Source organism: Chromohalobacter sp. 11-W (genome assembly GCF_029889905.1).
In the GTDB taxonomy this organism is placed as follows: Bacteria; Pseudomonadota; Gammaproteobacteria; order Pseudomonadales; family Halomonadaceae; genus Chromohalobacter.
In genome coordinates, this window is record NZ_JARANZ010000008.1 from 113,886 (window position 1) to 201,764 (window position 87,879).

81 protein-coding genes (1 of these 81 cut by a window edge) are annotated in these 87,879 nt (G+C 60.1%); 53 read left to right on the forward strand and 28 right to left on the reverse strand.

The window, feature by feature from the left end; all coding sequences use genetic code 11:
• Window positions 1-859, reverse strand: partial view of a helix-turn-helix domain-containing protein gene (locus OP494_RS12615; protein WP_280541215.1) — the 5' portion only. Its footprint begins 26 nt before the window's first position; only the first 859 of its 885 coding nucleotides appear in the window; it begins with the start codon at window positions 857-859; the stop codon falls past the left edge of the window.
• 167 nt (window positions 860-1,026) lie between these two features.
• Between OP494_RS12615 and pobA the strand changes: the two genes are divergently transcribed.
• Window positions 1,027-2,214 (forward strand): 4-hydroxybenzoate 3-monooxygenase, encoded by a 1,188-nt coding sequence (gene pobA / locus OP494_RS12620; protein WP_246923818.1) that lies wholly within the window; start codon window positions 1,027-1,029, stop codon window positions 2,212-2,214.
• A gap of 68 nt (window positions 2,215-2,282) precedes the next feature.
• Here the strand turns inward: pobA and OP494_RS12625 are convergent, their stop codons facing one another.
• The 3 genes from OP494_RS12625 to OP494_RS12635 all read right to left on the reverse strand — a co-directional run bounded on the left by OP494_RS12625 (window position 2,283) and on the right by OP494_RS12635 (window position 5,224).
• Window positions 2,283-3,383: an NADH:flavin oxidoreductase/NADH oxidase gene (locus tag OP494_RS12625; protein WP_246923808.1), complete on the reverse strand. Its 1,101-nt coding sequence runs from the start codon at window positions 3,381-3,383 to the stop codon at window positions 2,283-2,285.
• Window positions 3,384-3,445: 62 nt separating this feature from the next.
• On the reverse strand, window positions 3,446-4,216 hold the full coding sequence (locus OP494_RS12630) for a trimeric intracellular cation channel family protein (RefSeq protein ID WP_246923806.1): 771 nt from the start codon (window positions 4,214-4,216) through the stop codon (window positions 3,446-3,448).
• 105 nt (window positions 4,217-4,321) lie between these two features.
• The gene (locus OP494_RS12635; protein WP_246923804.1) at window positions 4,322-5,224 is read right to left on the reverse strand and encodes a LysR family transcriptional regulator; all 903 of its coding nucleotides are present in this window, start codon (window positions 5,222-5,224) and stop codon (window positions 4,322-4,324) included.
• 14 nt (window positions 5,225-5,238) lie between these two features.
• Here OP494_RS12635 and OP494_RS12640 point away from each other — a divergent pair, with 14 nt between their 5' ends.
• The 15 genes from OP494_RS12640 to OP494_RS12710 all read left to right on the forward strand — a co-directional run bounded on the left by OP494_RS12640 (window position 5,239) and on the right by OP494_RS12710 (window position 19,902).
• Window positions 5,239-6,444: a muconate/chloromuconate family cycloisomerase gene (locus OP494_RS12640; protein WP_322527390.1), complete on the forward strand. Its 1,206-nt coding sequence runs from the start codon at window positions 5,239-5,241 to the stop codon at window positions 6,442-6,444.
• 33 nt (window positions 6,445-6,477) lie between these two features.
• Window positions 6,478-6,768 carry a muconolactone Delta-isomerase gene (gene catC, locus OP494_RS12645; protein ID WP_246923802.1) on the forward strand — a complete coding sequence of 97 codons (291 nt, stop codon included), beginning with the start codon at window positions 6,478-6,480 and terminating at the stop codon, window positions 6,766-6,768.
• 75 nt (window positions 6,769-6,843) lie between these two features.
• Window positions 6,844-7,818, forward strand: coding sequence for a catechol 1,2-dioxygenase (catA, locus tag OP494_RS12650; protein ID WP_246923800.1), 975 nt, complete (start codon window positions 6,844-6,846; stop codon window positions 7,816-7,818).
• Between the two features lie 69 nt (window positions 7,819-7,887).
• The gene (locus OP494_RS12655; protein WP_246923798.1) at window positions 7,888-9,258 is read left to right on the forward strand and encodes a Rieske 2Fe-2S domain-containing protein; all 1,371 of its coding nucleotides are present in this window, start codon (window positions 7,888-7,890) and stop codon (window positions 9,256-9,258) included.
• A 13-nt stretch (window positions 9,259-9,271) separates the two neighbouring features.
• Window positions 9,272-9,763: a benzoate 1,2-dioxygenase small subunit gene (gene benB / locus OP494_RS12660; protein WP_246923796.1), complete on the forward strand. Its 492-nt coding sequence runs from the start codon at window positions 9,272-9,274 to the stop codon at window positions 9,761-9,763.
• A gap of 71 nt (window positions 9,764-9,834) precedes the next feature.
• Complete coding sequence (locus tag OP494_RS12665) at window positions 9,835-11,055, forward strand: ABC transporter substrate-binding protein (protein WP_280541219.1); 1,221 nt, start codon at window positions 9,835-9,837, stop codon at window positions 11,053-11,055.
• A 61-nt stretch (window positions 11,056-11,116) separates the two neighbouring features.
• Window positions 11,117-11,977 (forward strand): branched-chain amino acid ABC transporter permease, encoded by an 861-nt coding sequence (locus OP494_RS12670; protein ID WP_280541221.1) that lies wholly within the window; start codon window positions 11,117-11,119, stop codon window positions 11,975-11,977.
• Window positions 11,978-11,989: 12 nt separating this feature from the next.
• Window positions 11,990-13,042: a branched-chain amino acid ABC transporter permease gene (locus OP494_RS12675; protein ID WP_280541224.1), complete on the forward strand. Its 1,053-nt coding sequence runs from the start codon at window positions 11,990-11,992 to the stop codon at window positions 13,040-13,042.
• A 3-nt stretch (window positions 13,043-13,045) separates the two neighbouring features.
• Window positions 13,046-13,813: an ABC transporter ATP-binding protein gene (locus OP494_RS12680; RefSeq protein ID WP_280541225.1), complete on the forward strand. Its 768-nt coding sequence runs from the start codon at window positions 13,046-13,048 to the stop codon at window positions 13,811-13,813.
• Window positions 13,810-14,541 (forward strand): ABC transporter ATP-binding protein, encoded by a 732-nt coding sequence (locus tag OP494_RS12685; RefSeq protein ID WP_280541227.1) that lies wholly within the window; start codon window positions 13,810-13,812, stop codon window positions 14,539-14,541. Before OP494_RS12680 ends, OP494_RS12685 begins: the two co-directional genes overlap by 4 nt.
• A gap of 439 nt (window positions 14,542-14,980) precedes the next feature.
• A complete protein-coding gene (locus OP494_RS12690) occupies window positions 14,981-15,388 on the forward strand; it encodes a nuclear transport factor 2 family protein (RefSeq protein WP_280541228.1) in 408 nt (135 codons plus the stop codon).
• Window positions 15,389-16,226: 838 nt separating this feature from the next.
• Window positions 16,227-16,553 (forward strand): aromatic-ring-hydroxylating dioxygenase subunit beta, encoded by a 327-nt coding sequence (locus tag OP494_RS12695; protein WP_348521703.1) that lies wholly within the window; start codon window positions 16,227-16,229, stop codon window positions 16,551-16,553.
• 28 nt (window positions 16,554-16,581) lie between these two features.
• Window positions 16,582-17,610, forward strand: coding sequence for a benzoate 1,2-dioxygenase electron transfer component BenC (benC, locus tag OP494_RS12700; protein ID WP_246923778.1), 1,029 nt, complete (start codon window positions 16,582-16,584; stop codon window positions 17,608-17,610).
• On the forward strand, window positions 17,607-18,392 hold the full coding sequence (gene benD, locus OP494_RS12705) for a benzoate diol dehydrogenase BenD (RefSeq protein WP_246923764.1): 786 nt from the start codon (window positions 17,607-17,609) through the stop codon (window positions 18,390-18,392). Before benC ends, benD begins: the two co-directional genes overlap by 4 nt.
• Before the next feature lie 304 nt (window positions 18,393-18,696).
• The gene (locus OP494_RS12710) at window positions 18,697-19,902 is read left to right on the forward strand and encodes a benzoate/H(+) symporter BenE family transporter (RefSeq protein WP_246923760.1); all 1,206 of its coding nucleotides are present in this window, start codon (window positions 18,697-18,699) and stop codon (window positions 19,900-19,902) included.
• Between the two features lie 54 nt (window positions 19,903-19,956).
• Here OP494_RS12710 and OP494_RS12715 read toward each other — a convergent pair whose 3' ends face one another.
• Window positions 19,957-20,865: a LysR family transcriptional regulator gene (locus tag OP494_RS12715; RefSeq protein ID WP_246923756.1), complete on the reverse strand. Its 909-nt coding sequence runs from the start codon at window positions 20,863-20,865 to the stop codon at window positions 19,957-19,959.
• Window positions 20,866-21,102: 237 nt separating this feature from the next.
• Here OP494_RS12715 and salA point away from each other — a divergent pair, with 237 nt between their 5' ends.
• On the forward strand, window positions 21,103-22,413 hold the full coding sequence (salA, locus tag OP494_RS12720) for a salicylate 1-monooxygenase (RefSeq protein ID WP_246924002.1): 1,311 nt from the start codon (window positions 21,103-21,105) through the stop codon (window positions 22,411-22,413).
• A gap of 35 nt (window positions 22,414-22,448) precedes the next feature.
• Here the strand turns inward: salA and OP494_RS12725 are convergent, their stop codons facing one another.
• The 8 genes from OP494_RS12725 to OP494_RS12760 form a co-directional block, all read right to left on the reverse strand.
• On the reverse strand, window positions 22,449-22,919 hold the full coding sequence (locus OP494_RS12725; RefSeq protein WP_246923753.1) for a MarR family transcriptional regulator: 471 nt from the start codon (window positions 22,917-22,919) through the stop codon (window positions 22,449-22,451).
• Between the two features lie 86 nt (window positions 22,920-23,005).
• A complete protein-coding gene (gene maiA, locus OP494_RS12730) occupies window positions 23,006-23,653 on the reverse strand; it encodes a maleylacetoacetate isomerase (protein ID WP_246923747.1) in 648 nt (215 codons plus the stop codon).
• Window positions 23,650-24,357 carry a fumarylacetoacetate hydrolase family protein gene (locus OP494_RS12735; protein ID WP_246923745.1) on the reverse strand — a complete coding sequence of 236 codons (708 nt, stop codon included), beginning with the start codon at window positions 24,355-24,357 and terminating at the stop codon, window positions 23,650-23,652. The genes maiA and OP494_RS12735 overlap by 4 nt, the downstream gene beginning before the upstream one ends.
• A 47-nt stretch (window positions 24,358-24,404) precedes the next feature.
• Window positions 24,405-25,454, reverse strand: coding sequence for a gentisate 1,2-dioxygenase (gene gtdA / locus OP494_RS12740; RefSeq protein WP_280541234.1), 1,050 nt, complete (start codon window positions 25,452-25,454; stop codon window positions 24,405-24,407).
• A 79-nt stretch (window positions 25,455-25,533) separates the two neighbouring features.
• Complete coding sequence (locus tag OP494_RS12745; RefSeq protein WP_280541235.1) at window positions 25,534-26,793, reverse strand: TRAP transporter large permease; 1,260 nt, start codon at window positions 26,791-26,793, stop codon at window positions 25,534-25,536.
• 3 nt (window positions 26,794-26,796) lie between these two features.
• On the reverse strand, window positions 26,797-27,315 hold the full coding sequence (locus tag OP494_RS12750; protein ID WP_280541237.1) for a TRAP transporter small permease: 519 nt from the start codon (window positions 27,313-27,315) through the stop codon (window positions 26,797-26,799).
• A gap of 47 nt (window positions 27,316-27,362) precedes the next feature.
• The gene (locus tag OP494_RS12755) at window positions 27,363-28,370 is read right to left on the reverse strand and encodes a TRAP transporter substrate-binding protein (RefSeq protein WP_280541239.1); all 1,008 of its coding nucleotides are present in this window, start codon (window positions 28,368-28,370) and stop codon (window positions 27,363-27,365) included.
• Between the two features lie 170 nt (window positions 28,371-28,540).
• Window positions 28,541-30,502 (reverse strand): FAD-binding monooxygenase, encoded by a 1,962-nt coding sequence (locus tag OP494_RS12760; RefSeq protein ID WP_280541241.1) that lies wholly within the window; start codon window positions 30,500-30,502, stop codon window positions 28,541-28,543.
• A 282-nt stretch (window positions 30,503-30,784) separates the two neighbouring features.
• Here OP494_RS12760 and OP494_RS12765 point away from each other — a divergent pair, with 282 nt between their 5' ends.
• Both OP494_RS12765 and OP494_RS12770 read left to right on the forward strand, forming a co-directional pair.
• Window positions 30,785-31,555, forward strand: coding sequence for a MipA/OmpV family protein (locus OP494_RS12765; RefSeq protein ID WP_280541243.1), 771 nt, complete (start codon window positions 30,785-30,787; stop codon window positions 31,553-31,555).
• 93 nt (window positions 31,556-31,648) lie between these two features.
• On the forward strand, window positions 31,649-31,777 hold the full coding sequence (locus tag OP494_RS12770) for a hypothetical protein (protein WP_280541245.1): 129 nt from the start codon (window positions 31,649-31,651) through the stop codon (window positions 31,775-31,777).
• A 136-nt stretch (window positions 31,778-31,913) separates the two neighbouring features.
• Here OP494_RS12770 and OP494_RS12775 read toward each other — a convergent pair whose 3' ends face one another.
• The 5 genes from OP494_RS12775 to OP494_RS12795 form a co-directional block, all read right to left on the reverse strand.
• Window positions 31,914-33,293: an NAD-dependent succinate-semialdehyde dehydrogenase gene (locus tag OP494_RS12775; RefSeq protein WP_280541247.1), complete on the reverse strand. Its 1,380-nt coding sequence runs from the start codon at window positions 33,291-33,293 to the stop codon at window positions 31,914-31,916.
• A gap of 220 nt (window positions 33,294-33,513) precedes the next feature.
• Entirely contained in the window at window positions 33,514-35,505 is a 1,992-nt protein-coding gene (tkt, locus tag OP494_RS12780) for a transketolase (protein ID WP_277811321.1), read from the reverse strand.
• A 25-nt stretch (window positions 35,506-35,530) separates the two neighbouring features.
• Complete coding sequence (gene tal / locus OP494_RS12785; RefSeq protein ID WP_280541249.1) at window positions 35,531-36,487, reverse strand: transaldolase; 957 nt, start codon at window positions 36,485-36,487, stop codon at window positions 35,531-35,533.
• Window positions 36,488-36,586: 99 nt separating this feature from the next.
• The gene (gene dhaL / locus OP494_RS12790) at window positions 36,587-37,240 is read right to left on the reverse strand and encodes a dihydroxyacetone kinase subunit DhaL (RefSeq protein WP_280541251.1); all 654 of its coding nucleotides are present in this window, start codon (window positions 37,238-37,240) and stop codon (window positions 36,587-36,589) included.
• 27 nt (window positions 37,241-37,267) lie between these two features.
• On the reverse strand, window positions 37,268-38,260 hold the full coding sequence (locus tag OP494_RS12795) for a dihydroxyacetone kinase subunit DhaK (RefSeq protein WP_277811318.1): 993 nt from the start codon (window positions 38,258-38,260) through the stop codon (window positions 37,268-37,270).
• Window positions 38,261-38,631: 371 nt separating this feature from the next.
• Between OP494_RS12795 and OP494_RS12800 the strand changes: the two genes are divergently transcribed.
• The 7 genes from OP494_RS12800 (at window position 38,632) to OP494_RS12830 (ending at window position 46,043) form a co-directional block, all read left to right on the forward strand.
• The gene (locus OP494_RS12800) at window positions 38,632-39,126 is read left to right on the forward strand and encodes an RpiB/LacA/LacB family sugar-phosphate isomerase (protein ID WP_246923712.1); all 495 of its coding nucleotides are present in this window, start codon (window positions 38,632-38,634) and stop codon (window positions 39,124-39,126) included.
• A 91-nt stretch (window positions 39,127-39,217) separates the two neighbouring features.
• Window positions 39,218-40,198: a sugar-binding transcriptional regulator gene (locus OP494_RS12805; RefSeq protein ID WP_246923708.1), complete on the forward strand. Its 981-nt coding sequence runs from the start codon at window positions 39,218-39,220 to the stop codon at window positions 40,196-40,198.
• Window positions 40,199-40,484: 286 nt separating this feature from the next.
• Window positions 40,485-41,585 carry an alcohol dehydrogenase catalytic domain-containing protein gene (locus OP494_RS12810; protein ID WP_280541255.1) on the forward strand — a complete coding sequence of 367 codons (1,101 nt, stop codon included), beginning with the start codon at window positions 40,485-40,487 and terminating at the stop codon, window positions 41,583-41,585.
• A gap of 7 nt (window positions 41,586-41,592) precedes the next feature.
• A complete protein-coding gene (locus tag OP494_RS12815) occupies window positions 41,593-42,324 on the forward strand; it encodes a DUF2291 domain-containing protein (protein WP_277811314.1) in 732 nt (243 codons plus the stop codon).
• A 17-nt stretch (window positions 42,325-42,341) separates the two neighbouring features.
• A complete protein-coding gene (locus OP494_RS12820) occupies window positions 42,342-43,889 on the forward strand; it encodes a sugar ABC transporter ATP-binding protein (protein ID WP_280541257.1) in 1,548 nt (515 codons plus the stop codon).
• A 27-nt stretch (window positions 43,890-43,916) separates the two neighbouring features.
• Window positions 43,917-45,068, forward strand: coding sequence for an ABC transporter permease (locus OP494_RS12825; RefSeq protein ID WP_246923697.1), 1,152 nt, complete (start codon window positions 43,917-43,919; stop codon window positions 45,066-45,068).
• Between the two features lie 24 nt (window positions 45,069-45,092).
• Window positions 45,093-46,043 (forward strand): D-ribose ABC transporter substrate-binding protein, encoded by a 951-nt coding sequence (locus OP494_RS12830; protein WP_280541259.1) that lies wholly within the window; start codon window positions 45,093-45,095, stop codon window positions 46,041-46,043.
• 64 nt (window positions 46,044-46,107) lie between these two features.
• On the opposite strand, the gene fba is transcribed toward OP494_RS12830, so the two are convergent.
• From fba to OP494_RS12855, 5 genes are all read right to left on the reverse strand, one after another.
• Window positions 46,108-47,172: a class II fructose-bisphosphate aldolase gene (gene fba / locus OP494_RS12835; RefSeq protein ID WP_280541261.1), complete on the reverse strand. Its 1,065-nt coding sequence runs from the start codon at window positions 47,170-47,172 to the stop codon at window positions 46,108-46,110.
• A gap of 116 nt (window positions 47,173-47,288) precedes the next feature.
• Window positions 47,289-48,452, reverse strand: coding sequence for a phosphoglycerate kinase (locus OP494_RS12840; RefSeq protein WP_247620711.1), 1,164 nt, complete (start codon window positions 48,450-48,452; stop codon window positions 47,289-47,291).
• Window positions 48,453-48,463: 11 nt separating this feature from the next.
• On the reverse strand, window positions 48,464-49,555 hold the full coding sequence (locus OP494_RS12845) for a glyceraldehyde 3-phosphate dehydrogenase NAD-binding domain-containing protein (RefSeq protein WP_280541264.1): 1,092 nt from the start codon (window positions 49,553-49,555) through the stop codon (window positions 48,464-48,466).
• A 138-nt stretch (window positions 49,556-49,693) separates the two neighbouring features.
• Window positions 49,694-50,422, reverse strand: coding sequence for an LrgB family protein (locus tag OP494_RS12850; protein WP_280541266.1), 729 nt, complete (start codon window positions 50,420-50,422; stop codon window positions 49,694-49,696).
• Complete coding sequence (locus OP494_RS12855) at window positions 50,415-50,780, reverse strand: CidA/LrgA family protein (RefSeq protein ID WP_280541267.1); 366 nt, start codon at window positions 50,778-50,780, stop codon at window positions 50,415-50,417. Before OP494_RS12855 ends, OP494_RS12850 begins: the two co-directional genes overlap by 8 nt.
• Before the next feature lie 196 nt (window positions 50,781-50,976).
• Here OP494_RS12855 and OP494_RS12860 point away from each other — a divergent pair, with 196 nt between their 5' ends.
• The 8 genes from OP494_RS12860 (at window position 50,977) to OP494_RS12895 (ending at window position 59,924) form a co-directional block, all read left to right on the forward strand.
• The gene (locus OP494_RS12860; RefSeq protein WP_247640222.1) at window positions 50,977-52,029 is read left to right on the forward strand and encodes a class I fructose-bisphosphate aldolase; all 1,053 of its coding nucleotides are present in this window, start codon (window positions 50,977-50,979) and stop codon (window positions 52,027-52,029) included.
• Between the two features lie 175 nt (window positions 52,030-52,204).
• Window positions 52,205-53,437: a 5-demethoxyubiquinol-8 5-hydroxylase UbiM gene (ubiM, locus tag OP494_RS12865; protein ID WP_280541269.1), complete on the forward strand. Its 1,233-nt coding sequence runs from the start codon at window positions 52,205-52,207 to the stop codon at window positions 53,435-53,437.
• Between the two features lie 299 nt (window positions 53,438-53,736).
• Complete coding sequence (gene nrdH / locus OP494_RS12870; protein WP_280541271.1) at window positions 53,737-53,961, forward strand: glutaredoxin-like protein NrdH; 225 nt, start codon at window positions 53,737-53,739, stop codon at window positions 53,959-53,961.
• Between the two features lie 15 nt (window positions 53,962-53,976).
• Window positions 53,977-54,381, forward strand: a complete 405-nt coding sequence (gene nrdI, locus OP494_RS12875) for a class Ib ribonucleoside-diphosphate reductase assembly flavoprotein NrdI (protein ID WP_280541272.1) — start codon at window positions 53,977-53,979, stop codon at window positions 54,379-54,381.
• Window positions 54,371-56,545, forward strand: a complete 2,175-nt coding sequence (gene nrdE / locus OP494_RS12880) for a class 1b ribonucleoside-diphosphate reductase subunit alpha (protein ID WP_280541274.1) — start codon at window positions 54,371-54,373, stop codon at window positions 56,543-56,545. Before nrdI ends, nrdE begins: the two co-directional genes overlap by 11 nt.
• A gap of 84 nt (window positions 56,546-56,629) precedes the next feature.
• Entirely contained in the window at window positions 56,630-57,610 is a 981-nt protein-coding gene (gene nrdF / locus OP494_RS12885; protein WP_280541276.1) for a class 1b ribonucleoside-diphosphate reductase subunit beta, read from the forward strand.
• Between the two features lie 197 nt (window positions 57,611-57,807).
• Complete coding sequence (locus tag OP494_RS12890) at window positions 57,808-58,806, forward strand: aldo/keto reductase (RefSeq protein ID WP_280541278.1); 999 nt, start codon at window positions 57,808-57,810, stop codon at window positions 58,804-58,806.
• Between the two features lie 62 nt (window positions 58,807-58,868).
• Window positions 58,869-59,924 (forward strand): aldo/keto reductase, encoded by a 1,056-nt coding sequence (locus OP494_RS12895; RefSeq protein ID WP_280541280.1) that lies wholly within the window; start codon window positions 58,869-58,871, stop codon window positions 59,922-59,924.
• Between the two features lie 272 nt (window positions 59,925-60,196).
• Here OP494_RS12895 and tkt (OP494_RS12900) read toward each other — a convergent pair whose 3' ends face one another.
• Window positions 60,197-62,188, reverse strand: a complete 1,992-nt coding sequence (gene tkt / locus OP494_RS12900; protein ID WP_280541282.1) for a transketolase — start codon at window positions 62,186-62,188, stop codon at window positions 60,197-60,199.
• Between the two features lie 376 nt (window positions 62,189-62,564).
• Between tkt (OP494_RS12900) and metK the strand changes: the two genes are divergently transcribed.
• From metK to OP494_RS12945, 9 genes are all read left to right on the forward strand, one after another.
• Entirely contained in the window at window positions 62,565-63,785 is a 1,221-nt protein-coding gene (metK, locus tag OP494_RS12905) for a methionine adenosyltransferase (RefSeq protein ID WP_280541284.1), read from the forward strand.
• 221 nt (window positions 63,786-64,006) lie between these two features.
• Window positions 64,007-65,254: a sodium:proton antiporter gene (locus tag OP494_RS12910; RefSeq protein WP_280541286.1), complete on the forward strand. Its 1,248-nt coding sequence runs from the start codon at window positions 64,007-64,009 to the stop codon at window positions 65,252-65,254.
• 124 nt (window positions 65,255-65,378) lie between these two features.
• On the forward strand, window positions 65,379-66,524 hold the full coding sequence (locus tag OP494_RS12915) for a TAXI family TRAP transporter solute-binding subunit (protein WP_280541288.1): 1,146 nt from the start codon (window positions 65,379-65,381) through the stop codon (window positions 66,522-66,524).
• Between the two features lie 26 nt (window positions 66,525-66,550).
• A complete protein-coding gene (locus tag OP494_RS12920) occupies window positions 66,551-67,048 on the forward strand; it encodes a DUF1850 domain-containing protein (protein WP_280541290.1) in 498 nt (165 codons plus the stop codon).
• 29 nt (window positions 67,049-67,077) lie between these two features.
• Entirely contained in the window at window positions 67,078-69,252 is a 2,175-nt protein-coding gene (locus tag OP494_RS12925) for a TRAP transporter permease (RefSeq protein ID WP_280541293.1), read from the forward strand.
• A gap of 124 nt (window positions 69,253-69,376) precedes the next feature.
• Window positions 69,377-69,913, forward strand: coding sequence for an XRE family transcriptional regulator (locus tag OP494_RS12930; RefSeq protein ID WP_280541295.1), 537 nt, complete (start codon window positions 69,377-69,379; stop codon window positions 69,911-69,913).
• Window positions 69,910-70,638 (forward strand): AzlC family ABC transporter permease, encoded by a 729-nt coding sequence (locus OP494_RS12935; protein ID WP_280541297.1) that lies wholly within the window; start codon window positions 69,910-69,912, stop codon window positions 70,636-70,638. The genes OP494_RS12930 and OP494_RS12935 overlap by 4 nt, the downstream gene beginning before the upstream one ends.
• Window positions 70,635-70,961 (forward strand): AzlD domain-containing protein, encoded by a 327-nt coding sequence (locus OP494_RS12940; protein ID WP_280541300.1) that lies wholly within the window; start codon window positions 70,635-70,637, stop codon window positions 70,959-70,961. The genes OP494_RS12935 and OP494_RS12940 overlap by 4 nt, the downstream gene beginning before the upstream one ends.
• Before the next feature lie 14 nt (window positions 70,962-70,975).
• Window positions 70,976-71,698 carry an AraC family transcriptional regulator gene (locus OP494_RS12945; RefSeq protein ID WP_280541302.1) on the forward strand — a complete coding sequence of 241 codons (723 nt, stop codon included), beginning with the start codon at window positions 70,976-70,978 and terminating at the stop codon, window positions 71,696-71,698.
• 14 nt (window positions 71,699-71,712) lie between these two features.
• On the opposite strand, the gene OP494_RS12950 is transcribed toward OP494_RS12945, so the two are convergent.
• Window positions 71,713-72,642: an AEC family transporter gene (locus OP494_RS12950; protein WP_280541304.1), complete on the reverse strand. Its 930-nt coding sequence runs from the start codon at window positions 72,640-72,642 to the stop codon at window positions 71,713-71,715.
• Window positions 72,643-72,792: 150 nt separating this feature from the next.
• On the opposite strand from OP494_RS12950, the gene OP494_RS12955 reads away from it, so the two are divergent.
• From OP494_RS12955 to sodC, 4 genes are all read left to right on the forward strand, one after another.
• The gene (locus OP494_RS12955; protein ID WP_280541306.1) at window positions 72,793-73,689 is read left to right on the forward strand and encodes an EamA family transporter; all 897 of its coding nucleotides are present in this window, start codon (window positions 72,793-72,795) and stop codon (window positions 73,687-73,689) included.
• Window positions 73,690-73,746: 57 nt separating this feature from the next.
• Entirely contained in the window at window positions 73,747-74,718 is a 972-nt protein-coding gene (locus tag OP494_RS12960; RefSeq protein WP_280541308.1) for a cation diffusion facilitator family transporter, read from the forward strand.
• Window positions 74,719-74,875: 157 nt separating this feature from the next.
• Window positions 74,876-75,724 carry a methylenetetrahydrofolate reductase [NAD(P)H] gene (gene metF / locus OP494_RS12965; RefSeq protein WP_280541310.1) on the forward strand — a complete coding sequence of 283 codons (849 nt, stop codon included), beginning with the start codon at window positions 74,876-74,878 and terminating at the stop codon, window positions 75,722-75,724.
• Between the two features lie 72 nt (window positions 75,725-75,796).
• Entirely contained in the window at window positions 75,797-76,327 is a 531-nt protein-coding gene (gene sodC, locus OP494_RS12970) for a superoxide dismutase [Cu-Zn] SodC (RefSeq protein ID WP_280541312.1), read from the forward strand.
• A gap of 228 nt (window positions 76,328-76,555) precedes the next feature.
• Here sodC and OP494_RS12975 read toward each other — a convergent pair whose 3' ends face one another.
• Window positions 76,556-76,816, reverse strand: coding sequence for a YheV family putative zinc ribbon protein (locus tag OP494_RS12975; protein ID WP_178998266.1), 261 nt, complete (start codon window positions 76,814-76,816; stop codon window positions 76,556-76,558).
• Window positions 76,817-76,896: 80 nt separating this feature from the next.
• Window positions 76,897-78,948 (reverse strand): oligopeptidase A, encoded by a 2,052-nt coding sequence (gene prlC / locus OP494_RS12980; protein WP_280541315.1) that lies wholly within the window; start codon window positions 78,946-78,948, stop codon window positions 76,897-76,899.
• 154 nt (window positions 78,949-79,102) lie between these two features.
• Here prlC and OP494_RS12985 point away from each other — a divergent pair, with 154 nt between their 5' ends.
• The 3 genes from OP494_RS12985 (at window position 79,103) to OP494_RS12995 (ending at window position 81,838) form a co-directional block, all read left to right on the forward strand.
• Window positions 79,103-80,443, forward strand: a complete 1,341-nt coding sequence (locus tag OP494_RS12985) for a sodium-dependent transporter (RefSeq protein ID WP_280541317.1) — start codon at window positions 79,103-79,105, stop codon at window positions 80,441-80,443.
• A 55-nt stretch (window positions 80,444-80,498) separates the two neighbouring features.
• The gene (locus tag OP494_RS12990) at window positions 80,499-81,038 is read left to right on the forward strand and encodes a gamma carbonic anhydrase family protein (protein ID WP_280541318.1); all 540 of its coding nucleotides are present in this window, start codon (window positions 80,499-80,501) and stop codon (window positions 81,036-81,038) included.
• 128 nt (window positions 81,039-81,166) lie between these two features.
• Window positions 81,167-81,838, forward strand: coding sequence for a metal-dependent hydrolase (locus OP494_RS12995; RefSeq protein WP_280541320.1), 672 nt, complete (start codon window positions 81,167-81,169; stop codon window positions 81,836-81,838).
• 20 nt (window positions 81,839-81,858) lie between these two features.
• On the opposite strand, the gene OP494_RS13000 is transcribed toward OP494_RS12995, so the two are convergent.
• The gene (locus OP494_RS13000) at window positions 81,859-82,644 is read right to left on the reverse strand and encodes a GntR family transcriptional regulator (protein WP_280541322.1); all 786 of its coding nucleotides are present in this window, start codon (window positions 82,642-82,644) and stop codon (window positions 81,859-81,861) included.
• 373 nt (window positions 82,645-83,017) lie between these two features.
• Between OP494_RS13000 and lldD the strand changes: the two genes are divergently transcribed.
• From lldD to OP494_RS13015, 3 genes are read left to right on the forward strand one after another with little or no spacing between them, the layout of a single operon-like run.
• On the forward strand, window positions 83,018-84,172 hold the full coding sequence (lldD, locus tag OP494_RS13005; RefSeq protein ID WP_280541324.1) for an FMN-dependent L-lactate dehydrogenase LldD: 1,155 nt from the start codon (window positions 83,018-83,020) through the stop codon (window positions 84,170-84,172).
• Window positions 84,173-84,229: 57 nt separating this feature from the next.
• Window positions 84,230-84,865 (forward strand): HAD-IA family hydrolase, encoded by a 636-nt coding sequence (locus OP494_RS13010; RefSeq protein WP_280541326.1) that lies wholly within the window; start codon window positions 84,230-84,232, stop codon window positions 84,863-84,865.
• Window positions 84,862-87,717: an FAD-binding and (Fe-S)-binding domain-containing protein gene (locus OP494_RS13015; RefSeq protein ID WP_280541328.1), complete on the forward strand. Its 2,856-nt coding sequence runs from the start codon at window positions 84,862-84,864 to the stop codon at window positions 87,715-87,717. The genes OP494_RS13010 and OP494_RS13015 overlap by 4 nt, the downstream gene beginning before the upstream one ends.
• Window positions 87,718-87,879 lie beyond the last annotated feature (162 nt).

The window sequence follows — 87,879 nt, forward strand, 5'->3', positions numbered from 1 at the left end:
TGGGCGAGCAAGCGACGTGGCGTTTGAAGAAGCGCGTGAAATAGGCCGGCTCCTTGAAGCCCAGCCGTTCGGCGACCTGGCCGATGGTCATGTTGGTATAGGTCAGGTGGCGCTTGGCCTCGAGAAGCACACGCTCGTGTAGTAATTGTTGCGCGCTGCGCCCCGCGAGGCGTTGGCAGATCGCACTAAGGTGCGCGCTACTGATGCCCAGGCGTTCGGCGAGGTCGGGAATGCTGGGTTGCTGATGGTAGTGGGCTTCGATGAGCTGTTGAAACCGGGCGAGGTGCGCCTCGCCGCGTTCATGATGGCGCGAGCGACGGGCCTGGCGGCGCGTGGCACGTCGTGAGGCCAGGACCAGAAGACTGTTGAGCAAGGCCTCGAGCAAGGCATCGCGACCTTCGGCGGGCTGGCGGTACTCGGCATCGAGCTGGGCAACGAGCGTGGCGATGGGGGCGCGCTCCGGTTGGTCGGCAAGCGGGTAAAACGCCGCGCGTGCCAGGATCTGCCCTTGAGGATGCAGGGTGTCGGCGATATGCCGCGCCAGTGGCATGGCCAGCGTCACGATATGCCCGTCGACATCGCGCGAGAAGCGAAAGGCGTGCACCGTCATGGCCGGCACCACGATGAGCAGCGGCCCCTTCAGGCGCTGCGCACCCTCCTCAAAGGTCAGGTTCACCTCGCCGTGCGCGATATGCAGCACATGCACCAGATCGGCATGGCGGTGCGGCCGTATATGCCAATCGTGCAGTCGGCTGCGCTCGGCGATGGACTCGCAATGCAGCAGGTCGGGGGTCGGCCATTGGTGCGTTTCGCCATACAGCTGAAAGACGGGAATGGCGCGATTGGGCGATGCCGACATGGCAATCTCCTGTGCGACGAAAGTCGAGGCTTCGACCAAAGTTATGGCCGGATCTTGGGAAAGTATAAATTCATGCGGGAATTTTGTCTTATTCGCAGGTTTTCATCGGTGAAAAATGCAACTCGATGACTGGCCGTGCTGCCAGACCCGAATAAGAGGAGATTGCCATGAAAACCCAAGTCGCGATCATCGGTGCCGGTCCCTCCGGGCTGCTGCTGGGGCAGTTGCTGCAACGCGCGGGGATCGACAACGTCATCCTCGAGCGTCGCAGCGGCGAATATGTCTTGAGCCGCATCCGTGCCGGCGTGCTGGAGCAGGGCATGGTCGACCTGTTGCGCGAAGCCGGTGTCGAACAACGCATGGATGCCGAGGGCCTGCCGCACGACGGCGTCGAGCTGGCCTTCGACAACCGTCGGGTGCGCATCGACCTCGCTGGGTTGACCGGTGGCAAGCAGGTCATGGTCTACGGGCAGACCGAGGTGACCCGCGACCTGATGGAAGCGCGTGCCGCCGAGGGCGGAAAGACGCTCTATGAAGTGGACAATGTGCAGCCCCACGCTCTGGAAACCGACGCCCCATACCTCACCTTCGAGCACAACGGCGAAACGCTGCGGCTCGATTGTGACTATATCGCGGGCTGTGACGGTTATCACGGCGTCTCGCGCCAGACGATCCCCGCCGATCGGCTGAAGACGTTCGAGCGGGTCTATCCCTTCGGCTGGCTGGGGCTGCTCTCCGACACGCCGCCGGTCTCCGACGAGTTGATCTATGCCCGCCACGAGCGGGGCTTCGCGTTGTGCAGCATGCGCTCCCAGACCCGCAGCCGGTATTACGTGCAGGTGCCGCTGGAAGAGAAGGTCGAGGATTGGTCCGATGCGCGTTTCTGGGAAGAGCTCAAGCGCCGCCTGCCCGAGGACGTCGCAGCCAATCTGGTGACCGGGCCCTCGCTCGAGAAAAGCATCGCGCCGTTGCGCAGTTTCGTGGCCGAGCCCATGCAGCACGGTCGGCTGTTCCTGGTCGGCGATGCCGCGCACATCGTGCCGCCGACGGGCGCCAAGGGGCTCAACCTGGCGGCCAGCGACGTCAACACCCTGTATCGCCTGATGGTCAAGGTCTATCACGAGGGCCGCACCGATCTGGTGCCGCGTTATTCCCAGACCTGCCTAAAGCGCGTCTGGAAGGCCGAACGCTTCTCGTGGTGGATGACCTCGATTCTCCATAAATTTTCCGAGGAAGAGGATTTCGGCGCCCGCATGCAGCAAGCCGAACTGGACTATGTCACCGGCTCCGAGGCAGGCCTGACGACCATCGCCGAGAACTACGTCGGCTTGCCTTACGAACCGTTGGAGGGCTAGGCGTGCGGCCCGCATCGTGTCGACGATGCGGGCCGCCCGAAAAACGCCTGCGCCGCGTGGATATCGCGTTAGCCGAATAGCTTCTTGAGCGTATGCGGCTGGCTGCGCAAATACTGCTTCGGGGCATGTACGGTAGCGCCGAGCTTGGCGGCGGCGTGCCACGGCCAGCGCGGATCAAAGAGCATGCCGCGAGCCAGCGCGACGGCGTCTGCCTCGCCACCGAAGACGATGCCCTCTGCCTGTTCCGGTTCGGTGATCAGGCCGACAGCAATCACCGGCATGGCGACTTCCTGCTTCATGCGGCGAGCGAACGGTACCTGATAGTTGGGGCCGACGTTCAAGGTCTGGCGTGGGTCCAGGCCACCACCGGAGCAGTCGATGAAGCTGCAGCCGCGGGCGTCGAGTGCTCGCGCCAACTCGACGCTTTGCTCCAGATCCCAGCCGCCTTCGACCCAATCGCTTCCGGAGATACGGATACCCACAGGCTTGTCGTCCGGGAAGACCGCGCGCACGGCATCGAAGATCTCCAGCACGATCCGCATGCGGTTTTCCAGACTGCCGCCGTACTCGTCATCGCGCTGGTTCGAAAGTGGCGACAAGAACTCGTGCAGCAGATAGCCATGCGCTGCGTGCAGTTCGATCAACTCGAAACCGAGACGCTCGGCGCGCTTGGCCGAGGCGACGAAGTTCGCCTTGAGCTGCTCGATATCATCGAGACTCATCGCCTGTGGCGGACGCTGCCCGTCCTGATACGGTACGGCGGAAGGCGCCACGGTTTGCCAGCCCCCCTCTTCCAGGCTTAGCTGGGCACCGCCTTCCCAAGGTGCCTGGCAGGAGGCTTTGCGTCCGGCGTGGCCCAGCTGGATGCCGACCGGCATCGGCGAGTGGGCACGAACGGACTGGAGTACACGTGCCATCGCTTGCTCGTTGTCGTCCGAATAGAGCCCCACGTCGCCAGAGGTGATGCGTCCTTCCGGCGCGACGGCGGAGGCCTCGACGATCAAGAGTCCTGCCCCGGAGAGAGCGAGATGCCCCAGATGAATCTTGTGCCAGTCGGTCATGCTGCCGTTTTCGTCGGCGGAGTATTGGCACATCGGTGAAATGACGATGCGATTGGACAATTTGAGCTCGCCGAGTGTGAGCGGCGAGAACAGCTTAGGGGATGCCATTGAAACGTTCCTGAAGGGAATGATGGCAACAATGTAGCGTGCTAATAATTGCTTAGCAATGGCTATCTACGCCGTCGTGTGGGCGAGAGCATTCGCACGCGGGCTTTAGAGCGTGGCTTCTTTTCTATCTCGTTCGACGACGGTGTTGCGTTGTGCATAGTGCTTTGAGATTCAGCACTTTTAGATTTAGTGCTTTTAGATAAATCCTCGGCTGGCGAGGTGATCCAGGCGAATACCGGCAAGGAGAGGCGCCAGTAGATGGCGCTGAGACGCAGCGCCAGGATCACCAGGATAGGCAGCGCGATAGTGACGTAGGGGTGGATAGGGTGCGTGTACAGGGTGACGTATGCCGTGGCGCCTGCGATGGAGGCAGTCGCATAGATTTCCTGGCGCAGCACCATGGGGACCCGCCGTGCGAGTACATCGCGCAGCATGCCGCCCGCGACACCGGTGAGGAGTCCCATCAAGACAGCGACGGTACCTCCATGGCCCAGCGCCAATGCCTTGTGAGCGCCGATAATGGTGAAGATGGCGAGCCCGAAGGCATCGAGTACGGGCAGGACGATGCGCGATAACCGGTGAATGTAATGAAAGCCGACGATCGATGACACGACGGTGATGATGATCACCCATAAATAGGTGGGGTCGGTGACCCAGAACACCGGGCGAATGCCCAGTAATAGATCGCGCAGGGTACCGCCGCCGATGCCTGTCATTGCGGCCAGTACGAGCATGCCGAAGGGATCCATCCTCGAGCGGCAAGCAAGGATGACCCCTGAGAGCGCGAAGACAGTCACCCCAGCTAAATCCAGCCAATAAACCCAGTCTGTCACCCTGTTACTCCTTGAAAGTTTCTTCTTTTATCTTTTGGATACAGTAAGAACATTTCAAAAGCCATCAGGCATTTTTGACCGTGCCTATCAATCCGATGAACATATTCAGGGATAGCGTCCACTACGCCGGTTTTCGACCAAAACCTCTAGAATGGCGTTGGTTTCTTGCATGATAGGCGTAAGTGGTTCGCCTTTTCGTCGGCTGCATATGATGGGAATGGTGATATCGGTGTCGGCGAGATAGACATAGGAAATGCCATCGCGTTGAAGGCGGCGAACTTGTTCGGGTACCAGCGTGATACCGAAGCCTGAGGCAATGAGCCCTAACGTCGTTTGGAGCTCGTTGGTTTCCTGCACGACATTGACCTTCATGCCTCGGCGACGAAACATACCCAAGACTATATCCGCCATGCTTGGGCGTGGTGAGGCGGGGAAAAGTACCATTGGGTAGTTTGATAGTTCCGCTATGGTGGGCTGAGTACCTTCTAATATATGGCCCGCGGGGACAGCGGCCACCATCGGCTCTTCAAACAGCACTTCCTGCTCTATCTCGGGGTCGTCGATTCGCAGACGGCCGAATCCGATATCAATACGTCCCGCTTTGAGCGCCTGGATCTGCTGAACCGTGGTGAGCTCTGAAAGTGTCAGCTCGGCATCATCATTTTGTCTAAGTTGCCTCACGAGGGAGGGGAGTTGCCCATAAAACACGGAGGGTACGAAACCAATCCCGAATAACTCGCGCTTGCTGCGAACCATGTGCCTCGTGGCATGGATGGTCGTGTCTACTTTTTCAAGTATCTGAAGAGAATGCTCATAAAAGAACTGTCCCGCCGGTGTCAGGCTCAACCCACGGGCCTGGCGGACAAACAATTGAGCCCCCATCTCCTCTTCTAACTGTTTGATTTTCCTTGTTAATGGTGGCTGTGCCATATGCAGATTTTGTGCCGCTTTGGTGAGGTTGAGCTCCTCGGCGACGGTGCAAAAACAGCGCAAGTGATGTAGCTCCATGATACCTCCTGGGTATGAGTAGCCACTCAAACAATATTGGTGATGCTAAAGACAAACAAGCAAGACTTTGGGGCAAGACGAAACATCTTAGTGGAGCTCCCATGCCCGTTGTCATTGAACATATTGAAACTCAACTCGTCGACCTGCCGACGATTCGGCCGCACAAGCTGTCGATGGCCACTATGGGATGCCAGACGCTGGTTATCGTACGCATGCGCCACAGCGACGGCGTGGAAGGATTAGGTGAGGGCACCACTATCGGTGGCCTCAGCTATGGCCCCGAGAGCCCGGAGAGTATCAAGTGCAATATCGATACCTACTTGGCGCCGCTCCTCATTGGACAGTCGTCGGCCAATATCAATGCCCTTCGGGCGCGTATGAATCGCCATGTACGCGGCAACACCATCGCCAAGTCGGCGCTGGAAACCGCATTACTGGATGCCCAGGGAAAACGCTTGGAGGTGAGTGTTGCCACCTTGCTTGGCGGGACAAATCACGACCATTTGCCAGTGCTTTGGACGTTAGCCAGTGGTGATACGCAGCAAGACATTGAGGAGGCTTTTCAGCGGCTCGATGATCGTCGCCACTGTGATTTCAAACTGAAAATTGGTGCGAACTCGGTCGACCAGGACGTAAATCACGTCGCCATGATCAAGGAGGCGCTGGGGGAGCGGGCCAGCATTCGAGTCGATATCAATCAGGCGTGGGATGAGTCTACTGCAGTACGCGGCATCGCTGCACTACAAAACGCCGGCATCGATCTAATTGAGCAACCTGTCGACGCCCGTGATAAGGCCGCAATGATTCGTCTATCCAGACGTTTCAATGTGTCGATGCTAGCCGATGAGGCGGTACAGGATACGCGTGATGGCCTTGATCTGGTGTGCGGTGGTTTTAGTGGTGCTTTTGCACTGAAGATCGCCAAGTCGGGTGGGCCGCTGGAGGCTCTGGAGTTGGCGCACTTGGCACAAGCCTCAGGTATGGAGCTCTATGGCGGCACCATGCTCGAGGGCACGATCGGCACCGCCGCCTCGCTACATGCCTGGTCGACGCTTTCCGAGATGGCCTGGGGTACCGAGATGTTCGGCCCTCTATTGCTCGAAGACGATATCGTCGCCGAGCCGCTTTCCTATCACGAGTTCGGTGTCGAGCTGCCGGCCGGCCCAGGCCTCGGCATTACCCTCGACGAAGACAAACTTACCCACTATTCGCGTAAGTAATCCGCGACTTCAAAGATCGAAGAGGAGAGCGCCATGCTATTTCAAGTGCAAATGACCGTGAAATTGCCGACGGATATGCCGTCGAATCAGGCCGCCGAGATCAAGGCGAAGGAAAAGGCCTACTCCCAGGAACTACAGCATGCTGGGAAGTGGCGTCATTTGTGGCGTGTGGCCGGTAGCTACGAAAACGTCAGCGTATTCGATGTCGAGGACAACGCTGAACTTCAAGAAATTATCAGTGGTTTGCCGCTGTTTCCCTATATGGAAATTAACGTCAAGCCGTTGTGTCGGCATCCATCGTCGGTGCACGACGGTGACGCCTGAATAACCAAGGCTCTAACGGGCTTCATCACGCCAACTCATAGAAACCTAAAGACTATAACAAGTGAGGCAATGACCATGACCGTCAAGATCTACGAGACCCAAGCAGTACAAGATTTCCTGAATAGCATCAGCGGCTTTGACCAAGAAGGAGGCAGCGAGCGTGCCAAAAAAATCATGCACCGCTTCCTCTCCGATCTGTTCAAGTTGATCGACGACTTCGACGTCACCCAGGAAGAGTACTGGACTGCCGTCAACTTGCTCAACGCTTTGGGTAGTCAGACACAGTTTGGTTTGCTCTCACCGGGCTTGGGCTTTGATCACTACCTGGATATGCGCCAGGACGCTATCGATGCCGAGGCCAAGCGGACTGGCAACACGCCTCGCACTATCGAAGGACCACTCTACGTCGCCGGCGCCCCCGAGGCAGAAGGCTTCGCGCGCCTGGATGACGGTAGCGATCTTGATGCCGAGACCATGTGGCTGACCGGCCAGGTGCGTGACATCGACGGCACCCCGATTCCCGGCGCCAAGGTCGAAATATGGCACTGCAACTCCAAGGGCAATTACTCGTTCTTCGACCCGACCCAGAGCGAGTACAACATGCGTCGCACCATCTACGCCGACAGCGAAGGCCGCTACACCGCGCGTAGCATTATCCCCTCCGGCTACGGCGTGCCGGAAGGCGCCCCCACCGACGTGGTACTCAAGGCCTTGGGTCGTCACGGTGAGCGCCCGGCGCACATCCACTACTTCATCTCTGCACCCGACTATCAGCACCTCACGACTCAGATCAATCTGGCTGGCGACCCCTATACATTTGACGACTTTGCCTTCGCCACTCGCGAGGAGTTGGTGATTGAAGGCAAGCATATCGAGAGTGTGGCGGAAGCTGAAAAGCGCGGTCTGGAAGGGCCATTTACCGAGGTGATCTTCGATATCGAACTGGCCAAGACCGAATCGGCTGATCTGCAAGTTCGCCACAAGCGTGCCCGTGCCAAGGAAGATGAGCAGGATGCTGCCAGTCAGCTGGCCAGCACTGCCAAGGTCTGATTGGCCTCATCGCGACGCTTTAGCGCGACCCGCTGAAAGCGTATCCATAAAGCAATCGAGGAATTGGCTATGACCTCACAACTTGATCGTCTCGAAGAGCGCGTTCGTGGTGCCGTCGTCGATGATGCCGACCAGGGTATCTTCCGCGTTCACCGCAGCATCTTCACCGACCCGGACTACTTCGAACTGGAGATGAAGCACATCTTCGAAGGCAACTGGCTGTTCCTGGGCCATGAAAGTCAGGTCGCCGAGTCAGGTGACTACATGACCGTGACCCTGGGCCGCCAGCCGGTGATCATCACCCGTGACAAGCAGGGCGAATTGCATGCCCTGATCAATGCCTGCGCGCATCGTGGCGCGACCCTGTGCCGCAAGAAACGCGGCAACAAGGGCACTTTTACTTGCCCTTTCCATGGCTGGAGCTTCAAAAACGACGGTACATTACTCAAGGCCAAAAACGAGAAAGCCGGCGCCTATCCTGACGGCTTTAAACAGGATGGCTCTCATGACCTAAAACGTATCGCACGTTTCGAGAACTATCGAGGCTTCCTATTCGGTAGTCTGAGTTCGGATGTCCAGCCGCTCGCCGAGCACCTAGGCGAAACCACCAAAGTCATCGACAACATCGTCGATCAAGCGCCGGAGGGGCTTGAGATCCTGCGTGGTACATCGTCTTACACCTTTAACGGCAACTGGAAGCTGGGGGCCGAGAATGGTGCCGACGGTTATCACGTCAGTACGGTGCATTGGAATTACGCCTCGACGATGGATCGCCGTAATTACGACGCTGGCGGCACCAAAGCAGTGGATGCCGATGGTTGGTCGAAGAGCCGGGGCGGTTTCTACTCCTACGAGAATGGCCACATGATGCTGTGGACGCGCTTACTCAATCCCGAGGTGCGTCCGGTCTACTCCCAGAAAGACTGGATCGAGGAGCAGTTCGGCGAGGCGCGTGCCGACTCCATCGTCAATCAGACCCGTAACCTGTGCTTGTATCCCAATGTGTATCTGATGGATCAGTTTTCCACGCAAATTCGTGTCATTAGACCGTTGGCCGTGGACAAGAGTGAAGTGACTATCTATTGCTTCGCGCCCAAAGGTGAATCGGCGGAGAATCGCGCGCTGCGTATCCGCCAATACGAGGACTTCTTCAACGTCAGTGGTATGGGTACTCCAGATGATCTAGAGGAATTTCGGGCTTGCCAGAACGGTTATGCCGGTCTCGATGCCGAATGGAACGATCTTTCCCGGGGCGCCAAACAGTGGATCGAGGGTGCCGATGAAAATGCCAAGGCCATCGACATGAAACCGCTGCTTAGCGGGGCCTCTCCTGAAGATGAAGGCCTGTATGTGATGCACCACAAGCATTGGGTCGCTGAAATGCTGAGCGCCATCGACAAGGAACGCAGCCAGTTCATTCCTACCGCTTCCGCATCGTAAAGAGGGCATCGCCATGAGCATGAGTTTTCTAGACATTCAGGCCTTCGTCTACCGGGAAGCGCGTCTACTTGATGATCGTGACTGGGATACCTGGCTCGAGTGTTACAGCAAGAATGTGGTGTTTTGGATGCCGGCCTGGGACGACGATGACCGGCTGACTCAGGACCCTCAGTCCGAGATCTCGCTGATCTACTACCCCAATCGTGAAGGGTTGGAGGATCGCGTCTATCGAATCAAGACCGAACGTTCCGGGGCGACCAGCCTTCCCGAGCCGCGTACCACCCATCAGATTTCCAATCTGGAGGTACTTAGTCAGGAGGGTGACAAGGTAGAGCTGCGTTTCAACTGGCACACATTGAGTCATCGCTACCAGCAGACCAACGCTTATTTCGGCACGTCTTTCTACACATTGGACGTGTCTGGGGACGCCCCGCTGATCGAGCGGAAGACGGTGATTCTCAACAACGATTACATCCACCAGGTCATTGACGTCTATCACGTCTGATTTCTAATGGACCTCGTGGCAGGGACGCCACAGTGTAAGACAGTGCATGAAAAAGAAGCATAAAGGAAAAGATGTTAACGCCACTCCATAATCACAACACAAGCTCTTTGGTGAACATAATGAAACACGCCTTAAAGAATACTGTCTTGGCCTCACTGATAGGCACCAGTCTCGTAGCCTCTGCAATGGCGACTGCGAGCGAGCATCCGGTCAAGCTGGGCCTGATGCTACCATACTCCGGTACCTACTCGGCTTTGGGCGAAGCCATTACCAATGGCCTAAAGCTCGCTATAAAGGAACAGGACGGTCAGCTCGGCGGTCGTGATGTTGAGTATGTTCGACTCGACTCCGAGGCTGATCCCTCTCAGGCGCCCCAGAACATGAGCCGTCTGGTCAAGGGTGATGATGTCGACTTCGTTATCGGCCCGGTGCATTCCGGCGTAGCTATGGGTATGCTGCGGATGGCCAAGAAGACCGGTGCCATCACCATTATTCCCAATGCTGGTTTAGAAGCTGCCACTAACCAGCTGTGCATGCCCAACGTGTTCCGCACCTCGCACAGCATGTGGCAGGATAGCTACCCGATGGGCAAGGTCGCCTATGAGCGAGGCCACCGCAAGGTAGTGACTATTACCTGGGACTATGCTGCTGGTAAGGAAGACGTGGCCGGCTTCAAGGAAGCCTTCACCAAGGCTGGAGGCGAGATCGTCGAGCAGATCTGGGTGCCTTTCCCCAGCACTGAATTCCAGAGCTATCTCAGTCAGATCGCTAGTATCGACCCTGATGCAGTCTATACCTTCTTCGCTGGCGGCGGTGGAGTGAGCTTCGTGCGCGATTACGCTGCGGCTGGGCTAAAGGAAAGTATTCCTTTACTTGGCTCAGGCTTTTTGACTGAGGGCAATCTTCAGGCGCTGGGCGAAGCAGGTGAGGGGGTGATGACCACGCTACACTATGCCGATACCCTTCAGAGTGAGGCGAATCGCAATTTCGTCTCAGCTTACCAGGAGGCCTATGGTGAGACTCCCGATGCCTACGCCGTCCATGGCTACGATACTGGAAAAATGCTTGCTCAGGCCCTGTATTCTGTCAAAGGCGATACCGAGAATAAGGAAGCATTAATAGAGGCACTTTCCAACGTCCACTTGGATAGTCCGCGCGGCCCAATAAGCTTCTCCGACTCTCATCATCCGATCCAGAACATCTATTTGCGTGAGATCCAGGATGGCAAGCAGGAAGTCGTCGATGTTGCCTATGAGCAACTTGAGGTGCCGGACGACGCCTGCAAGATGTAACACGGAACGTCTGACCTGCGGGGCGGGCCAAGCTCGCTCCGTCCATCGCGGAGGAGGTTACATGGATCTCGCATTTTTTGGCGTGCAGCTCCTTAATGGGCTGCAGTACGGGCTATTGCTATTCCTTATCGCCAGTGGCCTGACCCTGATCTTTGGCATCATGGGTATCATCAACCTAGCCCATGGCGCTATGTACATGATCGGGGCCTACTTGGTCTATGACCTGAACCTGCGCCTGGGGAATTTCTGGTTGGCAATTGTCGTAGCTGTGCCGATTGCCGTTGCCTTGGGGCTGATTATCGAACGTCTCTTCCTTGACACGCTTTACAAGCGCGATCACCTCTATCAGGTGCTGCTGACTTTCGGCCTGATCCTGGTGATCAACGAGGTTCAGCGCATCATCTGGGGAGGCGATGTGCATAGTGTAGCGGTGCCGTCACCCTTTGATACCAGCCTGCAGCTTACTAGTAACCTGCAATACTCGGTATACCGGCTGTTCTTGATGGGCGTGTGTCTAGCCTTGGCAGCCGTCATCTACTGGGTGATCCGACATACTCGGCTGGGTATTATCATCCGCGCCGGTGCCGTTGATCGCGATATGGTTGAGGGGCTGGGTATCAACGTACGCACTCTGTTTACCTTGATCTTTAGTGCCGGCGTAGCGCTGACGGCCTTCGCTGGAATGATCGCAGCCCCTCTGTCCACCATAGCTCCGGGAATGGGGGATAGCATCCTGATTACCTGTTTTGTCGTGGTGGTCATAGGCGGGATTGGCTCGATCAAGGGCGCCTTTTGGGGGGCCATCTTGATTGGTATGGCTGAGACTTTCGGCTCGGTACTGATCCCTAGCCTCGCCAGCATGGTGATATACCTGATCATGGCCGCTGTGCTGCTGGTCAAGCCACGCGGTCTTTTTGCCTGAGGAGGCGCAGACATGCTGCATCGTTATCCGAGACGCGTCGCTATCATCATGCTGGCATTGACGCTCTGCGTAGCCGTATTCCCCCTGTGGGGCCCGGCTGTTTTCGGCGATCAGGTAGATTTCATTCAGGAGAAGCTTACCCTGATGGTGATCCTAGCATTATTCACCATGAGCTTGGACCTGCTGGTGGGTATCGTCGGGCTAGTCAGTTTGGGGCATGCTCTGTTCTTTGGGGTCGGTGCCTACACACTGGCCTTGGCTAGCCCTGAATATAGTGCCGCCTCCCTATGGTGGATGTTGCCATTGGTCATTGCTGTCGCGGCGATAACGGCATTTGTGGTCGGCCTGCTGGTGATCCGGACCAAGGGCATTTTCTTCATCATGTCCACCCTGGCCTTCGGCCAAATGTTCTTCTATCTGATAAGCACTTCGCAATTCGCTGGTGGTACGGACGGCCTCTTCATCATGTTTCGCCCGAGCGTCACATTCGGCGAAACGACACTGCTGGATCTGAGTAATTCGCAGACGTTCTTCTACTTCTGCTTGGGATTGTTAATTGTCGGCTACCTGTTCATGCGCTGGCTGACTCGTTCTTACTTCGGCCAGGTGCTTGACGGCATCCATGACAACGAGCACCGCATGCAGGCGCTTGGCTATGCAACCAGTGGCTACAAGCTGGTAGCCTTTGTGATCGCCGGGGTCCTCGCCGCCATTGCCGGTATGCTGGCTGCTATGCAGTATGGCTTCGCCAACCCTGTACAGCTCGGCTGGCACACCTCTGGTGAGGTGCTGATGATGTTGATTCTTGGCGGCATGGGTACCATCTTCGGCCCAATCCTCGGCGCCTTCGCCTACGAGATCCTGCTATACGTTTACGAGCACCTGACCGTGCACTGGCCGATTCTGATGGGCCTTACCATCATCGCCTCCGTGTTGGTGCTGCCCCGAGGTATTGCCGGGCTGATTATTGCCCCGCCTTGGAACCGCAAGAAAACGCCGGTCGCAAAGGAGCAGGCCGCAGAATCAGTCATTCCGCCCAACAGCATTCAGCGCAATGAGGGGTAAGCCATGAGCAATGAACCGATTCTGGCCACTCACGGGCTGATCCGTCGCTTCGGCGGTCTGGTAGCGGTCAGTGACGTTGACTTCGATGTCAGGCCAGGTGAGATCCACGCCATTCTCGGGCCCAATGGAGCCGGAAAGAGTACCTTAATCAACCTTTTGTCGGGAGAGATCCCGCCCTCAGAGGGCCAGGTACTCTTTCACGGTAAGCCGATCCAGGGCAAGAGCGTGCGCCAGATCGCCCGCATGGGTATCGGTCGCAGCCATCAGAAGACCAATATCTTCCCTCGCCTCAACTGCCTGCAGAACTGTGAGCTGGCATCTCGCATCCACATGGGAGGCGTGTTCGGCAGCTGGCGTTCCCGCCAACGGGCACGCAAGGTCAGCGAGCGGGCCCTTGAGGTGCTCGAGACCTGTCATCTGGTTCACCGCGCTTATACCCCGGCCGCCGACATGAGTTACGGCGAGCAGCGTCAGCTGCAAATCGCCATGGTGCTGGCTACAGCGCCCACCCTGATGCTACTCGACGAACCCATGGCCGGCATGGGCCGCGAGGAAACCTGGCAGGTCACAGAACTGCTCAAGAGCCTTACCGACCGCTACACTCTGGTACTTATTGAGCACGACATGGACAGTGTCTTCTGTCTGGCTGACCGCATTACCGTGATGGTGGACGGCTGTGTACTGGAGAGCGGGACCACCGATCAGATCCGTACCAGCGAGAAGGTACGTGAAGTCTATCTCGGGCGCCACCACGAGGAGGCGACGGCATGACGGCACAGCAACAGATTATCCCGCTGATCGATGCCTGCAACCTTCACACCTATTATGGCGAAAGCCATGTACTGCACGGTGTCGATCTTACTCTTATGCCTGGAGAGACGCTGAGCCTACTGGGGCGTAATGGCATGGGTAAGACCACCACGCTGAGGTCGATCCTAGGCTTCGTGCCACCGCGCTACGGGGAGGTGCGCATCAAGGGCGTGCCGGCGGCGAAGCACCGCCCCTGGCAATTGATCCGCCAGGGCATCGGTTATGTGCCGGAAGGGCGTGGCATCTTCCCGGGCATAAGCGTGCGTGAGCATCTCATCATGGCCGCTCGGCCTAACGACAGGGGCGAGTCACCCTGGACGCTGGAGCGCGTGCTGGACACTTTTCCACGGCTCGGACAGCGAATTAATCATGATGGCTCTTTCCTATCGGGGGGCGAGCAGCAGATGCTGTCGATCGGGCGTGCGCTGACTACCAATCCCGATATGGTCATCCTCGACGAGGCTACCGAGGGTCTGGCTCCGTTGATTCGTGACGAGGTGTGGAAGATTATCCACGAGATCAAGGCTTCGGGTATCGCCGCCATCATTGTCGACAAAAATATTGACAACCTGCTGGAAGTGGCCGAGAAGCACATATTGCTGGTCAAGGGCGAGGTAATCTACAGCGGCGGTTCCAAAGGCCTGGAGGACGATCCCGCGATCCTTGAGACCCACCTCGGTGTCGCCTGAGGGATAATGGATAGACGCTTTATGCGACTGCACACCAACTGGTTGATACCTCCTTATTCTTGGATAGTGAGCGGTGTATGGCAAGGGGGTTGAACAAAAAAGCGCCGCCTTTGGGGTATGTGTGAAAATGCTAAAATCCCTACAACACGCACCCAACATTGCGATCCCTACTGCTACGACTAATAAAAACGGGACCAATGAAAATACGAATGGTCTGTTTCGGCTATTCAAAGGGGATGACTCTCGGCAGGTGGCGGATGACGAGCTGAGAGGGGGTATTAAGCAGCCGGATAACCATCCTAGGAGCCGATTCGGTTATCAGGCACCGGGATGGGTGTTCTTGGGAGAATACTCAGGAGCTCTGGATACCGCAGTTATGGCTTGAGTTCTGAATTCAAGCCAGTCTGAATTTCCCAAATCAAGAACAGAAGGATATAGCATGGAAAACTCCATTAAATCTATCGATCAGACGCCTGAATATGATGAGATCGTGAATGTGGTACAACTGTATGTCGAAGGTTTTCAAGGGGAAATAGACAAGCTGAAGGAGGCCTTTCACGAGGATGCCTGGATTCTTGCTATTGCCGCAGATGGCGTTCTTAGCAAAGATTTGATCAGCGGCCGCTTTGAGCGCTGGGCGGCCAGCCACAGGCCGGTCAAGGGGCGCGTTATCCAAGTGACTCAAGCCGGCGAAGTCGCTAGCGTTCTGCTCGGCTTCGACAACATGGAAGATTTGGCGGACTCTTGGGTGGATGTGCTAACCCTACTCAAATTGGACGGCACTTGGAAAATCACTCATAAGAGCGCCGTCCACAGCAGCCGAGCGGCCTGGGCAAAACCGCAATAGCTCCGGTCACATTCTCGTGGTTTGTAGTGCCGTTTGATTGGCACTACACGCCGTAACCCTACTTTGCAAACACCTCGAAGAGCAGACCACGTAGCCATCGGTTACGGTATTCTGATGAAAGCACCGATGCCAGAAGAGATCGGCCAGCAGGTCCGGCCGGCGGATAGGTTCACTATGCCGCTACAGGTTGAGGACATAGCCCTGAGCACTGGCGACTGAGTGCCCACTCCAATCGGGTCACTGCAGTTCAATGTCATCATTTTGTCTAAGTAGCCGTATGAGTGTGGGGAGTTGCCCATAAAACGCGGAGGGCACGAAGCCAACTCCGAACAACTCGCGCGTGCTGCGTACCATGCGCTTTGTGCCATGGATGGTCGTATCTAACTTCTCAAGTGTCTGCAGGGAGTGCTGATGCAAGTAGTGGCCGGCCGGTGACAGACGTAAGCCACGTAGTTGACGGATAGGTAGTTGCCCTGATTTTATTATAAATGATTGATTTTTATAATAAAAATTGGATTAATCATGCGCTGCTTTGGTGAGGCTGAGTTCCTCGGTGAAAGCATAGGAGTAGTGGAAATGTCGTGGCTTCATGATACCTCCTAGGTATGGATGGCCACTCAAACAATATTGGTGAGGGTGAGGACAAAAAGTAAGACTTAGGAGAAATACGAAACATCCTTGATGGAGGCCTCATGTCCGTTGTCATTGAATATATTGAAACTAAACTCGTCGATCTACCGATGACTCAGCCGCACATACGAGGCTGGCGCGCTGGACTTCGCGCGGATGGATACCGGTTTGGGAGGACAACCAGCGATCCCATGATCCGCAAACCGATATTTCGCTGATTTGTTATCCCAGCTGTGAGGGATTGCAAGACTGTGTCTATCGAATCAAGACCGAGCGCTCCGGGGCGACCAGCCTTCCCGAGCCGCGCACCACCCACCAGATCTCCAGCCTGGAGGTACTTAGTCAGGAGGGTGACAAGGTGGAACTGCGCTTCAACTGGCACACATTGAGTCATCGTTACCAGCAGACCAACGCTTATTTCGGCACGTCTTTCTACACATTGGACGTGTCCGGGGATGCCCCGCTGATCGAGCGGAAGACGGTGATCCTCAACAACGATTACATCCACCAGGTCATCGACGTCTATCACGTCTGAGTACCGACCCGGTGGGAGGAGAACGACCATGAGCTACACCATTGCGCTTAATTTCGAGGACGGCGTCTCCCGGTTCATTACCTGCAAGGCAGAAGAGACGGTGCTCGACGCTGCGTACCGCCAAAAGATCAATCTACCGATGGATTGCTCCGACGGCGTCTGCGGGACCTGCAAGGGCCATTGCGAGCAAGGCGCTTTCGACATGGGTGACGACTATCTGGAGGAGGCCCTTTCCGAAGAGGAAGAAGCTGAGGGCAAGGTGCTGACCTGTCAGATGGTGCCGTCTTCGGATTGCGTCATCCAAGTGCCGGTGGCCTCGACCCTTTGCAAGACTCAGGTAGGTGAGATCACTGGGCAGATGGCCTGCGTCGAGTCGCTCTCCGAAGATAGTATCGAATTGATGATCGACATGGACGAAGACGCTGAACTGGCCTTTCTACCCGGCCAGTACATCAATATTCAGGTACCGGGTAGCGAGGAAACGCGTTCCTACTCGTTTAGCTCGTGTCCCGGTGACAAACGGGTATCTTTCCTGATCCGCAATGTCCCGGATGGCTTGATGAGCGGTTATCTTACCCGTACGGCTCAGTCCGGTGACCCTCTAACCCTGACGGGGCCGTTGGGTAGCTTTTACCTACGTGACGTGAAGCGCCCTGTGCTGATGTTGGCCGGTGGCACGGGCTTGGCACCATTGCTTTCCATGCTCAAAGTGCTGGAAGAGAAGGGCTGCGACCAACCGGTCCATATGATCTACGGCGTCAGCCGTGACGATCATCTCGTCAAACTCGATGAGCTCGACGCCTATGTCCAGCAACTGCCCCATTTCAGTTACACCACGGTGGTGGCCGACGAGGCTAGCGAGCACCCGCACAAGGGCTACGTAACGCATCACATGGACGCCGAGATACTTCACGACGGTAACGTGGACGTCTACCTGTGTGGGCCGCCGCCGATGGTCGATGCCGTGCTCAAGCATTTCCGCGAGCAGGACATTATGCCGGCGAGTTTCTACTACGAGAAATTCACGCCCAATCAGACCTCTGAGGAGGCCGCATGAGCATGCAGCGCTTCACCGACAAGGTGGTCGTCATCACTGGTGCCGCTCAAGGTATCGGACGACGAATCGCTGAACTGGCCGCTCAAGAAGGAGCGCACTTGGCGGTGGTAGATCGTGCCGACGAGATCGATGAGGTCGTGGCGACGATCAATACCCAAGGTGGGGAAGCCGTTGCCATTCGAGCTGATCTTGAAACCTGGCAAGGCGCTGAAAGTGCCTTTCGCCAGGCCCATGAACGCTTCGGGCGGGTCGACGTGCTGATCAACAACGTCGGCGGGGCGATTAACTTCAAGCCGTTCACCGAGTTTACCGAAACTGAGATCGAAGCCGAGATCTCGCGTTCACTAATGCCAACATTGTGGTGCTGCCGCGCAGTGCTGCCAGCGATGATAAAGCAAGAAGAGGGCGTCATCGTCAACGTCTCGTCGGCGGCAACACGAGGCATTCACCGTATTCCTTACTCAGCCGCCAAGGGAGGCGTCAACGCCATGACGGCGTCGTTGGCCTTCGAGTACGCCGAGCACGGTATTCGTGTAGTGGCCACTGCACCGGGGGGCACCGAAGCACCCCCGCGCAAAATCTCGCGGGGCACGCCGGAAGCACAGACCGAACAGGAAAAGGCTTGGTTTCAAGCGCATATCGATCAGACCAAGCAGAGCTGCCTGATGGGGCGTTACGGCACTTTAGATGAAATGGCTGCACCGATTCTTTTCTTAGCATCAAGCGATGCCAGCTATATCACGGGTAGCGTTTTGCCAGTGGCGGGTGGTGATCAGGGCTAGCGTTTGTCGGCCCAATTTTAAATATAACAATATTTTGGAGAACATCATGAAGCATATCGAAAAGGGTGACTCCCGAACGCTAGAGCGCGAGACGTGCCATGGGGTCGGCACCGCTGCAGACGAGATAAACGTGATAATCAACGAGCCCGCGGCGTGACGTCTAGATGAGCTTTCTCATTCTAGAGACTCCTAAACTACCCGGCTGATATTTTTCTTGGCCCGCGTCCGAGAGGGTGGCGCGGTCCCTTTTTGCCTTTGCCGAGCTCCGGGATTTCCCTTTATTCCAAAAACAAGGACCGACGCCATGAGTTTACGCAAAGATTGGTCGATACCCGCTGTCACTGCTGGCTTCGTGGCGGTGCTGGTATCCTATTCTGGGCCGTTGGCTATCTTCTTTCAGGCCGCCGAGAGCGCTGAAATATCGAGTGCCATGATGACTTCCTGGGTGTGGGCGATATCGGTCGGTGCCGCTGTCTCCAGCATTGGGCTAAGTCTTTGGCTCAAGGTGCCGGTGGTGACGGCCTGGTCAGCGCCGGGCACAGCGTTATTGGTGGGCCTATTTCCTGAGCTATCGCTGGGTGAGGCGGTAGGGGCTTACTTGACCTCGGCAATGGTGCTCTTCGTGATCGGTGTGACCGGATCCTTCGATCGGATCATCCAGCTGATTCCACCGGGTATCGCCAGCGCGATGATGGCCGGCATTTTATTCCAATTTGGTGTAGGGGTCTTCGAGTCCCTGGCCGCAGTGCCGGCATTGGTCATCGGTATGCTGCTGGCTTACCTAGTATTCAAGCGCCTCACGCCGCGCTATTGCCTGATCGTCTTACTGTTAGTCGGCGTTGGTTTAGCTATGACGTTGGAAGGCGCGAGCCTCGAAGGCGTGACGTTGGAAGTGGCCTCCCCGCAGTTCATTTACCCCGAGTGGACGTGGCATAGCACTCTGAGCCTCGCTATTCCGCTGGTATTGGTTAGCCTGACCGGACAGTTCTTGCCGGGCATGGCGATACTGCGTACCTCTGGCTACCATACTCCGGCTCGGCCGATTGTCACCGTCGCTAGTCTGACTTCTTTCATCACGGCTTTCTTCGGTGGTATCACCACTGTGATCGCCGCCATCACGGCGGCAATCTGCACCAGTAAAGATGCCCACGAAGATCCAGACAAGCGCTATGTGGCGGGTGTGGCCAATGGCGTCTTCTATCTGATCGGCGGCACTTTCGCTGGCACTATCGTATTGTTGTTTACCTCGCTGCCAGGCGAATTCGTAGCTGTACTGGCTGGCTTGGCGCTGATCGGAGCCATTACGAGTAATATTAGTGCCTTCGCTGCCCAAAAAGATCATTTAGAGGCCTCGGTAATTACCTTTCTTGCAACTGCTTCAGGCGTTAGCTTCTTGGGACTGGGGTCGGCTTTTTGGGGGGTGATGATTGGTGCCGTCGCCTATAACATCCTACACCGTCGTTTCGACACTCGAGGCGAATCGCCTCAGGTATCCGATAGCTCGCGTTGAAGCTATCCGGCATTGTGTCTGGGTGGGAGGCGCTACCAGACGAATGCCGCTAGCTCAAGTTTCCGCAAACATCTCATGAATCAGGCGTCGCAACCATTGATTGCCGGCATCTTGGTGGAAGCGGCGATGCCAAAAAAGGTTGATAGGCACTTCGGGTAGTGCCAACGGATGGGGGATGGCACATAGCCCAAAGCGAGAGGCTGTGGCCTCGGCCAGCTTGTCGGTGACGGTTACTACCAAGTCAGTATCGTTGATGATGTAGGGAACGGCGACGAAGTGCGGCAGCCTGAGTCGTATCGGGGGGTTGATACCACTCCTGGCCAGCAGTTCCTCGATTCTGCCATGCCCTGTGCCCTGTGCCTCGACCACGATATGCTGCGCCTTGGCGAAGTCTTCCTGGGAAAACGTGCCGCGTGCAAGGTGATGATTCTCACGCATTAGGCAGACATAGTTCTGCACGAATAATCGCTGCTGGTAGAAACCAGCGCCCAGTTGTGGAATCAGTCCCACCGCGAGGTCGATATGACCTTCCTCCATGTCATGCTTAATGTCATAAAGATCACTGCGTGTGGTTCTCAGTGAGACGTGTGGGGCCACTTCAGCCAGCCGTGACATCAAGCGGGGTAGGAAATAAATTTCGCCGATATCACTCATGGTGATTTGAAAGCGGCGCTGGCTGGTCGCTGGATCAAAGCCATGACTTAGGTTGAGTGTCTCTTGGAGACTGGACAGCGCTTTGGAAATCGGTTCGTGGATGTGTGTGGCATAAGGTGTTGGCATCAGACCTTGCGAGGTGCGCTCAAATAGTTCATCACCGAGCATCTTGCGTAGCCGCTTTAGTGCGTGGCTGACCGCAGGTTGGGTCTGGCCAAGTTGTTCGGCGACCACCTGAGTATTGCGATGTTGGTAAAGTAGATCGAATACCACGAGCAGGTTGGTATCGACCTCCGATAATTTACGCATGAAAGGCCTTCTGTGATGACGCTTAGCTGAGAAAAACGACTGTATACGTAATAATATTCGCTATCCATCCCGGTTAGACAAAGGTCGTAAAAGGGGTGGGGCGGCTAATACAATATGCTGTTATTTATGGGTATTAGCGTCGTTTATTTGCCAAATGAAGGCGGTTTCGTTGTGGGGTATGTCGGCGGAAGTCTAGCGTGATGCTACACCATTCTTTTCTTGATAGGAGTAGTGATCATGCAAACACGGAGCACAACAAAGACCCCTCAGGGAAAGCGCCTCAGCATCGGTATCGTCGGCGGCGGCATCGGAGGTGTGGCCCTAGCCGTGGGCCTCTCTCGCACTCGGGACCTAGAAATTAACCTGTTTGAGGCCGCCGAACGCTTTTCTGAGATAGGTGCCGGAGTTTCGTTCGGTCCTAATGCCGTGCGAGCGATTTCCCTACTCGGCTTAGAGAAAGCCTATCGGCGCATTGCCGATGCCTCGCCGGCTCCCTATGGCGACGTCTGGTTCGAATGGCGACGCTGGCATGATGAGGCCTACCTGACAGCCTCGTTGGCCCCTGGCTGCGGTCAGTCCTCGGTTCATCGTGCTGATTTTCTCGGGGCTATCGTCTCTCACCTGCCTGAGGGTATTGCCCACTTTGGTAAGCGTTGTCGGTCAGTGGAGCAGGACGCTGAAGGTGTCAGCGTAAGCTTCGAGGATGGCAGTGACTTCCGCTGCGATATCCTAATCGGCTTCGATGGAATCAAGTCGGCGGTGCGTGAGCATGTGCTGCCGACTGTTGAATACGGCGCGTTTGATCCTAATTGGAGCGGAACCCAAGCGTATCGCGGCTTGGTGCCTACCGAGAGGCTTCGTCAGGCCCTCCGGGCGGTGGACGTCGACGAGAAGATGGCTACTGTGCCGCAGATGTATTTGGGACCTGATCGCCACATCCTGACCTTTCCGGTGAAGCAAGCGACGCTAGTTAATGTGGTCGCCTTCGTCACTGATCGTTCGATGCCCAATCCGCAACTATCGGAAGGCGCTCCCTGGGTCGAGGAGGTTAGCCAGGAGGAGATGCTTGATGACTTTCCTGGTTGGGGAGTCGCTTCCCGAGCAATTCTCGGTTGTATCGACCAACCAACACGCTGGGCGCTGCATGAGTTACCTGAGCTTCCTCGTTATGTGCGTGACCGCGTATTGATCACTGGTGACGCTGCCCATGCCATGCTGCCCCATCAAGGCGCTGGGGCTGGTCAGGCTTTGGAGGACGCCTATGTGCTGACCGAGCTATTGAGCGATCCAGCCTGTGATCGCGTCACCGCTGCTGAGGTATTAGCGGCTTTCGAGGGTGTTCGGCATGCGCGAACCTGTCGCGCGCAAGCCACCTCTCATGAGGCTGGAAACGTCTATGAGTACTGCGGTACCGGAATCGGCTCCGATGAAGCTCACATCGCCGCCGATCTCAAGCAACGTTTCGACTGGCTGTGGAACCACGACCCTCAAGACGATGTTGCGGCGGCGCGCCAGTGGTTGGGTGGGGAAATGGCTGTCGAATCATAAAGGGATCGGGTGGTATGAGGCGTTACTGTCACCGGCTATTCAGCAGTTCGGATCGGCACCCGGCTGCGTTCGTTATTGGCGTCGGCCATGCGTTGTAGCAAATGGCATAGGGTTTCACGCTCCTCAGTGGAGAGGGGGGCCAGGATTTCCTCTTGGGCGTCGCGGACCGAGGCTTCGGCCTGATGGCGAAGATCACGCCCCGCTCCCGTCAAGGTGACGAGCATTGAGCGTCGATCCTGAGGGTTGCGCTGACGAGTGACCAGACCGCGCTCCTCAAGTTTTTTGACTACTACGGCGATCGTATTGCGATCGAGCGCTGTATAACCACCGAGAGTGATCTGATCCAGTGAACCTTGTTCTTCAAGAGCCGAAAGGGCGACATATTGTAGCTGTGTAAGGTGGAAAGCCTCGCACTGTCGCAGGAAGATGGCCACGCTGCTTTGATGGCAGCGCCTGAGCAAATTGCCAGGCAAGGTGTTGGCTTCGGCGAGGGGCGAGTCGGTCATGGTGTCGAGAGCGTCCGGTGAAAATCGGTGGAAGGCCGCAGTATCGCGGGCCACGGCCTGAATGCTATGGGGATCGTCGCTTGACCTCAACCTGCATGTGGATGGCTCTCGGGTAGAGCGTCGACGAACGCTGGTAGCTCAAGGCAGTTGGTGTTGATAGTCGCAAGCGTCGGATAGGGTGTCATATCGACTTCGAAGCGTCGGTTGTTGGCCATCTGAGCGAACAAGCAGATATCGGCTAGGCCGGGCGAGTCACCGTAGCAGAACTGGCCACGGCGCGGGTCGTCAGCCAGTTGGCGCTCGAGCGCGGTGAAACTTTCAGCAACCCAATGGCGGAACCACGTGGTGACGCCTGCCTCGATTACGTCCAATTCCTGCCCCAGGTATTGCAGCACTCGGAGATTGTTGAGTGGATGGATATCGCTGGCGATGGAATGTACCAGTCCACGCACCCAGGCACGATCTAACGGATCGCTGGGTAGCAGCAATGGCTTAGGATACACCTCGTCGAGATATTCGATGATCGCCAGCGACTGTGCCACCACCGTGCTGTCTTCAAGCTGCAGTGCTGGAACTAGTCCCTGTGGATTAAGCGAGAGGTAGGTGGGGGAGCGGTGCTCCCCTTGGCGTAAGGTGTAGGAGACATGCGTATACGTCAGCCCCTTGAGTTGAAGGGCGGCGCGTACACGCACTGACGCCGAGCTACGGAAAAAATTGTGCAGGACGAGACTCATAGTCCCTCCCGTGGTGTGACGATGGTGATCGAGTGATCACCGACGCCGTCAATGCCACCGGTCACCTTGTCGCCGACCTGGAGCGGGCCGACGCCGGCGGGAGTGCCGGTATAAATCAGGTCGCCAGGGCGGATGCGCATAGTGTGGGAGAGGAGCGAAACGATTTCCTGCACGTCCCATATCAGGTCGGCAATATCTTGGTCCTGCTTGATCTCATCATTGACGGCGAGCCAGATACGGCCCTCGGTGGGATGACCGATATCACGGGCCTTGCGCAAGGGGGAAATCACTGCGGACTCATCGAAGGCCTTGCCCCAATCCCAGGGCCGGCCCTTTTCACGTGCTTCGAGCTGCAGGTCGCGGCGGGTCAAATCATTACCGGCGGCGTAACCATAGATGTAATCGTTGGCCTCCTCGACCGGGACCTGGAAGCCGGCCTTGCCGATCGCTACCACCAGCTCCATTTCGTAATGAAAATTTTGGGTCTCCGGTGGGTAGGGGACATCGCTGCCGTCAGGCACGATAGCGTCGGCGGGCTTGGTGAAGAAGAAGGGAAATTCGCGATTCGGGTCGCGCCCCATCTCTCGGGCATGCGCCTCATAGTTGCGGCCGACGCAGAAAATGCGGCGCACCGGAAAGCGCTTGTTGTCACCCTCAATGGCGACACTGCTGACGGACTGCGGGTCGAAGACGTAATCGGTCATGGTATATCGCTCTTGGTATGGAGTGAAAAAGGTTGAGTGACAAAGAGTCAGTCGGCACTGCGCTGCTCGCGCCAGATGCCCAGCTTTTGCTGAGTTACCCGGTCGGAGAAACTGAATAAAACAGCATCTTCGTGGGCCTGATGGACTACCGGGCACCAACTGGGTATCACGACAATGTCCTTGGGTTTCCAGTGGTAAGTAGTGTCGCCAATGGTGGTCGTACCACTACCCTCAACGACGGTGAACACCGTGGCATCGGTCGAACGATAGCTAGCGGTCTTGAAGCCTTTGGGCAGCAGTTGCACGAAGGGAGAAATGGTGGGCATCGCTGAGCCACCGTCGAGTGGATTGATGTAGCGCATCTTGAGACCGTGACATGGGTCCCACTCATCATGACGTTGCATGACCTCGAGAGCTTCGCGGGTTCGCGTATAGGGATAGTTGAAAAGAGGAGAACTTAGCCCCGTGCGCTCGAAGTCGACGGGTAGCAAGTTGGCGCCATAGCGGGCCTGTGAATCTCCGTTGGGCTTGGTGAGTGCCTGCGTATCTTCGCCCAATCCTTCGGCAAAAGAAGCATCGAAGAACGACAGCATCGGAATGTCGAGGCCATCCATCCAAATCATCGGGTCGTTCGACTCATTCCCGTGATCATGCCAAGCATTAGGCGGTGTGATCACGAAGTCACCCACTTCCATATACGTTCGCTCGCCGTCGACGGCGGTGCAGGCCCCGCTACCCTCCATCACGAAGCGCAACGCTGATTGGCTGTGACGATGGGCGGGTGCCACTTCGCCAGGCAGAACCAGCTGCAGTCCCGCATAGAGCGACGTGGTGATACGACTCTGGCCGCGCATTCCGGGATTCTCTAGGATCAGTACTCGCCGTTCGGCCTCCTTGGCAGTGATCAGATTGCCGGCCTCCATCAGCAGCTCGCGGGCTGGGTCGAACTCCCAGCGATGCGGTTGGCATTCGCTCTTCGGTGTGGGCGTAATGAGATTGTTAAGTACGGTCCAAAGTGCGCTGAAGTTTTTATCGTTAAGCTTGGTATAAAACGCATCGCGCTCCGGTGATCTTTTTGGAGCTTCGGTGAGTGACATGACACACCTCCTTGCGGATTAGGGGTATCGCACCTGTTCTCGTCTTTTCGAGAGCTTTTTGCGGTCCATGCCAGTGACGCTATAGAAAGGCTGTGACCAGTGCGGGATAAAAGATCGTCAGCAGAATCACCAAGCTGGCGGCGAGGATGAACGGCAAAATCCAAAATGTGATCCGCGCCAGGCTGACATTGCTTATTGCTGAGGCCATGAACAGGCCGGCACCGACGGGGGGCGTCAGCAGTCCCAAGGTCAGAGTCATGCAGGTCACCACACCGAAGGCGACTGGATCGATGCCATAGCCCTGCTGAGCGACCGGTAGCAGGATCGGCACCAGAATGATCAGTGCGGCGATGCCGTCGAGGACCATTCCGACCACGATCAGCAAGGCGAAGACCATGAGCATGAAGAGCAGCGGGCTCTGGGTGGTGGTCTGCATCATCCCCGCGACCTGCTGCGGGATTTGGTTGAATACCAGTACCCAACCAAAAGCCTTGGCCGCAGCAATCAGGAACAGCACGATGGCGGTGTTGCGGGCTGTGCGTTGCAGCAGGGCGGGCAGGCTGGCGAGCTTGAGCTCACGAAACACCAAGCCACCGAGAAGCACCGCGAGCAGCGTCGCTACTGCGGCCGACTCGGTGGGCGTGACGATGCCGAAAGCAATGCCGCCGACGATCACCAGCGGAATCGACAAGGTCAGTAGCGCGCCGCGTGTGGCCTGCCACTTGTCGATGTGTGTCGGTCTTGGAGCGTTCGCCGATTTGGCGCGGTGGGCAAAGAGTGCGATTAGGCCACTGATGATCACGAACAGCGCTAATCCTGGCAGGATGCCGCCTAGAAACATCGATCCGATGGATACCTGTCCGATCACCCCGTAGATGATGAAGATCATCGACGGTGGAATGATCGGTCCGAGTAGACCGGAACCGGCGGTCAGCGCGGCGGCAAAGCCCTTGTCGTAGCCGTCCTTTTCCAGCTCGGGGGTCATTACGCGGCTCATGATCGCAATCTGGGCGGTGGCCGAGCCCATAATCGAAGCGAGCATCAGGTTCGAGGTCAGCGACACATAAGCAATGCTGTGCGGTAACCATGAGAACCAGGCACGCGCTGCGAGGATGATGCGCCGGGTTATTCCACCCTCGTTCATGATCTCACCAAGCAGGATGAACAGCGGAATCGCCAGCAGATCGAAGACCTCCAGCGAGCCAAATAGCACCTGTGGCAGCGTCTCGAGGGCACGGAAGTTACCGTCGAGCAGGATGAACGCAAAGGTGGTTGCCAGCAAAACGAAGGCGATTGGCATGCCCATGAGCATGAGCAGGATGAATATGCCGAGCGTCATAGGTCAGTCCTCCTGCACGCCGAGGGGAAAGGCATGGCATGAGCGGTCGGTGAGGCGGGCGGTTATGTGCAGCAGGGACGTAGCCGAGAACAGAGGGATAATCAGATAAAAGATCCATTTGTCCCAACCCAATGTGATTGCCATATCGAAGGCCACGGCCGGGGATGTGACCCAGTCAAGCGAGTACTTGAGCAGCACCGCCAAGATGGCCAGACAGATCAATTCGCTGATCCAGTAGCAGGCCGCGCGTAGCGGGTCTGGCATTACTCCCGTGAGCATGGTAAGCCGCACATGGCTGTCATGGTGGATGCCGATCGAGATGGCCATAAAAGCCATCCAGATCAAGATGTAAACGCCTAACTCCTCGGCGAAGAACAATGGGCTGTTGAAGGCGTAACGAAGGATCACGTTGATAATCAGCAGTATGCCGAAAGTGACGATCAGTGCGCTGCAAACCCATTGCTCTACGTGAACGACGGCACGGCTGGCACGGGTGAGGAGGGTTCCATGGGAAGTTGTCATGGTGTCACCTGCATCGCGGTAATGGATAAGCGGCCACCGTGGCTCGTTTATTGCTCGGTATGCTGGTCAGCGACTTGCTGCTGGAATTGGCTGATCAGCGGCAAAACCGAGAACTTGTCATCGAAGGCGGCATTGGCCTTGGCAAACTGCGTCTTGGCGTCGTCGAGGTGACGGACATCGATGTGTTTCTCGAGGTAGGCGAGATTGTCGGCCTCGGCATCGATTTGAGCCTGGTTGGCCCAGTCCAACGCCTCGTGCATGGCATGGTTCACGACCTTGCGTTCGTTTTCGCTCAGTGTGTTCCAAGTGGTTGTGCTGATCATGGCAATCGCCGGGAAGGCCATGTGGTTAGTCAACGTGAGGTGCTGAGCCACTTCATCGAAGCCAGAGCCGACCAAGGCGTCGAGATCAATGCCGACACCGTCGATCATTTTATTCTGCAAGCCTTGGTAGACGTCGGGCAGTTGAATGGGGGTTGGCACCGCACCCGTTGCGCGCCACCAAGTTTGCATGGCAGAGATGGGAATGATGCGGATCTTCTGATGATCGAGGTCGTCGAGTGAGGTGACGGCGTGGTCGCGCATCAGGATGTGGCGCATGCCGGCGAAGGTATAGCCAAAGGCGTGAAGGCCCTTATCTTCGAGATTATCGAGCATCTGCTCAGCGGCGGGGGTGTGCGCGGCTTGGATAGCGTCCTCGACACTATCGAACAGGAATGGCGTGAACCAGCCGTTAACTGACGGCTCGCGTTGGCTGGTGATAGCGGCGGTCATAATGCCCATGTCCAACAAGCCGGACTGCATCTGTGCAAACATCGCCGGCTCGTCCCCGAGTTGCCCGGCGGGGAATAGGGCCACGCTCAAGTCGCCGTCGCTTTCCGACTCCACTCGCTCGGCGAATTCGTGAGCGGCCTTAGTCCAGACATGCTGGGGAGGCGTTATTAGCCCTAGTTTCAGCTCCTTAGCCTCGCCAGGAACCGAGAAACTAAGAAGTGCGCTGCCGAGTGCGAGGGCAGCAAAGGTCAGGGGGCGTGCTGTCAGGGGATAGATTCTCATTGTCTTGGTCTCGTTGTTGTTGGGAACTGAGCTGTGACCCAAGGCGTATTGGGCTATTAATCAGTATTATGATTGTCAGTATTGTGCTCAATTATACAAAGGTGGCAATCAGTCGCTGTGCCTCTCGGTTGATAACGTCTATAGCTCTCTAGATAGAGCGGAAATTCGTCTCAACCGGTGTCGAGCATGAAGTTGGCGAAGAAGGCTGCGAGCTGGTCGTGGGCCTCCAGTGGCAGCACCTGGGCGACGTGCTGGTCGGGTCGCACTACCACCAGGCAGCCTTGCTCGCGATCTATGCCGCGCATGTCGAATATATCCTGGCCGCTTTTGAGATCCGCACAGAACACCTTTTCGTAGTCACGCAGGCCATAGCGGCCTTTTCGCGGCCAGAGCAAGCTTGGGAAGTCATCCAAAGAGAGGTCACGAAAGCCCTGCTGGCAGACAGCGCGCAGGTCGAACACTGCGTCGATGTCTTCTCCCGCTGGGGTGTAGCGGCGCAGGGGGCTATCCAAGGATTCGGAGAGGAACTGACAGAGTGTCCGCAGTGCTGATCCCTCGGCGGTGGGGTTGCCGTTTCCGGCGAAGGCGAATAGCCGCCAGCGTCCATCGGCCTCGACCACATGCCCTAGATGCATGGGCTTGGCATCAGAGAGGCGCACCACCGGGGCGGAATGGAAGCGGGTGCCGGTTATGAAACCCTTGGCCAACGGCTGATGGGCCGGCTCGGCGCAGATCAGCGATGGATAATACTGAATCGCCGTGCCGGCGGTGAAACGTCCTTGCTGGATAAAATATTGCTGGAACTCCTTGGGATCCACGCCGTCGCCCTGGTCTTTGCAAGAGCCTTCAGGAGAGCCCTTGGGCGGGGCGCTGAACATCTTGGCGAACTTGCGATCGAAGTCGATCAACTCCTTGGCCACGGTCTGGCGCTCAGCGGTATAGGTGTGTAGCAGCGTCGGTGCGGCCTGCCCGCGTAGCACGGCAGCCAGTTTCCAGCCGAGGTTGAAAGTGTCACGCATCGAAACGTTCATGCCCTGCCCGGCCTTGGGACTGTGAGTATGGCAGGCGTCCCCGGCGATAAATACATGCGGAAAGCGGCTTTCCATCTCCGATACGGGCACATCATCGAACTTGTCGCATAGCCGCTGGCCGATCTCGTAGACCGACCACCAGGCGATCTCCTTCACCTCCAATGTATAGGGGTGGAGGATGCGCTGGGCGACGGCAACTAGCTGTTCGGCGGTGATGTGGCGATTCGTGACGCGCTCGTCTTGCTTGAGCTTGTCGAGTTCGATATAGAGTCGCACCAAATAGCCACCCTCCCGTGGGATGACCAGGATATTGCCCTCGTTGGCGGAGTGGATCGCCGTCTTCATGCGGATATCCGGAAAGTCGGTGACCGCCAGCACATCCATGACACCCCAGGCCTGATTGGCGGAGTCGCCTTTCAAAGACCGGCCCAGCGACTTGCGTACAACGCTACGCGCCCCGTCACAGCCCACCACGTAGCGGGCGCGCACGGTTTCGACCTCGCCGGCATGGGCTTTATCGGTGCGCTCGAGGGTCACCGTCACCGGGTGGTCGTCGTCTTCCAGGATGGTTGCGGCGGCCAGGGTCGGGTCGATCTCCACGTCGAGGACACGTCGTGCGTAGTTGGGCTCCAGGCGAGTGGGTGAATTGCGCATCACCTCCAGATAGAAGTCGTGGACCCGTGCCTGGTTGAGCACCGTATGAGGGAACTCGGATAGATCATCTTCGGTGTCTTGAACGCGACCGTGGCGCACGATGTGTTGACGGTTTTCTTCGTCGGGCTTCCAGAACACCGTCTCGTTGATCCAGCAAGCCTCCTTGAGCACCTTCTCGGCGAAGCCGAAAGCATTGAACATCTCCATGGTACGGCAGGCGATGCCATCGGCCTGGCCGAGCTCCAGAGGCCCGCTCTTCTGTTCGACAATACGCGTCTTGATATCTGGGAAAGCCGACAGCTGGGCCGCCAGTGTCAGGCCAGCCGGGCCGCAGCCAACGATTAGCACGTCGACTTCTTCGGGTAAGGCATCGGTATTGGCAGGGCCCCCAATGGGAGTGTGAAGGGCCGGGTTGCCGGTGCGGAAGCCATCACGATGGAATTGCATGGGGTTACCTTTTCAGTGGCGAAATTATCGTCACTATGGTGATTATCAGTATTGTGATCAATTCGGCCAAAGTCGTAACTCGATCAAATGTAGACGGTAGATTGCAATTGCTTGATACGGGCCGTTATGAATCGACTCCCTGGTTGTCTATCGGCCATGTTTGGCATGGCTGGCACGGCCCGGATACCTACGATATCGTATGTAAAGGGCCGGGTGCGTGTGCCTGCAAAGTGGCAGGCGCCCAACCGGTGGTCATGCAATGAATCCAGGGAGTCAGACGACATGCAGGCAGGATATCGATACGCGGCGCTGGTTGTTGGACTGCCGCTGATAGCAGTGGCAATGCCCAGCCATGCACAGGACAGCGGCTGGCAAGGGAGTCTGGGCGCGGGGGCGGTTTACGCGCCCGATTATCTGGGAAGCGACGATTACGAGACGTCCGTATGGCCATCGGTCGACCTGACCTATGGCGATAGCGTGTATATCAACGCGCGCGATGGCGTGGGCTGGAATGTCATTCATCGGGATGGCTGGCAGGTGTCGCCGTTTCTTGGCTACACCTTCGGACGCGACGACGAGGACGATCTGCATCGCCTGGACAAGGTCGACGGCGGCGTCACGGCAGGACTGCGGGCCGAATACACCGAGGGCCATTGGCAGTACAGTGCGGCCGTGGAAACGCCGCTGAGCGGGGACGTGGATGGGTATCATGCCAGCGCCAAGGCACATTGGCGCTCGCGCTTGACCCAGCGACTTTCCGTTTCGCTGGGCCCAAGCGTCGCCTATGGAAGCGAGTCCTGGGCCGAGGATATGTTCGGCATCTCGGCGCGTGAAAGCCAGCGTTCGGGGTTGAATGCGTATTCACCGAACGAGGGCTATTTCAAAGTGGGTGCCGATGCCAGCGCCAGTTATTATCTCACGCCGACATGGTCCGTCACGGGTATGGTCGGCGTGTCGCGCCTGACCGGCGACGCCAAGGACAGCCCCATCGTCGACGAGATCGGTGATGAGACTCAGGCCTACGTGGGCGGATTCATCAACTACAATTTCTAGTCTGAGGGGTTGGCCGTGCGGGGCGTTTATTAGACCAAAGTGTAAAGACTAAGGTATAATGCTTGTGTATCCACCGACACAGGCACGTTATCCATGACGATTTCGACTGCACGACCGACTCTGCTCAAGCGTTTTGGCAAGTATGGAGGCCGTGTGCTGGAAATGATGACCGAGAGTGCTTATCGCAGCTTTCAAGAGCGGTCATTGCACGCCTATATCTAAGGGATCCAGTCTAGGGGACCCATAGCCGCGACATGGCTGGCCTAGCTGGTGATGGCAAATAGCGGATGCCGAACGACAAAGCGCCCCGCCCAATTATTTGGGCGGGGCGCTTGCGTTGGGTGCGCTCAAGGCATGCTTACTCGGCGATGTAGACCGTGCGCACGTTGAGGAAGGCGCCGAAGCCATATTCGCTCTGCTCGCGACCGTAACCACTTTCCTTGACGCCACCGAACGGAAGCTCGGCGAAGGGCGTGGTGGGCTGATTGACGAAGCTCATACCGACTTCGAGACGGCGCGCGACCTGCTCGGCGCGCTTCACGTCCTGACCGACCACGGTGCCACCCAATCCATAGCGGCAATTGTTGGCCAGCTCGATGGCGTGATCGGCGTCGTCAGCGACGATGACCGAGGCCACCGGGCCGAACAGCTCCTCGTCGAAGGCCGGATTGCCGGGCGCGACATTGGTCAGCACCGTGGGCGCATACCAGGCGCCGGGGCGGTCGAGTATTTCGCCGCCGGTTTCTAGCTGCGCCCCTTGTTTGATCGCCCGCTGAACTTGGTCATGGAGATCGTCACGCAGATCCTTGCGCGACATGGGGCCGACCTCGGTATCGCCGTCCATGGGATCACCGATACGCATCGTCTGAACACGGTCAATGAGCCGTTCGGTGAAGCGCTCCAGCATCGGGCGTTCCACGATCAGGCGCTTGGAGGCCGCGCAGCTTTGCCCGGTGTTATCGAAGCGACCGTTCACGGCCAGTTCCACTGCCTTGTCGACATCGGCGTCGTCGAGCACGATCAACGGGTCGATACCGCCGAGTTCGAGCACGCTGGGCTTGATGGCATCGCCGGCGATCTTGGCCACAGCGCGACCGGCATCTTCGCTGCCGGTCAGCGTGACGCCGCAGACGAGCGGATCGTGAACGATGCCCTCGACCTTGTCGGAACCGATCGGTAGCCAGGTGAAGGTGCCTTCCTTGAAGCCGGCGTCATGAAACAGCTTGGTAATGTATTTGGCACAGCCTGGCACGTTGGAGGCGTGCTTGAGCAGGCAGACGTTGCCACCCGCCAAGTTGGGCGCTGCGAAACGCACCACCTGATAAAGCGGATAGTTCCACGGCATCACGCCGAGTACGGCGCCCATCGGGTCGTGAACGATTTCGGCCTTTTGAGCGCCTTCCACCTGACGTGATTGGGGTTTGAGCAGGGACTCCAGGTTGTCGGCGTAGAAGCGAACGATGGCCGAGGAAATCTGTGTCTCGGCAATCCCCTGGTGGAAGGGCTTGCCCATCTCATGGGCGATGATCTCGGCCATTTCGCGCTGATGCTGGTCGATCAAGTCGGCCAGTGCGGTGAGCCGTTGGCGACGATCGGCTAACGGCAAGTGGCGGAATTCGGCATAGCCCGCGCGGGCTTGGTCGAGCTTTTCAGCCAACTGGGCATCGTCGAGCATCTCGTGCTCGCCGAGTACTTGATCGTTGGCGGGATTGACGGCGGTGAGGGTCTTGCGGCTCATGTCATCCTCCTTAACGGGATCGTCGGCGACGAGTCTTCCCGAGGCAGCCTTCCTGCTTGCCTCACTACTCGTTCTGGCGATGCTGAAGGAGAGAATCAAGGGGTATTTCCATGGCGCCTTCATACTCATCGAGCCATGGTGTTTCGAAGCGGCCGCCGATCAGGACGATCGGATCCGGGCAAATGGCGACACGACCTTGGCGGCCATGTCGCCAGGCGGGTCAGTCGAGCAAGGCGCGGGCCTTGTCGATCACGTTTTCGACGGTGAAGCCGAAGTGCCGGAACAGGTCCTCGGCCTTGCCCGATTCGCCATAGCCGGTCATGCCGATCACGTTGCCGCGAGGGCCGACGTACTTACGCCAATAGTCGGGATGCGAAGCTTCGATGGCGAGCCGGCGTGTCACCGTGGGTGGTAGCACTGCCTCCTGGTAATCGGCGTCTTGGGCATCGAATTCGCTGGCGCAGGGCATCGAGACGACGCGGACCTGCCGTCCCTGATCGTTGAGCTGGGCAGCCGCTTCCATGGCCAGACCGACTTCCGAGCCGGTGGCGATGAGGATCAACTCGGGCGTGCCCTCGCAATCGTCGAGCACGTAACCGCCGCGTTCGATAGCGGCGAGCTGGGCGACATCGCGTGCTTGCCCGGGAAGCCCTTGGCGAGAGAACACCAAAGCCGTGGGGCCGTCCTGGCGCTTGAGCGCCGCCAGCCAGGCCACGCTGGTTTCGGTGGCGTCGCAGGGGCGCCACGTTGCCAAGTTGGGCGTGATGCGCAGCGCATTGAGCTGTTCGATGGGCTGGTGAGTCGGGCCGTCTTCGCCAAGGCCAATGGAGTCGTGGGTGTAAACGAAGATCACCTGGCGCCGCGCAATGGCGGCCATGCGCACGGCGTTGTGCATGTATTCCATGAACGTCAGGAAGGTGGCTCCATAGGGAATGAAGCCGCCGTGCATGCTGATGCCGTTCATGATGGCGCCCATGGCGAATTCACGGACACCGTAATGCAGGTAGTTGCCGTCGGGCGCCTGGGCCGAGATGGCGCGTGCGCCCTCCCAGATCGTCAGATTCGACGGCGCGAGGTCGGCGCTACCACCCAGCAGTTCCGGCAGGCGTGGTCCCAGGTGGTTGAGCACACCGAGTGAGGCCTTGCGCGAGGCCAGCGTATCGCAGGCTTGCTGGGCGTCTTCGATCAGGGCGCTGCCGCCCAGATCGCCCGGCAGCTCGCCACGCCAGCGGCGCTCGAGCTCTGCGGCAAGCTCGGGATACGCCTCGGCGTAGCGCGCGAAGCGTTGGCGCCACTCGTCCTCGGCTTGCTGGCCGGCCGCGTCGGCGTTCCAGCCCGCGTAAACCTCGTCGGGGACGTGGAACGGCGGGTGTGACCATTCGAGGCGCTGGCGCGCGGCGGCGACTTCATCCTCGCCCAGGGCGGCACCATGACAGGCGCCGGTGCCCTGTTTGTTGGGCGCGCCGAAGCCGATGACCGTCTTGCAGATGATCAAGGTCGGGCGCTGGTCGTCTTGCGTGGCGGCGTTGATGGCGTCTTCGATGGCGGCGGGGTCATGCCCATCGACGTCGGCGATGACCTGCCAGTTATAGGCCTCGAAGCGCTTGGCGGTGTCATCGGTGAACCAGCCCGCGACCTCGCCGTCGATGGAGATGCCGTTGTCGTCGTAAATGACGGTCAGCTTGCCGAGCCCCTGCGTTCCTGCCAGCGAGCAGGCTTCGTGGCTGATGCCCTCCATCAGGCAACCATCGCCGACGAAGCACCAGGTGCGGTGATCGACGATGTCATGCCCTGGGCGATTGTACTGCGCGGCCAGGGTACGTTCGGCCAGCGCCAAGCCCACGGCGTTGGCCAGCCCCTGACCCAGCGGGCCGGTGGTGGTCTCGACCCCAGGCGTGTAGCCGAGCTCGGGATGACCCGGCGTGCGTGAATGGAGCTGGCGAAACTGCTTGATGTCGTCGATGGCCAGGTCGTAGCCGCTGAGATGCAATAGCGAGTACAAGAGCATCGAACCATGCCCGTTGGAGAGCACGAAACGGTCGCGGTCGGGCCAGGTCGGGTTGCCGGGGTTGTGTTTTAGATGGTCGTTCCACAGCACTTCTGCGATATCGGCCATACCCATCGGCGCGCCGGGATGGCCGGAATTGGCTGCCTGCACGGCATCCATCGACAGGGCGCGAATGGCATTGGCTAGCGTGAAGCGAGAGGGCATCGGTATCTCCTCCGTGAGCGATGATTCAGTTAGCGAGCCGGTCGGCGATCAAGTCCTCGAGACAGGCCTGGTCGTCGGCGAAGCGACGAATGCCTTCGGCCAGCTTGTCGATGGCCATGGGGTCTTGGTTATGCTGCCAGCGAAAGGTGTTTTCCTCTAGGGGAGGGGCAGGCTGCGCCTCGGGATGCGTGAAGCGGACCTTGGCGTCGACATCACCTTCGCGTGCCTCGAGCGTTTCCAGCAAGGCGGGGGAGATCGTCAGTCGATGACAGCCGGCGAGGGCGAGGACTTGCTCCGGCGTGCGGAAGCTGGCCCCCATGACGACGGTGTCGTAGCCACCCTGGTCGGCGCGCTCGCAGACCTGGCGCACGAACCGTACGCCGGGATCGTCCTCCGGGGAGAACGTTTGCTCGGTTTCTTTCTGATACCAGTCGGTGACACGCCCCACGAAGGGTGAAATCAGGAACACGCCGGCATCGAAGCAGGCCTGCGCCTGAGCGTCGCTGAACAGGAGCGTGAGGTTGCACTGGATGCCCTCGCGCTCGAGCACCTCGGCGGCGCGGATGCCCTCCCAGGTCGAGGCGAGCTTGATCAAGATACGCTCGCGGCCGATACCCAGTGCCTCGTAACGCGCCACCAACTCATGGGCCTTGCGGATACTGGCCTGGGTATCGAACGAGAGCTTGGCGGCGACCTCGGTGGAGACGCGTCCCGGAATGAGTTGGGCGACCTCGCTGCCTATGCCTACCGAGAGTCGATCGACGATGCGCTCCAATTGGTCGGTGTCATGTGGCTTCTCGTCACGCGCCTCTTCCAGGATCCGCTCGATCAGTGGCTGATAGCCGGGCAGCTCGAATGCCTTGAGGATCAAGGAAGGATTGGTGGTGGCATCGATGGGCCGATAACGTTCGATGGCGGCTGGGTCCCCGGTATCGGCGACCACTTGCGACAGTGCCTTGAGTGAGTCGAGCTGTGAAACCATGTTGTGCTCCGCCGCAGTATGCGGGCGTGAAGGCCCACGACGTGCCAGGTAGCGTCGGGGCGAGAAAATGGAAGGGACCGAGCGAGCGGCCGCCAGTACTCAGGCGGCGGCTTTTTCCAGGCGGCGTTCGGTGCTATCGGCCAATCGGGTCAGCAGCAGGCAGCATGACACTGCGCCGGCATCCAGATGGCCACACGAGCGTTCGCCGAGGCGTGCCGCGCGCCCGATCTTGGCTTCCAGGTCGAGCGTCGAATCGCGTCCCTGCTGGGCGCCGTTGCGCAATGCCTGCAGCGCATTCGGGAAATCGTCGCTGACCTCGATGGCCTGACGGTAGCTTTCGATGGCCGGCACCAGGGTGTCGAGCAGGCACTTGTCGCCGACCTTGGCATCGCTGATCTGTTCGAGCGCTTCGCGTCCATCGGACAGCATGTCGCCGAAATCCTTGGCGTCGAGGACGTTCTTGTCCTTGACCGATTTGGCCATGCCCATGAAGAGGCTGCCATAAAGCGGCCCCATCGAACCGCCGATCGAGCCCATCAAGGTCGTGGCGAGCGTGCCCAGCGCCTTGGAAAGCGACAGCGATTGGCCGGCGACCGATTCCCCGCAAAGCCGAAACCCCTTGGCCATGTTAATGCCGTGATCGCCGTCGCCGATCGCGCCGTCGACGTCGCTCAGGTATTGGCGGTTGTCGACGATGACCTCGACCAGCTCCTCGAGAATGTCCCTGCCTTGAGTCGCGTCCAGAACTTGCATGATGAGTCTCCGTGGTAGCGGTTCCGATCAGCGTTGCGTGATGGCCAGCGAGCGTGCCGGGGCGTCCAGTAGCGGTTTGAGCTCGTCGTCGAGCTTCATCAGCGTGAGCGTGGCGCCCATCATCTCCAGCGAGGTGAAGTAATTGCCGATGTCCGTACGATGCACGCGAATATCGGCGCCTTCGAGCCGTTCGGCGATGTGCGCGTAGAGGATATTGAGTTCCATCACCGGCGTGGCGCCAAGCCCGGAGATCAACACCGCCACCTCGCTGCCGGCGAAGTCTTGGTCGGCGAGAACGGGGTCGCACATGGCCGTGGCGATGGCCTCGGCACTGGTCAGCGGCGCGACTTCTATTCCCGGTTCGCCGTGGTGGCCGATGCCGAGCTCCATGTGGCCGGGCTCGATCGAAAAGTTGGGCTTGCCATTGGCGGGGATGGTGCAGCTACTCAGCCCGACGCCGATGCTCGAACACGCATCGACGGCTTTTTGCGCCAGGCGAATGACCTCGTCGAGACTATCGCCGCGGGCCGCTGCCGCGCCGCCGATTTTCCACATCATCACCTCGCCGGCCACGCCGCGCCGCTTGTCGCGCTCCGCTGCCGGTGCCGAGGCCACATCGTCGCGTGCAATCACCGTCTTGACCTCGATGTCTTCCATCTCGGCCATCTGCTTGGCCATCTTCACGTTCATGTTGTCGCCCGCGTAGTTGCCGTAGAGGCAGGCGACACCCTGCTCATGGGGGGCGGCACGAAAGGCTTCGAGGAATGCATCGGCGGTAGGCGACGAGAATATCTCGCCGATGGCCACCGCATCACACATTCCTTCACCGATATATCCCAGGAAGGCGGGTTCGTGGCCGGAACCGCCACCGGTGACGATGCCGACCTTGTCGCTGGGGCTGTCCGGGTACTTGAGAACGCGCGGGTGGTCGGTGGCGACAAACAAGCTCGGCGAGGCGCGCAAGTAACCTTTGATGGCATCGTCTACGACGTTGTCGGGGTCATTGATGATGCGTTGCATGGCGTATTCCTCTTGTTCGTTGTGGCCGACGGCGTGGCGATCCGACACCTGGGATGGTGGCTTATATAATGATCTTTCACTGAACAGATGTTTAGGCTTGGGGCCCAAGGCTGTCAAGGCATGGTCGGTGTCGGCGCCTGAGACTTTGGTCGTGAATAAGAGGCTTGAAAGCGTCATTTCAAGATATATATTTGAAATATAAGCTTTTTTATTTCTTTCCTTGGAAGCTGGATTATCGGGTGTTCGAGGCTTGACCTGACTTTTCGTGATCAAGAATTTTACAAATGTTCGGTTAGTGATATTTTGAACATAGCGCGAACGGTAACAGCATGCCGATCGCAAGCGGGAGGAATCATCACGGGAGACAATACATGTCAGACTCAAGAGGTCGCGCGCCGGCAAAGCGCATCGCACTGGGCGGCGACGAAGCCGCATTCGAGCTCAAGGCTTTGCTGATCGAGCACATTCGCGCTCTGGGATATGAGCCTGTCGATTACGGCACCTATAACGCCGAGCCGGTGCTGTACCCCGATGTGGCGGTCAAAGTGGCGCGCGCCATCGACTCGGGAGAGGTGGCGCAGGGAGTGCTGGTCTGTGGGACCGGCATAGGCGTAGCGATTTCAGCCAATAAGGTGCGCGGGATTCGTGCCGCTCAGGCGCATGACACTTATTCGGCTGCCAAGGCGCGCTCGAGCAACGATGCGCAAATCGTGACGCTCGGCGCCCGTGTGGTCGGCCCGGAGCTGGCCAAGGCCGTGGTGACGACATTCCTGGAAACCGAGTTCGGCGGTGGCGGCTCGCGCGCCAAGATAGAGCGTATTGCCGAGTATGAGAAGGAAGCCTTTCGCGACTCCCCGAACGTCTGATCGTTAAGAGTACGCCTGTTCGCTGTGGTATCTTGTGCGCGTCGCCCGAAGTGGACCGGAACCGGGAAGCGGATCGTATGAGGCTAGTGCCATGAGTGAACGTGTCGAGAGCGCCGAAGTCGCGCTGATGACTGAAATCGCCTCTCTGTATTATGTGGAGGGCGAAACCCAGGAGGCGATCGCCAACCGGCTGGGGATTTCCCGGGTCAAGGCGGGCCGGCTTTTAAAACGCGCGCATGCCGAAGGGATCGTCGATGTGCGGGTGCGCCAGCACCCGGCGGTGAGTGCCGAACTCGAACAGGCGCTGATCCGGCGTTTCGGTATCAAGCGCGCCTTGATTGCGCTCGACCACACCGAGCCTGACGTTCAACGTTCCGGTGTGGCCAGCCTGGTGGCCGATCATCTGTCGCGCGAGCTGCACGATGGTTCGATCGTGGCAGTGGGGATGGGGCGTAACGTGGGCGCGGTGGCCGATAATGTCTTCGAGCAAGGCGAGCGCAAATGCTCGTTCGTGTGTGCCATTGGCGGCTCGCTGCGTGCCGGCGAATACATGAACCCCGACCATATTTGTCGTCGCCTGGCGGTGAAGTATGGCGGTGAAAGCGAAACGCTTTATGCCCCGGCGCTGGTGCAGAACCCGGCGTTGCGCGATTCGATGTATGAAAACCCTACCGTGCGCCAGACGTTGGACAGGGCGCGCCGCGCGGATATCGCGATGATCGGCGTCGGCGATCTCAGTGAGGACAGCAACATGGTACGCATGGGCTGGTTCACGCCGCAGGAAATCGCCGAGGCGCGCCTCTCGGGTACCGTTGGGGACATGATGGGGTACGACTTCATCGACATGCATGGTCGGCCATCGGAAACGCCCATGCAGGGTCGGGTCATTGGCTTGACCATCACGGATCTGGCGCGGATTCCCGATGTGGTGGCGATCGCCAGCGAAAACACCAAGGCGGCGGGGATCCTGGGGGCACTGCGTACAGGCGTCATCGATACCTTGGCCACTAGTGTGACCAACGCCCATACCATCCTGCGCTTGGATGAGGCGACCACCTCAACGGCGAGCTAAGTCAAAGTGTCGCCGATTGCCGTGCAGAGCCGTTCATATGAACACTAATGTGTTTATGTGAACGGCTTTTTTGTGCAGGCTTTCTTTTTCTCCTTACACTCTGCGGGCGTTAGCTTTCGCAGGGACCTCTATAAAGTTTATTATTTTCAGCAGCTTAAAAAGCAATCCTAAAGTATAAGGCGAAAAGGTCGCCGACTGCATTGACCTGGCTATACTGAAAAGCGTTAATTCATTTGAGCAACAAAAGATCAAATGATAAATAAGCGCCAGCTCAATGGAGGCCGTCATGAACGATACGCCCACCCCATCCCCCGACATCCCCGACACGATGCGTGCCATCGTCGCCTACGCACCGGAAGACTATCGACTGGAAAACGTTGCGGTCCCTGGTATCGGTGAAAAGGAGATTCTGGTCAAGGTCGAGGCCTGTGGCATCTGTGCCGGTGACCTCAAGGCTTATGAAGGTGCGCCGAGTTTCTGGGGCGACGAGGAACAGCCTGCCTATATCAAAGCGCCGATGATTCCAGGGCACGAGTTCATCGGGCATGTCGTCAAGATGGGCCCCGGTGCGACGGGTTTCGAGATCGGGGATCGGGTCATTTCCGAGCAGATCGTGCCGTGCTGGGACTGCCGCTTCTGTCATCGCGGCCAGTACTGGATGTGCGAGAAGCACGACGTGTATGGCTTCCAGAATAACGTCAACGGCGGCATGGCCGAGTACATGAAGTTTCCCAAGGAAGCCATCAACCACAAGCTGCCAGACGATGTGCCGGTGGAAAACATCGTGCTCACCGAGCCGTTTTCCTGCTCGATGCACGCAGTGGAGCGAGCGCAAATCCAGTTGGGAGATATCGTGGTGCTCTCCGGTGCCGGCACCCTGGGGCTGGGAATGATCGGCCCGGCCAAGAAGTCCGGTCCCGCCAAGCTGGTGGTGCTCGATCTTCACGGTGAACGCTTGGAACTGGCCAAGAAATTCGGCGCCGATGTGGTGCTTAATCCAGCTGACGAAGATGTCGTTCAGATCGTCAAAGACATGACCGACGGCTATGGCTGTGACATCTACATCGAAGCGACCGGTGCACCCAAGTCGGTGGAGCAGGGGCTGGCGATGTTGCGCAAGCTGGGACGCTTCGTGGAGTTCAGCGTGTTCAAGGATCCGGTGACGGTCGATTGGAGCATCATCAGTGATCGCAAGGAGCTTGACGTGCTGGGTTCGCATCTGGGGCCTTACTGCTACCCACACGTGATCGAGGGTATCGAGAGCGGTGACTTCCCCACCGAGGGTGTGGTGACCCACAAGCTGCCATTGGCGGATTTCCACAAGGGTATCGAGCTGATGAGGCACGACAGCAGCGCACTCAAGATCATTCTCATGCCCGGGGCGTGATGTCGCGATGTCCTGCGTGACGACAACAATCGTCATCCGGCGCGGGACTTTATCACCACTCATCAGCGACGCCAGGGGGCGCTTCATCATGACTTCAAATACGGCCGCCATGCCTACGAAACGATGGCGAAAAGGGCGCGGTAGGGCGGTAATGATCGGCGTTGCGGTCGTCCTGCTTGCCGTCATGGCCTGGGATACCACGGTGGTGCCGATCGGCGCGGAAGAGGAGCAGGAAGGCGCGAAAATGGCACGCTTCGCCGAAGAAGAATTTCCCAAGATTCGCGACGATGTCGAGGCGCGTGCCGTCGATATCGAGCAGCTTTCCAGTGCAATTGCCGACGACCAGAGCGCGGCGGGGGAAAAATACGGCGTGCCAGGCGGCGTCGGGCCGATCATGCCCGTCACCTTTACCGGTGTGGTGGGAGACGGCACGTCCGGGACATATGAGGTCAAGGCTGACGGGGCGCCCGATGACCTCGTGGTACGGGTTCAGACCGGTCCGGCCATCAATGGTACCGACCTGCGGGATGCCACTGGAGAAATCGAGTTCGGTCAATTCAAGAATCAGATCGAATATCAGAATGCGGGCGCCGCTCTGAACGATGCCATGAAGGCCCAGGTGCTATCGGATATCGATACACAAGGCCTGCAAGGCAAGACCGTGACGGTGACGGGTGTGTTCCAGTTGATCAATCCGAATAACTGGCTCGTGACGCCGGTCGACTTTAGCGTGGAATGAGCCGGAGGCTTGATGCGATGAACGAACATGCAACCAGTCAAGAAGGGACGCTAGGAAAGGTGATCCTGTCGGCGCGTAATATCGCCAAGTCATTCGGTAATGTTCATGCGTTGAAGGCCGTGAATTTCGATGTTCACTACGGGCAAGTGACGACGCTTTTCGGTGAGAATGGCGCGGGAAAATCGACGTTAATGAAAATTCTCTCGGGTGTCATGCAGCCATCCTCGGGGGAAATCGTTCTCGAAGGCGAGCCGGTTCGCTTCTCTTCGACCACGGAGGCGCAGCGCCAGGGGATATCGATCATTCACCAGGAGCTTAGCTTGGCGCCCAATTTGAGCGTCCGCGATAACGTCTTCATGGGCCGTGAAATCGTCGGCAAGGGCGGCGTCGATTATGCGGAGGAGGCGCGTCAGACGCGCCAACTCATGGAAGAACTGGATGAACCCATCGATCCACTCACGCCTGTGGAAGATCTGCGTCTCGGGCAGCAGCAGATCGTCGAGATTGCCCGTGCGTTATCCGTCAATTCGCGCATTTTGATCATGGATGAGCCGACTTCGGCATTGAGCGCCTCGGAAGTCGAGGTGCTGTTTCGCGTGATTCGTGACCTGAAAAGCCGTGGTGTTTCACTCGTATATATCTCCCACCATCTCGAGGAAGCCCTGACCATTACCGACCATGCTGTGGTATTGCGCGATGGTCGGATGACGGCCTATGCCGCGCGTCAGGAGATCGATCTCGAGTGGATCGTACGCAACATGGTGGGAGAGAACTTCGATCTTGGTTCCCCGCCGGACGGGTACGCGATGGGGGATGCCGTGCTGTCGATCGAGGGCATCACCATTCCCGATGTATCGGTGCCCGGACGCGCCGTGGTCGATGACGTGTCGTTGAGCGTACGTGCCGGCGAGATCGTCTGCATCTATGGGTTGATGGGGGCGGGCCGCACCGAACTGCTTGAAAGCGTGGCAGGACGTGGCGGTATGAGTGCGGGCCGAGTCCTGCTGCATGGTGAGGACATCTCGCGGCTGAGTATCGCGGAGCGTATCGAAAAAGGCCTGGTGTTGGTGCCGGAGGACCGCCAGCGCGATGGCCTGGTACAGACGATGTCGGTGGGCGAAAACCTGTCGCTTGCCAGCATCGGTGCCTTTACCAAAGGGCTACTGACATCGCGTGGGCGTGAGCGTCACGTGGTGCGGGAATCGATCAGCAATGTCCACATTAAGACTGACGGCTCTGCAGCCTCCATCGGGTCGTTATCCGGGGGCAACCAGCAGAAAGTCGTGATTGGCAAGATGATGGCGACGCATCCCCGGGTCGTGCTGCTCGATGAACCCAGCCGAGGTATCGATATCGGTGCCAAGGCCGAGGTCTTCAGGCTGCTGAGTGAGGGGGCGGCGCAACAGGGCCTGGCCGTGGTGTTCTCGACCTCGGAAGTCGGCGAATGCCTGAGTATTGCCCATCGTATCGTCGTCATGAGCCGTGGCCGGATTGCGGCCGAATTCGGTGCCGATGCCAACAAAGAAGAGATTATGGCTGCCTCGGGCGAGGCCGTGGTCGCTTGATCCACTTATAAAGCGGAGATAATCACAATGTCTGATGTCAGCCAAGATAACGACAATGAGAGAGGCAAGCTATTCGGCGGCGATTTCGATATAAAGCGCATGCTTCTGGAGGGGCGTGCGTTCTTCGCCTTGATCGCGATCATTGTCATTTTCTCGATTCTTTCCCCTGTCTATTTCTCGACCAGTAATTTCCTGACCATGTCGTCTCACGTCGCCATCTTCGGGTTGCTATCGCTCGGGATGCTGTTGGTCATCCTGACGGGCGGCATCGACCTTTCCGTGGGCTCGACGCTTGGCCTGGCAGGTGTCTTCGCAGGCTTTCTGATGCAAGGCGTGTCTTTCGAAATACTGGGCGTCGTGTTCTATCCCCCCGTATGGGTCGTGGTCATTCTGACGTGTGGACTGGGCGCTCTGGTCGGTGCCATCAACGGTGTGCTCATCGCATATTTCAAGGTGCCCGCCTTCGTGGCGACCCTGGGGCTCTTGTACGTGGCCAGAGGCGTCGCCCTACTGATGACCAACGGCCTGACCTATAACAATCTGGGCGGTAGCCCTGAGCTGGGTAACACCGGATTCGACTGGTTGGGCTTCAATCGATTGTTCGGGGTTCCGGTCGGTGTCCTGATTTTGGCGGCCGTGGCGATCGCCTGCATCCTGCTGCTGGCGCGCACGCCGTTTGGGCGTTGGGTGTATTCCACCGGCGGTAACGCCCGTGCCGCAGAGCTTTCGGGCGTACCGGTCAAACGCGTGCAAGTGCTGGTGTATGTGCTATCAGGCATTTGCGCGGCCATCGCCGGGTTGGTGCTGTCATCCCAGCTGACGTCGGCAGGGCCGACGGCCGGGACGACCTATGAATTGACCGCGATTGCCGGTGTCGTCATCGGCGGTGCGGCACTCACCGGTGGCCGCGGCAATGTGCGCGGCACTTTGCTGGGGGCCTTCGTGATCGGGTTCCTCTCCGATGGTCTGGTCATCATCGGGGTTTCTTCCTACTGGCAGACCGTGTTCACCGGGGCCGTCATCATTCTCGCGGTCTTGCTCAACAGCATTCAATACAGCGGTCGGAAGAAGCAGCAAGCCTCTTCCGATGGCAAGACGACTTCGCCGCAACCGGAGAGCGCCGTTGAGCGTTCGCCGGCCTCGGGAAGTACTGCCGGTAAAGCCGGTACACAATCATAAGAGTAAAGGTGGTCGATTATGTTCATGAAAGGAAAACGCCTGCTGATAGCTGCACTGGCCGTGAGCGCGCCGCTCTTCGCGGGTGGGGTCGCGGCTCAGGACGAAGGACGTATCTCCATTATCGTCAACGACACCTCCAACCCCTACTGGTTTACTGAGGGTAAGATCGCCCGAGAGACGGCCGAAGAATTGGGGTATGAGGCCAACGTGAACTCGCACAAAGGAGACACCAACACCGAGAGCAATCAGATCGATACGGCGATCACCAATCAGGCAGAGGCCATCATTCTCGACCCAGCCAATGCCGATGGCTCTATTGGGGCGGTACGCAAGGCCGTCGATGCGGGTATCCCGGTGTTTATCATCAACGCCGAAATCAACGAGAAGGGGCTGGCCCAGGCGCAGCTCGTCTCGAACAACGCCCAGGGTGCGGCGCTTGGGGCACAGCAGTGGATCAAGAGCGTCGGCGATTCGGCAAGCTACGTGGAACTCAAGGGTGCGCCTTCGGATAATAACGCCGCCACCCGTTCCAACGGCTACGAAACCGTGCTCAGCCAATATCCCGGCCTCGAGCGGGTCGGCGTCGATGTCGCCAACTGGGATAGAACCCAGGGCTTCAACAAGACGCAGAGCATGTTGCAGGCCAACCCCGACATCGATGGCGTGATCAGCGGTAACGACGAGATGGCGCTGGGCGCGATCTCAGCCTTGAAGGAGGCCGGTAAGCTCGATGATGTCGTCGTGGGGGGCTTCGATGGTTCGCCCGACGCGGTCGAGGCGGTAAAAGCCGGTGAGATGGAATATACCGTACTGCAGCCGGTGGCCATCTTCTCTGAAATGGCGGTGCGTATGGCGGATAAATACATCAAGAACGGTGATACCGGCATCGACGGCGAGAAGAAGCTCTTCGACTGCTTCCTCATCACCGCGGACAACGCCGATCAATATACCGACCCGTTCGTGCTTAAGCAGTAATCCTTGCCTGAATCGCTTGAGAGCGCCAGTGGCGCTCTCAAGTCTCTCCCGGTCTCGATAGGCCTTACGAGACCTGCGGCTTCAACTCGCCGCTTGCGTAACGCTCGAACATGCGTTCGAGGTTGAGCGGGGCGATCTTGCTGGCCTGGCCGGCGGTGCCGAAAGCTTCGAAGCGCTGGATGCACACATCGCGCATGGCGGTGACGCTTTCCTTGAGGAACTTGCGCGGATCGAATTCGCTGGGGTTCTCGGCCAGGAAACGACGTACCGCACCGGTGGACGCCAAGCGCAGGTCGGTGTCGATGTTGACCTTGCGCACGCCGTGCTTGATGCCTTCGACGATTTCCTCGACCGGGACGCCATAGGTCTCGGGAATCTCGCCACCGTGAGCGTTGATGGTCTCCAGCCATTCCTGCGGTACAGAGCTTGAGCCATGCATCACCAGGTGCGTGTCGGGGATACGCGCGTGGATCTCCTTGATGCGCTGGATGGAGAGAATGTCGCCGGTCGGCGGCCGCGTGAACTTGTAGGCGCCGTGGCTGGTGCCGATGGCGATGGCCAGGGCGTCGACCTGGGTGGCGGCGACGAACTGTGCGGCCTCTTCCGGGTCGGTCAGCAGCTGGCTGTGATCCAGCGTGCCTTCGGCGCCGACGCCGTCTTCCTCGCCGGCCTGGCCGGTTTCCAGCGAGCCCAGGCAACCCAGCTCGCCTTCCACCGAGACGCCACAGGCGTGCGCCATTTCCACCGCGCGACGGGTGACGTCGACGTTATAGGCGTAGTCGGCGGGGGTCTTGCCGTCTTCCTTGAGCGAGCCGTCCATCATCACCGACGAGAAGCCGAGCTGGATGGAGCGCTGGCACACGCCGGGGCTGGTGCCATGGTCCTGGTGCATGACCACCGGGATATGTGGAAATTCTTCCACGGCGGCCTGGATCAGATGACGCAGGAAGGGCGCGCCGGCGTATTTGCGGGCGCCCGCGGAGGCCTGGACGATCACCGGCGAGTCGGTGCGGTCGGCGGCCTCCATGATGGCACGCATCTGTTCCAGGTTGTTGACGTTGAACGCGGGAACGCCGTAGGCGTGTTCGGCGGCGTGGTCGAGCAGTTGACGCAGGCTGATCAGAGCCATGGGGAGTGTGATTCCTCTAGAAGTACAAGGCGGCCCGCAGGCCGCCGATCGTGACGTAGTGGCTTGAGTAGTTAGTTATAATTCGTAGTTATAAGTCGTGCCGTAGTGAGTCAGGCCTATCGGGAGGCGGCTTCGAGCGCCGCCACGGCGGGGAGTTGCTTGCCTTCCACGTATTCGAGGAAGGCGCCGCCGCCGGTGGAAATGTAGGAGACGTCATCGGCAACGCCGTACTTGTCGATGGCCGCCAGGGTGTCGCCGCCACCGGCGATCGAGAACGCCGAACTGGCGGCGATGGCACGCGAGAGCGTCTCGGTGCCCTTGCCGAACTGGTCGATCTCGAACACGCCGACGGGGCCGTTCCATAGGATGGTGCCGGCGTTTTCGAGCAGCGCGGCGAAGCGCTTGGCGGTATCCGGGCCGATGTCGAGGATCATGTCATCGTCGTTGAGCTGGTCGACCGGCTTCACTTTGGCCTCGGCCTGCTCGGAGAATTCGGTGGCGACCACTACGTCGGAAGGCAGTGGAATATCGACCTTGGCCATGAAGGCCTTGGCTTGATCGACCAGGTCCGCTTCATGCAGCGACTTGCCGACGTTGTAGCCCGCGGCGGCGATGAAGGTGTTGGCGATGCCGCCGCCGACGATCAACTGGTCGCACTTTTCGGACAGTGCGGTGAGCACGTCGAGCTTGGTGGATACCTTGGAGCCACCGACGATGGCCAGCATCGGGCGTGCCGGCGTGGCCAGCGCCTTTTCCAGCGCGTCGAGTTCGCCTGCCAGCAAGGGGCCCGCACAGGCGGTGGGTGCGTATCGCGCCACGCCGTGGGTCGAGGCCTGGGCGCGATGCGCGGTACCGAAAGCGTCCATCACGTAGACATCGCAGAGCGCGGCGTAGGTCTTGGCCAGTGCCTCGTCGTCCTTCTTCTCGCCGGTGTTGTAGCGCACGTTCTCGAGCAGCACCACCTCACCCTCGGCGATATCGACGCTGCCGTCGAGATAGTCCTTTTCCAGGCGTACCTCGCGGCCCAGCAGCTTGCCGAGGTGCGTCGCCACCGGGGCGAGCGAGAATTCATCGGCGGGCTCGCCTTCGGTGGGGCGGCCCAGGTGGCTCATCAGCATCACCCGAGCGCCGGCATCTAGCGCGGCCTGGATGGTCGGCAGGCAGGCGCGCAGGCGCGCGTCGCTGGTGACTTGGTCGCCCTTGATGGGCACGTTGAGGTCTTCACGAATCAGTACACGTTTTCCGGCGAGATCCAGATCGGTCATCTTGCGCACGTTCATGGGCGTGTTCCTCACTTGGGTGAAGGGATGTCAGACGACAACGAGGAGGTCGAGGGCGCGGTGCACGTCGTCGAAGCGGGAGCGTTCTGGGCGGCGAGTGCCAGCCAGTGCGTCGCCACGTCGAGCATGCGGTTGGCGAAGCCCCACTCGTTGTCGAACCAGCACAGCATCTTGATCAGATGGCTGCCGGCCACGCGGGTCTGGGTGGCGTCCACGATACCCGAGCGCGGATCGTGGTTGAAGTCGACCGACGTCACCGGTTCTTGGGTATGGCCGAGCAGGCCGTTGAGGCGCTCGTGGCTGGCGGCCTGCAACAGCGCATTGACCTGCTCGGCCGAGGTGGCCTCGCGCACCGAGAGCGCCATGTCCATGGCCGAGACGTTGATGGTCGGCACGCGCACGTGCAGGCACTCGAAGCGCCCGGCCAGATGTGGCATGAGGCGTTCGATGCCACGGGCCAAGCCGGTGTCCACGGGGATGATCGAATGCATGGCCGAGCGCGTCAGGCGTAGATCGGTCTTGTGGTAGGCATCGATCACCGGTTGGTCGTTCATCGCCGAGTGAATGGTGGTGGTCACGCCATGCTCGAGCCCCAGGGCCTCGTCGATCACCGTCAACAGCGGCACCAGACAGTTGGTGGTGCAGGACGCGGCGGAGACGATGCGCATGTCGGCACGCAGCTCGGCGTCGTTGATGCCATGCACGATGGTAGCGTCGACATCGGCCTCGGCGGGCTGCGAGAACAGCAGCCGTTGGGCGCCGGCGGCGATATGCCGCTCGGCGGTGGCGCGGTCCTTGAAGCTACCCGAGCATTCCAGCACCAGGTCGATGCCAAGCTCCGCCCAGGGGAGGCGCGAGGGGTCGGACTCGGACAGCACGCGGATGGCATGGCCGTCGGTGACCAGCGCACCGTCGCGGGTTTCTACCTGGCCAGGAAAGCGCCCATGGGTGGTGTCGTAGCGCGTCAGGTAGGCGATGGTATCGAGATCGGAAAGCTCGTTGATGGCTACGACGACCAGGTCAGTAGCATGGCGCTCGGTGAGGGCTCGCAGGACACATTGGCCGATACGGCCGTAACCATTGATGGCGATGCGATAGGACATGGACAGACGCTCGGGAGCCCCGCTTCGACAGTGAAACGCCGATGTTAGCGCAGTTACGCCCTGCTTGCCCAAGACCGCGTGACGTGGGCATGACATGACACGATTCAGCTAGGGAGTTCATGCCACCGCAGGCGAGGTCTAACCCACGAAATGCCACATCAATGGCAGCCATAGCGCAGTGAATACGCCGGTCAGGCTCATGCCCAGCGAGGCGAAGGCGCCGGCGGTGGGGCCGATATCGAAGGCACGCACGGTGCCGATGGCGTGGCCGTTGATGCCCAGCGCGAAGCCGATGACGCGCTGATCGTGGATGTTTCCCCAGCGCGCCAACAGCGTGATGCTGAGCGTGGCCATCACCCCGGTGATCAGCAAGGCGCCCATCAACAGCGAGACCGAGCCCCGCAGCTCCTCGACGATGCCCATGGCGATGGGCGCGGTCACCGACTTGGGCGCCAGCGAGGCCAGCACCGTCGGCGTTGCATCTAGCAGCCAGGCGATGCCCATCGCGTAACCGGCCGCGAGCATGGCGGCGGGTGGCAAGGTCAGCACGATGGGTTTCCACAGTGTTCGAATGTGATGCACCTGCTGATAGAGCGGCACGCCCAGCGCCACGGTGGCCGGACCCAGCAGCCAGGTCAGCCAGCCGACACCCCGGCGGTACTCGATGTAGTCGAGCGGTAAAAGCGCCAGCAAGCCGGCCAGCAGGCAGGCGGCGAGCAGAATGGGGGGACACCAGGCGGGCGAGCGCAACCAGCTAAAAAGTCGCAGGCCTGCGAAATAGGCCGCCAGAGTGAGCACGATGGCGGTTTCGGGGCGTTGCGGGAGCGTGTGGACCAGACCTTCCAGGCGGAGTAAAAGCTCACTCATGCGGTCGCTCCCGGAGCGTGGCAACCAGACGTTGCATCAGCCACAGCGTGGTTAACGAGCTGAGCAGCGTGCCCAGGATCAGAGCGATGAAGATGGTCAGCCATTGGCCGCTGAATTCGTCGGCCTGGAAGAAGATGCCAACGACGCCTGGCATGATGAGCAGCGCCAGCATACCGATCAACGGTTGGCTGGCGGCGCCGAGGTCGTGGCTCAAGCGGCGGCGCAGCAACAGCCAAAGGGTGAGCAATAACATACCGGCCACCCCGCTGGAGAGCGGGAGTGCGAACAGCTCGACGGCGATGTCGCCGAGCATCAAAAACGCCGTCAGGATCAGAAAACCCCGTAGGATGGACAGCATGCGGATGGCCCTTGCATGAGTGTGCCGGAGATTGATGCGCATCATACCAGAGCACGCGGCGGATGCCGGACGCGACATTGACGCTTACGTGGCGGGCGTGAATTGCTATGCTCCACAAGCATGTGCCAGCCTGACGATCGACGTCGGCTGCCACGCCGTGCGCATAGCCAGGCTTGGATGACAGGGAGGAAACTACATGACCGATATCGCAAGGCTCTTGGGGGCTGAGGCGGAAACACTGCTGGAGCACCAATGCCAGACGTTTCGCAAGGAAGATTTATACCTGCCGGGGCCGGATTTCATCGATCGGGTGATGTCGGAAAACGACCGCAGCCCGCACGTGCTGCGCAACATGCAGACGCTTTACAATCATGGCCGCTTGGCGGGGACCGGCTATCTGAGCTTCCTGCCGGTCGATCAGGGCATCGAGCACTCTGCCGGGGCGTCGTTCGCGCCCAATCCGCGTTACTTCGATCCCAAGAACATCGTCGAGTTGGCTATCGAAGGGGGCTGCAACGGCGTGGCCTCGACGCTGGGTGTGCTGTCCTCGGTGGCGCGCCGTTATGCGCACAAGATTCCCTTCATGCTCAAGCTCAACCACAATGAGACGCTGACCTATCCGGCGATATTTGATCAGACGCTGTTCGCGCAGGTCGAACAGGCGCACGACATGGGCTGCGTGGCGGTGGGGGCAACCATCTATTTCGGCTCGCCCGAGAGTCGGCGCCAGATTCAGGAGATCAGCGAGGCCTTCGAGCGCGCCCATGAGTTGGGCATGGTGACCGTGTTGTGGTCCTACCTGCGCAATCCGGCGTTCAAGCACGAGGGCACGGATTATCACGTCGCCTCGGATTTGACCGGCCAGGCGATCCACATGGCGGCGACGCTCAAGGCGGACATCGTCAAACAGAAGCTACCGGAGAACAACGGTGGCTATCGTGCCGTCGGTTTTGGACATACCCACGATAAGGTCTACGACGAGCTAACCAGCGACAACCCCGTGGACCTGGCTCGCTACCAAGTGGCGAACTGCTTCATGGGACGCGCCGGGCTGATCAATTCCGGTGGTGGCTCCAAGGGCCATTCCGACCTGGGTGAAGCCGTGCGCACGGCGGTGATCAACAAGCGCGCCGGCGGCATGGGCCTGATTTCCGGACGCAAGGCGTTCCAGAAGCCGATGAACGAAGGCGTCGAACTGCTCAACGCCATTCAGGACGTCTACCTCTCCTCCGAGGTCACCCTCGCCTGACCCAAGGCGATCCAGTGACGCTAAATGACGACTCGGCCTTGCCGGGTCGTCTTGCCGATTTTTCGTACATAGCCTAGGGTCGCGACCCATTGTCACGCTTATGACGCGCGAGCGTCGTGCCGATTATGATGGTGGCGTGCCCAGCCCGGGCACGTTCATTCGATGTGGAGGGCGCATGTCGCAACTTGCCGAAGATATCGCGCTTCAGGATGTCGCTATCAGAGATGTCGCCATCGTCGGCGCGGGGCCGGTGGGGCTGTGCCTGGCGCTGGAACTGGCGGCACTGAATTTGTCGGTGACGTTGATCGATGCCGCGCCGTACACGGCGTTGGCTTCGCCTGACGACGACGGGCGTGAGATCGCCCTGACACATGCCTCGCGTGAGCAACTGGCGGCGGCGGGCATCGATATCCCCGCAGACCAGATGGCACCGATTCGCGAGGCACGTCTCTATAATGGAGCCAGCCCGCGGGGCATGACCCTGGCCAGTGCACGAGGAAAGGGCCAAGGGAGAGAGGGCCAAGACCGCATCGGCCAACTCGTCGCCAATCATGTCATCAGGCGCGCCGCGTTCGAGGCGGTGCAGGATGTCGAGCATATCGAGCTCGTCACCGGACGCCGGGTGAGCGCATTGGGCACCGGCGCTGGCGGGCGTAGTGTGTGGCTCGACGACCAGTCGTACATTCCCGCGCGTCTGGTGGTGGCCGCCGATGGTCGTCTGTCGGCGACGCGCCGCCTGGCGGGGCTCTCCGCGCAGATTCACGATACCGGCCAGCGTCTGCTGGTGCGCCGCATGGCGCATGCGCGGTCACATCGAGAAGTGACCTGGTCATGGTTCAACGGTGAGCGTGGCTTGGCATTGCTGCCGCTGGCGGGCGATACCGCGTCGCTGGTGATGACGCTGCCGCCGCACGACGCCGAGTGGCTCAAGGCGTTGTCGTCTGACGCATTCGCGGCGGAGGCGACTCGGCTTTACCAAGGCAGTGTGGGCGAAATGAGCTGTCGTGGCGCGTTGCACGATTATCCGCTCTCGGTCAGCCGTGCCGAGCATCTGGTTGCCGGTCGCGTGGCGTTGGTGGGGGATGCGGCGGTAGGGCTGCATCCGGTCACGGCGCATGGCTTCAACGTCGGGTTGGCCAGCGTGCGTCGGCTGGTCGAGGCGCTGACGCATCACGGTAAGGCGGTGGAGGATGTCGGTGCAGCGGCGGGTCTGGCGAGCTATGCGCGACACCATCAGCGTGCGATCCTGCCGTTGTGGCATGCCTCGCGCGCCTTGGTGACGTTGTACGGCGATACGCGGCCGCCGGCACGTCTCGTGCGCCATTTGGCCTTGGGGGCCGCGCGCCAGGCCGCGCCGCTTCAGTGGCTGATGGAAGGCTATCTGGCCAAGTCGCCCGCGCGTCGCTGAAAGGGTGTTTATCCAAGGACGGCACTCGGCAATACAGCGTTGAAAATGGCCTCAAAATGCTAGTTCATCTCGTGTAGACTCCGCTTCTTCGTCCAACTCCGTCGTGTCTTCCCTCGTCTTCTTTGTCGACATCCCGCTAGTTACGTTTCTTCATTTCTTGCCAGATATACACCACGTCCCGTTTTGTACTACCATATGTGGTGTATTGAGACGCGGTGCCTGAGAAGGCGGCGTGTCATTCCCGAAAGATATTTGTACCTCCTATTTCTTCTTTGCGAAAACAAAGGCTTATCATTCTCATGAGCATTAAGATTTACAGCAAGCCGGATTGCATGCAGTGCCACGCCACCTATCGCGCCCTCGACAAGCAGGGGCTCGATTACACGGTGGTGGATGTCAGCGTGGACCCCGAAGCGGTACGGACCGTCGAATCGCTGGGCTATCGCCAGCTGCCGGTGGTCGTCGCGGCGGAGTCGCAGCATTGGTCAGGTTTTCGTCCCGAGCTGATTCGCCAACTCGCGTGAGAGGAAGGGGGCAGCATGCGCGATGTAGTGTATTTTTCCACGCAATCGGGCAATACGCGGCGCTTCGTCGAAAAGCTCGACGTGTCGGCGCAGGCCATCCCGCGTAGCCGTAACGAAGCCCCGTTGCGCGTGGAACGCCCCTATATCTTGATCTTGCCGACGTATGGCGATGGCGATCCACGTACGGCGGTACCAGGACCGGTGATCCGGTTCTTGAACGACCCCCACAACCGGACCTTGATCGAAGGCGTGGTGGCCGGCGGCAATACCAACTTCGGTGCTGCCTTCGGCTTGGCCGGTCGCGTGGTAGCGCACAAGTGCCAGGTGCCGTTGCTGCACCGTTTCGAACTGATGGGAACGCCCGAGGATGTCGCCAAGGTGCATGGCTGCTTGGCGACGGAGATGACAGATGCTGGATGATACCGTGGAAACTACCGAGAACACGTCCTCCGTCGAGCTGAGCCGCACGACGCAGACGCTGGATTATCACGCCCTCAATGCGATGCTCAACCTCTACGATAACGAGGGGCGCCTGCAACTGCAGGCGGACCGTGAGGCGTCGCGTCAGTACTTCCTGCAGCACGTCAACCAGAATACGGTTTTCTTCCATTCGCTGGCGGAAAAGCTCGAGTATCTGGTCGCGGAGAACTATTACGAGAAGGAGGTGCTTGACCAGTACGACTTTGCCTTCATCAAGTCGCTGTTCGAGCGCGCCTATGCCGTGAAATTCCGCTTTCAAAGCTTTCTCGGTGCGTTCAAGTACTACACCAGTTATACGCTCAAGACCTTCGACGGGCGCCGTTACCTAGAGCGTTTCGAGGACCGTGTGTGCATGGTCGCGCTGACCTTGGCGCAGGGTGACGAGACGGTGGCTCGGCAGCTGATGGATGAAATCATCCACGGACGCTTCCAGCCGGCCACGCCGACGTTTCTCAATTGCGGCAAGAAGCAGCGCGGCGAACTGGTCTCGTGCTTCCTGCTGCGCATCGAGGACAACATGGAGTCCATCGGGCGCTCCATCAATTCGGCGCTGCAACTCTCCAAGCGTGGCGGCGGTGTGGCGTTTCTGCTCAGCAATATCCGCGAGGCGGGCGCCCCGATCAAGCATATCGAGAATCAGTCCTCGGGCATCATCCCGATCATGAAGATGCTCGAAGACGCTTTTTCCTATGCCAACCAGCTGGGCGCGCGCCAGGGCGCCGGCGCGGTGTATCTCAACGCGCATCATCCGGACATCCTGCGTTTCCTCGATACCAAGCGCGAAAACGCCGACGAGAAGATTCGCATCAAGACGCTGTCGCTGGGTGTGGTAATTCCCGACATCACCTTCGAGCTGGCTAGGCGCAACGAGCAGATGTATCTGTTCTCGCCCTACGATGTGGAGAACGTCTACGGCAAGCCGTTCGGCGACATCAGTGTCACCGAGAAGTACGACGATATGGTCGACGACGCGCGTATTCGCAAGACCAAGATCAACGCGCGCGAGCTATTCCAGACGCTGGCGGAGGTTCAGTTCGAGTCGGGCTATCCGTATGTGATGTTCGAGGACACGGTGAATCGCGCCAACCCGATTGCCGGTCGCATCAACATGAGCAACCTGTGCTCGGAGATCCTGCAGGTCAACACGCCGTCCGATTACGATGCGGATCTCGGTTATGAGCGTATCGGCGAGGACATTTCCTGCAATCTTGGCTCGCTGAACATCGCCAGGACCATGGACTCTTCGGACTTCGGCGCCACGGTCGAAACCGCGATTCGCGGGCTGACGGCAGTCTCCGAGATGAGCGATATCCGCTCGGTGCCGTCGATTTCCGAGGCCAACAAGCATTCGCATGCCATCGGCCTGGGACAGATGAACCTGCACGGTTACTTGGCCCGCGAGCATATTCATTACGGCAGCGAAGAAGGTTTGGATTTCACCAACCTCTACTTCTACACCGTGACCTACCACGCGCTGCGCGCCTCCAACCAGCTGGCCATCGAACGGGGCGTGGCGTTCGCCGGTTTCGCGGATTCGGACTATGCCAGCGGCGTGTATTTCGACAAGTATACCGAGCAGGCGTGGGGCCCGCGTACCGCGCGTGTCCGTGAGCTGTTCGACAAGGCCGGCATCCATGTGCCGACCCAGGACGATTGGCGCGAGCTCAAGGCGTCGGTCATGGCGCATGGACTCTTCAACCGTAACCTCCAGGCGGTGCCGCCGACCGGTTCGATTTCTTATATCAACCATTCGACGTCGAGCATTCACCCGGTGGTGTCGAAGATTGAGATCCGCAAGGAAGGCAAGCTGGGGCGCGTCTATTACCCGGCGCCGTATCTCAACGACGACAACCAGGAATACTACCAGGACGCCTACGAGATCGGCCCCGAGGCGATCATCGACACTTACGCCGAGGCCACGCAGCACGTCGACCAGGGCCTGTCGCTGACGCTGTTCTTCCGCGATACCGCGACGACGCGCGATATCAATCGGGCGCAGATCTACGCCTGGCGCCGGGGCATCAAGACGCTTTACTACGTGCGCCTGCGCCAGGCCGCGCTTGAAGGCACGGAAGTCGAAGGTTGCGTGTCCTGCACCCTGTAAGCTGTCGCCCCCGCGACCACGCCATCGAGATTACCGGTGCGCTGGTGACCGCGCCAGCGCACCGCCGGAACTGAGAGAACCGTCATGACCGCTACCGCCGCACCGCGTCATCTGACGCGTGTCGATGCCATCAACTGGAACCGCCTCCAGGACGACAAGGACCTCGAGGTCTGGAATCGGCTCACCGCCAACTTCTGGCTGCCCGAGAAGGTGCCGCTGTCCAACGATGTGACCTCGTGGAACACGCTGACCGAGCAAGAGCAGACGCTGACCATTCGCGTCTTCACCGGGCTTACGCTGCTCGACACCATTCAGGGCACCATCGGCGCGCCGGTGCTGATCGAGGATGCCGTGACGCCCCATGAGGAGGCGGTGTTCACCAACATCAGCTTCATGGAGTCGGTGCATGCGCGCTCCTACAGCTCGATCTTTTCGACGCTGTGCGCGACGCGTGATGTCGACGATGCCTATCGCTGGAGCGAAGAGAATCCGCACCTTCAGAACAAGGCCGAGTTGATCCTCAATCGCTACCGCATGGACGATCCGCTGATGCGCAAGGTCGCCAGCGTCTTCCTCGAGTCGTTCTTGTTCTATTCGGGTTTCTATCTGCCGATGTACTGGGCCAGTCGCGGCAAGCTGACCAACACCGCTGATTTGATTCGTCTGATCATTCGCGACGAAGCGGTCCACGGCTACTACATCGGTTATAAGTTCCAGCAGGCGTTGGCCAAGGAGAGCGCCGAGCGCCAGCAAGAGATCAAGGACGCCACCTTCGATCTGCTGCTCGAACTCTACGACAACGAGGTGCAGTACACGGAATCGCTTTACGACGACGTGGGACTCACCGAAGAGGTCAAGGCGTTCTTGCACTACAACGCCAATAAGGCGTTGATGAACTTGGGCTACGAGCCGCTGTTCCCCGGCGCCACCGAAGCCGTCAATCCGGCGATCCTGGCGGCGCTCTCGCCGGGGGCCGAGGAAAACCACGACTTCTTCTCCGGCTCCGGTTCTTCCTATGTCATCGGGCGTTCGGAGCGCACCGAGGACGAAGACTGGGCGTTCTGAGTCGTTCCTATCAACGTTTGCTGGCGCATTATCGATCAGCATCTCCCGGGTGCCCGACACCGGTTCGTGTCGCGGCGCCCGGGGGCACGTCCTCCGCTTGCCTCTCTCGTAAATCTTGTCAAAGCTGCGCTCGGCGACCACGCTGGATAGCGTTCCGGAATGCGGCACGCCGCCGTTGACAGGCAAAGGAGAGCAACATGGAAAGCATCACCATACCAGGGACCGACCTCACGCCGTCACGCGTGGGGCTCGGCACCTGGGCCATCGGTGGTTGGAAATGGGGCGGTGCCGACGACGCCAATGCGGTGCGTACCATTCATGCCGCGCTGGATCGCGGCATTACGCTGATCGATACCGCGCCGGCCTACGGGTTTGGGCATTCCGAAGAAGTCGTCGGTCGGGCGCTGGCCGAGTATGGGCAGCGCGATAAGGTAGTGCTCGCCACCAAGACGGCGCTGGAGTGGCAAGAAGGCAGCGACGGCGTGGTGCGCAATGCCTCGGCGGCACGCATCGAGAAGGAGGTGGAAGACTCGCTGCGGCGCTTGCGCACCGAAGCGATCGATCTGTACCAGATCCATTGGCCGGACCCCCGGGTGCCGATGGAGGAAACCGCCGACGCCATGCGTCGCCTGCACCGCGATGGCAAGATTCGCGCCATCGGTGTCAGCAACTTCACCTCCGCGCAGTGCGATGCCTTTCGTCAGGTGGCGCCGTTGCACAGTGTGCAGCCCCCGCTCAATCTGTTCGAGCGCGATGCCGAGCGCGACATCATTCCCTATTCGCAGCGCGAAGGGTTGGTCTTTCTGGCCTATGGTGCGCTGTGTCGCGGCTTGCTGACGGGCAAGATGCACGCAGATTCGGCCTTCACCGGCGACGATCTGCGCCAATCCGATCCCAAGTTCCAATCGCCTCGCTTCGCGCAGTATCTCGCGGCGGTCGAGGCGTTGACGCAACTCGCTCGCGAACGCCACGACAAGCCGGTATTGGCCTTGGCGGTGCGCTGGGTGCTCGATTCCCATCCCAATGCCATTGCCCTGTGGGGGGCAAGGCGCCCAGATCAGGTAACACCGCTGGATGCGCTTGGCGACTGGTCGCTGACATCCAGCGACCTGCGCGATATCGACGCCATCCTCGACGCGCACATCACGGACCCCGTAGGCCCCGAATTCATGGCACCTCCCGCACGGCAGGGGTGATAGTCGCGCAAGCGGCCGTCTAGCGGACGGCTGTCATTTCGTCATCAATCAGGAGAGCCAACATGGAATATCGCAATCTCGGCCAATCAGGTCTGCGCATCTCGCCGCTGACGCTAGGCACCATGACTTTCGGCGGCGTCGGCAAGATGGCCAGTGTCGGCGACACCGGTTTGAGCGACGCCCAGCGCCAGATCGACATGGCCATCGAGCGTGGCGTCAACTTCTTCGACACCGCCAACATGTATTCCGAGGGCCGCTCGGAAGAGATCCTCGGCGAGGCGCTCAAAGCCAAGCGTGACGATGTACTGATCGCCAGCAAGGTGCGCTTCCCAATGGGCGAAGGCCCCAACGACGACGGCCTGTCGCGTTACCACATCCTGCGCCAGTGCGAGGCCAGCCTGAAACGGCTGCAGACCGACCACCTGGATCTCTACCTGATGCACCAGTGGGATGGCTTGACGCCCCTGGAAGAAACGCTGGAGACCATGGATCAACTGGTGCGCGCCGGCAAGATCCGCTACTACGGCGTGTCCAACTGGTCCGCCTGGCACGTCATGAAGGCGCTCAAGATCTGCGAACGGCACAACTTTATCAAGCCGATCTGCCAGCAGATCCATTACACCGCTCAGGCCCGCGATGCCGAGTTCGAGCTGATGCCGGCGGCCGTCGATCAGGGGCTGGGCACCATGGTCTGGAGTCCGCTCGCCGGGGGCCTGCTATCGGGCAAGTATCGCCGTGGCCAGCGCAACCCCGACGGCACGCGCTTCAGCCAAGGCTGGACCGAGCCGCCGATCCACGACGAGGAAAAGCTCTTCGACTTGATCGATACGCTGGTCGAAGTCGCCGACGGCCATGGCGTGTCCGCCGCTCAGGTAGCGCTGGCCTGGACGCTGACCCGCCCCGGCGTGTCCACCGCGGTGATCGGCGCGCGCAAGGATGAGCAGCTCAAGGACAACCTGGCGAGCGCCGAGCTCACGTTAAAGCCCGACGAGATCGCCGCCATCGAGAAAGTCAGCCGCCCGGAGCTGCTGTATCCGTATTGGCATCAGCATAATACGGCGGCCAACCGCTTGGGCCATGCCGACCGTGTGCTGCATGGTCAGTACCTCGACGATTGAGCACTAGCCGATAGCCCGTCGCGTGGCGGCGCGGCATGCAAAACGCCCGGCAAGCCATGCTTGCCGGGCGTTTAGGGAAACACTGCATAAATGCCTACGCGAGCGAATCGCTGCGTTGCGTGGTACTCGAACACTCGCCTAACCCCATGTTATGTCTCGTGCTCTGTGTTCCATGCGCCTTGCGCTTCATCTCGCTCGTCTATTTATTCAGCATTTCCTCAGATTATGCGGCGGGCATTAAAGGCCTGGCGAATGTCGCCAGGCCGGGCGCGTCATGCCAGCAGGGCCTTGGCCTGGTCGACGACGTTATCGACGGTGAAGCCGAAGTGCTTGAACAGATCGCCGGCGGGGGCGGATTCGCCGTAGGTGGTCATGCCGACGATGCCGCCGTCGAGGCCCACGTACTTGAACCAGGAGTCGCGATGCGCGGCTTCGATGGCCAGACGCGCGGTGACACCACGCGGCAAGACCGATTCACGATAGTCAGCGTCCTGGGCGTCGAAGGTGTCGGTGGAGGGCATGGAGACCACGCGCACGCGCTTGCCTGCGTTTTCCAGCTCACTGGCGGCATCCATCGCCAGGCCGACCTCGGAGCCGGTGGCGATGAGAAGCAGTTCCGGTGTCCCGTCACAGTCCTTGAGAACGTACCCACCACGCTCGATATTGGCTAGCTGCTGCTTGTCGCGGGCCTGATGGGGCAAGCCTTGGCGTGAAAGCACCAGCGCGGAGGGGCCGGCCTGACGCTTGAGCGCCGCGTCCCAGGCCACGGCGGTTTCCACCGCGTCGCAGGGGCGCCAGGTGGAGAGGTTGGGCGTCGAGCGTAGCGTGGTGAGCTGCTCGATCGGCTGGTGCGTCGGGCCATCTTCGCCCAACCCGATGGAATCATGTGTGAAGACGTGGATGACCTGCTGGCCCATCAGCGCTGCCATGCGCACGGCGTTGCGCATGTATTCCATGAAGATCAGGAAGGTGGCGCCATAGGGCACGAAGCCGCCATGCAGCGCGATACCGTTCATGATCGCGGCCATGCCGAACTCGCGCACGCCGTAATGCAAGTAGTTGCCGCTGGCCTCGGACTGCGTGATGGCCTTGGCGCCCTTCCAGAAGGTCAGGTTGGACGGCGCCAAATCGGCGCTGCCGCCGAGTAGCTCGGGCAGTTGCGGACCGAGTTCGTTGAGGCATGCCAGCGAGGCCTTGCGCGAGGCGAGGCTTTCGCCTTTTTCCTGGGCGTCCTCGATGAGTTTTTCGCTGGTCAACGCGGCGGGTAGTTCGCCCTTGAGGCGGCGTTCGAGCTCGCGAGCCTCTTCCGGATAGGCGGCTTGATAGCGCGCGAAACGCTCGTCCCAGTTGGCTTCGGCCTCGCGACCGCGCTGGGTGGCGTCCCAGGATTGGTAGATGTCTTCCGGCACGTGGAAGGGGGGGTGAGCCCAGCCGAGCTGCTCGCGGGCGGCGGCGACTTCGTCTTCGCCCAATGCCGCGCCATGACTTTCTTCCTTGCCCTGCTTGTTGGGCGCGCCGAAGCCGATGATCGTCTTGCAGATGATCATGCTGGGCTTGTCGTCGTTGGTGCGGGCCAGCTCGATGGCCGCCTTGACCGCCTCGGGGTCGTGACCATCGACGTTAGGCACCACATGCCAGCCGTATGCTTCGAAACGCTTGGCGGTATCGTCGGTGAACCAGCCTTCGACTTCCCCATCGATGGAAATGCCGTTGGCATCGTAGAAGGCGATCAGCTTGCCTAGCCCCTGGGTGCCCGCCAGCGAGGAAACTTCGTGCGAGATGCCTTCCATCAGGCAGCCATCGCCGACGAAGACATAGGTGTAGTGGTCGACGATTGCATGGCCGGGGCGATTGTATTGCGCGGCGAGGGTGCGCTCGGCGATGGCCATGCCCACGGCATTGGCCAGGCCCTGGCCCAGGGGCCCGGTGGTGGTCTCGATGCCCGGTGCGTAGCCGAGTTCCGGATGCCCGGCGGTCTTCGAGTGCAGTTGGCGGAAGTTCTGCAAGTCTTCCAGCGAAATGCCGTAGCCCGTCAGGTGCAAAAGCGAGTAGAGCAGCATCGAGCCGTGCCCGTTGGAAAGCACGAAGCGATCACGGTTGGCCCAGTGCGGATTGGCCGGGTTGTGCGCGAGGTAGTCATTCCACAGCACCTGCGCGATGTCGGCCATGCCCATGGGGGCGCCGGGGTGGCCGGAATTGGCCTTCTGGACGGCATCCATGGATAGGGCACGAATGGCATTGGCCATTTCGAAACGGGACGGCATTGGCTAGCTCCTCGCCTGCGGCATCGGGTAAAGCGGCGTAGGAAAGAGCCCCGACGCGTGAACGCGTGTTCGGTTTTTCTTAACTCTTTCCTACGCCGCCGATATCGAGCGCGGGGCGCCGCCTGTGCGGCCCCCGGGATTCGGTCCGGTATTGTCGCCGAGAAGTCACGTGGCATCAAATGCCGCCGAGGGCCAATCGCTAGGCAGCTAGTCATCCAGCGTGTAAACTTTGCACCCCCGAGCCGGCCTCGTCTCGCGCCGGACCTGTCATGCGTCGTGCCGAAATCGCCATCGGCTGACGGCGTAATTTCATCTCCTTAACGATGGCGGTCGTGTTTCGGCTCGCCAGCATGTGATAGAGAGAGTCGAGGACGCCATGAGCGAATACTCCCTGTTTACTTCCGAGTCCGTCTCCGAGGGGCACCCGGACAAGATCGCCGATCAGATTTCCGACGCGGTACTGGATGCCATCATCGCCCGCGACAAGCAGGCGCGCGTGGCCTGTGAAACCATGGTCAAGACCGGTGTCGCCATCGTCGCCGGCGAGATCACCACGTCCGCCTGGGTGGATCTGGAAGACTTGGTGCGTCATGTCATCAATGACATCGGTTATACCTCCTCGGAGGTGGGCTTCGACGGTAATACCTGTGGCGTGCTCAATCTGATCGGCAAGCAGAGCGTGGATATCGCCCAGGGCGTCGACCGCTCCAAGCCCGAAGACCAGGGCGCGGGCGACCAGGGACTGATGTTCGGTTACGCTACCGACGAGACCGACTCTTACATGCCGGCGCCGATTCACTATTCTCACCGTCTGGTGGAGCGCCAGGCCGAGCTGCGCAAGCACGGCTTGCTGCCTTGGCTGCGTCCGGATGCCAAAAGCCAGTTGACCTTCCGCTACGACGCGCAGGGCAAGCCGTGCAGCGTCGATGCCATCGTTTTGTCCACCCAGCATGATCCGGACATCGATCAGGAAGAACTGCGTGACATGATCAAGCGCGAGATCATCGAAGAGGTGATTCCCGCTGAATGGTTGACCGAGAACACCAAGTATCACATCAACCCGACCGGTAACTTCGTCATCGGTGGCCCGGTGGGCGACTGTGGCCTGACGGGGCGCAAGATCATCGTCGATACCTACGGCGGCATGGCGCGCCATGGTGGCGGAGCGTTCTCGGGCAAGGATCCGTCCAAGGTCGACCGCAGTGCTGCTTATGCCGGACGTTATGTGGCCAAGAACATCGTCGCCGCGGGTCTCGCCGAGCGCTGCGAGATTCAGATCTCCTACGCCATCGGCGTGGCCGAGCCGACATCCGTCTCGGTGGATACCTTCGGTACTGGCAAGATCAGCGACGCCAAGATCGTCGAGCTGGTCCGTGAGCACTTCGACCTGCGTCCGAATGCGATTACCAGCATGCTCAATCTGCTGCATCCCATGTATCAACTGACGGCGGCTTATGGACACTTCGGCCGCGAGCCGTTCGAGCATAGCTACACCTGGACCGATGCCAATGGCGAGCAGCAGACCGAGACCTTCACGGCCTTCCCCTGGGAAAAGGTCGACCGTGCCGATGCCTTGCGGCAGGCGGCGGGCCTGTGAGGGGAAGCCTGCTGGTAATATCCGACGTATGAGGCTCGATCGACAAGCGACGGTATGACGGCATAGCGGACCCGGGTTCCCGGGTCCGCTTTTTTGATCGATTGTCGGCGCGCTAAATCCGCATCATGATCGTCTCTATCGAGAGCCTCTATCGTTGAATGACGGAGACGTGAGCTCCAGCGACAATTCGCCATGGTTGGCAGCGACAGGGAAGTCTTTGCATGCTGGAAATCGCAGCAGTCTTCATCACGATCACCGCGTTGTTTGCGTGGTTCAACTACCGCTTCATCAAATTACCGGCGACGATCGGCGTGATGTGCATCTCGCTGTTGGCGTCGGTGTTGCTGATCACATTGAGTCACTTCGGTTTCGGCGGCATTACCGATTGGGCGGAAGCCTGGCTGGGCCAGATAAACTTCAACGCCTTGCTGATGGACGGCATGCTGTCTTGTCTGTTGTTTGCCGGTGCTTTGCACGTCGATTTCCACAAGCTCAAACGCTACCGTTACTCGATCGGCTTTCTCGCCACCATCGGCGTAGTGATCTCGACCGTGGCGATCGGCAGCGCAGCTTGGTGGCTCTTCGCCACTTTTCATGTCGGGGTGCCCTACCTTTATTGCCTGGTCTTCGGGGCGCTGATCTCGCCAACGGATCCGATTGCCGTGCTCGGCATCATGCGAAGCGCCGGCGCGCCCGAGGATATGGAGATCAAGATCGTCGGCGAGTCCCTGTTCAATGATGGCGTCGCGGTGGTGGTGTTCACCATGATGCTGGGGGCGGCGACTGCGACCGAAACGCTGACTTTCACACACTCCGCGGTCCTGTTTCTGGAAGAGGCCGGTGGCGGGGCGCTGCTCGGATTGGTCATGGGGTATATCGCCTACTGGATGATGAAGAGCATCGATCAGTATCAGGTCGAGGTGCTGGTCAGCCTGGCGCTGGTGCTGGGGGGTTATACGCTGGCCACGCATCTGCACGTATCGGGGCCGATTTCGATGGTCATCGCCGGCCTTTTCATCGGTAATCGTGGTCGTGAACATGCCATGTCGGATACCACCCGCCGTTATGTCGATGGCTTCTGGGAGCTGATCGACGAGATTCTCAACGCGGTATTGTTCGTGCTGATCGGGCTCGAACTGCTGCTGATTCCTTTCCAGTGGTCCTATTTGATCGTTGCGGGCCCCATGATTGTTGTCATCCTGATGATGCGCTTGCTCACCATTGGTCTCCCCATCATCGTACTGAGGCGTTGGGTGCCTTATCGGCATGGGACGACGCGAGTGCTCACTTGGGGTGGGCTGCGAGGCGGCATCTCGGTGGCGCTGGCGCTGGGGCTGCCCGAGAGCGACTATCGCAACACTATCGTGATGGTAACCTACATCATCGTTCTCTTTTCGATTCTGGCTCAGGGGCTGACGATCGGCCGCCTGGTTCAGCGTGTCTTATCTCAAGACTCCAAACAGAGTTAGACTTTAGTAGTAGTTGCCAGTTCAGGCATGGTATCCCCGCCGGGCGTTCCTTACTCTATCCTTCATTGTATTAAGTTTTGCTTCGGCCGAATGCGTCGAGGACGTTCAAATGATGGGGTGAATAATGATGTTACGCACAGGCATGTTGGTCGCGGCGCTGGGCCTTTCCGGTGCTCTGTTGGCCGGTTGCGGTGACGACGGGAGTGACGCCGAGACCGAGGAGGCGACGCAAAACGGCGAGTCGAGCTCGCAGGCGTCCGAAGAGCAGACCTCGGCTGGTGACACCAATGGTGAAGGCGGCCAGCAGACCGCGAGCGCCGAGCCGGTCAGCCTGATCTTTGGCACCGGGGGCACGGGGGGCACCTACTATCCCATCGGCGGCGCCTTGAAGGGCGTCTTCGAAGCCAGTGATCTCGTCGATGACGTTCAGGTCGTCTCCACCGGCGCGTCGGTGCAGAACATCAACAATATCACCGATGGCCTCAATCAGATCGCCATCGTGATGAGCGATGTCGCCTACGATGCCGTCAACGGTGAAAACCAGTTCGATGGTCAGCCCGCCGATATCCAGGCGCTCGCCGGCCTTTATCCCAACGTCGTGCAGATCGTGGCCACCGAGGACAGTGGCATCGAGAGCATTGCTGATCTCGAAGGCAAGCGCGTCGGCGTAGGCAAGGTCGGTTCCGGCGTCGAGCAGAGCGCAGCCAAGGTGCTCGAGTCCGCCGACTTGAGCTATGACGACCTGGCTCAGGTCAGCCATACCGGGTATGCCGATAGCGTGACCAGCATGAGCAACGGCAATCTGGATGCGGCCTTCTTTACGTCCGGCGTGCCCAACTCGAGCATCACCGGGTTGATGCAGAGCACCGACATCACCTTCGTGCCGGTGAGCGGTGACGTGGCGGACAAGCTGCTGGAAGCCTATCCGTATTACGAGACATATACGCTGCCGGCGGGCGCGCCCGAGCGTTACGATCTCGGTGAAGAAGTCGACACCGTGGCGATCCGCAACATGTTGATCGTCAGTGGCGATATGCGCGATGACGTCGCCGAAGAGCTGACCCAGCGTTTCCATGACTATCTCAATTCCGAGAACGTCTCGGTCGGCGCTCTCAAGCAGTTCGATCCTGACACCATGAATCAGAACCTGGTGGCGCCGGTGCATCCTGGGGCTCAGGAATTCTACGATTCGTTGTCCTCAGAGGACGGTGACGACGATGCCAGCGACGACGCCTCGAGCGAGGATAGCGCCGACGACGCGCAATCCTGATGCAAGGCCTAGCGGTATGATGCACTATGCCGCGTAAGCGTTGGTGGATCGGTGGCACGGTGGCGATCATGGCGATTGCCACCGTGTTGTATCCATGGCCTTGGTTGGCGGTACGCGAAGGGTCTCAATGGCGCTATGCCTTCCCGGGTTGGGAGGGGACATCGTTCACGTTGCGTTGGACGCACTCGGTCGAGAAGGAAGACTGGGAAGAGTGGTTCGAGGTGACCGAAGGTGGCGCGATCGAGATCACTGGCACCCGTTTCAAAACCTTTGGGGCAGGCGTACCGGCATCGGCAGGCAAGGAAACACACCTCGAGGATGGATGGGTGGTGATGACGGGCATCGACCGCGTCGTGGACCCTCTCGCCGTCCAGGCAGCCTCCGCTGAGCATTACCGCATGCGCTATGCCGGGCATATGTTCGCGTTATCGCATGCCTCTCCGCCGCCGATTTACACGTTTAGCGTCCGCAGGGCCCCACTCTGGCGAGTATTGCCGGCATTGGTGCGGCCCTGGTTGTCGTAATGACTCGCCTTGCGAGGATGAAGATCCCTATGTCTCAAGATAAAAGTGCACCCGCCGCCGAGGATAATGACAAGGCGGTCCAGGAGGCGCTGGAAAAGTTTGATCGTGAAAGTCTGCTGCGTGATGCCTTGCCGGATCTAGTGGTCAAGTTTGTCACTGGCCTGGCGATATTGCTGGCATTATTTCACCTGTATACCTCGTTCTCGGGGCCGCTGGTCGATGTGGCTCAGCGCAGTATCCACTTGTATACCCTGCTGGGTCTGACGTTCATTCTCTACCCGTTGACCCGCAAGGGCGCGCGCGACCGGGTGCCGTGGGGGGATGCCGTTCTGGCGGTACTGGCGTTTGGCGTCGGTGTTTATATGCTGGTGGTGTCCGATCGCGTCATTGCCTCGGCGGGGCGCATCAACGATGTCGATATGCTGGTGGGCTTTGTGGCCATTCTGCTGGTGCTCGATGCCACCAGGCGTGCGACCGGGTGGGGGTTGACGCTGCTGGCGACGATTTTCCTGGCCTACGGGTTCTACGCCAAGTTGTCGTTCTATCCGCAGTTGAACGAGTCGATCATTTTGGCCACCTGTCGCCAGATCATGTCGCATCTGGTGTTCATCACCGAGGGCTTGCTGGGTACCGCCATCGGCGTATCGGCCAGCTATATCATTCTGTTCATCTTGTTCGGTGCCTTTCTGGGCAAGTCGGGACTGGGCCAACTCTTCAATGATCTGGCGCTTGCCGTGGCAGGGCATACACGCGGCGGCCCGGCCAAGGTGGCGGTCATCGCCAGCGGCTTTCTGGGATCGATCAATGGTTCGGCGATCGCCAATGTGGTGACCACGGGGGCCTTCACCATTCCGCTGATGAAGCGCACCGGTTACAAGCCGAATTTCGCGGGTGCCGTCGAGGCCTCGGCGAGTGTCGGCGGACAGATCCTGCCTCCGATCATGGGCGCGGCTGCCTTCATCATGGCGGAAGTCCTGTCGGTGCCTTACACCCAGGTGGTCCTGGCTGGCATTATCCCCGCTTTGCTGTTCTATCTGGGGGTGTTGTTCCAGGTGCACCTACGTGCTCTGCGCAATGGCCTCGAGGGCATCCCGCGCTCCGAGTTGACGCCGCTCAAGGCCGTGATGCTCAAGCGCGGACATCTGCTGGTGCCGATGGTGGTGTTGCTGTGGCTACTGTTCGATGGCCGGGCGCCATTCTTCGCGGCCTTCTGGTCGATTGCCGCGACCGTGCTGATCTGTGGCACGCGTCGGGTCACCGTGGGTGTCAGCGCGATTCTGGCGCTGTTGATCTTCGAGCCGCAATTGCGGGCATTGTTTGCCGATTATGCGCAGCCCAACATGCCGGCGAGTCGCTGGTCACTGTTCCTGATCATTGCGGTACCGGTGGCGATCAACGCCGTGCGTGCCAAGCTCGGCTTGGTAGCGGAGAAAATGGATATCGCCGAGTGCCGCGATGCAATGCACGACGGCGTGCGCAATGCCATTCCCGTGGCGGTCGCCTGTGGTGCGGTGGGCATCATCGTGGGGATCGCCACGCTCACCGGTATCGCCCTGGACGCTGCCGACGCCGTGGTCACGCTGGGCCAGCAGATTCCGATCCCCATGATTCAGCTTCTGGTCACGCTGTTTCTGACCATGATCGCGTCCATCGTGCTGGGGATGGGGCTGCCGAGCATTCCCACCTACATCATTACCAGCACCATGGCGGCGCCGATCCTGCTCAACCTGCCGTTGTTCCGTGAATTGGCGGGCAGTAACGAGACGGCGATCTTCGTGGCGCACATGTTCGTGTTCTATTTCGGGCTGTTTGCCAACCTGACCCCGCCGGTGGCCTTGGCGGCCTATGCCGGTGCCGGCATCAGCGGTGGCTCGCCCAATGCTACGGGATTCCAGGCCATGAAATTGGCCATCGCCGGGTTCGTGGTGCCCTACATGTTCGTGTTCGCGCACAGTATGCTGATGATCGATGCGACGCTTGGCAATATTCTGTGGGTGATCGTCACCGGTGTGGTCGGCGTCTTGTTGCTGGCCGTGGCGGTGGAAGGTTATCTGCGCCGGCCGCTCAATCCGTTCTGGCGTCTGCTGGCAGCGGTGGGAGCGCTGGCATTGATCTACCCGGGATTGCTCAGCGATATCGTCGGTGCGGCCATCACGGCAGTCTTGTTCCTGCTGGCCAAGAAGACGCAACCCGCGACGGCGTGACCAGCGGGTCGACGACACATGTCGATAATGCGTATTGATAATCAAGGGCGCCTGGCTGGCGCCCTTGTTTTTTATCCTTTCGTTCTTTAAAAAGAACGGAATCGTTCTTTTTGGTAAACGCTGCATGTCATCACCGAGTCCTACCATCGTCGCCAACTTGCGCCGCCTCCGCGAGATACGGGGTTATTCATTGAGCGCGCTGGCCGAACGGGCCGCGATCAGTAAATCGACGCTCTCGCAGCTTGAAGCCGGCAAGGGCAATCCCACCATCGAAACGCTTTGGACACTCGCCAATACGCTGGGTGTGGCTTTCAGTGAGTTGATCGCCGAGGGCGAAGATGGCATGACCGTCAACGAACCCGGTGGTGGCGGTGTGCAACTGATGGTGCGCGGGCAACAGTCGCCTCGGGTGGAGGTCTATCTCATGCCCCTGGCGCCGGGGGAAATGAAGACCTCGCGGGCGCATCCGCGCGGCGTGCGGGAGCATGTCATGGTGGTCGAAGGCACGTTGCGCGTGGGGGCGCTCGATGCGCTGGCCGTTTGTCGGCCGGGCGAAGGGCACGAGTTCGCGGCGGACGTCGAACATCGCTATGAAGCCCTGCTGGACGCCACACGGCTCGTGGTCAGCATCGTCTATCCGCATGACGAGGAGGCTCGATGAATCTCGAACGGGCAACCTCGTCGCCTTGGCGCTCCGCCGGCCAAGGCCTGCGCGAAAGTCTGTCGTTGGTCGTCGGGTATGCGCCGATCGCGTTCTCGTTCGGGGTCATCGCCGTGCAGTCCGGACTGACGCTATGGCAGGCCGTGGGCATTTCGTTGCTGGTCTTCGCCGGTGCCAGCCAGTTCGTGATGGTGGCGATGATGGCCGCAGGCAGTGGCGGGCTCACGGTGTTGTCGGCGGTGCTGATGATGAATCTACGCCATGTGTTCTATGGTCCGGCGCTGGCGACACGTCTCGTGGCATTGCCGCGTCGTCTGGCGCCCTGGCTGGCGTTCGGGCTGACCGATGAAGTTTTCGCCACGGCGATGGCCAAGGGGGCGTCGCGGCCTCTCGAGCCAGCCTGGTGCCTGGGCCTGGCGTCGGGCGCCTATCTGGCCTGGGTCGGCGGTACGGCGCTGGGCGCCAGCGTGGGGGCGGGATGGGCAAACGATCGTGGCTATGTGGCACAGGCACTCGACTTCGTACTCCCCGCGCTGTTCCTGGCCTTGCTGGCGCAGGCGTGGCGTTGTGCTCGATGGCCGGTGGTGGCAGTCGCGGCCAGTGTCACGCTATTGGGGATGGTGTGGTGGCCAGGGCATGTGGCCATGCTTCTCGGCATGCTGGCGGGGGCCACGGTGGGTAGCCGCCGACCTCGTGCCGGATGCTCTCAGGAGGCAATGACATGACATGGTGGGGTATCGTGGTCGCGGCGGGAGTGGGTACGTTTCTGATACGTTATCTGCCGCTGCTTTCCGGGACGCGCCTGGCGCGTGGTGAGGGCTGGCTGAGCCGCTTCCTCGGGGCATTGGGGCTTGCCGCCATTGCGGCGTTGATCGCCCTCTCGATGAGCGATCTATGGTGGCAGGCGCCGCACTGGCGCGGCGGGGTACGCTTGGCGCTGGGCGCGGCGGCGGTGTTGCTGGTGCAGCGTTTGACGCCTAACGTGGGCTTGGCCACGTTGGTTGGCGCCGGTGTCTATGGTGCGGCCGGCTGGGCCCTGGCCGATTGAGATGAGCCGCTGCCATGTCGAATGAATGTTTGCTGCCCACCGCCGAAACACGCTGCTACCCGGACCGGGTGCTGACCGATCGCCATGGCTTTAACCAGTGGCTGATCGGGCTCGAGGGCGTTGTCGAGCTGGAAGCGGGAGGACGCGGCGCGCACGTGGATGCGGGGCGGCTTGTCACTATCGCCAGCGGCAGCGAGCATCACTATCTAGCGCCGTGCCACAATCGCACGCTGGTGCTCGATCTACCCGTCGCCTGGTGCGAGGCGGCGGGGCTTGGCGATGTCACGTCGCGTCGTTTGCCCTCGACCGTGCGTGCGGATGTCTCTGCGCTCGTCGACGCGCGTCCCGATGTCCTGGCGAGGCGGCTCCATGCGCTGCTCGACGTGGGGCGCACGACGCATACCGAGCCGCGCTTGCGCTTGTTGCATTTGCTGCCGGAGGTCGAGGCGGATCTGGCGGCACCTTGGCGTGTGCGTGACTGGGCGGCGCGCTGCCACATGGCGGAGGCGGCATTCGCGCGGCGTTTTCGTGTCCTTACCGGTGCCTCGCCCCACGCCTGGTTGATTGAGCGTCGGCTTCAACGCGCCTGCACGCTGATGCAGGATACCCGCCGCCCCCTCACCGAGATCGCCCAGGCATGCGGGTTTCACGACAGCGCGCATTTTTCGCGTGCCTTCCGCGCCCGTCATGCGCTGTCACCACGCGCGTGGCGGCAACGTTGCCACGCGCCAGATTAACGAGAGCCGGTACGCTAACCGAGTCCTGCGATTCGCCAAAGGATGTCGAGATAGGGTGGAATGATCAGCGGCGCCGCCATGGTCGTCACGAGAACGGCGATGGCGCCTTTGGCAGGGCGGATGTTCAGCTCCATGGCGATGACCACGACATTGGCCGCCATGGGCACCACGCCCAGCAAAAGAAGTGCGCCGGCCAGCGTCGCCGAAATGCCCATTGCCGCTTGCAGGCCGAGCACCAGGCCCAGCATCACCAAGGGCCACATCACGTAGCGTGCGGCGATGCAGACGCCCAGAAAGCGGGCGTCGAACGCACGCAGCGAGACGCCGCCCAGCGTCATGCCGATGATCATCATGCCGAGCACGGTATAGCTGGCGCGGAAATAGTCGAGCCCTTCGATCACGGCGCCGGGCACCGGCCAAGGCAAACGAGAGGCGACCAGTGCTGCCAGAAAGGCATAGAGCAACGGCAGGCGGACGATCTTGCCGAGGCTCTCGCGGACCGAGAATTGCCCCCGGGCGCTGATGTAAAAGCCCACGCTGAATTCGAAGAGCGTGACGCCCAGCAAACAGAACAGATAAGCGGCGACGCCCTCCGGTGGGAGCAACGCCATGGCCAGGGGCAGCCCGAAGTAGCCGGTGTTGCCGGTGCCGGCGGAAAACGCCAGCAGCGCTGCTTCCTGTGGGGCGAAATAACGCCTCACGACGGCGTGAGTCGTCAGGCAGAGTATGCTTGCCAGCGCGAACATGCCCGCCGTCAGGCCCAGCAAGGCAGGCGAGGGCTCGCCCAGATAGAGCCCGCGAAAGAACGTCAGCGGCGCGATGAGATAGATCAATAGCGTGGCGATGGGGCGCGGGTCGACGGCGAGGCGTCGCGCACAGAGCCAGCCCAGTGCCACGAAGATCAGCAGCATCCACAGCGGTTGAGAAAGGTCGACTTGGGACATGCACGCTTCCTGATGATGAGCGCTCATGATGCCCCTGATGCGCTTGCAATGCACCCACTGCGACAGCTCGCTGAGTCAGGATTCGACAAGTTTGTGGCGTGTCGGCGTGACAGCCTGAGCGCTCGTGTTCATGTCACATGGGAGTTCATCATGTCGCTCGAGTCGTCCGCGTCTCGCCGAGCCACGCTGATCGGCGCCACTACCGTGCTTAACTGGGCCTTGCTGGCGGCATTGACGCAATTGGCTGGTCCCGTGCCTCCTTTTTTGCTCACCGCGCTGGCGTTCGGTCTGGCCTTCGTTTGCTTCATGGTCTGGTTGCGGCTACGCGGCGAATCGCTGCGGGCGCCGTTGCGTCAGCCGCCGCGTGTCTGGGCGTTGGGTGTCGGCGGACTATTCGGCTACCACGCTCTGTACTTCGTCGCCCAGCAGAATGCACCGCCGGCCAATGCCGGGTTGATCAGCTATTTGTGGCCGCTTTTGATCGTGTTGTTCGTGGCGCTGCTGCCCGGCGAGCGACTGCGCGCGCGCCACGTCGTGGGAGCGCTGTTGGGCTTCGTGGGGGCCGCCTTGCTGGTGGGAGGCGATGTCAGCGCCTCGGGTAGCACAGTAGGGTATGTTGCGGCGTTCGCTTGCGCCTTCCTATGGAGCGGCTACTCGGTGCTCTCACGCGCCAACCGCGCCGTTCCCACGGCCGCGGTGGGGGGCTTTTGCCTGGCGACGGCCGTGCTGGCGGCGTTGTGTCACTGGCTTTTCGAGCCCTCGCGCTGGCCCCAAGGCATCGGTTGGCTGGGTGTGGTCGGTCTGGGCCTCGGCCCGGTGGGAAGCGCATTCTTCACCTGGGACGTGGGCGTCAAGCATGGCGATCTGCGCTTGCTAGGGCTGTTGGCTTACTTTACGCCATTGCTCTCGACGCTGGTGCTGATCGCCACCGGCTACGCCACCGCGACTCTGTGGCTGGTGCTGGCCGCGGCCCTTATCACGCTGGGCATGCTCATCGGCAGTGGCTGGTTACGCGCGCCGCGACATGGCAAAGGGGCGGCGGATTGACCCTGAAGTCCACTCCAGACATTACACTGGAGGAAAGCCATCGAGAGGCACGACGGTATGGGACATTCGTCTTCCGACCACGATCATGCGGCGCATGATCATCACCACGACCACGACCACGACCACGACCACGCGCCCACGGTCACCGCCGACAGCGCCAAGCGCGTCAAGTTCGCCATGTACCTGACCGCCGGTTTCATGCTGGCGGAAGCGATAGGCGGCTGGATGTCGGGGTCGCTGGCGCTGCTGGCCGATGCCGGGCACATGTTCAGCGACAGCTTTGCGCTGGGGCTGGCATTGTTCGCCTTCTACATGGGCGACAAAGCACCGGACAAGCGGCGTACCTTCGGTTACCAGCGCTTCCAGGTGTTGGCGGCCTTCATCAATGGGCTGATGCTGTTGGGTATCGCGGTATGGATATTCATCGCTGCCATCGAGCGTTTCACGCAGCCGATAGAGGTGCTGGCCGGGCCGATGATGGCCATCGCGATACTCGGTTTGCTGGTGAATCTCGTGGTGTTCAAGATCCTGCATGGCGGCGATCAGGAGAACCTCAACCTGCGTGGGGCGCTGTTGCACGTAATGGGCGACCTGCTGGGGTCGGTAGCGGCGATTGCGGCGTCGCTGGTGATCATGCTGACCGGGTGGACGCCCATTGACCCCTTGCTATCCGTGCTGGCGGCGGCCCTGATCCTGCGCGCCGCCTGGAAAATCCTGCGCCGCTCGACCCATACCCTGCTCGAAGGCACCCCGGAAGGCGTCGATGTCGACAAGATTCGAACGGCGCTGGAAGACATCGAGGGTGTGGTGAGTGTGCATGACTTGCATGTCTGGGGACTGACGCCGCAGGACCCGCTGCTGAGCCTGCATCTGGTGGTACGTGATGACATGTCGCACCAGGTGATGCTCAAGGCCGCCTATGCGCGCCTGCACGAACGCTTCGGGATCAGCCACGCCACTCTGCAAGTCGAAGGTGAGGCTTGCCTGACGGGCGGCGATTGCCAGGTGACATCCACCACGCATCCTTGAGGCGTTCGTCACATGACGCTGAGCGTCATGACCCGGATTAATGCCAAGCCGCGAAACTTTCATTGGTCAGCGCGGACGGGGATCGGCAGAATGCGCGGCATCGAATACGAACGTGACCCGATGTCGGTCGCGCCATGTCATGAAGAGGGTTGCATCGATGAGTACTCGCGAACATCCGCTGGGCATCAGCTTCGAATTCTTTCCGCCCAATACCGACGCCGGGCGGGAAAAGCTGAAAGGCGTGCGTGACACGCTCGCCGAGCGGCGTCCGCGTTTCTTCTCGGTCACCTACGGTGCCGGGGGATCGACTCAGGCGCGGACCTTCGAGACCGTTAAGTCGGTGCGCCAGTGTGGCATCGAAACGGCGCCGCACCTGTCCTGCATCGGCAGCGACAAAGGCGAATTGCGCGAGCGTCTGGAGAGTTTTCGTGAAGCGGGGATCACCAATTTGGTCGCGCTGCGCGGTGACCTGCCCTCGGGCATGGGCGGCATGGGCGAGCTGCGTTACGCCAACGAGCTGGTCGAGTTCATCCGCAACGAAACCGGCGATCATTTCCAGATCGCGGTGGCGGCGTATCCTGAAGTGCATCCTCAGGCGCCCAGTTACGAGCATGATCTGCAGAATTTCGTGCGCAAGATGCAGGCCGGTGCCGATCTCGCCATCACGCAGTACTTCTTCAGTGCCGACGCCTACTTTCATTTCCTCGAGCGGGCCCGCGCGCTGGGGGTCGAGGCGCCGATCGTGCCGGGCATCATGCCGATCAGCAATTACACCAAGTTGGCGCGTTTCTCGGATGCCTGCGGGGCGGACATTCCGCGCTGGATCCGCAAGCAACTCGAGGCCTACGGCGACGATAGCGAGAGCATCCAGGCCTTCGGCGCGGAGGTGGTGTCGAATCTTTGCCAGCGTCTACTCGACGGCGGCGCCCCGGGGCTGCATTTCTATACGCTCAACCAGGCGACGCCGGCGCTGCGAGTGCTCGACAACCTACGCTGCGATAGCTGATGCATGGCGTTTGGCGTGCTCTTCATCTAGCCTGAGAGGGGTAGACGTCTCACCCATGGATAGGAGAAAGGCATGCTACGTACCCCCCGTATCGCGCTCGGTATCGGCAGTGCCCTGTTGATGCTGGGAAGCGCCCAAGCAGCGCAACATGATATCGAAATGCATCAGGTCGATGCCCAGGGCACCGGCGACAGCGTAGGCACCGTGACCCTCGAGGACATCGATTACGGCCTGCTGCTGACACCGGACCTCTCGGATCTCGAACCGGGTATGCACGGCTTTCACGTGCATATGAACCCGAGTTGCCAGCCGTCGGAAAAAGACGGTGAAACGGTGCCGGGCGGTGCTGCTGGCGGTCATTACGACCCCGAAGACACGGGCACGCACCAAGGGCCCTACGCGGACGGACATCTCGGCGATTTACCGGTGTTGATGGTCGATAAGGACGGCAACGCCACGACGCCGGTGTTGGCACCGCGTCTTGAAGCCTCCGATCTGGATGGCCGCGCCTTGATGATTCATGCCGATGGCGACAACTACTCCGACGAGCCCAAGCTGGGCGGCGGCGGCAAGCGCGTCGCGTGCGGCACCTTGTCCGATTGATCGCGCTTTAGGCGATGGCAGGTAACGAAAAGGCTCCCCAGCGGGAGCCTTTTTTAGGTTCATCGCACTTTGCCGGGAAACGCGACACGACCATCGCGAACAAGTTCGCTCCCACCCCCAGCCGGTTAGCTTGTCCTTGTGGGAGGGAATTTATTCCCGATAGCGGTGAGCGAAGCATCTTTTTTATGCGTCTTGCTTGATACCGTGGCGGTGCGGCGTGGTCCGGGATCAGTGCGTCTTGCCGTCACTCGGATCGATCAAGCGCACGGTTTGGATGTCATCGGACGTGTCATCTTCGCGTGGCTGATTGACGCGCGTGGCGAGGTCTTCGGCGAAGCCATTCTCATCGATGGCTAGCTGCTCGAGGTAATCGCAGGACACGCATTCGCGGTAGCGGATGCCGTTCTGCTCCCAGGCACGGATGCGATCCATGGCCGCGCAGCGCGGGCAAATGGCGCCGGCGATGAAACGCTTGGGGTTGGTCGTCATCTTGGCGTCCTCTCACGATGACAACCGGGCATGTTGCCCGGTTGGAAAATATTGCAAAAGCGGAAGTGCATAAGACGCTATCAGGCCGCGTCGGCATTCTCGATGCCGGTGTGGCGCAGTAGCGGTTCGATGCTGGGCTCGCGGCCGCGAAAAGCGCTGAATAGTGCGGCGGCGTCACGTGAACCACCGCGCTCGAGGATTTCCTGACGGAAGCGCTTGCCCGTCTCGGTGTCGAAGATGCCGGCGTCTTCGAAGGCGCTGTAGGCATCCGCCGAGAGCACTTCGGCCCACTTGTAGCTGTAATAGCCCGCCGCGTAACCACCGGCGAAGATATGTCCGAAGCCGTTCTGGAAGCGGTTGAAGTCGACGCGCGGCGTGACGGAAGTCTTGTCGCGTACGTCGTCGAGCAGGGCCTGGACTTCGCCGGCATCGGGTGCTTCGAGTTCATGGTGCAGGCGGAAGTCGAACAGTGACAACTCGAGTTGGCGCATCATGCCCATGGCCGACTGGAAGTTGCGCGCGGCTTGCAGCTTGTCGAGCAGGACATCGGGCAGCTTCTCGCCGGTATCGACATGCGCGGCAATCATGTCCAGCCCCTCGCGCTCCCAGCAGAAGTTTTCCATGAACTGGCTGGGTAGCTCGACCGCGTCCCAGGCGACGCCGTTGATGCCGGATACATCGGCGACGGTCTGTTGCGTCAGCATGTGATGCAGGCCGTGGCCGAACTCGTGGAACAGCGTGAGCACTTCGTCATGAGTGAGTAGCGCCGGCTTGCCACCCACGGGGCGCGTGAAGTTGCAGGTCAGGTAAGCGACTGGCAATTGCAGGCTGCCGTCCTCGCGGGTGCGGCGCACACGGCATTCGTCCATCCAGGCACCGCCACGCTTGCCTTCGCGGGCGTAAAGGTCGAGGTAGAAACCGGCGATCGGCGTGGTGCCGTCGAGAATCTCGAAATAGCGCACGTCCGAGTGGTAGCGCGGCACATCGTCGCGCTCGGCGAAGTCGATGCCGTAGAGCGTGCCGGTCACCTGGAATAGGCCCTCGATCACCTTGGGTGCGGGGAAGTAGGGACGCAGCTGTTCTTGCGAGATGGCATAGCGTGCCTCGCGGAGCTTTTCGCTGGCATAGCCGATATCCCAAGGCTTCAGTGTCTCGAGACCCAGCGACTCGCGGGCGAAGGCTTCCAGCTCATTGAACTCGCGCTGGGCCTGGGGATGGGCGCGATCGGCCAGGTCGCCGAGAAAGCCGAGTACCTGATCGGGCGAGTCGGCCATCTTGGTGGCCAGCGAATACTCGGCATAGGTGCTGAAACCGAGCAGTTCGGCCAGTTCACGGCGCAGGCGCAGCGTTTCCTCGATGATCGGAGCGTTGTCGAAGCGGCCGGCTTGTGGGCCCTTGTCCGAGGCGCGGGTCACGAAGGCGGTATAGACTTCTTCGCGTAGCGCGCGGCCGTCGGCGAAGGAAAGCACCGGGTAAAAGCTCGGGAAGTCGAGCGTGATGCGATACCCCTCGACGTCCTTGGCTTCGGCGTTAGCCTTGAGCGTGGCCAGTGCGCTTTCCGGCAGGCCGGCCAGGCGCGCGTCGTCGGGCAAGTCCTTGTGCCATGCCTGGGTGGCATCGAGCACATGGTTGGAGAAGGTGTTGGCCAGTTCCGACAGACGTGCCTGAATCTCGCCGTAGCGGCGCTTCTTGTCCTCGGCGAGATCGACCCCGGCGAGGCGGAAATCGCGCAAGGTATTGTCGATGGAGCGCTGCTGGCCTTCCTCGAGGTGGGCGTATTCGTCGCTGTCCTTCAGGCGAGCGAAGGCGTCGAAGAGGCCCTGATGCTGGCCCAGCCAGGTGCTGTAGTCGGAGAGCATGGTGAGACACGCTTGATAGGCTTCGCGTAGCGCGTCGTTGTTCATGGTGGAATTGAGGTGTGACACTGGCGACCAAGCCTGCGAGAGGCGATCGTTGAGGGCCTCGAGTGGCGCTGCGAGGCTCTCCCAGCTGACCTGCGACTGATTGGCGAGGGCCTCGATGTCACGGCGATTCTCCGTCAGAAGCTGCTCGATGGCCGGCACCACATGCTCGGGCTGGATGTCATCGAACGGCGGCAGGACATGCGATTCGAGCAAGGGATTGCGTGACATGGGCACCTCGATATGAACGTGTGAATGAAGCATAGGTGGGGGTGGGCCCGGCTGCTTTCAATGTCGACGCGATTGGCCGCCAACCGTGCGCCTGCTAGGCTTGGCGCTTTCGGCGCCGTGTGGAGCGCCAGGTCGTAATGAAGGGTGCAACACCATGAGTGAAACGCTGGAACGCTGGGGGTCGCGCCGCGCCTTCATTCTTGCGGTAACCGGGGCGGCCGTGGGCCTGGGCAATATCTGGCGCTTTCCCTACATGACGGGCGAAAACGGCGGAGCGGTATTCCTGCTGCTGTATGTGGTGTTCGTGCTGATCCTGGGGCTGCCGATCATGATGGCCGAGATCCTCGTGGGTCGTGCCGGACGCCGCGGGCCGATGCATGCTCTGGCGCATCTGGCGCGCCAGGCGGGGGTGTCGCCGCATTGGCGCTGGCTGGGGCTATTCGGGGCGTTGACGGTGTTCTTCATCCTGTCGTTCTATTCGGTGGTCTCGGGGTGGTCGATCGAATATCTGATCGAGTCGATCAACGGCAACTTCAGCGGCCGCACGCCGGATGAGATAGGCGCCAGTTTCGATGCCTTCCTCGCCGATCCCCTGCGCATGACGTTCAATCATACGTTGTTCATATTGCTGACCATGTCGGTGGTCGCGGCCGGTATTTCCGGCGGTCTGGAACGGCTCAACAACCTGCTGATGCCGTTACTCTACATCCTGTTGGTGGTGCTGGTCGGTTACGCCGTCACCACCGACGGCTTCGGCACTGCGATGGCGTGGCTATTCACGCCCGATCTCGACGCCATCACCTTGAGCGTGGTGCTCAATGCCATGGGGCACGCCTTCTTTACCCTGGCGGTAGGCGCCTGCGCGCTGATGGCCTATGGTGCCTACATGCCCGATCATCAGAGTCTGCCGCGTGCCGTGGCGGCGGTGGCGGTGTTGGATGTCGCCGTGGCGCTGCTGGCGGGCATCGCGATTTTCTCGGTGGTGTTCTCGCAGGGGATGGATCCCGCCGAGGGGCCGGGATTGATGTTCGTGACCTTGCCCATTGCTTTTTCGGACCTGCCGGGCGGGCCGTTGTGGCTGGGCGTTTTCTTCCTGCTGTTGTTGCTGGCGACATGGACCTCATCGATCAATCTGGCCGAGCCGTTGGTGGCGATCTTCACCGATGCAGGTCTCAAGCGCGGCAAGGCGGCGGCGTTGATCGGCTCCTCGGTGTGGTTGGTCGGCTTGCTGTCGGTGTTCTCGTTCTCGAGTCTATCGGAGGTGGAATGGCTGGCGGGCATGAATTTCTTCGAGCTGGTGACCACCGTGCCACTGGAGTTCTTCCTGCCCATCGGCGGGCTGTTGATCGCTACCTTCGCCGCCTGGGTCATGCCGGCGAGCACGTCCATGCGCTCGCTTGACGCGGGCCCCGGTGGGTTCCGGCTATGGCGTGGACTGGTGCGCTACGTGTCGATTCCGCTGGTCATCATCGTGCTGTTGTCGGCGCTATGGTGATGCCCGCTCATCATGAACTGCTCGACCACCATGAAGGGAATAGAGGAGAGAGTGGATGACATTGCGAACGTTCAAAGGGACGACGCCGCGCCTGGGAGCACGGGTCTATATCGATCCGACGTGTGTCGTGCTGGGTGATGTCACCTTGGGTGACGATTGTTCGGTATGGCCGATGACCGTGATTCGTGGCGATATGCATCGTATCCGTATCGGTGCGCGTTGCAGCATTCAGGATGGCAGCGTGTTGCATATTACCCATGCCAGCGATTACAACCCCGACGGCTATCCATTGACGCTCGGCGATGACGTGACGGTGGGCCACAAGGCGCTATTGCACGGTTGCACCATCGGTAGCCGGGTGCTGGTGGGAATGGGCGCTACGGTCATGGATGGCGTGCTCGTCGAGGACGAGGTGATTATCGCCGCCGGCGCGGTGGTAACGCCTGGTAAGCACCTGGAAAGCGGGCAGGTCTATGCGGGCAACCCCGCGAAGCCGCTCAGAGCGCTCAAGGAGGCCGAGAGGGCGTTTTTTACCTACACGGCGGGGAATTACGTGAAACTCAAGGACGAGTACCTGGCCCAGCCACCCGTATAACGACACGCCTGCGTGTGCCGGGCCTGCCCGAGGCGGTATTTTCTCTCTTAACGCATTGTTTTGTCTCGTCATGAAGCCGCATAATCTGGTTTTTCATCCAGTATTGTCGAGGGCGTCTCGGGCGGGCCATGGCCAACTTTCGCACACATTTCGGCGTTGCCCTGGGCGGCGGCGCGTTGGCGGCCTATGCCGGCTGGCAGGCAAGCCTCTGGAGCTTCAACGAGGGCTGGCCGCTGGCGGTATTGATGGCATTTGGCGGCATCCTGCCCGATATCGACTCCGATCATTCGCACGCCATTCGTCTGATTTTCACCCTGCTGGCCGTCCTGGCAGTGATCGCCGGCGCGCTATGGCTGCAATCGCGCCTGGCGCCGGGCCCATTGGTCCTGGCATGTGGTGGTCTGTATCTTGGGGTACGCTACCTGGCGGGCGCGATCTTCAAGCGTTTCACCGTGCATCGCGGCATCTGGCACTCGTTGCTGGCGAGCCTGCTGTGCGGTATGGGCACGGCGGCGATGAGTTTCCATTTGCTGGATCAGCCTGCACCAATGGCCTGGGCCCAGGGGCTGGCGCTTAGCGGAGGGGCGTTGATCCATCTGTTGCTCGACGAGTTGTACAGCGTTGATCTGGTTGGCTCACGGCTCAAGCGTTCCTTCGGGACCGCCTTCAAACTCTTCGATTACCGCGAGCCCGGCAACGCGGTGATGTGGTTGTTATTGGGCGTTGCCTTGGCGCCATGGTTGCCGCCCTGGCCCACGTTGCTGGAGTTGGTGAATCGCGGCGTAACATCCTGGTTATGATGTGGCCTGACGAGAGGGCCTCAGGTAGGCGATTCGGGTAATCCTTGGGAACGGCGTTGCGCGCGCTGGGCGCGTGTCTCGGCGCGCTCGAGCTCGAGCAGCCCATTCTCGACGAAGGCTAGGTGTTCGTGGGCGCGTGCTTGTGCTTCGTCGGCGTTGCCGGCGACGATGCTCTCGAATAAGGCGCGATGCTGGTCCATGAGGCGGTCGCGGGAGTCTGGCTTCTCGAACAAATGGGCCAGATTGGCGACGATACTTTTCTCCAGCAGGTGAAACAGCCCACGCATGGTGTGCAGCAACAGGACGTTGTGGCCTGCCTCGGCGATGGCCAGATGAAAAGCGGCGTCGGCACGGGCCTCGCGCATGGGATCGCTGCTGCGGTCGGGGTGTCGGTAACTGGCCTCGAGTTCCTCGAAGCGCGTTTGTAGCATGGCCTTGTCGTCGGGCGTGGCACGTAAGGCGGCGTAATAGGCTGATATACCTTCCATGGCATCGCGGAATTCGAGCAGGTCAAGATTGAACTCACCGTGCCGTGTCAGCATTTCCAGGAGCGGATCGCTATAGCTAGTGTTCAGCTGTTCGGAGACGAAGGTGCCGCCGCCCTGGCGGCTGGTGAGTAGGCCTCGTGCGGCTAACTTCTGAATGGCCTCGCGCAGGGAAGGGCGTGACACGCCGAAGTGCTCCGCCAATTCACGCTCGGGAGGCAGCTTCTCTCCCGGTTTGAGGCTGCCTTCGAGCAGCATGGCCTCGAGCCGCTCGGTGATGACGTCGGCGAGACGTGGTTGTCTGAGGTGTTGTGGGGCCATGGGCGTCGCTCGTTACTCGGTGATTGATGACGGGCGTGAAACCAGTAATAAATGGTTTGACCAATTTTACGCAATCTTTTTGCGCTACTCCAGCCTTCGTTCGCATGCCTGACGCTACGGTTTTGACTAAAGTTCAAGGCCATTACTGTGCAATAGAAGGGTTCTTTGTTGACACTCTTCAGTGCACGCTCATAGAGTTAATTCATTCGTTTTTGTAAATTGGTAAAACCAATAGAGACAAGGCGACGGGATATCGTTTCCATATCCGCGTCCGTCTATGTCTTAACCACTCTGTTGTCACCACTCTCCGAGCGTTCGGCACGACTCTTCGATGACCATCCAACGTTAGCGCATCATTTGCACAGGGTTCGCCATGATCATTTCAGCTTCCACGGACTACCGCCAAGCCGCCAAGCGACGTATTCCGCCCTTTCTATTTCACTACGCGGATGGTGGATCCTATACCGAGCATACGCTGCGCCATAACGTCGAAGACCTTGCGGGTATCGCGTTGCGTCAGCGCGTGCTGAAGGATATGTCCAGCCTGTCACTGGAAACCGAATTATTCGGCGAATCCATGACCATGCCGGTTGCGCTGGCGCCCGTGGGGTTGGCGGGCATGTATGCCCGGCGCGGCGAGGTGCAGGCGGCACGCGCAGCGGCCGGGAAAGGCATACCGTTCACGCTGTCGACGGTATCGGTGTGCCCGATCGACGAGGTGGCCTCGGCCATCGATCGCCCTCTCTGGTTCCAGCTCTACGTGCTGAAGGACAGGGGCTTCATGAAGCATGTGCTGGAGCGCGCCAAGGCCGCCGGCGTCAAGACGCTGGTTTTCACGGTCGATATGCCCGTGCCGGGCGCGCGTTACCGTGATGCGCATTCCGGGATGAGCGGCAAGCATGCGGCGACACGACGCATGCTCCAGGCCGTGACACATCCCTCCTGGGCCTGGGATGTGGGCCTTCATGGTCGCCCTCACGACTTGGGCAACGTTTCGGATTATCGCGGCCAACCCACGGGGCTCGAGGATTATATCGCCTGGCTCGGCAACAATTTCGACCCTGGCATCTCCTGGAAAGACCTGGAGTGGATTCGCGAATTCTGGGATGGCCCGATGATCATCAAGGGGATACTCGACCCCGAAGACGCCCGCGATGCGGTTCGCTTCGGGGCAGATGGCATCGTCGTTTCCAACCATGGCGGTCGTCAACTCGACGGTGTGCCTTCTACCGCGCGTGCCTTGCCGGCCATCGCCGATGCGGTCAAAGGCGATCTGGCCATCCTCGCCGACTCCGGCGTGCGTAATGGGCTGGACGTTGTGCGCATGATCGCTTTGGGTGCCGATACTGTATTGTTGGGACGCGCTTTCATCTATGCACTCGCCACCGCCGGCGAGGCAGGTGTTACCCACCTGCTCGAGCTGTTCGAGAAGGAAATGCGGGTTGCGATGACGCTCACCGGGGCGCGCTCCATCGCCGAGCTTGGGGCGGATTCGCTGGTGTCTGGTGCATGCTCTGGAGCTGATTGAGCGGGGGGTGATCGTGCGCCATGCTGAGGGGTGACCGACAAGAGCGGGGAGAGACGAATGACCGATGAGACGGTATTGCTATTCGATGCTGGCGGGGTGCTGGTCGACTGGCGTGGCACATCCGGGCTAGTCGAGCTGACTCAGGGACGCTTCGATACCGAGCAGGCGCGGCGCTTCTGGATGGGCTTCGAAGCGATTACGCCGTTCGAAACTGGCGGTGACGATGGCACACGCTTTGCTCAGGAGGCGCTTGAGGCACTCGAGCTGGACATGACGCCAACGGGTTTCCTGGCAGTGTTCGACGACTGGATGCGTGGTCCCTATGCGGGCGCGATGGCATTGGTCGAGCGCATCCGTCCCGCCTATCGTCGCGCTATACTCAGCAACACCAACCCCGTTCACTGGCGGCGGCTAATCGATGACTACCGTATTGATGTGCCCTTCGAGAAGGCTTTTGCCTCGCATGAGATCGGCGCGCGTAAGCCCGATCCCGAGGCCTTCGAGTTCGTCTGTCGCGCGCTCGACGTGGTGCCCGGCCAGGTACGTTTCTTCGACGACAATCCCGAGTGCGTCGATGCCGCCCGTGAGTTGGGCATGACGGCGACCCAGGTGCGTGGCCTGGACGAACTTCGGAATGCCCTCGCCGAGTTCGATGCACTGCGCCCGCCGGCTGATAATCGGAATCCACGATGAAAGCGCCCTATAGAGAGCTGCTTGAAGCGCTGCGTGAAAGGCTGCCCGCGCACAAGCTGATCGACGACCCGCTGCGGACGCTGGCCTATGGTAGCGATGCCAGTTTCTACCGCCTCATTCCGCAGCTAGTCGTGCGTCCCGACAGTGAAGAAGAACTGATGGTCGTGCTGGCCGAATGTCGTCATCGGCGCTTGCCGGTAACGTTTCGTACGGCGGGGACGTCGCTCTCCGGGCAGGCCGTGACCGACTCGGTGCTCATTCAACTCAACCAGGGCTGGCGGGATTACCGGATCCTCGACGAGGGGCGGGCGATCCGGTTGCAGCCCGGTATTATCGGCGCGCGCGCCAACCAATTGCTGGCGCCTTACGGTCGCAAGATCGGGCCCGATCCGGCCTCGATCAATAGCTGCATGATTGGCGGTATCGCCGCCAACAATGCCTCGGGCATGTGCTGTGGCACGGCCCAGAACAGTTACCGCACGCTCCGCGATATGCGCGTCATCCTGGCCGACGGTACGCTTTTGGAGACCGGCGATACGGCGAGCCGCGCGGCGTTCCGAGCCTCTCACGGTGAGCTGCTCGAAGCCCTGGAGGCGCTGGGACGCGAGACGCAGGCAAATACGCCGCTGGCCGAGCGCATTCGCCACAAGTATCGGCTCAAGAATACGACCGGTTACGCGCTCAATAGCCTGATCGATTTCGAGGATGGCTTCGATATTCTCGCGCATCTGATGATCGGCTCCGAGGGCACACTTGGTTTCATCAGCGCCATCACCTACGACACCGTGCCGGACGCGCCGCTGAAGACCGCAGCGCTGGCGCTGTTTCCGGATATGGCGTCGGCGTGCCGGGCGACGCTAGTGCTCAAGTCGGCGCCGGTGTCGGCGGTGGAACTGATGGATCGTGCTGCTCTGCGTGCAGTGGAAGGGGCGCCGGGCATGCCGGCAGGCCTCGAGACGTTGCCCGACGACGCGACCGCCTTGCTCATCGATGTAAGGGACGAGGAGGAGAGTGCGCTGGAGGCGCGCATCGCCGCGGTGCACGCGGCGCTCGAGGGGATCAAGACGCTGGAGCCACTTGGCTTCACGCGCGATTCCGAAACCTATGCGCGTTACTGGAAGGTGCGCAAGGGGTTGTTCCCTGCGGTAGGGGCGGTACGCGACGTCGGTACCACGGTCATCATCGAAGATGTCGCTTTTCCTCTCGAGCATCTCGAGGCAGGCGTGGCGGCGCTGTCCGAGACATTCCGACGGCATGGTTATGACGATGCCATCCTCTTCGGCCATGCGCTGGAAGGCAACCTGCACTTCGTCTTTCCGCAGGGCTTTGAGGCGCCCGCCGAGGTGCAGCGTTATGCCGCCTTGATGGACGACGTGGCGGCCCTGGTAGCCGACGAATACGGCGGCTCGCTCAAGGCGGAACATGGCACGGGGCGTAACATGGCGCCTTTCGTCGAGCGTGAGTGGGGCGCTGAGGCATATGCTTTGATGTGGCGAATCAAGTCGCTCTTCGATGCCGAGAATCTGCTCAACCCGAATGTCATCCTAAGCCACGATGCCGAACTACATCTCCACAACCTCAAGCCACTGCCGGCCGCCGATCCCATTGTGGATAAGTGTATCGAGTGCGGGTTCTGCGAACCCGTTTGTCCCTCTCGCGAGCTGACCCTGACGCCGCGTCAGCGCATCGTGATCCAGCGTGAGATGGCACGCCTCGAGGGCGAGGGGACGCAAGCGTCGACAGCGCGTCTGGCGACGTTGCGTGAAGCCTATCAATATCAGGGAATCGATACCTGCGCTGCCGATGGCATGTGCGCCACGCAATGTCCGGTAGGTATCAATACCGGCGATCTCGTGCGTGAGTGGCGCCATCGCCGAGTCGTCGAGCGAGGCGGTACGGCGCGTCTGGTGGGGCGTCACTTTTCCGGCACGACCCGCATCGGGCGAGGTGCGCTACGACTCGTGGATACCACGCACGGTGTGCTGGGTACGGGCATGATGAGCGCCTTGACGCGAAGTGCGCGTCGGCTCAGTGGTGACCGCCTGCCGCAGTGGATTTCCTCACTGCCGGCGCCCGCGCCGGTACGTATCCTTGAGCGTCGGGCGGGAAAGGCGGTCGGTGGCAAGCGCGATAAAGTCGTCTACCTACCGGCGTGCGCCACGCGAGTCTTCGGTGCCTCGCGTGGGGATGACGGGGCCGATGCCGTGACGCGCACGACCCTGGCGCTGTTCGAGAAGGCGGGTTATGAGGTTATTATCCCCGCGATGATTGGGCATCTTTGCTGTGGCATGGCGTTTCAATCGCGGGGTTATTTCGACGAGGCGGAGCACAAGGCGCGCGAACTGAACCGCGAGTTATTGCTCGCGTCCGAGAACGGTCGCCACCCCGTGCTGTGCGATACGAGCCCCTGTACACAACGCATGGTGGAACGCCTCGATACGCGTTTGACGCTCCAGGAGCCGGTTGAATTTGCGCACGACTATCTCTTGGCACGCCTGGCGATCACGCCCAAACAGGCGCGTATCGCTCTGCATATTACGTGTTCGAGTGCGCGCATGGGGTTGAGCGACAAGTTCATGACACTGGCACAAGCGTGTGCCGATGATGTCGTGGTGCCGGCGGAGATCGCCTGCTGCGGCTTCGCGGGGGACAAGGGGTTAACCACACCGGAGTTGAACGCCGCCGCGCTGCGCGGCCTGGCAGATGCCATCAATGGGTGCGATATCGGCTATTCCAACTCGCGGACCTGCGAAATGGGGCTGAGCTATCATGCCGGGATCCCTTATCGCTCGATTCTCGACTTGCTCAACGAAGTCAGCCGCCCTTGTGTGGCCGAAGGTGTTGCCACATGAGTGCCGGGCGACTATTTTTAAATCATCCCCTTGCGTTCAGCCTCTGTGGATCGTAAAGTACGCATCCGCTGCCGGCGACGGACCTCGTAGCCAGCGGTGGAGAGGTGGCGCAAGTGACTGACGTGCTTGAGAAATTCAAACCTTCGGGTGGTTTTCTGGCTT

Excerpts from the sequence above, each read along its gene's own strand:
- pobA (WP_246923818.1), top strand. The coding sequence starts at position 1,027 with ATGAAAACCCAAGTCGCGATCATCGGTGCCGGTCCCTCCGGGCTGCTG.
- OP494_RS12625 (WP_246923808.1), bottom strand. The coding sequence starts at position 3,383 with ATGGCATCCCCTAAGCTGTTCTCGCCGCTCACACTCGGCGAGCTCAAA.
- OP494_RS12635 (WP_246923804.1), bottom strand. The coding sequence starts at position 5,224 with ATGGAGCTACATCACTTGCGCTGTTTTTGCACCGTCGCCGAGGAGCTC.
- OP494_RS12640 (WP_322527390.1), top strand. The coding sequence starts at position 5,239 with ATGAGTAGCCACTCAAACAATATTGGTGATGCTAAAGACAAACAAGCA.
- catC (WP_246923802.1), top strand. The coding sequence starts at position 6,478 with ATGCTATTTCAAGTGCAAATGACCGTGAAATTGCCGACGGATATGCCG.
- catA (WP_246923800.1), top strand. The coding sequence starts at position 6,844 with ATGACCGTCAAGATCTACGAGACCCAAGCAGTACAAGATTTCCTGAAT.
- OP494_RS12655 (WP_246923798.1), top strand. The coding sequence starts at position 7,888 with ATGACCTCACAACTTGATCGTCTCGAAGAGCGCGTTCGTGGTGCCGTC.
- benB (WP_246923796.1), top strand. The coding sequence starts at position 9,272 with ATGAGCATGAGTTTTCTAGACATTCAGGCCTTCGTCTACCGGGAAGCG.
- OP494_RS12665 (WP_280541219.1), top strand. The coding sequence starts at position 9,835 with ATGTTAACGCCACTCCATAATCACAACACAAGCTCTTTGGTGAACATA.
- OP494_RS12670 (WP_280541221.1), top strand. The coding sequence starts at position 11,117 with ATGGATCTCGCATTTTTTGGCGTGCAGCTCCTTAATGGGCTGCAGTAC.
- OP494_RS12675 (WP_280541224.1), top strand. The coding sequence starts at position 11,990 with ATGCTGCATCGTTATCCGAGACGCGTCGCTATCATCATGCTGGCATTG.
- OP494_RS12680 (WP_280541225.1), top strand. The coding sequence starts at position 13,046 with ATGAGCAATGAACCGATTCTGGCCACTCACGGGCTGATCCGTCGCTTC.
- OP494_RS12685 (WP_280541227.1), top strand. The coding sequence starts at position 13,810 with ATGACGGCACAGCAACAGATTATCCCGCTGATCGATGCCTGCAACCTT.
- OP494_RS12690 (WP_280541228.1), top strand. The coding sequence starts at position 14,981 with ATGGAAAACTCCATTAAATCTATCGATCAGACGCCTGAATATGATGAG.
- benC (WP_246923778.1), top strand. The coding sequence starts at position 16,582 with ATGAGCTACACCATTGCGCTTAATTTCGAGGACGGCGTCTCCCGGTTC.
- benD (WP_246923764.1), top strand. The coding sequence starts at position 17,607 with ATGAGCATGCAGCGCTTCACCGACAAGGTGGTCGTCATCACTGGTGCC.
- OP494_RS12710 (WP_246923760.1), top strand. The coding sequence starts at position 18,697 with ATGAGTTTACGCAAAGATTGGTCGATACCCGCTGTCACTGCTGGCTTC.
- OP494_RS12715 (WP_246923756.1), bottom strand. The coding sequence starts at position 20,865 with ATGCGTAAATTATCGGAGGTCGATACCAACCTGCTCGTGGTATTCGAT.
- salA (WP_246924002.1), top strand. The coding sequence starts at position 21,103 with ATGCAAACACGGAGCACAACAAAGACCCCTCAGGGAAAGCGCCTCAGC.
- OP494_RS12725 (WP_246923753.1), bottom strand. The coding sequence starts at position 22,919 with ATGACCGACTCGCCCCTCGCCGAAGCCAACACCTTGCCTGGCAATTTG.
- maiA (WP_246923747.1), bottom strand. The coding sequence starts at position 23,653 with ATGAGTCTCGTCCTGCACAATTTTTTCCGTAGCTCGGCGTCAGTGCGT.
- OP494_RS12735 (WP_246923745.1), bottom strand. The coding sequence starts at position 24,357 with ATGACCGATTACGTCTTCGACCCGCAGTCCGTCAGCAGTGTCGCCATT.
- gtdA (WP_280541234.1), bottom strand. The coding sequence starts at position 25,454 with ATGTCACTCACCGAAGCTCCAAAAAGATCACCGGAGCGCGATGCGTTT.
- OP494_RS12745 (WP_280541235.1), bottom strand. The coding sequence starts at position 26,793 with ATGACGCTCGGCATATTCATCCTGCTCATGCTCATGGGCATGCCAATC.
- OP494_RS12750 (WP_280541237.1), bottom strand. The coding sequence starts at position 27,315 with ATGACAACTTCCCATGGAACCCTCCTCACCCGTGCCAGCCGTGCCGTC.
- OP494_RS12755 (WP_280541239.1), bottom strand. The coding sequence starts at position 28,370 with ATGAGAATCTATCCCCTGACAGCACGCCCCCTGACCTTTGCTGCCCTC.
- OP494_RS12760 (WP_280541241.1), bottom strand. The coding sequence starts at position 30,502 with ATGCAATTCCATCGTGATGGCTTCCGCACCGGCAACCCGGCCCTTCAC.
- OP494_RS12765 (WP_280541243.1), top strand. The coding sequence starts at position 30,785 with ATGCAGGCAGGATATCGATACGCGGCGCTGGTTGTTGGACTGCCGCTG.
- OP494_RS12770 (WP_280541245.1), top strand. The coding sequence starts at position 31,649 with ATGACGATTTCGACTGCACGACCGACTCTGCTCAAGCGTTTTGGCAAG.
- OP494_RS12775 (WP_280541247.1), bottom strand. The coding sequence starts at position 33,293 with ATGAGCCGCAAGACCCTCACCGCCGTCAATCCCGCCAACGATCAAGTA.
- tkt (WP_277811321.1), bottom strand. The coding sequence starts at position 35,505 with ATGCCCTCTCGCTTCACGCTAGCCAATGCCATTCGCGCCCTGTCGATG.
- tal (WP_280541249.1), bottom strand. The coding sequence starts at position 36,487 with ATGGTTTCACAGCTCGACTCACTCAAGGCACTGTCGCAAGTGGTCGCC.
- dhaL (WP_280541251.1), bottom strand. The coding sequence starts at position 37,240 with ATGCAAGTTCTGGACGCGACTCAAGGCAGGGACATTCTCGAGGAGCTG.
- OP494_RS12795 (WP_277811318.1), bottom strand. The coding sequence starts at position 38,260 with ATGCAACGCATCATCAATGACCCCGACAACGTCGTAGACGATGCCATC.
- OP494_RS12800 (WP_246923712.1), top strand. The coding sequence starts at position 38,632 with ATGTCAGACTCAAGAGGTCGCGCGCCGGCAAAGCGCATCGCACTGGGC.
- OP494_RS12805 (WP_246923708.1), top strand. The coding sequence starts at position 39,218 with ATGAGTGAACGTGTCGAGAGCGCCGAAGTCGCGCTGATGACTGAAATC.
- OP494_RS12810 (WP_280541255.1), top strand. The coding sequence starts at position 40,485 with ATGAACGATACGCCCACCCCATCCCCCGACATCCCCGACACGATGCGT.
- OP494_RS12815 (WP_277811314.1), top strand. The coding sequence starts at position 41,593 with ATGTCCTGCGTGACGACAACAATCGTCATCCGGCGCGGGACTTTATCA.
- OP494_RS12820 (WP_280541257.1), top strand. The coding sequence starts at position 42,342 with ATGAACGAACATGCAACCAGTCAAGAAGGGACGCTAGGAAAGGTGATC.
- OP494_RS12825 (WP_246923697.1), top strand. The coding sequence starts at position 43,917 with ATGTCTGATGTCAGCCAAGATAACGACAATGAGAGAGGCAAGCTATTC.
- OP494_RS12830 (WP_280541259.1), top strand. The coding sequence starts at position 45,093 with ATGAAAGGAAAACGCCTGCTGATAGCTGCACTGGCCGTGAGCGCGCCG.
- fba (WP_280541261.1), bottom strand. The coding sequence starts at position 47,172 with ATGGCTCTGATCAGCCTGCGTCAACTGCTCGACCACGCCGCCGAACAC.
- OP494_RS12840 (WP_247620711.1), bottom strand. The coding sequence starts at position 48,452 with ATGAACGTGCGCAAGATGACCGATCTGGATCTCGCCGGAAAACGTGTA.
- OP494_RS12845 (WP_280541264.1), bottom strand. The coding sequence starts at position 49,555 with ATGTCCTATCGCATCGCCATCAATGGTTACGGCCGTATCGGCCAATGT.
- OP494_RS12850 (WP_280541266.1), bottom strand. The coding sequence starts at position 50,422 with ATGAGTGAGCTTTTACTCCGCCTGGAAGGTCTGGTCCACACGCTCCCG.
- OP494_RS12855 (WP_280541267.1), bottom strand. The coding sequence starts at position 50,780 with ATGCTGTCCATCCTACGGGGTTTTCTGATCCTGACGGCGTTTTTGATG.
- OP494_RS12860 (WP_247640222.1), top strand. The coding sequence starts at position 50,977 with ATGACCGATATCGCAAGGCTCTTGGGGGCTGAGGCGGAAACACTGCTG.
- ubiM (WP_280541269.1), top strand. The coding sequence starts at position 52,205 with ATGTCGCAACTTGCCGAAGATATCGCGCTTCAGGATGTCGCTATCAGA.
- nrdH (WP_280541271.1), top strand. The coding sequence starts at position 53,737 with ATGAGCATTAAGATTTACAGCAAGCCGGATTGCATGCAGTGCCACGCC.
- nrdI (WP_280541272.1), top strand. The coding sequence starts at position 53,977 with ATGCGCGATGTAGTGTATTTTTCCACGCAATCGGGCAATACGCGGCGC.
- nrdE (WP_280541274.1), top strand. The coding sequence starts at position 54,371 with ATGCTGGATGATACCGTGGAAACTACCGAGAACACGTCCTCCGTCGAG.
- nrdF (WP_280541276.1), top strand. The coding sequence starts at position 56,630 with ATGACCGCTACCGCCGCACCGCGTCATCTGACGCGTGTCGATGCCATC.
- OP494_RS12890 (WP_280541278.1), top strand. The coding sequence starts at position 57,808 with ATGGAAAGCATCACCATACCAGGGACCGACCTCACGCCGTCACGCGTG.
- OP494_RS12895 (WP_280541280.1), top strand. The coding sequence starts at position 58,869 with ATGGAATATCGCAATCTCGGCCAATCAGGTCTGCGCATCTCGCCGCTG.
- tkt (WP_280541282.1), bottom strand. The coding sequence starts at position 62,188 with ATGCCGTCCCGTTTCGAAATGGCCAATGCCATTCGTGCCCTATCCATG.
- metK (WP_280541284.1), top strand. The coding sequence starts at position 62,565 with ATGAGCGAATACTCCCTGTTTACTTCCGAGTCCGTCTCCGAGGGGCAC.
- OP494_RS12910 (WP_280541286.1), top strand. The coding sequence starts at position 64,007 with ATGCTGGAAATCGCAGCAGTCTTCATCACGATCACCGCGTTGTTTGCG.
- OP494_RS12915 (WP_280541288.1), top strand. The coding sequence starts at position 65,379 with ATGATGTTACGCACAGGCATGTTGGTCGCGGCGCTGGGCCTTTCCGGT.
- OP494_RS12920 (WP_280541290.1), top strand. The coding sequence starts at position 66,551 with ATGCCGCGTAAGCGTTGGTGGATCGGTGGCACGGTGGCGATCATGGCG.
- OP494_RS12925 (WP_280541293.1), top strand. The coding sequence starts at position 67,078 with ATGTCTCAAGATAAAAGTGCACCCGCCGCCGAGGATAATGACAAGGCG.
- OP494_RS12930 (WP_280541295.1), top strand. The coding sequence starts at position 69,377 with ATGTCATCACCGAGTCCTACCATCGTCGCCAACTTGCGCCGCCTCCGC.
- OP494_RS12935 (WP_280541297.1), top strand. The coding sequence starts at position 69,910 with ATGAATCTCGAACGGGCAACCTCGTCGCCTTGGCGCTCCGCCGGCCAA.
- OP494_RS12940 (WP_280541300.1), top strand. The coding sequence starts at position 70,635 with ATGACATGGTGGGGTATCGTGGTCGCGGCGGGAGTGGGTACGTTTCTG.
- OP494_RS12945 (WP_280541302.1), top strand. The coding sequence starts at position 70,976 with ATGTCGAATGAATGTTTGCTGCCCACCGCCGAAACACGCTGCTACCCG.
- OP494_RS12950 (WP_280541304.1), bottom strand. The coding sequence starts at position 72,642 with ATGTCCCAAGTCGACCTTTCTCAACCGCTGTGGATGCTGCTGATCTTC.
- OP494_RS12955 (WP_280541306.1), top strand. The coding sequence starts at position 72,793 with ATGTCGCTCGAGTCGTCCGCGTCTCGCCGAGCCACGCTGATCGGCGCC.
- OP494_RS12960 (WP_280541308.1), top strand. The coding sequence starts at position 73,747 with ATGGGACATTCGTCTTCCGACCACGATCATGCGGCGCATGATCATCAC.
- metF (WP_280541310.1), top strand. The coding sequence starts at position 74,876 with ATGAGTACTCGCGAACATCCGCTGGGCATCAGCTTCGAATTCTTTCCG.
- sodC (WP_280541312.1), top strand. The coding sequence starts at position 75,797 with ATGCTACGTACCCCCCGTATCGCGCTCGGTATCGGCAGTGCCCTGTTG.
- OP494_RS12975 (WP_178998266.1), bottom strand. The coding sequence starts at position 76,816 with ATGACGACCAACCCCAAGCGTTTCATCGCCGGCGCCATTTGCCCGCGC.
- prlC (WP_280541315.1), bottom strand. The coding sequence starts at position 78,948 with ATGTCACGCAATCCCTTGCTCGAATCGCATGTCCTGCCGCCGTTCGAT.
- OP494_RS12985 (WP_280541317.1), top strand. The coding sequence starts at position 79,103 with ATGAGTGAAACGCTGGAACGCTGGGGGTCGCGCCGCGCCTTCATTCTT.
- OP494_RS12990 (WP_280541318.1), top strand. The coding sequence starts at position 80,499 with ATGACATTGCGAACGTTCAAAGGGACGACGCCGCGCCTGGGAGCACGG.
- OP494_RS12995 (WP_280541320.1), top strand. The coding sequence starts at position 81,167 with ATGGCCAACTTTCGCACACATTTCGGCGTTGCCCTGGGCGGCGGCGCG.
- OP494_RS13000 (WP_280541322.1), bottom strand. The coding sequence starts at position 82,644 with ATGGCCCCACAACACCTCAGACAACCACGTCTCGCCGACGTCATCACC.
- lldD (WP_280541324.1), top strand. The coding sequence starts at position 83,018 with ATGATCATTTCAGCTTCCACGGACTACCGCCAAGCCGCCAAGCGACGT.
- OP494_RS13010 (WP_280541326.1), top strand. The coding sequence starts at position 84,230 with ATGACCGATGAGACGGTATTGCTATTCGATGCTGGCGGGGTGCTGGTC.
- OP494_RS13015 (WP_280541328.1), top strand. The coding sequence starts at position 84,862 with ATGAAAGCGCCCTATAGAGAGCTGCTTGAAGCGCTGCGTGAAAGGCTG.